At 72.8% G+C, this 115,343-nt stretch carries 78 protein-coding genes and 6 pseudogenes (1 of these 84 running past the window's edge); 43 read left to right on the forward strand and 41 right to left on the reverse strand.

What is annotated here, in order from left to right; all coding sequences use genetic code 11:
- Positions 1-286 precede the first annotated feature (286 nt).
- A pseudogene (locus ACFWW8_RS22750) lies at positions 287-552 on the forward strand (DUF5958 family protein).
- Between the two features lie 65 nt (positions 553-617).
- Here ACFWW8_RS22750 and ACFWW8_RS22755 read toward each other — a convergent pair.
- Positions 618-797 carry a hypothetical protein gene (locus ACFWW8_RS22755; protein WP_386530857.1) on the reverse strand — a complete coding sequence of 60 codons (180 nt, stop codon included), beginning with the start codon at positions 795-797 and terminating at the stop codon, positions 618-620.
- Positions 798-881: 84 nt separating this feature from the next.
- On the opposite strand from ACFWW8_RS22755, the gene ACFWW8_RS22760 reads away from it, so the two are divergent.
- Positions 882-2,216, forward strand: a complete 1,335-nt coding sequence (locus tag ACFWW8_RS22760) for a hypothetical protein (RefSeq protein ID WP_386530858.1) — start codon at positions 882-884, stop codon at positions 2,214-2,216.
- Positions 2,217-2,303: 87 nt separating this feature from the next.
- Here ACFWW8_RS22760 and ACFWW8_RS22765 read toward each other — a convergent pair.
- From ACFWW8_RS22765 to ACFWW8_RS22790, 6 genes and pseudogenes are all read right to left on the reverse strand, one after another.
- A pseudogene (locus ACFWW8_RS22765) lies at positions 2,304-2,545 on the reverse strand (IS5/IS1182 family transposase); the annotation flags it as partial.
- A 142-nt stretch (positions 2,546-2,687) separates the two neighbouring features.
- Positions 2,688-2,984, reverse strand: coding sequence for a MazG-like family protein (locus ACFWW8_RS22770; RefSeq protein ID WP_386530772.1), 297 nt, complete (start codon positions 2,982-2,984; stop codon positions 2,688-2,690).
- Entirely contained in the window at positions 2,939-3,790 is an 852-nt protein-coding gene (locus tag ACFWW8_RS22775) for a PIG-L deacetylase family protein (RefSeq protein WP_386530773.1), read from the reverse strand. Before ACFWW8_RS22775 ends, ACFWW8_RS22770 begins: the two co-directional genes overlap by 46 nt.
- 38 nt (positions 3,791-3,828) lie before the next feature.
- Entirely contained in the window at positions 3,829-4,422 is a 594-nt protein-coding gene (locus ACFWW8_RS22780) for an NUDIX domain-containing protein (protein ID WP_386530854.1), read from the reverse strand.
- Between the two features lie 498 nt (positions 4,423-4,920).
- Positions 4,921-5,181 (reverse strand): annotated as a pseudogene (locus tag ACFWW8_RS22785) (NUDIX domain-containing protein); the annotation flags it as partial.
- A gap of 133 nt (positions 5,182-5,314) precedes the next feature.
- Positions 5,315-6,148: a PIG-L family deacetylase gene (locus tag ACFWW8_RS22790; protein WP_386530774.1), complete on the reverse strand. Its 834-nt coding sequence runs from the start codon at positions 6,146-6,148 to the stop codon at positions 5,315-5,317.
- A gap of 352 nt (positions 6,149-6,500) precedes the next feature.
- Here ACFWW8_RS22790 and ACFWW8_RS22795 point away from each other — a divergent pair, with 352 nt between their 5' ends.
- Complete coding sequence (locus tag ACFWW8_RS22795; RefSeq protein WP_386530775.1) at positions 6,501-6,830, forward strand: STAS domain-containing protein; 330 nt, start codon at positions 6,501-6,503, stop codon at positions 6,828-6,830.
- A gap of 84 nt (positions 6,831-6,914) precedes the next feature.
- On the opposite strand, the gene ACFWW8_RS22800 is transcribed toward ACFWW8_RS22795, so the two are convergent.
- From ACFWW8_RS22800 to ACFWW8_RS22820, 5 genes are all read right to left on the reverse strand, one after another.
- Entirely contained in the window at positions 6,915-9,161 is a 2,247-nt protein-coding gene (locus tag ACFWW8_RS22800) for a SpoIIE family protein phosphatase (protein ID WP_386530776.1), read from the reverse strand.
- The gene (locus tag ACFWW8_RS22805) at positions 9,158-9,565 is read right to left on the reverse strand and encodes an STAS domain-containing protein (protein ID WP_386530777.1); all 408 of its coding nucleotides are present in this window, start codon (positions 9,563-9,565) and stop codon (positions 9,158-9,160) included. The genes ACFWW8_RS22800 and ACFWW8_RS22805 overlap by 4 nt, the downstream gene beginning before the upstream one ends.
- 120 nt (positions 9,566-9,685) lie before the next feature.
- Positions 9,686-9,967: an STAS domain-containing protein gene (locus tag ACFWW8_RS22810; protein ID WP_386530778.1), complete on the reverse strand. Its 282-nt coding sequence runs from the start codon at positions 9,965-9,967 to the stop codon at positions 9,686-9,688.
- Positions 9,967-14,115, reverse strand: a complete 4,149-nt coding sequence (locus ACFWW8_RS22815; RefSeq protein WP_386530855.1) for a SpoIIE family protein phosphatase — start codon at positions 14,113-14,115, stop codon at positions 9,967-9,969. The genes ACFWW8_RS22810 and ACFWW8_RS22815 overlap by 1 nt, the downstream gene beginning before the upstream one ends.
- A 362-nt stretch (positions 14,116-14,477) precedes the next feature.
- Positions 14,478-15,401 carry a DUF72 domain-containing protein gene (locus ACFWW8_RS22820; protein WP_386530779.1) on the reverse strand — a complete coding sequence of 308 codons (924 nt, stop codon included), beginning with the start codon at positions 15,399-15,401 and terminating at the stop codon, positions 14,478-14,480.
- 540 nt (positions 15,402-15,941) lie between these two features.
- Between ACFWW8_RS22820 and ACFWW8_RS22825 the strand changes: the two genes are divergently transcribed.
- The 9 genes from ACFWW8_RS22825 to ACFWW8_RS22865 all read left to right on the forward strand — a co-directional run bounded on the left by ACFWW8_RS22825 (position 15,942) and on the right by ACFWW8_RS22865 (position 25,012).
- Positions 15,942-16,682: a TauD/TfdA dioxygenase family protein gene (locus ACFWW8_RS22825; protein ID WP_386530780.1), complete on the forward strand. Its 741-nt coding sequence runs from the start codon at positions 15,942-15,944 to the stop codon at positions 16,680-16,682.
- Positions 16,683-16,704: 22 nt separating this feature from the next.
- The gene (gene panD, locus ACFWW8_RS22830; RefSeq protein ID WP_386530781.1) at positions 16,705-17,139 is read left to right on the forward strand and encodes an aspartate 1-decarboxylase; all 435 of its coding nucleotides are present in this window, start codon (positions 16,705-16,707) and stop codon (positions 17,137-17,139) included.
- On the forward strand, positions 17,136-18,524 hold the full coding sequence (locus ACFWW8_RS22835; RefSeq protein ID WP_386530782.1) for a DUF6002 family protein: 1,389 nt from the start codon (positions 17,136-17,138) through the stop codon (positions 18,522-18,524). The genes panD and ACFWW8_RS22835 overlap by 4 nt, the downstream gene beginning before the upstream one ends.
- Positions 18,525-18,572: 48 nt before the next feature.
- Positions 18,573-19,808, forward strand: a complete 1,236-nt coding sequence (locus ACFWW8_RS22840) for a hypothetical protein (protein WP_386530783.1) — start codon at positions 18,573-18,575, stop codon at positions 19,806-19,808.
- The gene (locus ACFWW8_RS22845) at positions 19,805-20,968 is read left to right on the forward strand and encodes a hypothetical protein (RefSeq protein ID WP_386530784.1); all 1,164 of its coding nucleotides are present in this window, start codon (positions 19,805-19,807) and stop codon (positions 20,966-20,968) included. The genes ACFWW8_RS22840 and ACFWW8_RS22845 overlap by 4 nt, the downstream gene beginning before the upstream one ends.
- Positions 20,904-22,277 (forward strand): aspartate aminotransferase family protein, encoded by a 1,374-nt coding sequence (locus ACFWW8_RS22850; RefSeq protein ID WP_386530785.1) that lies wholly within the window; start codon positions 20,904-20,906, stop codon positions 22,275-22,277. The genes ACFWW8_RS22845 and ACFWW8_RS22850 overlap by 65 nt, the downstream gene beginning before the upstream one ends.
- Before the next feature lie 77 nt (positions 22,278-22,354).
- Positions 22,355-23,200, forward strand: coding sequence for a class I SAM-dependent methyltransferase (locus ACFWW8_RS22855; RefSeq protein ID WP_386530786.1), 846 nt, complete (start codon positions 22,355-22,357; stop codon positions 23,198-23,200).
- A 100-nt stretch (positions 23,201-23,300) separates the two neighbouring features.
- A complete protein-coding gene (locus tag ACFWW8_RS22860; protein ID WP_386530787.1) occupies positions 23,301-24,533 on the forward strand; it encodes an MFS transporter in 1,233 nt (410 codons plus the stop codon).
- Between the two features lie 263 nt (positions 24,534-24,796).
- Positions 24,797-25,012, forward strand: coding sequence for a DUF6243 family protein (locus ACFWW8_RS22865; protein ID WP_386530788.1), 216 nt, complete (start codon positions 24,797-24,799; stop codon positions 25,010-25,012).
- Between the two features lie 107 nt (positions 25,013-25,119).
- Here the strand turns inward: ACFWW8_RS22865 and ACFWW8_RS22870 are convergent, their stop codons facing one another.
- The 4 genes from ACFWW8_RS22870 to ACFWW8_RS22885 form a co-directional block, all read right to left on the reverse strand.
- Positions 25,120-28,113 (reverse strand): AMP-binding protein, encoded by a 2,994-nt coding sequence (locus ACFWW8_RS22870; RefSeq protein ID WP_386530789.1) that lies wholly within the window; start codon positions 28,111-28,113, stop codon positions 25,120-25,122.
- A 294-nt stretch (positions 28,114-28,407) separates the two neighbouring features.
- Positions 28,408-31,668 (reverse strand): amino acid adenylation domain-containing protein, encoded by a 3,261-nt coding sequence (locus ACFWW8_RS22875; RefSeq protein WP_386530790.1) that lies wholly within the window; start codon positions 31,666-31,668, stop codon positions 28,408-28,410.
- A complete protein-coding gene (locus ACFWW8_RS22880; protein ID WP_386530791.1) occupies positions 31,665-37,325 on the reverse strand; it encodes an amino acid adenylation domain-containing protein in 5,661 nt (1,886 codons plus the stop codon). The genes ACFWW8_RS22875 and ACFWW8_RS22880 overlap by 4 nt, the downstream gene beginning before the upstream one ends.
- Positions 37,326-37,455: 130 nt before the next feature.
- A complete protein-coding gene (locus tag ACFWW8_RS22885) occupies positions 37,456-40,572 on the reverse strand; it encodes an amino acid adenylation domain-containing protein (protein WP_386530792.1) in 3,117 nt (1,038 codons plus the stop codon).
- Positions 40,573-41,672: 1,100 nt separating this feature from the next.
- On the opposite strand from ACFWW8_RS22885, the gene ACFWW8_RS22890 reads away from it, so the two are divergent.
- From ACFWW8_RS22890 to ACFWW8_RS22900, 3 genes are all read left to right on the forward strand, one after another.
- Complete coding sequence (locus tag ACFWW8_RS22890; protein WP_386530793.1) at positions 41,673-42,335, forward strand: deoxynucleoside kinase; 663 nt, start codon at positions 41,673-41,675, stop codon at positions 42,333-42,335.
- Between the two features lie 264 nt (positions 42,336-42,599).
- On the forward strand, positions 42,600-44,660 hold the full coding sequence (locus ACFWW8_RS22895; RefSeq protein WP_386530794.1) for a UvrD-helicase domain-containing protein: 2,061 nt from the start codon (positions 42,600-42,602) through the stop codon (positions 44,658-44,660).
- Positions 44,661-44,955: 295 nt separating this feature from the next.
- The gene (locus ACFWW8_RS22900; protein ID WP_386530795.1) at positions 44,956-45,222 is read left to right on the forward strand and encodes a hypothetical protein; all 267 of its coding nucleotides are present in this window, start codon (positions 44,956-44,958) and stop codon (positions 45,220-45,222) included.
- Between the two features lie 111 nt (positions 45,223-45,333).
- Here the strand turns inward: ACFWW8_RS22900 and ACFWW8_RS22905 are convergent, their stop codons facing one another.
- The 4 genes from ACFWW8_RS22905 to kdpF are packed head-to-tail and all read right to left on the reverse strand — an operon-like array spanning position 45,334 to position 49,921.
- Positions 45,334-46,050 (reverse strand): potassium-transporting ATPase subunit C, encoded by a 717-nt coding sequence (locus ACFWW8_RS22905; protein WP_386530796.1) that lies wholly within the window; start codon positions 46,048-46,050, stop codon positions 45,334-45,336.
- A gap of 6 nt (positions 46,051-46,056) precedes the next feature.
- Positions 46,057-48,162 carry a potassium-transporting ATPase subunit KdpB gene (gene kdpB / locus ACFWW8_RS22910; RefSeq protein WP_386530797.1) on the reverse strand — a complete coding sequence of 702 codons (2,106 nt, stop codon included), beginning with the start codon at positions 48,160-48,162 and terminating at the stop codon, positions 46,057-46,059.
- Positions 48,159-49,823, reverse strand: a complete 1,665-nt coding sequence (kdpA, locus tag ACFWW8_RS22915; RefSeq protein ID WP_386530798.1) for a potassium-transporting ATPase subunit KdpA — start codon at positions 49,821-49,823, stop codon at positions 48,159-48,161. The genes kdpB and kdpA overlap by 4 nt, the downstream gene beginning before the upstream one ends.
- Positions 49,824-49,831: 8 nt before the next feature.
- Positions 49,832-49,921: a K(+)-transporting ATPase subunit F gene (gene kdpF, locus ACFWW8_RS22920; RefSeq protein WP_386530799.1), complete on the reverse strand. Its 90-nt coding sequence runs from the start codon at positions 49,919-49,921 to the stop codon at positions 49,832-49,834.
- Positions 49,922-50,262: 341 nt separating this feature from the next.
- Between kdpF and ACFWW8_RS22925 the strand changes: the two genes are divergently transcribed.
- The 3 genes and pseudogenes from ACFWW8_RS22925 (at position 50,263) to ACFWW8_RS22935 (ending at position 53,413) form a co-directional block, all read left to right on the forward strand.
- Positions 50,263-51,525: a DUF6357 family protein gene (locus ACFWW8_RS22925; RefSeq protein WP_386530800.1), complete on the forward strand. Its 1,263-nt coding sequence runs from the start codon at positions 50,263-50,265 to the stop codon at positions 51,523-51,525.
- Between the two features lie 374 nt (positions 51,526-51,899).
- Positions 51,900-52,160 (forward strand): annotated as a pseudogene (locus ACFWW8_RS22930) (hypothetical protein); the annotation flags it as partial.
- 680 nt (positions 52,161-52,840) lie between these two features.
- The gene (locus ACFWW8_RS22935) at positions 52,841-53,413 is read left to right on the forward strand and encodes a dihydrofolate reductase family protein (protein ID WP_386530801.1); all 573 of its coding nucleotides are present in this window, start codon (positions 52,841-52,843) and stop codon (positions 53,411-53,413) included.
- 149 nt (positions 53,414-53,562) lie between these two features.
- Here ACFWW8_RS22935 and ACFWW8_RS22940 read toward each other — a convergent pair whose 3' ends face one another.
- Complete coding sequence (locus ACFWW8_RS22940) at positions 53,563-53,826, reverse strand: hypothetical protein (RefSeq protein WP_386530802.1); 264 nt, start codon at positions 53,824-53,826, stop codon at positions 53,563-53,565.
- A gap of 122 nt (positions 53,827-53,948) precedes the next feature.
- Positions 53,949-56,138, reverse strand: coding sequence for a catalase/peroxidase HPI (gene katG / locus ACFWW8_RS22945; protein ID WP_386530803.1), 2,190 nt, complete (start codon positions 56,136-56,138; stop codon positions 53,949-53,951).
- 427 nt (positions 56,139-56,565) lie between these two features.
- On the opposite strand from katG, the gene ACFWW8_RS22950 reads away from it, so the two are divergent.
- Positions 56,566-56,991 (forward strand): Fur family transcriptional regulator, encoded by a 426-nt coding sequence (locus ACFWW8_RS22950; RefSeq protein WP_386530804.1) that lies wholly within the window; start codon positions 56,566-56,568, stop codon positions 56,989-56,991.
- A gap of 154 nt (positions 56,992-57,145) precedes the next feature.
- Here the strand turns inward: ACFWW8_RS22950 and ACFWW8_RS22955 are convergent, their stop codons facing one another.
- Positions 57,146-58,093 carry a methionyl-tRNA formyltransferase gene (locus ACFWW8_RS22955; RefSeq protein ID WP_386530805.1) on the reverse strand — a complete coding sequence of 316 codons (948 nt, stop codon included), beginning with the start codon at positions 58,091-58,093 and terminating at the stop codon, positions 57,146-57,148.
- Positions 58,094-58,342: 249 nt separating this feature from the next.
- Between ACFWW8_RS22955 and ACFWW8_RS22960 the strand changes: the two genes are divergently transcribed.
- From ACFWW8_RS22960 to ACFWW8_RS22975, 4 genes are all read left to right on the forward strand, one after another.
- A complete protein-coding gene (locus ACFWW8_RS22960; RefSeq protein ID WP_386530806.1) occupies positions 58,343-59,695 on the forward strand; it encodes a lysine N(6)-hydroxylase/L-ornithine N(5)-oxygenase family protein in 1,353 nt (450 codons plus the stop codon).
- A gap of 145 nt (positions 59,696-59,840) precedes the next feature.
- Positions 59,841-60,830 (forward strand): iron-siderophore ABC transporter substrate-binding protein, encoded by a 990-nt coding sequence (locus ACFWW8_RS22965; RefSeq protein WP_386530807.1) that lies wholly within the window; start codon positions 59,841-59,843, stop codon positions 60,828-60,830.
- Positions 60,831-60,875: 45 nt separating this feature from the next.
- Positions 60,876-76,415, forward strand: a complete 15,540-nt coding sequence (locus ACFWW8_RS22970) for an amino acid adenylation domain-containing protein (protein ID WP_386530808.1) — start codon at positions 60,876-60,878, stop codon at positions 76,413-76,415.
- Positions 76,412-76,621 (forward strand): MbtH family protein, encoded by a 210-nt coding sequence (locus ACFWW8_RS22975; protein WP_386530809.1) that lies wholly within the window; start codon positions 76,412-76,414, stop codon positions 76,619-76,621. The genes ACFWW8_RS22970 and ACFWW8_RS22975 overlap by 4 nt, the downstream gene beginning before the upstream one ends.
- A 352-nt stretch (positions 76,622-76,973) precedes the next feature.
- Here the strand turns inward: ACFWW8_RS22975 and ACFWW8_RS22980 are convergent, their stop codons facing one another.
- Positions 76,974-78,884: an ABC transporter ATP-binding protein gene (locus ACFWW8_RS22980; protein ID WP_386530810.1), complete on the reverse strand. Its 1,911-nt coding sequence runs from the start codon at positions 78,882-78,884 to the stop codon at positions 76,974-76,976.
- Positions 78,881-80,578 (reverse strand): ABC transporter ATP-binding protein, encoded by a 1,698-nt coding sequence (locus ACFWW8_RS22985; protein WP_386530811.1) that lies wholly within the window; start codon positions 80,576-80,578, stop codon positions 78,881-78,883. Before ACFWW8_RS22985 ends, ACFWW8_RS22980 begins: the two co-directional genes overlap by 4 nt.
- 210 nt (positions 80,579-80,788) lie before the next feature.
- Between ACFWW8_RS22985 and ACFWW8_RS22990 the strand changes: the two genes are divergently transcribed.
- From ACFWW8_RS22990 to ACFWW8_RS23015, 6 genes are all read left to right on the forward strand, one after another.
- Complete coding sequence (locus ACFWW8_RS22990; RefSeq protein ID WP_386530812.1) at positions 80,789-81,856, forward strand: FecCD family ABC transporter permease; 1,068 nt, start codon at positions 80,789-80,791, stop codon at positions 81,854-81,856.
- Positions 81,853-82,968 (forward strand): FecCD family ABC transporter permease, encoded by a 1,116-nt coding sequence (locus ACFWW8_RS22995; protein ID WP_386530813.1) that lies wholly within the window; start codon positions 81,853-81,855, stop codon positions 82,966-82,968. The genes ACFWW8_RS22990 and ACFWW8_RS22995 overlap by 4 nt, the downstream gene beginning before the upstream one ends.
- Entirely contained in the window at positions 82,965-83,798 is an 834-nt protein-coding gene (locus ACFWW8_RS23000) for an ABC transporter ATP-binding protein (protein ID WP_386530814.1), read from the forward strand. The genes ACFWW8_RS22995 and ACFWW8_RS23000 overlap by 4 nt, the downstream gene beginning before the upstream one ends.
- A gap of 12 nt (positions 83,799-83,810) precedes the next feature.
- The gene (locus tag ACFWW8_RS23005) at positions 83,811-85,391 is read left to right on the forward strand and encodes an amidohydrolase (protein WP_386530815.1); all 1,581 of its coding nucleotides are present in this window, start codon (positions 83,811-83,813) and stop codon (positions 85,389-85,391) included.
- Positions 85,388-85,627 (forward strand): hypothetical protein, encoded by a 240-nt coding sequence (locus ACFWW8_RS23010; protein WP_386530816.1) that lies wholly within the window; start codon positions 85,388-85,390, stop codon positions 85,625-85,627. Before ACFWW8_RS23005 ends, ACFWW8_RS23010 begins: the two co-directional genes overlap by 4 nt.
- A gap of 192 nt (positions 85,628-85,819) precedes the next feature.
- Entirely contained in the window at positions 85,820-86,344 is a 525-nt protein-coding gene (locus ACFWW8_RS23015) for a GNAT family N-acetyltransferase (protein ID WP_386530817.1), read from the forward strand.
- 58 nt (positions 86,345-86,402) lie between these two features.
- On the opposite strand, the gene ACFWW8_RS23020 is transcribed toward ACFWW8_RS23015, so the two are convergent.
- The 4 genes from ACFWW8_RS23020 to argC are packed head-to-tail and all read right to left on the reverse strand — an operon-like array spanning position 86,403 to position 90,746.
- A complete protein-coding gene (locus tag ACFWW8_RS23020; RefSeq protein WP_386530818.1) occupies positions 86,403-87,632 on the reverse strand; it encodes an acetylornithine transaminase in 1,230 nt (409 codons plus the stop codon).
- Positions 87,629-88,567 (reverse strand): acetylglutamate kinase, encoded by a 939-nt coding sequence (gene argB / locus ACFWW8_RS23025; protein ID WP_386530819.1) that lies wholly within the window; start codon positions 88,565-88,567, stop codon positions 87,629-87,631. The genes ACFWW8_RS23020 and argB overlap by 4 nt, the downstream gene beginning before the upstream one ends.
- Complete coding sequence (gene argJ, locus ACFWW8_RS23030; protein ID WP_386530820.1) at positions 88,564-89,715, reverse strand: bifunctional glutamate N-acetyltransferase/amino-acid acetyltransferase ArgJ; 1,152 nt, start codon at positions 89,713-89,715, stop codon at positions 88,564-88,566. Before argJ ends, argB begins: the two co-directional genes overlap by 4 nt.
- Positions 89,712-90,746, reverse strand: coding sequence for an N-acetyl-gamma-glutamyl-phosphate reductase (argC, locus tag ACFWW8_RS23035; protein WP_386530821.1), 1,035 nt, complete (start codon positions 90,744-90,746; stop codon positions 89,712-89,714). Before argC ends, argJ begins: the two co-directional genes overlap by 4 nt.
- 375 nt (positions 90,747-91,121) lie before the next feature.
- Between argC and ACFWW8_RS23040 the strand changes: the two genes are divergently transcribed.
- Positions 91,122-91,733, forward strand: a complete 612-nt coding sequence (locus ACFWW8_RS23040) for a hypothetical protein (RefSeq protein WP_386530822.1) — start codon at positions 91,122-91,124, stop codon at positions 91,731-91,733.
- 42 nt (positions 91,734-91,775) lie between these two features.
- Here the strand turns inward: ACFWW8_RS23040 and ACFWW8_RS23045 are convergent, their stop codons facing one another.
- From ACFWW8_RS23045 to ACFWW8_RS23060, 4 genes are all read right to left on the reverse strand, one after another.
- Entirely contained in the window at positions 91,776-92,393 is a 618-nt protein-coding gene (locus ACFWW8_RS23045; protein WP_386530823.1) for a hypothetical protein, read from the reverse strand.
- Between the two features lie 163 nt (positions 92,394-92,556).
- Positions 92,557-93,198, reverse strand: coding sequence for a TetR family transcriptional regulator (locus ACFWW8_RS23050; RefSeq protein WP_386530824.1), 642 nt, complete (start codon positions 93,196-93,198; stop codon positions 92,557-92,559).
- Positions 93,195-93,875: a DUF4166 domain-containing protein gene (locus ACFWW8_RS23055; protein ID WP_386530825.1), complete on the reverse strand. Its 681-nt coding sequence runs from the start codon at positions 93,873-93,875 to the stop codon at positions 93,195-93,197. Before ACFWW8_RS23055 ends, ACFWW8_RS23050 begins: the two co-directional genes overlap by 4 nt.
- Positions 93,872-94,537, reverse strand: a complete 666-nt coding sequence (locus tag ACFWW8_RS23060; RefSeq protein ID WP_386530856.1) for a hypothetical protein — start codon at positions 94,535-94,537, stop codon at positions 93,872-93,874. Before ACFWW8_RS23060 ends, ACFWW8_RS23055 begins: the two co-directional genes overlap by 4 nt.
- 452 nt (positions 94,538-94,989) lie before the next feature.
- Between ACFWW8_RS23060 and cutA the strand changes: the two genes are divergently transcribed.
- Complete coding sequence (gene cutA / locus ACFWW8_RS23065) at positions 94,990-95,313, forward strand: divalent-cation tolerance protein CutA (RefSeq protein ID WP_386530826.1); 324 nt, start codon at positions 94,990-94,992, stop codon at positions 95,311-95,313.
- 41 nt (positions 95,314-95,354) lie between these two features.
- Here the strand turns inward: cutA and ACFWW8_RS23070 are convergent, their stop codons facing one another.
- A complete protein-coding gene (locus ACFWW8_RS23070) occupies positions 95,355-96,254 on the reverse strand; it encodes a YhjD/YihY/BrkB family envelope integrity protein (protein WP_386530827.1) in 900 nt (299 codons plus the stop codon).
- Positions 96,255-96,574: 320 nt separating this feature from the next.
- Between ACFWW8_RS23070 and ACFWW8_RS23075 the strand changes: the two genes are divergently transcribed.
- From ACFWW8_RS23075 to ACFWW8_RS23095, 5 genes are all read left to right on the forward strand, one after another.
- Positions 96,575-97,417: a class II glutamine amidotransferase gene (locus ACFWW8_RS23075; protein WP_386530828.1), complete on the forward strand. Its 843-nt coding sequence runs from the start codon at positions 96,575-96,577 to the stop codon at positions 97,415-97,417.
- A gap of 78 nt (positions 97,418-97,495) precedes the next feature.
- Positions 97,496-97,915, forward strand: a complete 420-nt coding sequence (locus tag ACFWW8_RS23080; protein WP_386530829.1) for an SHOCT domain-containing protein — start codon at positions 97,496-97,498, stop codon at positions 97,913-97,915.
- Between the two features lie 180 nt (positions 97,916-98,095).
- Positions 98,096-98,350, forward strand: a complete 255-nt coding sequence (locus ACFWW8_RS23085; RefSeq protein ID WP_386530830.1) for a hypothetical protein — start codon at positions 98,096-98,098, stop codon at positions 98,348-98,350.
- Positions 98,351-98,363: 13 nt separating this feature from the next.
- The gene (locus ACFWW8_RS23090) at positions 98,364-99,083 is read left to right on the forward strand and encodes a GAP family protein (protein ID WP_386530831.1); all 720 of its coding nucleotides are present in this window, start codon (positions 98,364-98,366) and stop codon (positions 99,081-99,083) included.
- A gap of 203 nt (positions 99,084-99,286) precedes the next feature.
- Entirely contained in the window at positions 99,287-99,751 is a 465-nt protein-coding gene (locus ACFWW8_RS23095) for a DUF6325 family protein (RefSeq protein ID WP_386530832.1), read from the forward strand.
- Positions 99,752-99,884: 133 nt separating this feature from the next.
- Here ACFWW8_RS23095 and ACFWW8_RS23100 read toward each other — a convergent pair whose 3' ends face one another.
- From ACFWW8_RS23100 to ACFWW8_RS23115, 4 genes are all read right to left on the reverse strand, one after another.
- A complete protein-coding gene (locus ACFWW8_RS23100; RefSeq protein ID WP_386530833.1) occupies positions 99,885-100,205 on the reverse strand; it encodes an SHOCT domain-containing protein in 321 nt (106 codons plus the stop codon).
- Positions 100,206-100,524: 319 nt separating this feature from the next.
- Positions 100,525-100,953 (reverse strand): hypothetical protein, encoded by a 429-nt coding sequence (locus ACFWW8_RS23105; RefSeq protein WP_386530834.1) that lies wholly within the window; start codon positions 100,951-100,953, stop codon positions 100,525-100,527.
- A 241-nt stretch (positions 100,954-101,194) separates the two neighbouring features.
- A complete protein-coding gene (locus ACFWW8_RS23110) occupies positions 101,195-102,292 on the reverse strand; it encodes a glutamate--cysteine ligase (RefSeq protein ID WP_386530835.1) in 1,098 nt (365 codons plus the stop codon).
- A gap of 89 nt (positions 102,293-102,381) precedes the next feature.
- Positions 102,382-103,344 carry a hypothetical protein gene (locus tag ACFWW8_RS23115; RefSeq protein WP_386530836.1) on the reverse strand — a complete coding sequence of 321 codons (963 nt, stop codon included), beginning with the start codon at positions 103,342-103,344 and terminating at the stop codon, positions 102,382-102,384.
- A 250-nt stretch (positions 103,345-103,594) separates the two neighbouring features.
- Between ACFWW8_RS23115 and ACFWW8_RS23120 the strand changes: the two genes are divergently transcribed.
- Both ACFWW8_RS23120 and ACFWW8_RS23125 read left to right on the forward strand, forming a co-directional pair.
- Positions 103,595-104,185, forward strand: coding sequence for a DUF2231 domain-containing protein (locus ACFWW8_RS23120; RefSeq protein WP_386530837.1), 591 nt, complete (start codon positions 103,595-103,597; stop codon positions 104,183-104,185).
- Between the two features lie 321 nt (positions 104,186-104,506).
- Entirely contained in the window at positions 104,507-105,502 is a 996-nt protein-coding gene (locus tag ACFWW8_RS23125) for an SMP-30/gluconolactonase/LRE family protein (RefSeq protein ID WP_386530838.1), read from the forward strand.
- Between the two features lie 154 nt (positions 105,503-105,656).
- Here the strand turns inward: ACFWW8_RS23125 and ACFWW8_RS23130 are convergent, their stop codons facing one another.
- Positions 105,657-105,929, reverse strand: a complete 273-nt coding sequence (locus ACFWW8_RS23130) for a GlsB/YeaQ/YmgE family stress response membrane protein (protein WP_386530839.1) — start codon at positions 105,927-105,929, stop codon at positions 105,657-105,659.
- 388 nt (positions 105,930-106,317) lie between these two features.
- Between ACFWW8_RS23130 and ACFWW8_RS23135 the strand changes: the two genes are divergently transcribed.
- The gene (locus ACFWW8_RS23135; protein WP_386530840.1) at positions 106,318-108,231 is read left to right on the forward strand and encodes a copper resistance CopC/CopD family protein; all 1,914 of its coding nucleotides are present in this window, start codon (positions 106,318-106,320) and stop codon (positions 108,229-108,231) included.
- A 165-nt stretch (positions 108,232-108,396) separates the two neighbouring features.
- Here ACFWW8_RS23135 and ACFWW8_RS23140 read toward each other — a convergent pair whose 3' ends face one another.
- Positions 108,397-109,164 (reverse strand): DUF1775 domain-containing protein, encoded by a 768-nt coding sequence (locus ACFWW8_RS23140; RefSeq protein WP_386530841.1) that lies wholly within the window; start codon positions 109,162-109,164, stop codon positions 108,397-108,399.
- Between the two features lie 848 nt (positions 109,165-110,012).
- Between ACFWW8_RS23140 and ACFWW8_RS23145 the strand changes: the two genes are divergently transcribed.
- Positions 110,013-110,639 (forward strand): GNAT family N-acetyltransferase, encoded by a 627-nt coding sequence (locus tag ACFWW8_RS23145; RefSeq protein WP_386530842.1) that lies wholly within the window; start codon positions 110,013-110,015, stop codon positions 110,637-110,639.
- Positions 110,640-111,250: 611 nt separating this feature from the next.
- On the opposite strand, the gene ACFWW8_RS23150 is transcribed toward ACFWW8_RS23145, so the two are convergent.
- Entirely contained in the window at positions 111,251-112,042 is a 792-nt protein-coding gene (locus tag ACFWW8_RS23150) for a hypothetical protein (RefSeq protein ID WP_386530843.1), read from the reverse strand.
- 1,129 nt (positions 112,043-113,171) lie between these two features.
- On the opposite strand from ACFWW8_RS23150, the gene ACFWW8_RS23155 reads away from it, so the two are divergent.
- From ACFWW8_RS23155 to ACFWW8_RS23165, 3 genes and pseudogenes are all read left to right on the forward strand, one after another.
- Positions 113,172-113,552, forward strand: a complete 381-nt coding sequence (locus ACFWW8_RS23155) for an NPCBM/NEW2 domain-containing protein (RefSeq protein WP_386530844.1) — start codon at positions 113,172-113,174, stop codon at positions 113,550-113,552.
- 1 nt (position 113,553) lies between these two features.
- Positions 113,554-114,260 (forward strand): annotated as a pseudogene (locus tag ACFWW8_RS23160) (4Fe-4S dicluster domain-containing protein); the annotation flags it as partial.
- A gap of 558 nt (positions 114,261-114,818) precedes the next feature.
- Positions 114,819-115,343: pseudogene (locus tag ACFWW8_RS23165) on the forward strand (relaxase domain-containing protein); its annotated part runs 546 nt beyond the window's last position; the annotation flags it as partial.

The following is a 115,343-nucleotide window of genomic DNA, read 5'->3' on the forward strand; positions in this document are numbered from 1 at the left end:
CTGGCGCCCCCGTGACATCGCTTCTCACTTCGGCGACATCACCATGGAAACCATGCATCGGCAGCTCGCCAGATGGGCCGAGACCGGCCTCATCCACAAACTCGGCCCCGGCCTCTACGCCGCCACGGCATGGACCCCAACACCCCTTGCGTGACCTGCGAAAACGTTAACTACCCGGCCTTGGGTCAAGGCCCGTCAGACATCTCGATCAACCGCCCTGGGCCCTCGCTCGTTTCGCTTCACGAACCGTCACTCGATCGGTGGCCACACCGAAGAAGCTCACTGCATGCAGGCGCGCGCCGTCACCGAAGACGGGCCTGAGAGCACCCGACGAGCCGGGCTGCGCCCAACGCACACCCCTGCGGTCCTGATCACCTGTGGCCCGATCAGCAGCTGGGGAAGATCGCCGGCCCCACCCCTGCCGACGAACGACGCGAGGCGTTTCGGCTACTGGTCGCGGTACTCGCGGTCGCGGACGAACGGCGCCGCGAACGCTTCTGCCTCGGCGGATGCGGTCACTGGTGGCACAACCTGCCCGTCACTGACGGGTGAGCACAAGCCCCGCCGCGTTCTCCGCTGCTGGAGTCCACCTTCGGCAAGACGGGCTGACGGCAGCCTCATGCGCCCGTGTCGTCGGCATCGAAGCCGATCACCGCGCTCAGGTGCCGCAAGGCATCATCGTATTGTTGGCGTTCAAACTGGAACGGACCGAATGCCACGTAGTCGCGGGTCTTGCGGTGGGGTTGCTCGAAGGTATCCCAGGTTACGAGATCCGCCGTCGCGGTGATGCGGGCCATGAACGGCCAGCACCCCCACTCGCCACATTCACAACCGAGGACGGGTACCTTCCGTCCCATCGCGCTAGTGGACAATCCGAGGAAGTGGTCCTGCATTGGGCCGAACCGGAAGAACGCCGGGATCAGACCGCCATAGACATCACCTGCAGGCTGCATCCCGGCTGCGATCTCGTACTCGTCGATCAGCTTTGTGAGTGGTATTCCGTCGATGTGAGGGACAACCACGGCGGACCGCCGTCGCCGCGGTGCTGGCAGTCGAACCGGATCTCATTGCTGATCATCCCGCGATTGTCTCAGCGATGCTGCATCCCAGGGGCTGTCCGACACAGCTGGGCCATCCGCCTGCGGACGGATTGCCTGGTGGTCGTAGACTCGCGCGCCATGGAAGAGATGTTCGAGCTGGGGACCGTCAGTTGCCCGTCCGGCACCCTGGTGCTCATTGACGGTGGCTACCTGGGGCTGTGGAGCGGGGACCAGTCGCCGGCGGACATCGATCCGGCTTCCTTGGGTATCGAAGACGCCGCAATGGCCGCCGACGTAACGGGCGCTGTCGACTTCGCCGTCAGCGGGCCGGACGCCTCCGAAGCCGTTCGGAGCTTTGACCGCCAGCCAGGCTCCAGGCTCCATGACATCCCGGCCTCGAAAGCCGCCGAATTCGAGGCGACTTTCGATGGACACTGCCGATCTGCCGGTCTTGATGCCCGGCTGGAGGCCCTGCCGGTCAGGGAGGCACACGCCAGCAGGGCCCGCAGGACCGGCGTAGAGGGCGGTGGCGGCTTTTTGATCTTCGGGGTGCCCGTCGTTGCAGTGGGTGGCGTACCCCGAAGTCGGCGCCTGCCCGTGCTGGCTACACGGGTCGACTACGGCGACGGTGTTGGGGAACGCTGGTCCGAGATCTCGATCCGGATGAATGAAGGCCAGGTGGCGTCATGGGTTTCCTTGGGTGACATCGGCGTGGACTGGGCACGTGTGCTTTTCGGCGATGTCGACGCCCTGGGCCTCTGGAAGCACGATGAGCCGGTGGACGGCTTGGCCGATGTGGCGTTCTGGGGCGCCGCGGCAGACGAAGCGGCCGCGACGTTTGCCGCACCCGAACTAGGCACGCTCGGCGAGGAAGGTGTTCGCGGGTGGACTGACCTGCCCGTCTCGGAGGCAAGGGACAGAGCACGTGCTCTTTTGAGATGGAAGGACGAGACCGGACGGCGCATGGCCGTGGACTTCCGGCCGCACTCCCATCACTGGCAGATCATGCGCGAGGTACGTGCTTCGCAGGTCGAGGCGGGATCCGTGGACCTCGGTGATGCCCGTGTGTTGTGCGCGATGACGAGCTGGGGAGATGGCTTCTTCCCAGTGATCGCCGATCTGGATTCGGCGGGTGACCTCCTCGCAGTGCGAGTGTGCTTCTCCGACGCGCCCTGAACAGCCGGCCCAGAGCGTGCGGAATGGGCACAACGACGGGGTAGACAAGCACGAGAAGCTCCTGGCAGACACGGGTGATCTTGGTTCGATGAGGTGGTGCTTGCTGCCCGGACGTGCGCGGTCGACCGGGCTGGGACCGCTTTTGGGCCCCGTCGAGCGGCCCGGACATGGGAGGAGTCGATCACCGCCCTCGACCAGTCCAGCTTCTTCGCGACCCGCAGCTTCTTCAGCAGCACCAGGTGCAGTCGGTCCCAGACACCGGCGTCGTTCCATGCGGCCAGGCGCCGCCAGCAGGTCGTGCCGGATCCGAAGCCCAGCTCCTGCGGCACTCACGGCCATGAATTGTGTCGGATGAACTGTGGCCGCTCATCGCGCCGTTGCTGCCCGATCCGGCGCCGAAGCAGGTGGAGGGCGCCCTCGGGTGCGACTGCGATCCACCCCGCAGCCGCTCTGGCCTCATGAATCTCCGCATCACAGCTCCTTGAACCTTGCCGACTTCTGGGCGAGCACCTCGGCGAGGAACCCGGGTGCCTGGGCGCCGAGCATCCGGTACAGCGTGACCATGCTGGTGATCGCGGTGTCCGCGACTTCCTCCTGGACATGCAGCCAGGAACCCTGCGCCTTTCGCGGGTTCGTCCCCCAGGCGCCGACCACGGCCTGCGCGGATTCGCCGACCTCTTCGGTGAGCTTGAGGACCTGTAGCGTCCACTGCTGCTCCGGGGTCATCCCGCGCTCGGTGTCCAGGCCGGTGAACAGTTCGCCGAGCATGCCGATGGTGTCCCACACGGCCGGTACGGCGGTTGCGGTGTGAGGGACCCCTGCACGGGGCCGGCCAGGGGACTGGTGTCCAGGCGGGTGTACCACTCGTTGGCCAGGATCCGGTGCCGGACGTCGTCCGGGACGCCAGAAAGAAGAGCGGGCAGGGCACGCTGGCCTTCGACCTGGCTCCGGTGCGCGAGGATGGCCCTCCACTTCGTCGCGGCAACGGGTCCCACATCGACGCTCACGGTGACCTGGTCGTCGGGGACGCTCCGGACCGTCTTGCCGACGCGCGCGAGAAGCGGGCCGAGGTCGCCGACGCCCGACTGCGGGTGCGTTGCCAGGTACAGGGCGCCTGGCGTCCAGGGTTCGCCTGCCTCCGGGTAGAGGTGGGGGAGACCGGCGGCGTGAACGGCGAGCTGGGTGACGCGGTGGGTGTGCAGGTGGTCGGGGTGGCCGGTCAGCTGGCCGTACTGGTCGTGGGTGATCACGATGTCCGGCCGCAGCTCACGGATGTGGCCGACGATCTGCCCGACCACATCATCGAGGGGTGCTTCACACAGGCGGGGCCGGCCGGGCGCGGACTCGGGAACGCGGGCGTCGGCGTAGCCGAGCATTCGGATTTTACCGGCCCCCAGGATCGCGAGGGCATCGGCGAGTTCGGCGGCTCGGTGCGTGTCGGCGGCCCAGGTGGCGGTGACCACGGCGGTCGCCGCGCCCGCGGCGGCGTGCTGTGCGAGGACGCCGCCGGCGAGGAGCGCTTCGTCGTCGGGGTGTGCGAAGACTGCGAGGAGGGAGGGCTTAGGTTGCGTCACGGGTGTCTCCAGACAGAGGAGTCGGTGTGTGTGGGCGGTTACGGGCTTGGTACCGAGCCCTTGCCGGTGGCTGCGGCGGGCGGGGCAGCGGACCCGGCGGTGGTGCGCTGCGCGGTCAGCAAGATCGCCGCGAGGGTGCCGGCCTCGGTGATCCGGCCGTCGCCGCACATCGCTACCGCTTCGTCCAATGTGACCCAGCGCAGCTCCATGTCGGCCTCGCTCGGATCCCGGTGGTGCTCGCCGATGCTGAGGCCCCGGGCGAGGTACAGGTGCTCGCGGGTACGCGCGCCGGCAGGCATCCGCCACATCATCGTCAGCAGCTCGACCTCGGAGGCGTGGATGCCGGCTTCCTCAGCGAGTTCTCGGCGTGCGGCCGACAGGGGATCTTCGCCGGGCTCGCATCCGCCGCCGGGGCACATCAGCAGCCGTTGTCCGCAGACGTAGACGTTCTCCTCCACCAGGGCGATCCGGCCGCGGTCGTCGAGGGCCACGACGCGAACGCCGTCGGCGGAGTCGGTGTACTCGAACGTCCCCATGCTCTGGTCGGTGCGCCGGACGGAGTCCCGGCGCACCACCACCCGGACTCCCGTGTATTGGACGGTCGACGAGACCGTGGTCCAGCCGTCGATCATGCCGACTCCTTCGTCTGGCACTGCTCTACTGGCTGGAGGCCCAAGGCTGCTTGGCGGGCGTGCCGCCTGGCTGGCGAAGCACGGTGGATGCGCGGCGAATGGGCGTGGAGCGTGTACGAGGGCATGGCACTCCCAAGGGGGTGAGGGTGGTCTTGCGGGTTGCGAAGGCCCCAGCTCACGCGGGCCTGTGTGGCGCGGTCGGGCTAGGGCTGGCCGGGCGGTGCGTAGGGCTGGAAGTGGGCGGGCGCGTGGTCGAGGGGGAGGGTGGGGTCCCAGGCCGTCAGGCACTGGGCGCTCGGCACGAAGAGCGGCTGGGGCAGTGCGTCGTTGGGCCAGAACCTCCAGGACCCCAGGGCTTCCTCGCACTGGTGGGGGGCCGGTCCAGCGGGTGACGAGGACGGGGACCGTGATCCGGACGACGTCGCCCACCCGGTCCAGGAGTGTGCCCAGCACGTGTACGGCATCGGGGTCGGCCACGATGCCGGCCTCCTCGTGGAGTTCACGGATAGCGGCCTTGGCAAGGCTTTCGCCTGGCTCCACGGTTCCGCCGGCGAGCTCCCAGGCTCCGCGGCGGTGCAGCCCGAGCAGGACGCCCTGCGGGCTGTGGACGATCACACCGACGCCCAGCGCTGCCGTCGGTGCCGGTGGCGCGCTGCTGTGTGGGCGGCTCGGTACCCGCTCGGGGCGACGGGCAGAGTACAGCCGGTAGGAGACCGTGCTGTCCGGCTGCGGGGAGTCGATCGCGGTGACCGACTCCATGTCCCGCCTGCACGCCGCCACGAACACCCGGCCGGCTCGGGAGTGGACCGGCCTGCCGCGGGGCGAGCCGCGCCGAGGCCCCGCTCGCCGCCGCGCCACGACGGGGGTGGATCCTGGCCGAACCGGGCCGGGGTCAGCGCAGTCCGGCGAAGAGGTCGTTCTCGGGTACGGCCGCGCCGGTCGCGTCCTTGACGCGCACGAAGGTCTCCATGCCCATGAATTCCCCGAACCTCTCCTTGCCCATTTTGAGGAAGAAGATGTTCTCGCCCTGACTGGCGTGTGCGGCCAGGGCGTCGAACTTCTGACCGCTGAACGCGGTGGTGTCCACCCACGTGGTGATCTCGTCGTCGGGGAGGCCGATCTCGGCGAGCGCCGCGGACTCGGCGGGATCCGGCTCCGGCATGTCCTCGTGGAACTCGCGCATGATCTCGCCGAACCGCCGCATCGCCGAGTGCGGCATCGTGGTCCAGTACACCTTCGGTGTCAGCCCGGTCATCTCCACCGCCGCCATGGTGATCCGGTGGGCCTGGATGTGGTCGGGGTGGCCGTAGAAGCCGTTCTCGTCGTACGTGACGACCACATCGGGCCGGTAGTGCCTCATGAGGTCCGCGAGCCGGCCGGCGCTCTCCTCCACGGGCGTCCGCCAGAAGGACCCGGGGGCGTCGTTGCTCGGCCAGCCCATCATCCCGGAGTCGGCATAGTCCAGCGTTTCCAGATCGCTGATCTTCAGGACGTCCCGGCTCGCCTCCAGTTCTCGACGGCGCATCAGGGCGACGGCCGCCGGATCGTGCCCGGGATCGCCCGGCTTGACGCCCCCCGGTCCGTCACCGCAGCCGCCGTCGGTACACGTGACGAGCACCGTGCGGACGCCTTCCGCCGCGTACCGGGCGAGGATCCCCCCCGTTCCAGTGGCCTCGTCGTCGGGGTGGGCGTGTACTGCCATGAGGGTCAAGGGCCGGTCAGACATGCGACATTCCTTCTGCAGAATTACATCTCGGTCAGGTGTGCGGGCGTCGTGCCGCGGGCACGGGACCCGGATCCGCGCGGGGGCGGAAGCCGTGTCGGCCTCCGTGTTCCCCCGCCCGTCACGCCGCCGGGCCCTCGGTGGATGCAACAGCGGTGGACGGACCCGGTGTTCCCGGTGCGGGGGCGCTCCTGTCGAGGAGGGGCACGTCACGCCCCCCGGCCCCTACCTGAACCTGCTTCGGGCCGCGGATCGGCCCGGCTTTCGAACCATGGACAACCCGCGTTGTCAACGGGGTATCTTGTCAGCGGGTGGCGGCCGCTACCGCGCGGCCGGCAGATGGTGGGGAGTGCAGGTGGAGCAGCAGGTCCGGGTCCTACCCGATGAGGGCGGTGTCCGCGTCATCGTGTGTGCGGGCGACTTCGACCAGGACACTCTGGAACCCCTCGACCAGGCCTGTGCGGACGCCGAGGACGATCCTGGCGTACGACGGATCGTCCTCGACGTCACCCGGGTCGACTTCGCCGACTCCTCCATGCTCAACCTGATGGTGCGCGTGCTGCGCACCGGCCGCCTGGTCGTGGCCGGCCCGGTGCCGCCGCGGCTGGGCCGGCTCCTGGACCTCACCCAGGTACGCGACCTGCTCCCCACGGCCGACGGCATCGACGCGGCGCGCTCCCTGTAAGGCGGCACCCGCCCCGGGGCGCGCTCCGGCCGTGGCTCAGCGGGCGGGGTACGGGGCGGCCGGGGGGCAGACGCGCGAACGGTGTTACCGGGGCGCGGCCGACCGGGGCTCTGTGGCGGTCAGGACGAGGACGGCCTGGTCGTCGTCGACATCGCTGCCGCGGGTGAAGTCGTGTACGGCCCGGGTGATGTTCTCGATGACGGAGCGCCGGCCGGGCCGGTGCACCGCGCTGGTGAGCGCGGCGACGAGGCGTTGCTCGCCGAACTCCTCGCCGTTGACGTCGCGGGCTTCGGTGATGCCGTCGGTGTAGAGCAGCAGGCTTTCGTTCGGACGCAGCCGGAGACGACGGGTGGTGAGAGGGGTGTCGGGGGAGATGCCCAGCAGCATGCCGGGCGTCTCGACGGCCCGGGCGGTTCCGTCGGTACCCAGGTGGAGGGGCAGGGTGTGCCCGGCGCGGACGAATTCGATGTCCAGGCCGTGGCCGGTGGGCGTGAGCTGGCCGTAGACGAGGGTGACGAAGCCGGTGCCGTGTCCGACGGGCCGGTTGAGCAGCGCCTTGTTGACCGCCTGCGTGACCGCCTGGGGGTCGGGGAGGAGGGGGGCGACGGCGCGGGCCGTGTGGCGGACCAGGGCGGTGGTGGTGGAGGCGGTGGCGCCCCGGCCGCAGACGTCGCCGAGCATGAACGCCCAGCGGCCGTCTTCGAGGGGGAAGACATCGTAGAAGTCGCCTCCGATGTCCAGTCCCTCGCCGGCGGGGTGGTAGTAGGTGGCGACCTCGGTGCCGGGGACGTCCGGCAGGTTGGCCAGGCGCAGGCCCGCTTGCAAGTCGCGGGCGAGGGCGGCTCGCTGGGTGTACTGACGAGCGTTGCGGGCGGCCAGAGCGGCCCGGCGGGCGAGTTCCTCGGCGAGGGCGACCGTGTGTCCGTCGAAGGCGCACTCGCCGGTGGACAGCAGGGTCACGGTGCCGAACGCCCTGCCGCGGTCCATCAGGGGGACGCACACGTAGCCGGTCACGCCCAGGTCGTGCCAGAGTCCGGGCCCGGTGGGGGCGCGGCGGGCGATCTCGCTGATGCCCGAGGCCAGCACCCGGCCGACGGGATCGTCGGCGGCGCCGTGGACGGGGTGGCGCGAGGACAGCAGATCCTCCTGCCCGCGGGTGGGAGCAGCTGCGGCGACGCGGCGCACCCGCCCGTCCGCGATGATGTCCACCGCGCACAGAGGTGCGAGCCGGGGAACGCAGCTGTCCGCGAGTCGCCTGAGGGTCTGCGCGGCGTCGAGGTCGGAACCCAGGGTGGCGCTGGCGTTCAGGAGGAAGGCGAGGTCGTCGCGCGCGGCCGCCTCCCGGGCCTCGGCCGCCGCGCGCGCCTGCTCGGCCTGGTGACGTTCGATGGCCAGCGCAGCGGTACCGGCGAAGACCCGGGCGAGCGCGAGGTCGGCGTCGTGCGGAGCCCGGGGGGTGCGGTGATACATCGCGAAGGTGCCGAGCAGCGAGCCGTTGCGGGCCAGGATCGGAGTGGACCAGCAGGCGGCCACACCGGCCTTCTCCGCCAGTCCGCGGAAGTCCTCCCAGAGCGGGTCGGTGGCGATGTCGGTGACGATCACCGGCCGGCGCCGGTGGGCGGCGGTACCGCAGGAGCCGACGCCTTCGCCGGTGGCGATGCCGTCGATGGCCTGGTTGTAGAAGTCGGGCAGGCTGGGGGCGGTGCCGTGGCGCAGGTGGCGGCCGTCCGCGTCGGCGAGCAGGACGGAGACCAGGACCTCGTCGGGGGCGAGGTGCTCGATCGCGCGGGCCATGCCGTCCAGGACCTCGGACAGAGGGGCTTGGCGGGCGATCTGCTCCAAGAGGACCCGGTGCTCGGCCGTCACCCTCTGTGCGAGCTTGGCCTGGGTGGTCTCCACCCCGATCATCCGCACGCCCATCACATTGCCGCCGGTGTCCAGCCGGGGCTCGTAGGTGAAGTCGAAGAACGCCTCACGTGCCCGTCCGCTCTCGCCCAGGACCACCCGGGCGTCCCGCCCGATGTGCGCCTTGCCCGTGCGGTAGACCCGGTCCAGGAAGCCGATGAAGCCCTGCTCGACGAGTTCTGGCATCAACTGCGCGAGCGGCACCCCGGTGCGGGTGCGCCCGGGCCCGCCGATCGCGGCGAAGAACGCCGGATTCGCCGCCTCCAGCATGTGCGCCGGCCCGGCCATGGAAGCGAACACGGCCGGCGACTGCCCGAACAGCGCGCGCAGATCATCCTCCACGCTGCCGCCGACGCCGGTTCGCACCATCGCCGCCCCCGGTTCGTGGACGGAGGGAGGGGCCTGCTGCTCCGGCGCGCCCGTCATCCGGTGAACTCCCGCTCCGGCTGCTCCGGCCGATGGGTGCCGACGGGAGCGGTGCCGCGATCACCGCTCCCCGCGGCCAGGGCTTCGTCCGTGTCGGCGTACAGGGAGATGATCTGGTCCAGCCCCGTCAGGGCGAACAGGCGGCCCAGGAAGTCCGGTACCGAGGCCAGGCGCAGGACGTGGCCCTGCGCGGTCTGCTGTTGGTGCAGCCTCACCAAGGCGCTGATGCCGGTGGAGTCGCAGTAGGTGAGCTGAGTGCAGTCGACCACGACCGGGCTCGGCCGATCCGTGGTCAGCTCCTTCTCGCCGGCCTCGTACAACTGCACCACGCTGTGGAAGTCGAGCTCCCCGCGCAACGCGAACACCAACCCTCGCGGGTCCCGCCTGACGTCTACCGCGAACACCTTTGGTTCCTCCCGAGCACGGCTCCCTGCGACAACTCATCGTAGTCATCGGTCCCGTTCTTGGGGAGTCCGGGTGGAGCGGGCGCCCTGCTGGTGATGAGGCTCGACCGGGCGTGCCTTCTAGTGGTGGGTGGTGAGGTCCGCCAGCCCGGAGATGGTCAGGACCGGAGTCAGGAGCGGGTTGGCGATGAGTTCCAGACGTCCCGCGTGGAGGAAGAGCACGCTGAGGCCCGCGCTGTCGAGGTACTCGACGGCGCTCAGGTCGAGGACGACGGGGCCGGGTGCGCCGTCGAGCGCGGCGGCCAGACGTTGGGTGTTGCTCATGTCGATCTCGCCGACCGCGGTCAGCACGGTCGTACCGTCCGGCCGCTGATCGGACGTGATCGTCAGAGGTGTGGTCATCAGGCAATCCTCGTGTGCATGTCGACGGTCGTTCCCGTCGGCCCTCGGGTGACGGAGACGTGCTGCATCAGGGCGCGCATCAGGCGGATCCCGCGGCCGCGATGGGTGTTGAGTTCGGGCTGGGGGGTCTTCCACCGTCCGGAGTCGGCGATGGTCAGGTGCAGGCTGTCCACGGACGCCTCGGCGCGGACGTGAACGATGTCGCCCGGGGTGTCCCGGTGCCCGTGCTCGATGGCGTTGGCACAGGCTTCACCCGCGGCGACCAGGATGTTGTGCACCGTGCCTGGTGGAAGTTCGCACCGGTCGAGCCAGCCGCGCAGGGCCGTGCGGACGGGGGCGAGCTGATCCGATTTCGCGGGGAAGGACATGTCCAGCGGAGCCGGGTGACGGTAGAGGAGCAGGGCGACGTCGTCGTCGTAGCCCTCGGCGGGGGCGAGACGCGACAGGACCTGGGTGGCCAGGTCGTCCACCGCGATGTCGCGACCGGCGTGGACGGCTTCGCCGGCCTGGTCGATGCCTTCCGTCAGGGGCCGGCGGCGGCGTTCCACCAGGCCGTCGGTGTACAGCAGCAGGGTGCCGCGCGCCGGCATGACGCACTCGGCTTCCGGGCGGGCTCGGCCGGGTTGTACCGCGAGGGGGACGGAGCGCCCCTCCTCCAGAAGCCGGGTCGTGCCGTCGGGACGGGCGAGGATACCCGGGGGGTGCCCCGCACTGGCGTACGTCAGCCGGCCGGTGTCCGGGTCCAGCATGCCGCAGAACACGGTCGTGCACAGGGCGCCGGGGACGGTCGCGGCGAAGTGGTCGAGGGCCATGAGCGTGTGGGCCGGGCTGGTGTCCTGCAACAGGAGCGCACGGCAGGCGCTGCGCAACTGGCCCATGACGGAGGCCGCTTCCAGGCCGCGGCCGACGCAGTCGCCGACGACGATGCCGATCCGGCCGTCGGGCAGCGCGATGGTGTCGTACCAGTCACCGCCGACCTCCAGGGGCTGGGTCGCGGGCTCGTAGCGGACGGCGAAGCCGGCCGGGAGACGGGAGGGGCCCAGGATGGCCCGTTGCAGGGCGATGGCCGTCTCGCGCTGCTGGTCGATCTGGTGCACACGGGCGAGGCCCTGGGCGAGGCGGCCCGCCAGGAGCGACAGCAGGAGCTGGTCTTCGCCGGTGAAGGGGCGCTGTTCGCCGAGGTCGATCCACAAGACGAGCGGACCTGTGGGGTGTTCCAGAAGGACCGCGGCTCCGCCGTGGCCGGCGACGGGGCTCAGCGCGGGCTGCCGGCACAGTTCGGACAGTGCGCGGCGGCGGTCGGCCGGCAGGTCCTGCCAGGTGAGGGAGGGGTCGGTGGCGGTGAGGGCGGGCTCGTCACCGTGGCCGAAGACCGCGGCTGCGACATGCCGGGCGCGCCACAGCTTCTTCAGCTCCTCAAGGGCGCCGGCCACGGCTTCGGACAGGCTGGGGGCCTGGGACAAGGACGTGCTCAAGACGGCCAGTGCGCTTTCGCGCTGGATGGCGTAGTGCTCTGCGGTCACGTCGCGGAAGGTCCCGACGATCACGCTGCGGCCGGTGTCCGGATCCGCGACCTGGCCGAACGAAGCGGTCACCCACAGGCGGTGACCGTCGCGGTGGGTGACGGGGATGGTGTGGCTGCCCCGATCCTGGCCGACCAGCGTCGTGAACGCGTCAGCGGCCTGGCGGTGGGCCTCCGGATCGGCGGCGGCGTCCGGCCACCAGGGGTGGACCGGCGGGTAGGGCAGGCCCTCGGGGCCGTAGCCGAGGATGGCGGTGAACGCGGTGTTGATCTCCACGACCGCGCCGTCCTCGTCGCATACGAAGAACGCCTCCTGGAGGGAGTCGACCAGCGCGGTGCGCCACCGGGCGTGGTGGGTGCGCAGGCGTGACAGCTCGACGTTCGCGCGGACACGGGCGAGGAGCTCGGCCGCCGCGAACGGCTTGACGAGGTAGTCGTCCGCGCCGGCCCGCAGCCCCTCGATGGACGCTTCCTGCCCGGCCCGGGCGGACAGCAGCAGGACCGGCACCGACGCGGTGCGCGGATCGGTGCGCAGGGCGCCGAGCAGGGCCAGCCCGTTCAGGCGGGGCATCATGACATCGCTGACCACCAGGTCGGGAGCGTCCGCCCGGATGGCGTCGAGGGCCTGCCGGCCGTCGTCGACCGCGTGGACCCGGTAGCCGGCGCCCCGCAGCAGCCGGGTGAGGTAGTCGCGCATGTCGGCGTTGTCGTCGGCGATCAGTACCCTCGCCGGGACGGCCAGGGGAGCCCCCTGGGCGTCGCTGCCCGTTCGGGGGGCGTCCGGAGCGTCCGGGAATTCCCCGGTCGCCGCGGTGGAACGTTCACCCGGAAGCCAGCGCAGAGCCTCCTGCACGAAGGGATCGGCAGTGCTGTGGGACGTGTCCTCGGCTCGGTCCGGCTGGACGGTACCGGCGGTCAGGTGGGCATAGCCGAAGGGGAGGCGGATGGTGAAACAGGTGCCCTCGCCCTCGCTGGAGACGGCGGTGATGGTGCCGCCGTGCAGGGCGACGAGTTCCTTCACCAGGGCCAGGCCGATGCCACTGCCCTCGTTCGAGCGGGAACGGGCGTTTTCGATGCGATGGAACCGCTCGAACAGCCGGGGCAGCTCCGCGGCCGCCACACCGATCCCGGTATCCGCGATCGTCAGCACGGCCTCGCCGTCCTGGGCGCGCATACCCACACGGATCGAACCGTCGAAGGTGAACTTCAGCGCGTTGCTGAGGAGGTTGAGGACCACCTTCTCCCACATGCCGCGGTCGATGTACACCGGCTCGGGCAGCGGCTCACACTCGACGTGGAAGTCCAGGCCGGCCCTGTCGACCGCGGAGCGGAAGACGCTGGCCAGTTCTCCGGTGATCCTCGCGAGGTCGACCGGTGCGTAGCTCGCCTGCATCCGGCCCGCCTCGATGCGGGAGAAGTCCAGCAGTGTGTTGACGAGCTTGCCCAGCCGCAGCCCGTTGCGGTGGATCGCCTCCAGTTCCTCGTGCACGCGGGGGTCCGCGTCCGCGAGCTGTTTCCGCAGTTCCTGGACCGGACCCATGATCAAGGTCAGCGGGGTGCGGAACTCGTGACTGATGTTGGAGAAGAAGGCCGTCTTGGCCCGGTCCAGCTCCGCGAGCTCCTCGGCCCGACGCTGCTGGGCCTGATAGCTGCGGGCACTGGCGACTCCGGTGGCGACGTGCCCGGCGACCAGTTCCACGAAGCCGCGGTACCCCTCGTCCAGGGCGCGGTAGCGGTTCAGGCCGGCCACCATGAACCCGTACGGGTCCGCGCCCTGCTGGAGCAACGGCACGACCAGCGCCTGAACGGGAGCTTCTTCCCAGGCCCCGGACGGCAGGCCGGAGAACGACTCGTCGTCCAGCCCCACCATGAGGGTGTCCCCGCCTGCCGCCGCGGCTGTCGGCCAGACGTGCGAGGACCCTGCGGGAAGGATCTCCGCTGCGGCCGGGTGGCCCGCCGGGATCCCGGTGGCCGAGGCGAGAAGGGCATCGCCGTCGTCCTGGAACAGGTAGGTCAGGGTGAACGGCAGGTCGTGCACGTTGCGGCCGAGTTGCTCACCGGCGAAGTCGAGCATCTCCTGTTCGGTGCGCACCACGCTCGGGTCGGAACCCAGATCCCGCAGGGTCGCCATCCGGCGCTCGCCGATGACCCGTTCGGTGTCCTCGCTGACCACACAGAGCATGCCGACCACGACGCCCCCGTCGTCACGCAACGGGCTGTACGAGAAGGTGTGGTAACTCTCCTCGGTGTAGCCGGAGCGCTCCAGGAACAACAACAGTCCTTCGTCCCAGGTCGCCTCGGCGCCGGTGAGGACGGTGTCGATGCGCGGTCCGATGTCGCCCCAGATCTCGGACCACACCTCACTGGACGGCCGGCCCAGGGCCCAGGGGTACTTCTGGCCGAGGGTGTCGCGCCGGTAGGCCTCGTTGCAGAAGAACGTCAGCTCCGGTCCCCACGCCATCCACATGGAGAACTTCGACGACAGCAGGATGCTCACGGCCGTCCGCAAGCTCTGCGGCCAGCTCTGCGGCGGTCCCAGCGGCGTCGCCGACCAGTCCACACGGGCAAGATCCTTGCCGACCTCCCTGTCGGCGGTGAACACCTCGTCCACAGCCGCCGACGACATGGAGAGCTCGCCGTCCTCCGAGCGCGTCACAGCGGAAACCCCTTCACTCGGCTCAGCTCTCGTGTGGAGCGTCGCCTCTCGTGTGGAGCGCCGTCCGCGGAGCGCTCCACGATGCCATCGAACGGCAGGCGCCGTAGGTGTGCCTGCCGTATCGCCGGGGCGCCGCCTTCACATCGCCCGGAGAGTTCGCCGGGACCTTCCGTAGGATAGGACAACGCCATCCGAGCCGGCAGTCGTGCGGGTCGGCAGCAGAAGCAGTACCGCGCTGCCCCTCCACACCGGGGTCCGCGGCGGCGCGGCCCGGGCGCTGACGACTGCGGCGGTCGGGGCCGGGGGCGCGTTCCTGTCGACCGCACGGGGCGCTATCGCAGCCCCTCCGAGCTGCCCGCGGTCCGCACCAGGGAGGCCGCGCCCTCGTCGAGCAGCCGCTCCATCGCCTCCGCCGCGCGCACGGAGGCGTCGGCGCAGCAGTTGTTGAACAGAACGTGCACGCCGTCAGCCTGGTCCGCCAGCCGCCGTACCCGCGGTACCCAGGGGGCCAGCTCTGCTTCGGTGTACGTATGGCGGTACTTCTCCTCCTTGCTTCCGGGGCCGGTGGCCCCCCACTGCGGGCTGCGCCCGTGAAAGCGCACGACGGCCGGACCGGGAGCGGTGACGACCGCGGCCGGAGGGATGGATGCGGGCCGGCCCTGGACCGTGTCGACGGCCACGGCCGCCATCCCGCACCGGGACAGCAGTTCTGCCGTGGTGGCGAGCTCCGCACCCCGCCACCATGCGGGGTGACGGAACTCCACGGCCACCGGCCAGCCGTCCGTCCGTGCGGCGCACGCCTCGATCAGCTTCTCCGCCCTCGCACCGGGAGCGAGCGACGGCGGGTACTGGAACAGCAGGGTCCCCAGCCGCCCGCTCTCCCGCAGAGGTGTGAGCGCATCGCGGAAGCGTTGCCACACGTCATCGAGGAGCCCGTCGTCCGCCCGTACCCAGACGGGCGTGCCCGCCGACGGCCGCAAGTCGGCGGGGAGGGCCGCCGACCGGGTCGGATGCCCGGTGAGCAGCGAGAACGCCTTGACGTCGAACAGGAAGCCGGGCGGGGTCCTTTCCGCCCACAGCCGGCTGTTGCGGGCGCTCGGCAGTCCGTAGTAGGTGGAGTCGACCTCCACGACCGGGAAGCGGTCCGCGTAGTGCCTCAGCCGTCCTTCCGCGTCACGCCGGCCGGTGGGATACCACCCGCTGGAAACCAGCGCCGGATCAGTCCACGAGCACGCTCCCACCAAGATTTCGCCCATGGCGCCCGTGTACCCCGCGCGGCGGTGGATACCGGTGGTCCTTCGACGCATGTCATCCGTCCTCCGGGCCGTGGCGCGCACGGGCCCCGTCGGGAGATGAGCGCGCCGCCCCGCTCGCGGCCCGGTCCGGCCGCAGGCCGAGGCGGTCCCACCCGATCCCGCGCACGGGCACGAATGGGCACGGGCACATATCTTCATCGATTTCTTCGAGAATGCGCGCGGTAAATCCACCTGTCCCGAGTGCCCCCGGAATATGAGCGGCAAACAGAAGGTCACGTCGCGTCATGCCGCTACGGGTACGTTGGCTCGATACGTGCGCCGGATGGCCGACCGATCGCTGTTTTCGGCACCTCATTCAAGATTCCGACACATAGAGTAGTCGACCGGTGCGGCTTGACAGGGGATATGCCGGACTCCATAGAGTGGGGGTCGCCGACCACCGGTCCGGCTTTCACTCCGAGGAACAGTGCGGCTGAATTTCCACGAATCCCTTTGAGATGACGCATTCTCTCAGGGGGCCCGCATGTGTGTGGAGGAAGGGTGGCTCATTCACCGATCAGCATTCTGTCCCAGGTCGATTTCAACGGTAACGCGTTGACCGGCGAGCTCTTATCGAGGACTTTCCATCAGTTGATGGACGAGCACGGGTACGTGCTCATGTGCAACGTTCCCGACGAGTTCGACTACGTCCGTTTCTGCCGAGATCTCGGGGATTTCGTACCGAACTACACGGGGGCCGTCGTCGGGGACGTCCGACCCGAGCCCGGCATGGACGACGTCTATCACGCCGGCAACACCCGCCCCCTCACCCCGCACTCCGAGGGCTATGACTTCGCCGTCACTCCGCCGCGTTACATCGCTCTGTGGTGCATCACCCCCGCATCGGGGCCCGGCGGAGAAACCACCCTGATGGACACCCGTCCGCTGGTGGCCTCCCTGACCGACGTCGAGCGCAAGCAGCTGCTCGAAACGGATTACGCGTGGAAGACCACGGAGGGCGTTCAGCGTCTGGGGCTGGACCTGAAGACGCGCCACCCGATACTCGAAGAGCGGGCCGGACGCGACATCGTCCGGTTCAGCTGCAACAACCTGATCCGTGACGACGACGATTTCGCGGCCGGACTGCAGAGCCGCTGGCATGCCGCTTTCGACCGCCACCACGTCGCCGTGGAATACCACGAGCGGGACATGCTCGTCTGGGACAACTGGCGCCTGCTGCACGCCCGCAACGCATTCAGCGACCGCAGCCGTCATCTGCGCCGCATACAGATCGCCGGCTGACCGGCCTCACGAGGAGTTGCTCATGCACCGCACGATGCTGCACAGCAAGATTCACCGAGCCACGGTCACCCAGGCGGAATTGCACTACGTCGGTTCGGTCACCATCGACCGGACCCTGATGGACGCCGCCGATCTCCTGCCCGGTGAGCAGGTCGACATCGTCGACATCGACAACGGAAACCGCCTCACCACCTACGTGATCGAGGGCGAACGCGACAGCGGCGTGATCGGCATCAACGGAGCGGCGGCCCGGCTGATCTCCCCGGGAGACCTGGTCATCATCATCGGATACCAGGTGGTGGCCGACGAGGAGGCCCGAACGGCGAGCCGGCACGTGGTCTTCGTCGACGAGCGCAACCGCCCGCTCTCCATCGGCTCCGACCCGGCCGAGGTGCCCGACTTCGCGGAAGCCGCACGGCTGGTGCGCGGCGACGTGGTGGAAGGGGCACGCCGATGACCACGACCCTCCCCTCATCGCCGGACCTCGCGGCCACCGACGGCCACGCCGACATCCGCCGGCCCTCGGCGCTCGCCCACTACGACGCGGAGTTACGGGCCGTCCTCGCGGCAGCGGGCGAGGCGCCCGCACCGGCGGGCGCGCACGGCGGCGGGTTCGCCCCCGGCTGGGAACTTCCGGCCCCCGGAGCCGACCTCGAGCGCTTCTTCGCGCCCTCCGGCATCAGCGCCCACACGCTTGACGAGGCGGGGGGCCGGCGCATCGGCCTCCTCAACCTGATGCACAACCCCCGCACCCGGACGACCAAGACGTTCGCGTCCCTGGTCATCGTCGCCCGGGCGGTGGCGCACATCCGCCGCACCGGCGAGCCCATCATGATCGTCACGCCGTCCAGCGCGAACAAGGCCACGGCGCTGCGCGACGCGGTACTGCGCGCCCACGAGTCCGCTCTGGTCACCCCCGAACAGTTGCGCATCGTGTGCGTGGTGCCCTCGACCTCCACCGCCAAGCTCTGGCACTCCGGCCTCGCCGACGACGAAGCCTCCCGGACGGCCCATCCGGTGACGGTCCTCGCCACCGACGAGCCGGGCGACGTGAAACAGCTCGCCCGCGCGGTGGTCGACCAGGAAGCCGAGGCCCTGTTCGCCGACACCGGCATCCGCCTCTGGCACTCGCTCGATCTGCGCAACTACATGGTGGCCGACGCCGTACGCGCGTTGTTCGAGCGGGACTTCCTGCCCCCGGGTGAACGCACCCACGCGCACTCGGTCTCCAGTGCCTTCGGCCTCCTGGGCCACTTCCACGGTCAGCAGTGGCACACCGGGAAGGAATGGCCCGGCGTCGGCGGCCAGTACTTCCTGGTGCAACACCTCGGCACCCCGGACATGGTGGCCAGCCTCCACCACGGCCGATTCGACCACCGGCCCACGTGGGTGTCCCGCGACGGCCTCTACCACCAGGACCAGGACCCGCACTTCCCGCAGATCGCCCACGACCCCGGGGAGCAGCTCGACGCCACCTTCTACACGCACAAGCCGGCCACCTCCCCGCGGATGAACGAGATCATCCGCCGCCAGGGGGGAGGCGGAGTCGTCGTCTCCCTCATGGAGTGCCTGCAGCGCTATCCGCGCATCCGCCACATGCTGGCCCCGCACGGCGTCCACCTGCCCGCCGACCCCCGCGACCTGCGTGAATGGTCCCTGGTCATGGCCCTCACCGGTGTACTCAACGGCGTCGACCGCGGCCTGATCGGCACGCGGGAGATCCTCGTCCACGGATCGGGCTCCTACGGCACCGGGGACTTCCGGACCGCGGACCCGCGGCACCTGCGACACATCGACTCCCTGGACGGCCTGCGCCAGGTGGTCCGCACCGCCGCGGCCTGACGCCGCGCCCGGCGCCGGCATCCCTCACCACACGCCCGGGAGTCTCCTGTGTCCGTTTCCCCCGCTCCGACCGAGTCCCCCCGCGCCGCCGCCCTGCCGATCCCGCCCCGCGCGGGCGGCAGGGCGGCGGCCCGGTCCGCCGCTCGCGCCCGCCTGACGTACGCGTGGAACAACAGCCCCGCCCCGGGCTGGCGCACGCTGCGGCGGCTGCACGACAGCGCGCCCCGCCCCGTGCCCGTGACCGTGTCCCGGGCGGAACAGGGCCAGCCCAGCATCGCCTACCTGGGACTGCCCCAAGGCGAGGCGAACATCCTGCAGCTCCTCGAACACCAGCGCTCCCGAACCGGTGGGGGCCCCGTCCACCGCGAGAGCGGTCGCCTGCGCCTGCGGGACCTCGCCGCAGGCAGCTGGCCGGACGCGGACATCGTGGTCGTGGGCGCTCACGCCCGCCAGCTGGAACACCTGCCCACCGCCGGGTCCCTGACCGCCCCCTTCCGCGTCCACCTCGTCGTGGACGTACCGTCCTGCGCCGAAGAACTGGACCGGCAGACATCGCGCCGTGAGCGGTGGGAGTTCCGGCGCAACCAACGCGAGCACCACTGGGCCCTCGAAGAGGACGCCTCCGAGGAGGCACTCGACTTCTTCTACCGGACCATGCACCTCCCGACCATGCGCCGCCGCCACGGCGAGCGCAGCCGCACCGAGAGCCCCGAGGTGGCCCGGCACGCCATCCTCCGCGAGGGGACGCTGATGTTCGTCACCTCCGCCGGAGTACGCGTCGCGGGAGTCCTGTGCCACTGGTCGAAGGACCGGCGCACCCTGACCACCCGGCTGCTCGGAGTCCGCGACGGGGCTCAGCGGCACTACGACGAGGGCGCCTTCAAGGCCGTCTACCACCTGCTCCTGAGGTGGGCCCTGGAGAACGGGGTCGCTCACGTGGACTTCTTCGGCACCGAAGCCTTCCTCAGCAAGGGCATCTTCCAGTGGAAGCGCAAGTTCGGCCCCCGCGTGACCCTGCCCCCCAACCACTTCTCCGACAAGCGCATCCGGCTCTACGTCCGCCGGGACACCCCGCGGACCCGCGACTTCCTGGTCGCCAACCCCCTGCTGGGCATCGAACCCGGCCCCGGCGGCCCCGTACTGACCCCCACCTACTTCACCGACTCCACGCGGCCGCCCCGCACCGACATCAGCGCACGCTGCCCCGGGCTGCCCGAGCCCCGCTTCATCGACCTCGACGCCCTTCTCGCCCGCCCCACCGCGACGGCCGGGACCGGGACATGAACGCGCCGCTCGTCGCCGTCGCCGGCACAGGGGCGTTCGCCGGGGCCCTGGTCCGCGCGCTCGCCCGCCACCCCCACCCGCTGCGCCTGCACGTGCTGAGCCGGGACCCGAACCGGGCCCGGCAGCTGGCGGACATCGCACGGGACCACTCCCACCTGGCCGGCACCCACACCGTGTGCGGATCCGACCCGCTGGACCCCCACGAACCGGACCAACCGCGCCGCCTGCTGGCCACCCTGCGCCCCGACGTCCTGGTGGCAGCCGGCTCCGAACAGTCCCCTGCCGAGGGCCGGAGCACGCCCTCCGCGTGGACCGACCTGCTGAACCGGTCCGGTTTCGGACTCACCCTGGCCCTGCAGAGCACCGTGGCCGGGAACCTCGCCGCCGCCTGCGCGGAGGCGAGCCCCGGCACCACCCTCGTCAACGCGTGCTTCCCCGATGCCGTCAACCCCCTGCTCCACGCCGGAGGTCTGCCCGTCGTCTGCGGCCTGGGCAACGTAGCCACCCTGGCATCCGCCCTGTCCGCCCGGCTGGGCCTGCCCGACCAGCAGCGCCTGCGTCTGCTCGCCCACCACGCCCACCTGCACGCCCCGGCCGACCCGGACGACGACGTCCGCGGATGGCTCGACGGAGCCCCGCTGCCCGAGCTCCGGTCCCTCCTCACCCCGGTACGTTCCCGGCCGCGCCACCACCTCAACGAAGTGGGCGCGGCCGCCGGCGCGGCCGCCGTCGCGGCGCTCGCCGGCAGCGGCCCCGTCCACACCGGCCACCTTCCGGGCCCGCACGGGCTCCCCGGCGGCTACCCGGTCGTCGTCGGCCACCGGCAGGTGCGGCTGCGCCTGCCCGACGGCGTCTCGCGCGAGCAAGCCGTGGCGTGGAACCTGCGTCACGCCGCACTCGACGGCGTGGCGGTGGACCTCGACGGCACCGTGCGCACGACACCGTCCGCACTGGCCGCACTGCGGCTCCACTGGCCCGACGCCCCCCGTACCTACGGCCCGGCCGACCTGGCCGACGTCCGCGACCGGCTGCTGCGCCTGCGTGCCCGCCTGCGGACCCTGCCCGCCCTCCCCACCCCGGAAAGCGCCCATCACCATGATCACGAGCAGGTCGACCACCGACACCCCCGCCCCGCGACCCTCCGCACGGCAGGCACCTGACAGTGCCGTCGGCCACCACGCCGAAGCCGGACCCGACCCGCTGCTCGCGCGGCACCGCCGCGTCCTGCCGAGCTGGGTCACCCCCTACTACGATCAGCCGCTGGCCCTCAGCCACGGCAGCGGACGCCACGTCACCGACACGCGGGGCCACACCTACCTCGACTTCTTCGCCGGCATCCTCACCAACTCACTCGGCTACGACCTGCCCGAATTCCGTGAAGCCCTCCACCGGCAACTGGCCACCGGTCTCACCCACACCTCCACCCTGTACCTCATCGAGGCCCAGGTCCGGCTCGCGGAACGGCTGGCGGAGCTGTCCGGACTGTCCGACCCCGCCGTCTTCCTCGTCAGCTCCGGCACCGAGGCCAACGACGCCGCACTGCTGGCGGCGCTCTGCCGGGCCGGCAACAACCACGTGATCGCACTGCGCGACGGCTACCACGGCCGTTCGCTGAGCACCACCGCCGTCACCGGCCTGCCCGGATGGCGCCCCAGTCCCTACTCGCCCCTGCGCGTCACCCTGGCGGACAACGGCGCCACCCGGCCCGGGGAAACCCGTACCGAAGCCGACGACGACATCGCCGTCCGGGCGGTGCGCGAGGCCCTGGAGAACGAGGGCGACGCCGCCGCCCTCATCGTCGAACCCGTACAGGGGCTCGGCGGATTCCACACGCCGCCCTCGGCCCTGCTGCGCCGCTACGAGGAACTGGTGCGCGACAGCGGCGGCGTCCTGATCAGCGACGAGGTCCAGACCGCCTGGGGCCGCACCGGGCAGGGCTGGTGGGGCTACCAGCTGCACGGGCTGCGTCCCGACGCCCTCACCTTCGCCAAGGGCATCGCCGGCGGCCTCCCCATGGGCGGCCTCGTCGCCGAACGCGCGCTCCTGGACAGCCTCCCCGGCAAGTCCATCTCCACCTTCGGAGGCAATCCGCTCTCCTGCACCGCCGCCCTCGTCACGCTCGACGTCATCCGCGACCGCGACCTCCTGCGCAACGCCGACGAGATCGGATCCCTCCTGCTGGCGCGGATGCGCACCCTCGAAGAAGGCGAACCCCACCTGACGGCGCCCCGCGGCCACGGCCTGATGCTGGCCGTCGACCTGATCGAGCCCGGCAGCGGCAACCCCGCACCCGCGACGGCGCGCGCATTCGTGTCGGCATGCCGCGACCTCGGCCTGCTGATCGGACTGGGGGGACCGCACGGCAACTCCCTGCGCATCGCCCCGCCGCTGACCGTGAACGCCGAGGAGGCACGCGCCGCGGCCACCGTCCTGGAGCAGTCCGCCGCCGCGACCCGCCCCACCGGATGACCCCCAACCCCGTGCCCGCCCGTCTGAACGAACCGACGCGACCGCTTCGCGGTACGCGGACAACCGAGGAGCACCGCATGACCATGGCGGAGAAGTACCTGATGGGAGCCGCGACCAGCGAGCTGGACCGCATGCTCTTCCAAGGCGAGATGTTCCGACCGGAGGCCGAGCGCCTTCTGGACCGGTGCGGACCCGGACCGGGCGCCCGCGCGGCCGACGTCGGCTGCGGACCGCTGGGCATCCTCGACCTGCTCTCCGACCGTGTCGGGCCCGACGGCGAGGTGGTCGGGCTCGACGTCCAGCGGGAGATGCTCGACCTCGCCCGCCGGCTCCTCGCCGCTCGGGAGCCGGCGAACGTCCGACTGGTCGAGGAGGACGCCGCGGACACCACCGAGGTGAGGGGCAGTTTCGACTTCGTCCACACCCGGCTGGTCCTGATGAACGTGCCGCACTCCGCCGACGTACTCTCCTCCATGATCGCCCTGGCCCGCCCCGGCGGCACCGTCGCCGTCCAGGACGTCGACTGGCTTTCCCGCGTGTGCGACCCGCCCCATCCGGCATGGGCCGAACTCGTCGACATGATCGCCGAGTTGTGGCGACTCAACGGTATGGACGTCCATCTCGGCCGGCGTCTGCCGCGCCTCCTGCGCGAGGCCGGACTGACCGACGTCGGCGTCGACGCGGGAATCCGCGTCTTCCAGAACGACCATCCCTACCAGACGCTCGTCGTGGACCGGGCCGAACTGTGCCGGGAGGCCCTGGTGGAACGCCAACTGATCGGACACGCCGAGCTCGACCGCCTCATCGGCGCATTGCGCGACCACCTCGCGCAGCCGGGGACCATCGTCGTGCACCCCATCCTCTTCCAGGCCTGGGGACGGACCCCGGACGAGCCGGTCGCGGGCACGCCGCCCGAAAGGTGATTCCGCCGGCGGGAAGCGGGATACGCATGACAGACGACCGCGGCCCCACCCCATCGGTGGCCGCGGCCGCATAGCGCAGTCATCAGACAGAGGAACACGCATGGACAAGCGACGCATCGTGCGACGACTCCTGACCGCACAGGGGGTGAACGGCTTCGGGGACGGTCTGTGGTTCAGCATCTGGGCGATCTACCTCACCCAGATCAGGCACATCCCGGCCGGGAGCATGGGGCTCGCCATGGGCATCGGCGGTCTCGTGGGGCTCCTGGCCGCCGTCCCCATCGGCGTGGCCGCCGAGCGCCGCGGCCCCCGAGAGGTCCTGTGCACGGTGATCGTGCTGCGCGGGCTGGCGATGATCGCGTACGTGTTCGTCGGCGGGTTCTGGTCCCTGCTGTTGGTCACCACGCTCTTCTCCGCCGTGCAGAGTTCCGGTGTCGGAGTCCGCGTGACCCTCGTCTACGGACTGATGCCGGCCGAAGACCGGGTCAAGGTGCTCGCGCAGGGCCGGGTGGTCCAGCACATCGCCTACGCGGCAGGGGCGGGCGGCGCCATGCTCGTCCTGGCCAGCGGGCAGCCGTCGGTCTTCGTCGTCGCCGTCCTGGTCGACGCGCTCGCCCTGCTCGCGACAGCCGCACTGACGATGATCGTCCCCTCCGTCCCGCCGGTGCCGCGGGAACGCCGGCGCTCCGGCACGCAGGCACTGCGCGACGTCCCCTACGTATCGATCATGAGCACCACGGCACTGCTGTCGCTGTGCTGGGCCCTGCTGGCGACCGGGCTTCCCCTGTGGATCGCGCAGGGCACCCGTGCTCCGCTGTGGACGGCGGGTCTGGCGGTGGTGGTGAGCTCCGTGGCCATCGCACTCTTCCAGGTACGAGTCAGCCAGCGCTCGGTGGAAATCCCCGCAGCCGTCCGGGCGACCCGGATCTCGGCCCTGGCCCTGGCCGCTTGCTGCCTCATCTTCGCCGCCGTCTCCTGGGCCCGGTCACCGCTCCTGGCCACCTGCGTGATCATCGGGGGAATGGCGGCCCACGTGGTGGGCGAGCTCTACTACGTCTCCTCACGCTGGGGGCTCTCCCTGGGGCTCATGGCCAAGAACGCCGAAGGGCAGTACCAGGGCGTCACGGCCAGCACCGAGGCGGCTGTCGTCGCCATGGGCCCCGCACTGGTCACTTCCCTGGTCACCGGCCTGAGCGAGATCGGCTGGGTCATCCTCGCGGGCCTGTTCGTCCTGTCCGCCGCGCCCGTAAAGGCCCTGACCCGCCGGGCCACGCGCGACACCTTTCGAGCCGCAGCCGGAGACCAGCCGTCCACCCACAGCGTCAAGGCGTGAAGCGCTGGGGCGTCCGTGTGACGCGCCGGGCCGCCGAGGAGGTGGCGCTGCCCCCGGATGACCATCGGGTACACGGCCGTCGCCGGGGCGGGGAAAGGGTTGGTGTGCGGGATCGCCGGGACCGGGTAACGTCTTTGTCATGTTCTGCCGGGCGCCGATTCACGAGTGAGAGCGTGATGGGCCCCGCTGGCGTCCTTCGACGCCGCCGCCCGTCCCTCACCGATGAATCCGCAGATCACCTCACACCACGACCGGGAGAACCCGTGACCGTCAGCAAGAACATCAACAACCCCGTGGGCCAGGGCGGCGGCCAGCGCAAGAGGCTGTCCCGCGCCGAACGGCAGAACAACGGTCCCCACCGCAACTTCGACCGGCAGGGTGCCGCCGACCAGAAGGCGGAGCTGGTGCGCAAGATGCGCGAGAAGGCGGTCGCGCCCGAGGGCGCCGGCCAGGCGGGCGACGACACCGCACAGGGCTGACGCACGCGCTGCCGCGGAGCGGCGCCGCACGGGGCAGGGCCCGGACCGCGACGCGCGGTCCGGGCCCTGCCGACGTACCGGGCGCTGCCGGTCCCCCCCCGCGGGGGTCACCCGCAGGCGGCGGTCAGCGCGGCGGTGAACTCCCCGGCCAACTCGGCGATGACGGGGAGGTCGAAGGCCAGCGCGTTGTACTGCAGCCAGCACCGCAGGCCGCCGTCCGGCTGCTCGACCACCGTCAGCTCGGGCACGCCCCGGTCGCCGCCCGGCAGCGGCCACGGCACGGTGCTGCCGCGCGGCAGCTCCCAGGGCGCGCAGGCCAGGCCGGGGAGCTGCGCGGGCGCGGCCCACGCCTCGTAGCGGATCCAGGCCGCGAACGGCACGGACGGACTGAACTCCGCGAAGGGGTACAGCTGGTGGTCCAGCGCCTCGCTGTAGACCGCTCGCAGCCGGTCCACCAGTTCGGCGAAACCGGGCCCCCCGCTGGCGTCCACCCGCAGCAGCAACGACTGGACGAAGCAGCCGACCGTGCGCTCGGCGTCCGCGCGCGGGCGGCCGGGCACCGGGGTCATCACCACCAGGTCGGGACGGCCGCTGCGGCTCGCCAGCAGTCCGGTCCAGGCCGCCGTCACGGCCAGGAAGGGTGTGGCGCCCAGCTCGGCGGCCCGGGCCCGCAGCGCCGCGGCCAGCGGAGCCGGCACCTCGAACTCGTGCGCCGTGGTCAGCACCTCGTCCACCGCCCGGCGGCCGGCGAACTGCTCGACGGCCTCGGGCGCCCCGGCGAGCGCGGTCCCGAAGTGGGCCCGGGACGCCGGCCAGTGCGCGTTCGCCCAGTCGACCAGCTCCGGGTACTCCGGCCCCGAGCGGGCCGGCGGGGCGGGCCGGCCCCGCCGCAGCGCGGAGTAGAACACCCCGAGGTCGGCCAGCAGCACACCGACCGACCAGCCGTCGGAGACCATGTGGTGCATCGCGACCATCACCACGTGGTCGGTCTCCGACCGGCTGACCACCAGGAGGCGTGCCATCGGGTCGCGGGCCAGGTCGGTGAGGCGGTCGCGTTCGGTCAGCAGCAGGGCGTCGACCTCCGCGTCCGTGGCGCCCGGGGCCCGGGTCAGCGTGATCCGTACCCGGGGATCCTCGTCCAGCACCGCCCGTACGAGCCCCTCGCCCACCGCCTCGAACCGGGTCCGCAGCGCGGGATGGCGCCGGACCGCCTCGGTGAGCGCCAGGCCCAGGGTTTCCGGTTCCAGCCGGTCGGCCACCTTGAACAGTGCCGTCACCGCGCCGGCGTCCCGCCCGGGGGCCTCGGCCATCCAGCGGAAGAAGTTCTCCTGCTGCGAGGTGAGTGCGACGGCGTGCGGCTGCGCACGGAGCGCGGCCAGGTAGGGCGTCACCGTCTCCGTCCCGGCAGCCGCCGCGTCGGCCGTGGTCCGCCGCCGGTCGGGGTGGTCCACCCAGGCCGCCTGGGAGCGCAGCGAGGGCCGCTCGAAGATCATGGCGGTCCGGGCCCGGACCCCGAACTCGTCGCTGATGCCGGTGGCGAGCCGGACCGCCCGGAACGAGTCGCCGCCGAGCGCGAAGAACTCGGCGGCCACATCGGTGACCGGTCGGCCGAGCAGGCGCCTCCACAGCCCGGCCAGCCGCAGTTCCGTCGGGGTGGCCGGGGCGGCCACAGGGCCGGCGGGCTCCGCAGGCACGTCGAACAGCGGGCGGAGCCGGTCCTTGACGACCTTGCCGCTCGGGTTCCTGGGCAGGTCGCCGGCGAACAGGATCCGGACCGGCAGTTCGGGCCGGCTCAGCCGGGCGCTCAGGAACAGCCGGAGCTCGTCCGGATCCAGACCGCCGGGAGCGGCCACCACGACGGCCACGGGGACGGCGCCCATCACCGGATGCGGCAGGCCGAGCGCGGCGGCGTCGGCGACAGCCGGGTGCTCGTGCAACACCTCCTCGATCCGCAGGGTGGAGACCTTCAGCGCACCGCTCTTGATGACGTCGCTCTCCCGGTCGACCAGGTACAGGTAGCCGTCCGGGTCGAGGCGCCCGACATCACCCATCCGCACCCAGCCGTCCCGGAACACCCGGTCGCCCGGCCCGGCGGCACCCAGGTAGCCGCGGGGCGGTCCGGGCTGGCGCAGCCAGACCTCGCCGACCTGCCCGGCGGGCAGCGGCAGCCCGTCCGCGTCGAGGATACGGAGGTCACCGGGGTCGGCCGGGCGGCCCAGCGAGCCGGGGCGGCGGGTGTCGACCACGGTGGAGATCTGCGCGGGCGAGGCCTCGGCGGAGGTGTACGTGTTGACCAGCGTCGCGCCCGGCAACGCCGCGGCCAGCGCGGCGGCCACCGGTACGGGCAGGGCGGCGGCGGAGGAGTTGACCAGGCGCAGACTGCTCAGGTCGTACCGCCCGGCGGTGCCCGCGTTGACCAGCTCGATGGCCATCGAGGGCACCAGGAAGGCGGTGCCGATCCCGAACTCCTCGACCGCGCTGCCGAACGCGTCCGCGTCGAAGCGCGGCAGGCTGAGCGTGGTGGGCGCGGCGGTCAGTGCTCCCAGCAGCATCACCTGGCCCGCGTTGGTCCCGATCGGGAAGGCGTGCAGGGCGTGCCGCGAGTGCGCGTAGGCGCGGCGGCGGGGGCGGGCGGTCAGGCCGGCGGTCAAGTTTCCGTGTGCGGCGAGCACGCCCTTGGGCGCGCCGGTGGTGCCGGAGGTGCCGATCACCTGGGCCGGGTCGGCCGGGGTGACCCGGTGGGGCGGGCCGGCCGGCGGTTCGGGGTGCGCCGCCAGCAGGGCGTCCAGGCGCAGGTCCCTCAGTCCCGGGACACTGGGCACCTCACCCTCCCGAAGGACCGTGCCCGCTTCGGCCAGCACGGCCAGGGCGGTGGCGTCGGCTTCGGACAGATCCTCGCGCACCGGGACGGGCACCCCGCCCGCGTACTGGACGGCGAGGAAGCCGACGGCGTACCGATCCCAGCGCGCGTTGGAGAACCGCAGCGCCACCCGGTCGCGCGGTCCGACCCCGGCGGCGGCCAGCCCGACGGCAGCGCGCAGGGCCTCCTCGCGCCATCGGCGGTAGGTGAGTTCCCCGCCGCCGACGACCCGCAGCGCCACCTGGTCCGGGTGTTCGGTGGCCCGCGCGTCGAGGAGCTCCGGGACGGTCGTCGCGGCGGGCGGCAGGGTGGTGGCGATGGCGTTCTCCGGTGAGGTGAGGTGACACGAGGTGAGACGAGGTGAGGTGAGACGAGGTGGGCGGTCGGCGTACGGCGTCAGGCGTCAACCCGTCCGCGTCGCCGGTCTTCTGAGGGATCGTCGGATCGGGGGAGTCCGCCGCGCCGGCGGAGCCGAGCGCGGCTGCCCGGACTCCGCCGGCGGTGACGAGGCCCGTCCCGGGATCCGTACGCGGAGTCAGTCCAGCCGGTCGGCGGTCTGCTCCTCGCTGAGGGCGTCGATCTCCGCGATCAGCAGTGCCTCGATCCGGGCCGCCAGGGCCGCCGGGGTGGGGCTCTCGAAGACGTCGCGGATCGACACGTCGAGGCCGACGCCGGCCCGGATGCGGGCGGCGACCCTGGTGACCAGGAGCGAGTCCCCGCCGAGGGCGAGGAAGTCGTCCAGTACACCGACCCTCGGTACGCCGAGCACCTCCTGCCAGAGGCCGACCACCAGCGCCTCGGCATCGGTACGGGGCGCCAGGTACCCGGCGGCGGCGCCCGCCGGGTCCGGGTCGGGCAGGGCCCCGGTGTCGAGCTTGCCGTTCGCGGTGAGCGGGAGGGTGTCGAGCAGCACGACGGCGTCCGGCACCATGAAGGCCGGCAGGTGCAGCGCCAGGTGCTCGCGCAGTTCGCCCGCCTGCGGCGCGGCGGCGGACCGCTGTCCGTCGGCCGGTCGCAGGACGGCGTAGGCGATCAGCCGGCGGCCGTCGCGGACCTGCACGGCCGCCCGGCCGACAGCGGGGTGGGCGGTGAGGGCGGCCTCGACCTCGGCGGGATCGATCCGGTATCCGCGGATCTTCACCTGGTCGTCGGCGCGGCCGCGGAACTCCAGCTGTCCGTCCGGGCGCCACCGGGCGCGGTCCCCGGTGCGGTACATCCGGCCGTCCGGGGCGTCGGCGAACGGATCCGGGAGGAAGGCCTCCGCCGTCAGCCCGGGCCGGACCAGGTAACCGCGTGCGAGGCCGCTGCCGCCGATGTACAGCTCGCCCTCGGAACCGGCGGGCAACAGGCTGCCGCGCTCGTCCAGGACGTAGAGCCGCACCCCCGGCAGCGGACGGCCGAGCGGCGGGCGCCGCTCGGTGGCGGGCCCCCTGCGGGCGGGTCCGCCGGGGCCGCCGGCGAGATCGCCCGCGGTGACGATGACGGTGGCCTCGGTCGGGCCGTAGGTGTTGACCAGCCGGACGGTGTCGCCGTGCCGCTCCCGCCACTGGGCCAGGGTGGCGGCGCGCGCTTCGGAACCGCCGAGGACCACCAGGCGCAGCGCCGGCGGCCACGGCGTCCGGTCTCCGAGCGACACCAGTTCCTGCCAGTACGCGGTCGGCAGGTCGAGTACGGTGACGGACCGGCCGGCCTCGGAGTGCAGCAGGTCCGGCAGCATCCGGCCGCCGCCGGGCAGCAGGACGACGCAGGCGCCGGCGGTGAGGGCGGGCCAGATCTCCTCGGCGTGGGTGTCGAAGCCGATGGAGGCGAACTGGACGATCCGGTCGCCCGGCCGGAGCGCGTAGCCCTCCGGTCCGGCCATCCACCGGACGCGCTCGGCCAGCGCGGCGTGCTCGACGGCGACGCCCTTGGGGACGCCGGTGGAGCCCGAGGTGTAGAGGACGTACGCGAGTCCGTGCGGGTCGGTCCCGGGCAGCGCGGCCCCCGCGGGCGACGGGCTCCCGGCGCCGATGGCCCCGGCCCGCCCGGTCCCGGTGTCCGCATCGCCGACGGACAGCGCCGGGACCCCCAGGTCCGGATGCTCGCCGCCGGTGAGCAGCAGGACGGCGTCCGCCTCGCGGAGCATCAGCCGCTGGCGCTCGGCCGGGTGCGCGGGGTCGAGCGGCAGGTAGCCGGCGCCCGCCTTCCAGATCGCCAGCAGGGCGGTGACGAGTCCGAAGGACGGCTCGATCCGGACACCCACCGCACGGCCGGCCACCGGGCCCAGCCGGCGGGCCAGCTCGTCCGACGCGCGGTCGAGTTCGGCGTAGGTGCGGATGCTGCCCCCGCACTCGACAGCGGGCGCGTCGGGACGGGCGGCGACCTGCTCGACGAAGCCGCGCAGGATCGGCCCGGCGTCCTCGGGGACGGAGGGGCCGGCGCCCAGCGCGAGCAGCGCGGCGCGCTCCTCGCCCGCCGGCAGCCAGTCACCGTGCAGCGGGACCTCCACGTCCACGACGGCCCGGGCGAGCAGGTCGCGGACCCGGCGCGCCAGGGCCTCGACCGTGGCGCGCTCGAAGAGCTCCCGGTCGAAGCAGAACGAGAGCGTCATCCCGCCGTCCGGGGTACGCCAGCTGTCCAGCAGCAGATCGGTCTTGGCCCGGTCGAAACCGGAGTCCATGCTCGCGGTCCGGACACCGGCGGGCAGCGTGGTCCGCTCGTCCGAGCCGGCCAGATCGTACTGGCTCTGGTGGACGAACACCGCCTGGTAGAGCGGGCCGACGCCGGGCAGTACCGGAAGCTCCAGCGCGGCGGCCACCCGCTCGACCGGCACGTCCTGATGGCTCAGCGCGGCCATCGTGGCGGAGCGCACCCGGCGCAGCACGGTGCGGAAGTCGGGCTCGCCGGTGAGGTCCGCACGGATCACCCCGGTACGGGAGAAGTAGCCGAGCAGCGCCTCGTGGGCGGTCTCGTTGCGGCCGGCCAGCGGGGTGCCGACGGCGAAGTCGTAGCTGCCGCTCCAGCGGGCCAGCACGCTCTGGTAGGCGGCGAGCAGCACCATGAACGGGGTGCAGCGCTGCTCGCGGGCCAAGGCGTCGAGTCCGGCGACGAGCTCGGGGCCGAGGGCGAGGTCGGCGAAGCCGGCCGGGTGGGCGGGCTCGGCGGGCCTGGGGTGGTCCAGCGGCATCCGCAGGGCGGTGACGCCGGCCAGCCGCCCGGTCCAGTACCGGACCGCCTCCTCGGCCGCGCCGCCGTCCAGCCTGGCCCGCTCGGCCAGCGCGTACTCACCGAACTGAAGCTTGAGATCCGGCAGTTCGGCCGTACCCTCGCCGATTTCCTCGCGGTACAGCGCGAGCAGTTCGCGCCAGAGCACGGTGAACGACCAGCCGTCGGAGACGATGTGGTGGACCACGACGCTCAGGGCGTGCTCGTCCTCGCCGGCGCTGACCAGGACGGCCCGCAGCGGCGGGCGCTCGCCCAGGTCGAAGGGGGCGTTGACGAAGGGGGCGCAGGCCGCGGTGAAGGACTCCTCCGCGGCGTCCGGTACCGGGATCAGGACGAGCTCGACGTCCCGTACGGGCTCCACGAGTTGGACGGGCTGTTCGCCCTCCAGGGCGAACCGCGTACGCAGCACCCGGTGGCGTGCGGTGAGCCGGGTGAGCGCCGCGCCCAGTGCCCGCGGGTCGATCGGGCCGCTCCAGCGACGGTTCAGGTACATGTTGAACCCGGTGTCCTGGGGCCTCAGTTGCTGGAGGAACCAGAGGCGGCGCTGCTCGTCGGTCAGCGGATGGCGGGCGATCGAGGCAGGGGAGGTCATGTGCTCATCTCGCTTTTCGCGCGGGCCTGCAGGGTCTCCAGGCCGATCAGGTCGTCGGACTCGGCGTCCGGGACGTCCCGGTCGAAGCGGGCCAGGACGGGAATGCAGAGGCTGATCAGGACCAGTGCGGCCATGGCGAGGCCGAACACCAGGTAGAGCAGGCCGATCCCGCGCCCGTCGCCGGTGCCGATCAGTGCGCCGACGCTGGAGGCCAGCGCGCCGCCCTCGTCCATCAGGGGCTGGAGCAGCTCGGGGCCGGCCGGGGCGACCAGGGCGAAGCCGATCGGCAGGGTGGACCAGGCGACCATGGTGTTCACCGCGATCACCCGGCCGTGGAAGCGCATCGGCACCTTGGTCTGGACGACCGTCGCGTAGATGCCGTTGAGCAGCGCCAGCCCGTACGTCATGCCGAACGCGCCCACGGCGACCACGGTCACCGAGGGCCGCAGGCCGGTGACGATGCAGGCGGCGGCGAGGCCGAGGGTGGCGAGCAGGACGCCGCGCAGCCGCATCCGGCGCGGGCCTCCCCAGACCAGCAGCGTGAGGCCGCCGAGTACGGCGCCCAGACCGGCCGCGGTGGAGACCCAGCCGGCCGCCGCGGTAGAGGAGAAGGAGAGCACCAGCGGGGTGACGAGCAGGAACAGCGGGGAGAGGAAGATGTTCAGCACCGCGAACCAGAACAGCATGGCCCGGAAGTGGCGGCTGCCCAGCGCCCGCTGGAAGCCGGCCCGGATCTCGGCGGCGACGCTCTCGCGGCGCGTGGCGGCCATCGCGTCGGGGAAGCGCACCGCCAGGGTGACGCCGGTGGCGATCAGGTAGCTGACGACGTCGAAGACCAGGATGCCGCCGAGGCCGATCACGTGCAGGATGCCGACCGCGATCAGCGGAACGAGGAACTGGGCGAGCCCGAACGCCATCTGGACCACACCGTTGGCGCGGCCGAGGAAGCGCTTGGGCACCAGCTGCGGCACCGCAGAGCCCCAGGCGACGCGCTGGAAGGCGAGCGCGGCCGAGAGCACGGAGATCATCACGTAGCAGTGCCAGGTTTCCAGCGAGCCGCTGAGGTAGAGCGCCAGCAGTGCCGCCTGGGTCAGCCCTGCGGCGACGTCCCCCCACAGCATCACCCGGCGGCGGTCGCCGCGGTCGACGATGGCGCCGGCCAGCGGGGCGACCACGATGCCGGGGACCAGGCCGAAGGCGGCGAGCAGGCCGAGCTGGAACAGCGAGCCGGTCTGCAGGTAGACCCAGATCGGCAGGGCGAACTCGGTGAGGGCCGAGCCGATCATCGAGAGCTGCTGCCCGGTGGCGATGGCCAGGAAGCGGCCCATCGTCGGGCGGACGGGTCCGCGCCGGCGGCCCTTCCGGGGCTTCCCCGGCGTCCCGGCCCGCTCCGACTCCTCCGGCTTGCCGGGGTCCGGACCGGGGTCCGGACCGGGGTCCTGACCGGGGTCCGGCGCGGAGTCCTGGTCCGACCCGGCGGCGTCGCGGGAAAGGCCGGCCAGCCACCAGGTGGCATCGGCGGTGCGTTCGTGGCGGGCCTCCTCGCCCGCGGCGATCGAGCGGTGCACCCCGGTCAGGATGTCCGCCAACTCCGCGGCGCGGTACTTGAGGTAGAAGTGCCCGGCCTCGTCCAGGACCACCACGGCGGCGGTCCCGGTGATCCGGTGCCACTCGCGGAACCGCTCCTCGTAGAACTCGGTCGCCGGATCGCGGTCGCCGCAGACGGCGATCACCGGCGCCCTGATGGCGCCGCCCTCGCTCTCGTACAGCTCGCCGAAGTAGCGCTCGGCGCCCTTCGTCCCGACCCGGCGGTTGTGCACGATCAGCCGCAGCTGGTCCTCGTCGACCTCGTCCACGTCCAGGCCCGCCGCGGCCAGGGCGTTGATCATGCCCTGGTCGCTGCGCAGGCGGGCGGACAGCTCGGCGAAGCGCTCCGCCAGCGCGGCGCCGCGGCCCTTCGGACGGGCGAACGGGAAGATGCCCCCGAGGTGCACGGCGTCGATCTCCCGGCCGGCCGCCTCCACCCGGCGGGCGATCTCCACGGTCAGCCGTACACCGACCCCGCAGTGCCCGTAGAGCACCAGCGGTCCCGCGACGTGCGCGACGATCTCCTCGGCGCACAGCCAGGCGACCTCGTCGATGTCCATCGCCTCCTCGCCCAGCTCGTGGCCGGGGACGGCGATGGAGTGCAGGGCCCAGTCCGCCGGCAGGGCGTCGGCGAGCGGCTTGTAGATCAGTGCGCTGCCGCCGCCGTAGGGGGCGCAGACCACGCTGGCGGCCACCGCGCGGCGCTCGGGCGTGAGCAGGTGCAACAGCCGGCGCGGGCCGCGGTCGGCCTCGGGAGTGGCCACCAGTGCGGCGAGCCGACGGACCGTCGGATGCCTGAAGAGGTCCATCACGGCGACCGGGGTGGCCAGGTCGGGGAAGGCCCGGCGCATCCGGGCGACCACCTGGGTGGCGAGCAGGGAGTGGCCGCCGAGCTCGAAGAAGTCGTCCAGCGCGCCGACCCGGGGGAGGTCCAGCAGGTCCGCCCACATGGCGGCGATCACCTGCTCGGTCCCGTCCTCCGGATCGACGTGGGCGCCGGCGGGCGGGCCGTCCGCCGGCGCGGGCAGCGCCTTGCGGTCGACCTTGCCGTGGGCGAGCAGCGGCATCCGCTCCAGTACCACGTAGCGGGCCGGGACCATGTAGTCCGGCAGGACCTCGCCCAGGGCGGCGCGCAGTTCGGCGGCCGCCGGCGGTTCGCCGCCGGCGGGGCGTTCCAGGTAGGCGACGAGGTTCTGCCTGACGCCCTCGCCGCGGGCCAGGACCACCGCCTGGGTGATGCCGGGCAGGGCGGTCAGGGCGGCCTCGATCTCGCCGGGCTCGACCCGGTAGCCGCGGACCTTGATCTGGTCGTCGCCGCGGCCGAGGTACTCCAGGGCTCCGTCGGCGCGCCAGCGCGCCAGGTCGCCGGTGCGGTACATCCGCGGACCGCCGGGCGAGTGGGCGTACGGGTCGCGGGGCGGGTCCGCGCCGGCCGGTGCGGCGTACGGGTCGGGCAGGAACCGCTCGGCGGTCAGGTCCGGCCGCCCGAGGTAACCGCGGGCCAGCCGGTCCCCGCCCACGTACAGTTCGCCGGTGACGCCGGGGGGAACGGGGTTGCGGGCCTCGTCCAGCACGTAGCAGCGTCCGCCGGCCAGCGGACTGCCGATCGGGGTGCTGCCCGGCGCGTCCACGCCGTCGGCGGTGACCTCGTGGACGGTGATCCCCACCGTCGCCTCGGTCGGCCCGTAGTGGTTGAACACCGCGCACCGGCCCAGCGCGGCGATGCCCGCCGCCCAGGACCAGCTGCTGGCCTCGCCGCCGAGGACGAGCGCGCGGCGCGGCAGCAGCTGCTCGACCGGCGCGTCGGCGGTCAGCGCGGCCAGGTGGGAGGGCGTCATCTTCAGGTAGTCGATGCCGGCCCGCTCGATCTCCGCGGCCAGTTCCACGCCCGCGATGCGGCGCGGCAGCAGGTGCACCCGGCCGCCGGTCGTGAGCGCCAGGTAGAGCATGGTGATGCTGAAGTCGAAGGAGAGCGACTGCAGCAGCCCGAAGGAGGCCCCGGGTTCGATCCGCAACCGCTCGCGAGCGCCCGCGAGGTAGTTGAGGACCTGCCGGTGCTGCACCGCGACGCCCTTGGGCGTGCCGGTGGAACCCGAGGTGTAGATCACGTACGCCAGGTCGTCCGGGCCGGAGACCTCCTCCAGCGGCGCCCCGTCCCGCTCCGTCGCGTCACCGTCGTCCTCGTCTGCTTCGTCGCCGGTCAGCAGGTCGGCCGCCGGGTGGTCGCCGAAGCGGGCCCGCAGCACGGTGTCGGTGATCAGGACCTTGGCTCCGGCATCCGCGACCAGGTGGGCGAGCCGGGCGGGGGGCTGCTCGGGGTCGAGCGGCAGGTAGCCGCCGCCGGCCTTGAGGACGGCGACCAGGGCGACCGCCAGCTCGGCGGACTGTTCCAGGCAGACGGCCACCCGGTCGTCCGCGCCCACGCCGAGCGACCGCAGGCGCCGGGCCATCGCGTCGGCGCGCCGGTCGAGGTCGCCGTACGTCAGCGTGCGGTCCCGGAGGACCAGGGCCGGCGCCCCGGGCGTCCGGGCCGCCGTCAGGGCCAGTGCCCGGGTGAGCGTGGCGGGACCCCCGTCCGGCAGCGCGGGACCGGCGGCCCAGGTGCCCAGTACGGCCGTCCGTTCGGCCGCGCTGAGCAGCGGGAGCCGGTCGACCGCCAGTGCGGGGTCGGCGACGCCGGCCTCGGTCAGCAGCCGGAACCGCTCGGCGAGGCGCTCGACGGTGTCGGCGTCGAAGAGGTCGGTGCGGTAGGTGAGCAGACCGTAGAGGCCGCCGTCCGGCTCCTCGCGCATGTAGAGGGCGAGGTCGGCGTGGGTGGTGGTGGCTTCGTAGCCGAACCCCTCGGCGTCCAGGCCCGCGGCGGCGGGGGCGGAGGAGGCAGGGTCGCCGTAGTTCTGGAAGGCGAAGGTGGCCTGGAACACGGCGGCGCGGCTGACGTCGCGCTCCACCGCGAGATCGCTGACCATCTGCTCGAACGGCACCTCCTGGTGCGCGTACGCGTCGAGCGTGGTCTCGCGGACCCGGCTGATCAGCTGGCCGAAGCCGAGGTCGGCGGAGAGCCGGGCGCGGATCGGCAGCATGTTGACGAACGCGCCGACCACGCCTTCGAGTTCGTGGTGGAGACGCCCCGCGACGGCGGAGCCCACGGCGAAGTCGCGCTGGCCGGTGTGCCGGCTCAGCAGGGCCTGGAACGCGGCCATCAGCACCATGTACGTGGAGGCGCCGTAGGCCCGCGCCGCCTCGCCGACCTGACGGGAGAGCTCGGCGCTCCAGTGGAACTCGGTCGCGGCCCCGTCGAAGGTGAACAGCGGTGGGCGGGGGCGGTCGGAGGGCAGTTCCAGGGCTGGTACGCCGTCGAGTTCGATGCGCCAGTGCTCTCGCGAGGCGGCGAGCCGACCGTTCTCCAGACGGTCTCGCTGCCAGGCCGCGTAGTCTCCGAACTGCACGGCCAGAGGCGGGAGTTCCCCCGGGGCACCGTGAGCGTGATGGGCGTAGCGGAGGTCGAGCTCGCGGTTGAGGAGATCGATCGACCAGCCGTCGCAGACGATGTGGTGCATCACCAGGGCGAGGACGTGATCGTCCTCGGCGATCCGGACCACCAGGGCGCGAAGGAGCGGGCCCGCCTCCAGGTCGAAGGGCACGGCGATGAGCGCGCCGAGTTCGGCGGCGGCGCGCGCCCGCGGATCCGGGTCCGCACCGGCGTCCAGGTGCTGGGCGGCGAACGGCGCGGGCTCGGCGACCCGGACCTCGGCGGTGCCGGTCTCGGTGGTACGGAAGGTCATCCGCAGGCTCTCGTGGCGGGTCACCAGGTCGGTCAGCGCGGCATCCAGCGCGGCGCGGTCGAGGGGGCCGCGGAGCCGGCGGGCCGGCGCCAGCGTGTAGGCCGTGGAGCCGGGAGCGAGCTGGTCCATGAACCAGAGCCGTTCCTGGCCGCTGGAGAGGGGCGGTGCGGTGTCCGCCGGGCGGGGGTCCACCACCCGCGCGGGGGCCGCGGCGCCGCGCAACCGCTGGCTGAGCAGGGCGCGCTTGGCTGCGGACCAGCCGGTGGGCAGGTCCTGGGTATCCGTCATCGGGTTCCTGTTCGGGCGTTCGGCGGGAGAGGTCGGAGATGCGGACGCGTCGGGGCCGGGCGCGGACCGGGCGCGGACCGGGCGGCCTGCGCCGGGCGGCGTGCCGGGGGTGCCGTACCGGGCGCAGGGGCTACTGGCGCTCGCGGACGGCGGCGCCGATGCCGGCCGGGGTCGGTACGTCGAAGAAGATGTCGAAGTCCAGTTCCACGCCGAGCGCGTCGCGGATCCGGGCAGCGATCTGAATGACCGTGAGTGAATGCCCGCCGAGGTCGAACAGGTCGTCGTCGGGGCCGACGTCGGGCAGGTGCAGCACCTCGGCCCAGATCCGGCGGATCGTCCTGGTCGTCTCGTCCCCGTCGTCGGCGACCTGAGGGGCCGGAGCATCGGGGGGCGGGACCGGCAGGGCCCGCCGGTCCAACTTGCCGTTGGGGGTGAGGGGCAGGCGCTCCACGGTCTGCCAGCGCTGCGGCACCATCGCGGCCGGCAGCGTGCGCATCAGGTGCTCGCGCAGGTCGGCGGGGCCGGGCGGGCGGGCGCCGGCGGCCGGGACCAGGTAGCCGGCCAGGAACGGCTCACCGTCCTCCCCGGTACGGACGGCAACGGCGGCCTGGGCGACGACCGGATGCTCCAGCAGGGCGGACTCGATCTCACCGAGTTCGATCCGATGCCCGCGGATCTTGACCTGGTCGTCGATCCGGCCGAGGAATTCGAGTTCGCCGTCGGCCGTCCGGACAGCGCGGTCCCCGGTGCGGTAGAGCCGGGAGCCGGGCGGGCCGAACGGGTCCGGTACGAAGCGTTCGGCGGTGAGTTCGGGCCGGCCCAGGTAGCCGTGGGCGACGCCGTCCCCGCCGATCAGCAGCTCTCCGGGGATGCCGAGCGGGGTGGGGCTCAGCTGTTCGTCGACGACGTAGGCCCGGGTGTTGGCTATCGGGCGGCCGATGGTGACCTGCGCGGGCTCGGCGGGGAGTTCGGCGCAGGTGGACCAGATGGTGGTCTCGGTGGGCCCGTACACATTGAACAGCCGGGCGGTGCGCGCGCGCAGTTCGCGGGCGAGCGGCAGCGGCAGTGCCTCGCCGCCGGCCAGGCCGGTCACGCCGACGAGCGCGGCGGTGCCGGTCCCCGCCGTGAGCATCACCCGCCATCCGGACGGCGTCGCCTGGACGTGGGTGACGCTCTCGGCGCTGATCAGTGCGAGCAGCCCGGGGCCGTCGACGGCGAGGCCGTCCGGGGCCAGGACCAGGCGGCCGCCGGTGATCAGCGGCAGGTAGAGCTCCAGTGCCGAGATGTCGAACGAGAGCGAGGTCAGGCCGAGCCAGGCGTGCCGGGGACCGGAGTCGAGCCGGTCGGCGAAGGAGGTGAGCAGATTGACCAGCGCCCGGTGGCCGACCGTGACGCCCTTGGGGCGGCCCGTGGAGCCGGAGGTGTAGAGGACGTACGCCGCGTCGTCCGGACCGGGGGCGGCGCCGGGCGCGGCCTCGGCCGGGGCCTGCGACGACGGCGTCGGCAGCCGCAGGACCGCGGGTGCGGCGGCGGCGACCGCCGGCGAGGGCTCGCGGTCGGCGAGGACCAGTACGGCTCCGGAGTCGCGCAGGACTAGGGCGAGGCGGTCGGCCGGATAGCCGGGGTCCAGCGGCAGGTACGCCGCGCCGGTGGCGAGGACGGCGAGCAGCGCGGCGGGCAGGTCGGCGGTGCGGTCCAGGTGGAGGGCGACCAGGTCGCCGGGCCGGACACCGCCGGCGCGCAGTGCCTCGGCCAACTCGTCGACGCGGGCCAGCAGTTCGCGGTACCGCAGGTGGCGGCCGGCCGCGCTGACCGCGACGGCCTCGGGGGTGGCGGCGGCCTGGGCTCGGAACAGGTCGAGCACGGTCCGGTCGGCCGGGTAGGGCCTGGCTGTGGCGTTCGGCGCGGTGGTGACGGCCCGGAGTTCGGCGGCGTCCAGCAGGGGCAGGTCCACCAGCCGGGTGCCGGGCGCGGCCGTCGCGCCGGCGAGGAGGGTGCGGTAGTGGCCGGCGATCCGGCGCGCGGTGTCCGGGGCGAGGACGGCCGGGTCGTACTGGAGGCTGAAGTCGATGCCGCCTCCCGGGGTGCCGGGGGCGTCGGGGGCTTCGACGACCTGGAGGTGGAGGGTGTTGCGGGCCGTACGGTTGTGCACGGCCCAGGCGATCCGGGCGCCGGTGTCGGCGAAGTCCGGGGCCGGGCCGCGCCGGCGGTAGCCGAGCGAGACCGCGGTCAGGCCGACGCGGGGGCCCAGTCCGGCGACGACGGTGCCGAAGGGCACGCTGCGGTACGGGTAACCGGCCCGCAGCTCGGCCCGGACGGCGGCGGCGAAGGCGGCGAAGGTCCGCGACGCGTCGGCCGCGGGGGCGTGGACGGGCAGCTCGTTGACGAACAGTCCTATTTCCCGGCGGAGTTCGGGCGTCCGGGTGGAGAACGGGACGGACACCGGTACCGCTTCGCCGCCGTAGCGGCGCAGCAACCCGTGCAGGGCCGTGAGCAGGAACTCGAACACGGTGGTGCCGGTGAGCACGGCTGCCGCGGCCAGCCCGGCCGCCCCGGAGCCGTCGAGGCGCCACTCGACCGCCTCACCGGCCCCGGCGACGATCGGGGTGCGGGGCGCGCCCGGCAGTACCGGCTCGGTCGCGGCGGCCCACCGCGGCCCGTACCACTCGGCGGCCCTCCGTACGGTGGCCGGATCCGCGGCCGGTGCGAGCGGTGTGGTCGGTGCGAGCGGTGTGGCCGGTGCTGACCGTGCCGTGGTCGCGGCCAGGGGCGCCGAGCGGTACGCGGCCGCGAGGTCCCGGGTCAGGACGTCCTTGGAGTTGCCGTCGAAGACCGCGTGGTGGGCGGTGACCAGCAGCTCGGCGCTGCCGTCGGCCCGCCGGAGCAGGGTGAAGCGGCTGAGCGGGCCGGTCTCCAGGGCGAACGGACGGGCGGCCTCTTCCTCCAGCCGCTTCTCCACGTCGGCCTCGTCCAGGGGTGCTTCGAGCCGGACCAGTTCGGGCCGCAGTGCCGCAGGTTCCTGCCAGACCTGGCCTTCACGCTCCACCAACCGGGCGGCCAGGGCCGGATGACGCCTGGTCACGGCGACCACCGCGCGGGCCAGTGCCGCCGTGTCGACCCGGTCGAAGGAGATCCGCACCGGCATGTGGAACGCCTCGCGGGCCAGTCCCAGCCGCTCGGTCAGCCAGACGCCCTGCTGGGCCGGCGAGGCCGGGGTGCGGTCGGGTAGGGGGAGGACTTCGGACATCTGCGGCTCACTTAGGACGTCGGAGCGGAGGGAGGAGCGGCACGGTGGACGTGCGGACGCGGCAGGGGGCGCGGGCTGCCGCGCGTCGGGCTTCGGGCGCCGACCGCGGTCTGCGGCACGTGGATGCGGAGACGGTTTCGGCCACCGTGGAGTCCGGCCCACCCCCGGGGGCCGGCCGACGGCCGCGAGCGGTCAGGACTGCCGGACACCCCGGGGTCGCCGAGGCGTCCGGAAGCTCCGACCTCCGCCCGATGTGAAGACAATTGGTCCAGACCTGTCGAGAGATTCGCACAACACCCACACACCGTCAAGGCCCGTCCGCGGCCCGGAATCAACCGTCATGTACACGTCCAGCCGAACGGACGCTCTGCCGGCCATTCCCAGGCATGATCATTTCTGATGGGGCATCAATGTCCGGGCCTGTGGCGGCAGATGCCCGGACCCGGGCCGTCCGCGCACGGCCGTCCGGGTCGTGGGGACGCGCCCGGGCTGTGTCTCGAAATCGGCGCTGCCGAGGTCGCGGGCGGTCGATCCGCCGCCCCGCCGCGTGCCCCGGTCGCGTACCCGTACCCGTAGCGGGCCCGCGGTGCCCTGTGGCGCCCGCCCGCGGTCGGCCGAGTACGTCCAGTGCTCGGCCGACTCCGCCCTGCGACACGCGGCGCCGGACCGTACGGACTCGGCCGACAAGATCCCGAAGAGACGGCTCGCGGTGGTCCCGACGGCCGGACGTACGCCCCCTGCCCGGTGTCCCGGCGCACCTGATCCCCCGCTGCCCGCCGGGGCACGTGCTCCTCCGCTGCCCGCCGAGGTCGTCGCCGGCCGCTCGCGGCCGACGCCCGGGCCTGCGGGGGGCGCGCGTGATTTATGCTTCAACCCGGCCGCGGAGCGATGGCTCGCCGCGGTACACGGCACCTGCGGCACGGTTCGTCCGGCCGGTCGCCGAGGAGCGCGGCGTGCGTCAGGATCTCGGTCCGGACGGGACCGGAGGACGCTGATCTGGATGATCTTGGGGAATCGGGTGGCTGTCGGGCGCGTCTCCATGGTGTGGGGTGTGCAGCCCACCCACCCGTAGTCAGAAGACCCCCAGGGAGAAGCGAGGTATGCCGGTGATCTGCGTCGGAGGCATGATCGGGATCGGCAAGACGAGCGTGGCCGAGCTGCTCGCCAAGGAGCTCGGCAGCGAAGTCTTCTACGAAAGTGTGGAAGACAACCCGATCCTCCCGCTCTTCTACACGGCGAGCCCCGAGGAGATCCAGGCCAAGCGCTACCCCTTCCTCCTCCAGCTCTACTTCCTGCAGACCCGGTTCGCCTCGATCAAGGAGGCGTACAAGCAGGGCGACAACGTCCTGGACCGTTCCATCTACGAGGACTGGTACTTCGCCAAGGTCAACCACGACCTGGGACGGATCAGCTCACTCGAGATGCGGGTGTACGAGGGGCTGCTGAGCGAGATGATGCGCGAGATCGACGGCCTGCCGTACCGCAAGGCCCCCGATCTCATGGTCTACCTCAAGGCGGACTTCGAGACGGTGCTGCACCGCATCGGACTGCGGGGCCGCGATTTCGAGCAGGACGAGAGCCTCGTCGCGTACTACCGGACGCTGTGGTCCGGCTACGACGACTGGGTCCACGGGCACTACTCGGCCAGCGAGGTCCTCGTGATCGACATGAACCACACCGACGTGGTGAACAGCGCCGAGGACGCGGCCCGGGTGGTGCGGGAGGTCAAGGACGCGCTGACGGCAGCCCGGCGCCGCGGCTGAGACCGGCCCGAGGGATCCGCCCGGGGAGGACCCGGGCGGAGACGGCGAGCCGTGTCAACTCGACACGTTCACCACCGCGAACATGCCGTACGTCGAAACCTTCGCGCTGTTCGAACGCTTCCCCACGCTGCCGGTCGCCCGGGACGTGTGACCACGTCCGTGACGGGGAGGAGGGAGCCGCCGTGTCGCAGGGCCGGTACGCACCCTGCCGTTCCGGTGGCGTTGCGTTCTATGATCGCTACTCCGCGTACGAGGGGGCTGGCTATGGGGGCAGGCGGGGCGGCACCGCAGCGGGCGCACGACGGTCGGCGGCAGGAGCGGTTACTCCGGGAGCACTGGCAGGCCGCCCGCCGGCAGGCCCGGCGGTGGGAAGCGGCGGACGAGGGTGAACAACGGGTCCTCGCCCAGCTGTTGGTGCTGACCGCGCGGGGCTGGCGCTTGCTGGTCGACCGGCCGTGGCCCGGGCAGCGGACCGCTCGCGCGGACATGCTGCTGGTGGGGCCCGGCGGCGTCTTCGTCCTCGCCGTCACGGCCGCCGGCGGCGAGCCCGGGGGCGGCGGACGCGCGGCCGAGCTGCTCGCCGCCACGAAGGCCACCGAGAGGGCGGTGGCGTCCCTCGGAATGTCCCCGGTCGCGGTCCAGCCGCTCTTGGTGTGCGCCGGGCAGCGCGCAGACACGGACCTCGGACGGATCCGGCTGATGCGCGAACACGAGCTCGGCACGCAGCTGTCGGCGCAGCGCCACCGGTTGCGGGTGGAGTCGGTCCGGGCGATCGCCGACCATCTGGAGCGGGTGTTCCCGGACCACGCCGCGGTGGCCCTCGATCAGCAGCAGCAGCCGCCGCCGGCGTCCGAACACGACGGGCCGGACGCCCCGGACGGCCTGTTCGACCTCGAAGGGCTGCGCGACGCGGCCTTGAAGGGCGCGAGGGAGGCGCCGATCGAGCAGTGGATGACCTTCCTCCACCCCGACCAGGTGGCCCTGGTACGCCGCAACTGGTCGGGCCCGGCGCGCATCAGCGGCCCGGCGGGCACCGGCAAGACGGTCGTCGCCCTGCACCGTGCGGCCCACCTGGCCAGACGGACCACCGGCCGCATCCTGTACGTCACCTTCGCCAACAATCTGCCCCGGGTGCAGAGCACCTTCCTCAGGACCATGGCCCCGGCCGTCGCCGACCGAGTGGACTTCCGCAGCCTCCACTCCTGGGCGCAGGAGTTCCTGCAGGAGCGCGGCATACCGGTGCGGCTGCACCGGGACAAGGCCGAGACCGCCTTCAGCCTGGCCTGGACCCACGTCGGCCGCGCGGGCCGGCTCGCCGAGCTCGACCCGGTCCCCACCTACTGGCGCGAGGAGATCGACTACGTCATCAAGGGGCGGGGGCTCACCCGCTTCGAGGACTACGCGACCGTCTCCAGGCGGCGCCGGAGGGCGAGGCTCCACCGGACGCACCGGCAGTCGGTGTGGGAGCTGTACGAGGCGTACGAGTCGCTGCGCGGCGAGCGCGGCGTCCACGACTTCAACGACGTCCTGTCCCTCGCCCTGGCCGAGGCGTCGCGCCGGCCCGGGCGGCCCCCGTTCGCGGCCGTCATCGTCGACGAGGTCCAGGACCTCACGCTCGTCGGCGTGCGCCTCCTGCACGCGCTCGTCGGCGACGTGCCCAACGGCCTGCTGCTCGTCGGAGACGGCCAGCAGACCGTGTATCCCGGTGGCTTCCGTCTCACCGACGCGGACATCGACATCCGAGGCGACCGCGGGCAGGTGCTGCGGACCAACTACCGCAACAGCAAGCAGATCCTGGACGCGGCCCTGACCGTCGTGGCCGACGACGCCTTCGAGGACCTCGACGGCGTGCGCACCCCCGGCCGCCGCGACGTCGACCTCACCTTCCACGACGGCGACGTCGTCCGTGTCACCAGGCCCACGGTGGACGCCCACGACCGGGACCTCCTGGACGCCCTGCGCACCCTGCCCGACGGCGCGCTCGCCGACACCGCCCTGCTGTGCCCGTCCCTGCGCGCCATCGGCCACTACCAGCGGCTGCTCGCCCAAGCAGGCATCCCGGTCTGCCAGTTGGAGCATTACGACGGTCGTGCCGTCGACGCGGTGAAGCTCGGCACCTATCGCAGGGCCAAGGGCCTGGAGTTCAAGAACGTCTTCCTGCCCCAGCACGACGCGGCGCTCCCGCACGCGACGCAGGCCGGCGCGGCGTCCGGTACGGAGACGGCGGAGACGACCCGGGAGCGTGAGGAACTGCGGCGCAGCCGGCTCTTCGTGGCGATGACCCGGGCCCGTGACCTGCTCTGGCTCGGCAGCGTCACCGGGTAGCACTCACGGTCGAGGCGCTCCACGGCACCCCCGGCCGGCCGGGGGCGGGGCATGCCGCACCCCCTCACATCCGGCGAGGCGGAGCCGTGCGGCTGACGCGGCCGGGGCCGCGTTCGAAACCGCCGGTTGCCGCGACCGTGCCGGGGTGCGCGCAGCGCCCGTACAGCCGCAGGTCAAGGGCCTTCGACCTGACGTAGGCCATACGGGTGCGTCGTGGGCGTCGCGCCGGATGTTCGATACGGCGGCGTGCTAGACACCTCATGGGATAAGCAGCACAAACAGGAGGTATGTAGTGATGCGTGCACAACTTCTCCGCATGGCGGCCGTCGCCGGTACCGTTGCGATCGTGGCTCTGGGCGGGGCGTCGGCGGCGAGCGCCGACGGCGTCGGCAACCACGGCATCGGGAACTCGGGCGTGGGCAACGCGGGCATCGCCAACTGGGGCATCGGCAACGCCGGTGTGTTCAACGGAGGCGTGGGCAACGCGGGCATCGCCAACACGGGCCTGGGCAGCGCCGGCATCGGGAACTCCGGCATCGGCAGCGCCGGGATCGGCAACTGATCCCATCCCGACGACCGTCCGACCGTCGGTCGGCGTGGGTGGTGGTCCTGCGGCGCGCGGCCGGAGGACCACCACGTTCACGTACGGCTCCAAAAACCTGCCCGGACGGCGTCAGCTCGTGGTCAGCGCCGCGAGCGCGGTGTTGAGTTCGAGGACGTTCACCCGGGGTTCGCCCATGAACCCGAGGGTACGGCCCGCGGTGTGCTCGGCGACGACCTTCTCGACCTGCCGGACGTCGAGCCTGTTCCGTTCGGCGACCCGGTGTACCTGGAGCTCGGCGTACGCGGGGGAGATGTGCGGGTCGAGGCCGGAGCCGGATGAGGTGACCGCGTCGGCCGGTACGTCCTCGGGCGCGACCTGGTAGGAGGACGTGGAGTTGTCGGCGACCACCGCCTCCTTGGCTCCGGTCACCTGGGCGCACAGCGTGCCCCGCTCCGCGCGTGCCGTGCAGCGGCCGTCGACGGCGCCGTTGTCGGCGGAGCGGTTGGTGGCGCCCGAGAGGATCAGCGAGTACCGGGTGTTCACGCTGTTGGCGCCCAGGCCGTCGGACGGGCGGGGCTGGAACCACCGGAGGTCCGGTCGCGCGGCCTCATCGGCGTCGGCGGGGTCCTTCTTCGGCAGGTTGTAGCTCTGCCCGATGAGGGAGGAGCCGACCACCCGGCCGTCCTCGCCGTGGAGTTCGGAGCCGTTGGCCTGGTCGGGGAACAGGGCCTGGGCGACGCCGGTGACGGCGAGCGGGTAGAGGACGCCGCAGAGGACCGTCAGGACCAGCAGGGCCCGCAGGCCCGCGCCGATCAGGCGCGCGGTGTTGCCCACAGAGGTGTTCATCGCAGATCAGCCGATTCCGGGGATGAGGGACAGGAGGAGGTCGATGACTTTGATGCCGATGAACGGGGCGATCAGACCGCCCACCCCGTACAGCGCGAGGTTGCGCCGCAGCATCTTGTCCGCACTGGTGGGCCGGTACCGCACGCCCTTGAGGGCGAGCGGGACGAGGGCGATGATGATCAGCGCGTTGAAGACGACGGCGGACAGGATCGCGGACTCGGGGGAGTGCAGGCCCATGATGTTGAGCTTGTCCAGCCCCGGGTAGACCACGGCGAACATGGCCGGGATGATCGCGAAGTACTTGGCGACGTCATTGGCGATGGAGAACGTGGTCAGGGCGCCGCGCGTGATCAGCAGCTGCTTGCCGATCTCGACGATCTCGATGAGCTTGGTGGGGTCGGAGTCCAGGTCCACCATGTTCCCGGCCTCCTTGGCGGCCGAGGTGCCCGTGTTCATCGCCACGCCCACGTCGGCCTGGGCGAGCGCCGGCGCGTCGTTCGTGCCGTCACCGGTCATCGCCACGAGCTTGCCGCCCGCCTGCTCCCGCTTGATGAGGGCCATCTTGTCCTCGGGGGTGGCCTCGGCGAGGAAGTCGTCGACACCGGCCTCCTCGGCGATGGCCTTCGCGGTGAGCGGGTTGTCACCGGTGATCATGACCGTCTTGATGCCCATGCGGCGCAGTTCCTCGAACCGCTCGCGCATGCCCTCCTTGACGACGTCCTTCAGATGGATGACCCCGAGGACACGGGCCCCGCGCTCGTCCTTGACGGCGACGAGGAGCGGGGTGCCCCCTGCTGCGGAGATCCGGTTGGCGAGGGTGCCGGCGTCGGCGGAGACCCGGCCGCCCTGCCCCTTCACCCAGACGATGACCGAGCCGGAGGCGCCCTTGCGGGTCTGCCTGCCGTCCACGTCGACGCCCGACATGCGGGTCTGGGCGGTGAAGGCGATCCACTCGGCGCCGGCGAGCTCGCCCTGGTGGCGTTCGCGCAGTCCGTACTTCTCCCTCGCCAGGACCACGATCGACCGACCCTCGGGGGTCTCGTCCGCGAGGGACGACAGCTGGGCGGCGTCCGCCAGCTCCTCCTCCGTCGTGCCCGTGACCGGCACGAACTCGGCCGCCTGCCGGTTGCCGAGGGTGATGGTGCCCGTCTTGTCGAGCAGCAGCGTGGACACGTCGCCGGCGGCCTCGACCGCGCGGCCCGACATGGCCAGGACGTTGCGCTGGACCAGCCGGTCCATGCCCGCGATGCCGATGGCCGAGAGGAGCGCGCCGATGGTGGTGGGGATCAGACAGACCAGCAGGGCGGTGAGTACGATCATCGACTGCTCGGCGCCCGCGTAGATCGCGAAGGGCTGGAGGGTGACCACGGCCAGCAGGAAGACGATCGTGAGGGACGCGAGGAGGATGTTCAGCGCGATCTCGTTGGGCGTCTTCTGCCGGGAGGCGCCCTCGACCAGGGCGATCATCCGGTCGATGAACGTCTCACCGGGCTTCGTCGTGATCTTCACGACGATCCGGTCGGAGAGGACCTTCGTGCCACCGGTGACCGCGCTGCGGTCCCCACCCGATTCCCGGATGACGGGAGCGGACTCGCCGGTGATGGCCGACTCGTCCACGGAGGCCACGCCCTCGACGACGTCCCCGTCACCGGGGATGACGTCGCCGGCCTCGCAGACCACCAGGTCGCCGATGCGCAGTTCCGTGCCGGGGACCCGTTCCTCGCTCCGGCCGTCCTTGCCCAGGCGGCGCGCGACGGTGTCGGTCTTGGCCTTGCGCAGGGTGTCGGCCTGGGCCTTGCCGCGGCCCTCGGCGACGGCCTCGGCGAGGTTGGCGAAGACCGTGGTGAGCCACAGCCAACCGGTGATCGCCCAGCCGAACCCGTCGGTGGGGTCCTTGACCGCCAGGACGGTCGTGACGACGGAGCCGATCAGCACGACGAACATGACCGGGGACTTGATCATGATCCGGGGGTCGAGCTTGCGCACCGCGTCCGGGAAGGACCGCACCAGCGCCTTGGGGTCGAACAGGCCCCCGCCGACGCGGCCGGCCGCGGGCTTGTGCCCGGTGGGAACATCCTCGTGCGGAGCACGGGTCGGTGTGGCGGTGCTCATGAGGCGAGCCCTTCAGCGAGCGGACCCAGCGCGAGGGCGGGGAAGTAGGTCAGGCCGGTGATGACGATGATCGTGCCGACGAGCAGTCCGGCGTAGAGCGGCTTGTCGGTGCGCAGGGTGCCCGCCGTCTCGGGGACGGGCTTCTGCTCGGCGAGCGAACCGGCGAGCGCCAGGACGAACACCACGGGAAGGAAGCGGCCCAGCAGCATGGCGATGCCGATGGTGCTGTTGAACCACTGGGTGTCGGCGTTCAGGCCGGCGAAGGCGGAGCCGTTGTTGTTCGCGCCCGAGGTGTAGGCGTAGAGGATCTCGGAGAAACCGTGCGCGCCGCTGTTGGTCATCGAGTGGCCCGGGGTGGGCAGGGCCATCGCGGCGGCGGTGAAGCACAGCACCAGGGCCGGGGTGACGAGGAGGGAGCAGGCGGCGCACTTGATCTCGCGGGTGCCGATCTTCTTGCCGAGGTACTCGGGGGTGCGGCCGACCATCAGGCCGGCGATGAAGACGGCGATGACCGCCATGACGAGCATGCCGTAGAGACCGGAGCCGACGCCGCCGGGGGCGATCTCGCCGAGTTGCATGCCCAGCAGGGTGATCCCGCCGCCGAAGCCCGTGTAAGAGGAGTGGAAGGAGTTGACCGCTCCCGTGGAGGTGAGCGTGGTGGCGACGGCGAAGATCGACGAGCCGCCGATGCCGAAGCGGGTCTCCTTGCCCTCCATCGCACCGCCTGCGAGGTCCAGCGCCGGGCCGTGGTGGGCGAACTCGGTCCACATCATCAGGCCGGTGAACGTGATCCAGATGATGCCCATCGTGGCGAGGATCGCGTAGCCCTGGCGCAGGTTGCCGACCATCCGGCCGAAGGTGCGGGTGAGGGCGAACGGGATGACGAGGATCAGGAAGATCTCGAAGAGGTTGGAGAAGGGGGTCGGGTTCTCGAAGGGGTGGGCGGAGTTGGCGTTGAAGTAGCCGCCGCCGTTGGTGCCGAGTTCCTTGATGACCTCCTGCGAGGCGACCGCCCCGCCGTTCCACTGCTGCGATCCGCCCGTGAACTGGCCGACCTCGTGGATGCCGGAGAAGTTCTGGAGGACGCCGCAGGCGACCAGGATGATCGCGCCGATCACGGAGATCGGGAGCAGGATGCGGACGGTGCCGCGGACCAGGTCGGCCCAGAAGTTGCCGAGTTCGCCGGTGCGGGAGCGGCAGAATCCCCGTACGAGGGCCACCGCCACGGCCATGCCGACGGCGGCGGAGACGAAGTTCTGCACCGCGAGGCCGCCGGTCTGCACGACGTGCCCCATGGCCTGTTCGCCGTAGTAGGACTGCCAGTTGGTGTTCGCCACGAACGAGGCGGCGGTGTTGAAGGCCTGGTCCGGGTCGATCGACACGAAGCCGAGCGAGCCCGGCAGGCCGCCTTGCAGACGCTGGAGTCCGTAGAGGAAGAGGACGCTCACCGCGGAGAAGGCGAGGATGCCGCGCAGGTAGGCGGGCCAGCGCATCTCCGCGTTCGGGTCGGCGCCGATGGCCTTGTAGATCCACTTCTCCGGCTTGTAGTGCCTTTCGGAGGAGTAGACGCGGGCCATGTGGTCGCCCAGCGGGCGGTAGGCCAGCGCGAGCGCGGCGATCAGCGCGAGCAGCTGGAGCACACCAGCGGTTACGGGGCTCATATCAGTGCTCAGAACCTCTCCGGATACACGAGGGCGAGGACGAGGTAACCGAGCAGGGAGACGGCCACGACGAGGCCGACGACGTTCTCGACGCTCACAGCTTGGTCACCCCCCGGGCGATGAGAGCCACCAGCGCGAACACCGCGACCGTGGTGACGACGAAGGCCAGATCGGCCATCGCGAGCTCCTGAGTGAAGTGGGGAAAAACGAATCAGCCAGTTGGCTGATGACGACATAACCGCGTCTTCACCTGGGTGTTGAGCCACATTGACGGGCTCCATACGTGCGCCCTGGAACCCTTAACGCCGCCCTGACGGCCGCACCGGCGCCCGGAGCCGGCGCCGCCCCGTACGGGGCCCGTGCACCGTTCCCACCCGCGCGTGCGCGCACGGAACGCGTGGTGGTGCCGGCCGGCGCCGCTCCGGGGAAGACTGAGTCCATGAGAGACGTCGTTTTCACGCGCGCAAGCGGCTGGATCCCGAACGTGATCCGCGAGGACGGCGAGCTGAAGCTGATGCTCGGTGCCGGGGCCGACGCCAACCACGAGCCTCGCACCTTCACGTTCTCCATCGGCGAAGCCCATCTCGCGGTGATCCGGGAGGACCTGGCCAGACACCTGCTGCTGTGGAGTGCGGTCCTTCCGCTGTGCGACGCCGCGGGAACCCGGGGCCGGCTCGACGAGGACGCTGCCGTCGCGCTCCTGGACCCGATCCTCCTCGGCGCGCCGACGGGCGTCGACGCGCTCTTCCGGCGCATCCGGTGGGACAGGAGCCGGCTCATCGCCCACGGGGCCGACATCGGTCTGCTCGAGCGCGGTCAGGTATGCGCCGCGATGCGCGCGGCGACGGAGACGTCAAACGGGAAACGGGCTCAGGAGTACCACGCGGACCGCCGTCGCGCCGAGCGCGGAGCAGTGCTCGGTCCGCTCGACGCCGCGATTCTCAGGTACACGGGCCAGTACCTGCACGGCTCGACGGTTCCGAGGCGGGTGCCCGGTGCCGTCGACCCCGCGCTGCTGCCCGGGGTCATGCGGGTGATCTCCACTGCGGAGCAGGCGTGCGCCGGGATGCGGATCGGCCGCGATCCGCGACGGGGAGAACGCGCCACGGACAAGCGCGACTGGGACCGGATGAAGGCGAGGGCCGAAGCGGCCGTGCGCCGTGCACACCCCGAGCTCGTCGATGACGCGGTGCGCACCGTGAGCTTCCTGATGTGCTCGGAGGCCGCGGACCGCTCCAGGAACAGACCCGTGGAGGATGACGGGGAGGCGGCCGACCACCGTGCCGACGCCGGCGGGAGTGCGAGGAAGACGGCCCTGTCGTTCACCGACGACAAGGGCGTCGAGAAGAAGTGGCGACGGGACGGTCCCCGCACCGCCACCGCGGAGTTCTGGGAGTTCGTCGGCGATCGCTCCGCCGGGGACAACGAGGTGTTCACCATCGAGGACGAGGAGAGGGGCGAAGGCATCCAGCTCCACTTCTACGCGGACTCCGTCGCCCGGGTCACGACGCTGCGCGAGGGCCGAGGCGGGTCGGATCCGGAGTACCGGGTCGAGTACGGCCTGGTCGACGGGATCGCCGGGTACCGGACCCTGGTGAGCGCCTTCGTCCGCGGCGGCTGCGCCGCACTCGAACAGCACGGTCCCTGGATGCCGGATGTCGCCGAGTTCGAGCGTGCGCGTCGGCGGCGCGACGCCCGGTAGTCCCAGCGGGAGCCCGCGCACGCGCCGTCGCAAGAACCTGCGAAGAGCGGGTACGGGAGCCCGCGCGCCGAGACAGTTGCGGGGACCCGGCAGGGTCAGGGGTACGTCATGAACGGGTTCGGCCGCGTCAGGAGGCCGGTGCCGACCGTCCCGTGAGGGGCGGCCGGGCCCGGCGCCGGCCGCTGAATTTGTCCCTCCGTGACAAGAGTGAACTCGGGTGCGATGGCGGGCGTATGCAGAGCGGGGGAACAGCGTCCATCGATCGAGGAGTTGCCATGTCCCGGAAACGGACCATGAGTCGTACGAAGAAGCTCGTTCTCTCCGTCGTGGCGGGAACCCTGGTGGCAGGAGGGGCCGTCGCCACGATGGCGACCGGCAACGCCGCCGCGCCCGAGGTGGTGTGTCAGGGGTCGACGGTGACCCTGTCGGGTGAGGGGGGTGCGCCGGCGGCGAGCAGTGGGACGTTCCCGGTGGGTACGAAGCTGAAGGTGACGAATCTGGACAACGGTCAGGCGACGACGGTGACGGTGAACGGGCCGTCGGGGAGCTGTGTGCTGTTGAACAACGCGGCCTTCGACACGGTCCGGGAGCCGGGCAAGAACCTGATCCGCCGGGCCCGCGTCGAGCGCGTGGGTGGTGGCGGCGCCGCGCCGTCCGGTGCGTCAGGTGCGTCCGGTACGGGGGGTGCGCCGTCCGCTACGGCGGGTGTGCGGGTGCCCCCGGCCACCGGTGAGGTGGTGTGTCAGGGGTCGACGGTGACCCTGTCGGGTGAGGGGGGTGCGCCGGCGGCGAGCAGTGGGACGTTCCCGGTGGGTACGAAGCTGAAGGTGACGAATCTGGACAACGGTCAGGCGACGACGGTGACGGTGAACGGGCCGTCGGGGAGCTGTGTGCTGTTGAACAACGCGGCCTTCGACACGGTCCGGGAGCCGGGCAAGAACCTGATCCGCCGGGCCCGCGTCGAGCGCGTGGGCTGAATCTGCGGAAGCGCCCCGAGTCGCCGCCGCCCTGCCGGCGCGCGGCGCGCGTTCTCGCCCTCGGCGGGCCGGCCGTGAGGCGGGTCCGCCGGGGGTGCCCCGTTCGCGGCCGCCCGAGGCCCGTGGGGCTCGGCTCCGGCGGGGGTGCTGGGGGGTCGGGCGGCGGTACCAGATCCTCCGTTTCTCCGCTTCCCGGTCGCTCTCCGTCCGCCCGCCGATGAGTTCCTTCGTCATTCGCAGTCGATAGAGCATGGTGGGTGTGTGGCGGCCGCGCGTGCGGTTCGATCACGCACCCGCCGAAGCTGCCGAGCACCGGACCGAGACACCGAGGAACCCAGATGCGTACCCTGATCAGCACCGCCTTCATCTCCCTCGACGGCGTCGTGGAGGCCCCGGGCGGGGAGCCCGGATACCGGAACTCCGGGTGGACCTTCAAGGACGTGGAGTTCCTGCCCGAGGCGTTCGAGATCAAGGGCCGCGAGCAGGGGGAAGCCGCGGCCATGCTGCTGGGCCGGACCAGCTACGAGGCGTTCAGCCCGGTGTGGCCCGACATGGCGGACTTCGCCGACTACAAGGAGATGCCCAAGTACGTCGTCTCCACCACCCTCACCGAGGGCGACCTGGTGGCCAACTGGGGCGAGACCACGATCCTGCGCTCGCTCGACGACGTCGCCGCACTGAAGGAGACCGAGGGCGGCCCGATCATCGTCCACGGAAGCGCGTCCCTGAACCAGGGGCTCTCCGACGCCGGCCTGATCGACCGCTACCACCTGCTCGTCTTCCCGCTCCTGCTCGGCGCGGGCAAGCGGCTGTTCAGCGCCACGGACAAGGACACCCAGAAGCTGAAGCTCGTCGAGCACGAGGCGTACGCCAACGGTCTGCAGAAGAACGTGTTCGACGTCGTCCGCTGAGGCACGGTACGGGCGGCCGGGGGCGGCTCGGGCGCAGTCCTGATCCGCCCCGTGCCGCGGGCGGCCGGTCAGTCCCGGTGCTGCACGATGTGGAGGACATTGCCGTCCGGAGCGCGTACGAAGAACCGGCGCCGTACGGGGGAGGGGCCTCAGTCCTTGCCCTCGCCCGTACCGACGACGTACGCGACGAGCGCTCCGGCGAACACGGCCCAGGCGGCCGCCGGGGGGCCGGCGGTGATCCAGGCGAGGAGCCCGAGCAGCAGGGCGGCGAGGGCTCCGGTCGCCAGGGCCCGGGGGCTGGTGAGGAACGCCCACTGCCCGCGCCCGCTGCCCGGCCGGCGGATCTCGGCGACGGCCGTCCTGATGACGAGGGCGGCCACCACGAGGGCGATGCTGAGCAGGGTGATTCCCATGGCGCGCGCCTCCGGTCCGGTCCGACGTACTGCACCGCAGTCTGCTCTGCTTCGTCGCGCCGGTCGATGCCGGGGGTCCGGTGTGCCGGCCGGTCCGGGGACGGCCGGCCGGCACACCGGGCTCAGGCGAGGTCGAAGCGGTCGAGCCGCATCACCTTGTCCCAGGCGGCCACGAAGTCGCGCACGAACTTCTCCCCCGCGTCCCTGGAGGCGTAGACCTCGGAGAGCGCCCGCAGCTGGGCGTGCGAGCCGAAGACGAGATCGACGGCGGTCGCGGTCCACCTGCTCTCGCCCGTGACGGCGTCCCGGCCCTCGAAGACGTTCTCGTCGGCGTCCGAGGCCTTCCACTGCGTGCCCATGTCGAGCAGGTTGACGAAGAAGTCGTTCGTCAACACCCCCGGCCGGTCGGTGAAGACGCCGTGGGAAGAGCGCCGGAAGCCGCTGTCCAGGACCCGCATGCCGCCGATCAGGACCGTCATCTCGGGCGCCGTCAGGGTCAGCATGGAGGCGCGGTCCAGGAGCAGGGTCTCCGGCGACAGCTTCACACCGGCCCGGAGGTAGTTGCGGAACCCGTCCGCCTCCGGTTCGAGGACGGCGAAGGTCTCCACGTCGGTCTGCTCCTGCGAGGCGTCCGTACGCCCCGGTGCGAACGGCACCGTGACGTCGTACCCGGCGTCCTTCGCGGCCTGCTCCACGGCCGCGCATCCGCCCAGGACGATCAGGTCCGCGAGCGAGATCTTCGTCCCGCCGGTCTGCGCGCCGTTGAAGTCCTGCCGCATCTGCTCCAGGGTCCGCACCACCTCGGTCACCTCGGGCAGGTCGTTGACCTCCCAGTCCTTCTGCGGCGCCAGCCGGATGCGGGCCCCGTTGGCCCCACCGCGCTTGTCGGTGCCGCGGAAGCTCGCCGCCGAGGCCCAGGCGGTGGTCACCAGTTGCGGGACGGACAGTCCCGACGAGAGGATCCGGCCCTTGAGCGCGGTGACGTCCGCGGCCGCGACCAGCTCGTGGTCGACGGCGGGCACCGGGTCCTGCCACAGCTGGGCCTCCGGTACCCACGGGCCGAGGTACCGGGAGAGGGGGCCCATGTCGCGGTGCAGCAGTTTGTACCACGCCTTGCCGAACGCCTCCGCGAGCTCCTCCGGGTGCTCGTGGAAGCGCTTGGCGATCGGTCCGTAGACCGGGTCCACCCGCAGCGCGAGGTCCGTCGTCAGCATCATGGGGGCGTGCCGCTTCGACGGGTCGTGGGCATCGGGCACCGTGTCGCGGGCCGAGTCGTCCGTGGGGGTCCACTGCTTCGCGCCGGCCGGGCTCGTCGTCAGCTCCCACTCGTACCGGAACAGGTTGTCCAGGTACCCGTTGTCCCAGGTCGTCGGCGCGGAGGTCCACGCGCCTTCGAGCCCGCTGGTGAGCGCGTCGGCGCCCTTGCCGCTGCCGTACGTGTTCCGCCAGCCGAGGCCCTGCTGCTCGATGGGGCACGCCTCGGGCTCGGGGCCGATGTACTCGGCGCCGACCGCACCGTGGCACTTGCCGAAGGTGTGGCCGCCGATGATGAGCGCGGCCGTCTCCTCGTCGTTCATCGCCATGCGCCCGAACGTCTCCCGGATGTCCCGGGCGGCGGCGAGCGGATCGGGGTTCCCGTTGGGCCCTTCCGGGTTGACGTAGATCAATCCCATCTGCACGGCTCCGAAAGGACCGGTGAGTTCCCTGTCACCGCTGTAGCGCGCGTCGCCGAGCCACGTGTCCTCGGGCCCCCAGAAGATCTCCTCGGGCTCCCAGATGTCCTGCCGCCCGAAAGCGAAACCGAAGGTCTTGAACCCCATCGATTCCATGGCGCAATTGCCGGCGAAAACCAGCAGATCGGCCCAGGAGATCTTCCGTCCGTACTTCTGCTTGACCGGCCACAGCAGACGGCGCGCCTTGTCGAGGCTCGCATTGTCCGGCCAGCTGTTGAGGGGGGCGAAACGCTGTGCGCCGGCTCCGCCGCCGCCCCGGCCGTCGGCGATGCGGTACGTTCCGGCGGAATGCCAGCTCATCCGGATGAAGAGCGGCCCGTAGTGGCCGTAATCGGCGGGCCACCATTCCTGTGACGCCGTCATCACCTCGAAGACGTCCTGCTTCAGGGCGTCGACGTCCAGCGTCGCGAACTCCTGCGCGTAGTCGAAGCCCTCACCCATCGGATCGGCCAGAGGCGAGTGCTGGTGGAGAACTTGAAGATCCAGCTGATCCGGCCACCAGTCCCGGTTCGAGCGGGGGCGGGTCGGCTCGGGGGTGGGGGCAGGGATTACCGGGTTCTCGCTGTCGCTTCCGGACACGTCCGTCCTTCTTTCCTGTATCGGTGGTCCCGCTGCCGACCGCCCGCCCCCGGCGCCGCCTGAACGGCGCCGACGACCGGGAGCGTGTGGGTGCGTCCGTATGGTCGCGCACCGGAGAGCCCACGGCCGCGAGAACACGCGGGGCGCCGCCCCATCACCGGTAGTCGAAATCCAGATCGGGCCCCGGATCCGTCCGTCCGCCATTCCCGCCGCTTCACGGACCTGCCGCAATGGACGACTGGTCCGATCATCATCATCTTTCCCGGTCGGGGTGCGCGTTCGGACCGCCACGGATTCGATGCCGGACACAGCCGTGCGATCCGGGTAACCTGTGCCTCCCTTTCGGGGAAAGGCCGGCTCGGCGCCGTGCCGGTCAGAGCCCGGATCCCTCTCCGTCGTCCCGTCGAGCCTGGAGGAGTGAGCCGCCGTGAGCGACCTGTTGGAGCGCCTGCGACGGCGGGGCTGGCGGATGACGTCCCAACGGCGCGTCGTCGTCGAGGCCCTCGACGGCGACCACGTCCACCTCACGGCCGACGAGGTGCACGCCCGAGCGGCCCGGCGGCTGCCCGAGATCGCGCGCGCGACCGTCTACAACACCCTGGGCGAACTTGTCCTGCTCGGGGAGGTCGTGGAGGTCTCCGTCCACGGGCGCGCGAAGCGCTTCGACCCCAACGCGCACCACCCGCACCAGCACCTGGTCTGCACCGGATGCGGCACCATCCGCGACGTCCGCCCCACCGCCACCCCGGCCGGCCTGCCCGAGCGGGAGCGGTACGGCTTCACGGTGTCCGACGTCGAGGTCACCTACCGCGGGTTGTGCCCGTCCTGCTCTCGCGATCTGCCGCCGGGATGAGCGCGGCCGCCCGGGGCGCACGGCGGGGGCGGACGCGGCCCGTCGGACATCGGCGCCCTGCCGTGCGGCAGGACCCGAAGGCCCGCCGGCCGACACCGGACCGACGGGCGTGCGGAGGAGCGCGGCGCGGCTACGGGTCCGGTCGCGCCGTGGGTCAGGGGCGGGCCGTGAGGTAGCCGCCCATGGAGGTGAAGTACTCGAGGGCGGGCATCTCCCGCCCGTCCTCGGTGCGTACGCGCGTGATGGCCAGCCCGTGGTTGCGGCCGGTGCGGGCGTCGGCTCCGGCGACGATCGCCACGCCCTCGCCCTCGCGGTAGAAGATGCGGCCGGGCGTGCCGCCGTAGCGGCCCTCGGACACCACGGCGGTCACGATCTCCAGCCGCTTGCCCTTGTGGAAGGTGAACGCGCTGGGGTACGGGGCGGACTGGGCGCGCACGAGGCGTTCCAGGACCTCCGCCGGCCAGTTCCAGTCGATGCGGATGTCGTACTCGGCGCGCTTGTGGAAGAAGCTGGCCTGCGAGCGGTCCTGCGGGGTGAACTCGGTCTCGCCGGCGGCGATGCGGGCCAGCGCGCCGACGGTGACCGGGGCGATCAGGTCGACCGTCTTGTGGAAGAGGTCGGTGGCGGTGTCGGTGGGGCCGACGGGGACCGCCTGCTGGAGGACGATGTCTCCCGCGTCGAGCTCGTCGTCCATCATGTGCGCGGTCACGCCGACTTCCGACTCGCCGTTGATGAGGGCCCAGATCAGCGGGGAGAAGCCGGCGTACTTGGGGAGCAGCGAGTCGTGGACGTTGAGGGTGCCGTGGCGCGGGAGGTCGAAGATGCGCGACGGTATGTACGTGCGCCAGTTGTTCGCCACGATGATGTCCGGGTCCGCCTCCTTGAGGAGCGTGAACAGCTCCTCGTCGTCGGGGCGGTTGCGGATGACCACGGGCACGCCGTGCGCTTCGGCCAGGTCCGCGACCGAGTCGCTCCAGATCTTCTCGTAGGCGTGCTCGCTCTTGGGGTGGGTGACGACCATGACGACGTCGTGCTCGGAGTCCAGGAGCGCTTGCAGGGTGCGGTGGCCCCAGGTCTGATAACCGAACATGACGACCCGCATGGGGTTCCTCCTCTGGAGAGCAATAGATCACCGGAAAGTAAAGCAAGCCTTACCTAAGGATGCAACGTGCCCGATTCTAGGCTCTGTTTGCAGTCATAGTGGCCTATTTGTCTGGTTTGCCTGGTCGACAGGGTGGCGTGATCAGGTTAGCTTTACCTAAGTTCGCTCGGCCTGCTGCTCAACGGCATTGCCCTGCCCCAGATTCTCCTCGGCGCCTCACAGGCGGCTGTCTCGCATGATCGGAGTGACATGTCACAGGCTCTTCCTGGTGACGCACCGGTGATCCACGACCTCATAGGCATCGGCTTCGGGCCGTCCAATGTGGCCATGGCGATAGCGCTCACCGAGCACAACGCACGCGTCCACAGGGAGGAGGCGGTCACTGCCCACTTCTTCGAGCAGCAGCCGCGTTTCGGCTGGCACCGCGGCATGCTGTTCGAGGACGCGACCATGCAGGTGTCGTTCCTCAAGGACCTGGTGACGCTGCGGAACCCGTCGAGCGAGTACAGCTTCCTCTGCTACCTGCAGAGCAAGGGGCGGTTGATCGACTTCGTCAACCACAAGAACCTGTTCCCGCTGCGCGTGGAGTTCCACGACTACTTCGAGTGGGCCGCGGCCAAGGTCGACGACATGGTGTCCTACGGGCACGAAGTCGTCGCCGTGCGGCCCGTCGTGCGCGACGGCGTGATCGAGTACGTGGACGTCACCGCCCGCTCCGGCGCGGAACTGGTCACCCACCGGGCCCGCAACCTCGTCATCGGCACCGGCCTGCGGCCCTACATGCCCGAGGGCGTGGACCGCACCGAGCGCGTATGGCACAACTCCGACCTGCTCCGGCGGGTGGACGGCCTGGACGGCACCGACCCGTCCCGGTTCGTCGTCGTCGGCGCGGGCCAGAGCGCCGCGGAGAACGTGGCCTTCCTGCACCGCCGCTTCCCCGAGGCCGAGGTCTGCGCGGTGTTCGCCCGCTACGGCTACAGCCCGGCGGACGACAGCAAGTTCGCCAACCGGATCTTCGACCCCGCGGCCGTGGACGAGTACTACACGGCTCCCGGCGAGGTCAAGACCAGGCTGATGGACTACCACGGCAACACCAACTACTCCGTGGTGGACATCGACCTGATCGACGACCTGTACCGCCAGGCGTACCAGGAGAAGGTCCTGGGCGAGGAGCGGCTGCGCTTCCTCAACGTCTCCCGCCTCTCGGACGTCGTCGAGACGCCCGACGGCGTGAAGGTGACCGTCCAGTCCCTGGTCTCCGGCGAGGAGACCCCCCTCGACGCCGACATCGTGGTCTACGCCACGGGGTACCGGCCCGCCGACTCCCTCGGCCTCCTCGGCGAGGTCGAAGGCTTCTGCCACCGCGACGACGAGGGCCGCGTCCGCGTGGAGCGCGACTACCGCATCACGACGGACCCCGCGCTGCGCTGCGGCATCTACCTCCAGGGCGGTACCGAGCACACGCACGGCATCACCTCCTCCCTGCTGTCCAACACCGCGATCCGGGTCGGCGAGATCCTGGAGTCGGTCATCGGCCGGACCCCGAAGCCGGCCGTCGGCGAAGCCCAGCTGGTCGCCGACGGGATCGGCTCCTCCAGCTAGGCCGTCTCGCCCCACCCTCTCCTCCTGCCTGGCAGCGCCGTCCTGCCGGGCGTGAGGCATGCACTGTGCAACTCCCGTGAAAGGAACACCCGTGTCCGTTGGTTCCCGCCCCCCGTTGACGAGGATCGTCAGAAACCTTCCCCGTGTGGCCGTCGCGGCCGCCGCCGCCCTCGTATTGAGCGCGTGCGGTGGCGGCGGGGAGAAGACCGAGTCCAAGCCGTCCGCCGACGCGGGCAACAGCAAGTCCTCGGCGGCCTTCCCGGTCACCGTGGAGCACAAGTACGGGTCGACGACGATCGACGCGGAGCCGAAGAAGGTCGTGACGCTCGGTCTGTCCGACCAGGACGCGGTGCTGGCCCTGGGGGTGAAGCCGGTCGGTGCGGTGGACTGGTTCAAGGAGACCCCCTACGGCAAGTGGCAGTGGTCGAAGGACCTGTGGGGCTCCACGCCGCCGCAGGTCGTCGGCGAGCGCGACGAGTACAACATGGAGAAGATCGCGGCGCTGAAGCCGGACCTGATCATCGCCCAGTACTCGGGGATGAAGAAGGAGCAGTACGACACGCTCTCCAAGATCGCCAAGGTCGTCGCGCAGCCGAAGGGCGCGGAGGACTACCAGGCGACGTGGCAGGTGATGACGCAGCAGATCGGCAAGTCGCTGGGCAAGGAAGCCGAGACGCAGAAGCTGATCGCGGGGATCGACGAGAAGTTCAAGGCGGTCCGGGACAAGCACCCGGAGTGGAAGGACAAGACGGTCGCGGTGGGCGAGCCCGTCGAGCCCGGCAAGTTCTCCGCGTTCTCGCCGAAGGACCCGAAGGTCATCTTCCTCAGCGAGATGGGCTTCACGACGTCCGAGACGTACCGCACGGCGCTGGGCAAGGACAACATCGCCGACCTGAGCTCCGAGCGGTTCGACGTGATGGAGGCCGACCGCACGGTGTGGCTGGGTACCCCGGACACCGAGGCGGCGATGAAGGCCGACCCGCTGTACGCGAAGACCAAGGTCAACCAGGAGAAGCGCGACCTGTTCCTGCCGTACGAGACCCCGGACATCGGCGCCGCGCTCTCCTTCAACACCGTGCTGAGCATCCCGTACGCCATCGACCAGGTCGTCCCGAAGCTCGAAGCCATCAAGTAACGACCAGCCACTGACGCGCAGGACCAGGGAAAGGCCTACTGAACGATGATGGACACCGACTCGGACCGGACCGCTGCGGCCGGGACACCCGTCACCGGTGGACAGTCCGGAATCTGGCTCGCCCAGCAGATCGAGCCGGACAGTTCGGCCTTCAACGTCTCGTTCACCCTGGAACTGCGCGGCGACGTCGACCTCGACCGCCTGACCGCCGCCGTGCGGCAGGTGGTCGAGGAGGCGGACTGCCTCCACGTCGTCTTCGCGACCACCGGGGACGGCAGCCCCCGTCAGTTTCCCCGCCGCATGCCCGTCGACGTCCCCGTCGTCGACGTGCGCGCCGAGCCCCACCCCGAGGACGCCGCCTGGGAATGGATGGGCGCCCGCCGGGCCCGCCCCCTGGCCCTCGCGGACGGCCCCCTGTTCTCCCACACCCTGATCCGGGTCGCCGACGACCGGGTGCTCTGGTACCAGTGCTACCACCACCTCGTCATCGACGGCGTGAGCATCGGCCTGCTCTCCCAGCGCGTCGGCGAGCTCTACACCGGTACCCGGGAACCCGCCCCCGTCGCCTGGGACGTGACCCGGCTCGCCGCCTCCGAGGAGGCCTACCGGGCCTCCGAGACGTACGCCGAGGACCGCGCGTACTGGCTGGAACGCTTCGCCGACCGGCCGCGGCCGGTCCGCCTGGTCGAGCCCGGCCAGAAGATCATCACGCGCCGCTACCGGCGCACCACCGAACTCACCGTGGCCGACACCGACCGGCTCAAGGCCGCCGCCCAGGCGTCCGGGGTCCGGCTGTCCGCCCTGCTGGTCGCCGCCGTGGCCGCGTACACGCACCGCACCACCGGCGAACAGGACTTGGTCCTGGGCCTGCCCGTCACCACCCGCCGGGACCGCGCCATCCTCGGCATCCCCGGCATGGTCTCCAACATCGTGCCGCTGCGGCTGACCGTACGCCCCGGCACGACCGTCGCCGAGCTGCTCGCCCAGACCCACGCGCGGATCGCCGAGGCCGTCACCCACGGCCGGTACCGGGCCGAAGACCTGGCCAAGGAACTCGGCCTGGTCGAGGGCGTGTCCGAGCTCGTCGGCCCCACCGTCAACATCCTCCCCGGCACCGACTGGCTGCGCTTCCGCGACCACCGGTGCGACCTGCGCCCCCAGTGGATGGGCGCGGTCAGCGACCTGGCCGTCAGCGTCGGCGAGTCCGTGCGCGGCGCCGTCCGCGTCCTCTTCGACGCCGACGCCGACCAGTGCACCGAGGACGGCCTCGTCGCCCACCAGGAGCGCTTCGGCATCCTCCTCGACGCCTTCGCCGAGGACCCCGACCGGCGCGTGGGCCGGCTCGAACTGACCACCGCCGAGGAACGAGCCCGGCTGCTGGTGGACTTCGGCACCTCCCCGAGCGATTCCCCCGACCTGTCCTGGCCGGCCGCCTTCGAGGCGCAGGTGAGCCGCGACCCCGGGGCCGTCGCCCTGGTCTGCGAGGACACCGAGCTGACCTACGGGGAGCTCGACGCCGCCGCCAACCGGCTCGCCCGCCTCCTCGCCGCCCGCGGCGTGGGCGCCGAGGACGTCGTCGGCGTGGCCCTGCCCCGTTCGCCCGAGCTCGTCACCGCCCTGCTCGCCGTGATGAAGGCCGGCGCCGCCTACCTGCCGCTGGACTCCGACCACCCGCAGGACCGCCTCGCGTACATGCTCCGGGACGCCGGCGCCCGTACCGTCGTCACCGCCCGGGAGCAGGCCGGGGGCCTGCCCGCGCTCCCCGGCCTGGAACTGCTCCGGCTCGACGACCCGCGGACCGCCGCCGCCCTCGCCGCGCAGGACCCGGCCGCCCTCGGCCTGGACATCCCGCTCGACCGGGCCGCGTACGTCATCTACACCTCCGGCTCCACCGGCCGCCCCAAGGGCGTCGTCGTCCCCCACGACGGCATCGGCAGCCTGATCGCCACCGCCACCGAGCGCATAGGCATCGGCCCGGACAGCCGGGTCGTCCAGTTCGCCTCCGTCGGCTTCGACGTGACGGTCTGGGACCTGGTCATGTCGCTGTGCGTCGGCGGCCGGATCATCGTCGTCCCCACCGAGCGCCGCGTCGCGGGCCCCGCCCTCACCGACTACATCGCGGCCCACCGCGCCACCCACATGATCCTGCCGCCGTCGCTGGTGTCGGCGCTGCCGCAGGACTGCGAACTGCCCGAGGGCTGCGTGCTCGTCGTCGGCACCGAAGCCGTCCCGAGCGAGCTGATCGCCCGCTGGTCGCACCGCCTGCAGATCGTCGTCGCCTACGGCCTCACCGAGGCGAGCGTCAACTCCACCCTCTGGCTCGCCCGCCCCGACTGGCAGGGACCCGTCCCGATCGGCGAGCCCGACCCCAACACCCGGGCCTATGTGCTGGACTCCGCCCTGCGGCCCGTACCCGTCGGCGTCGAGGGCGAGCTGTACGTCGCCGGCCGCGGCCTGGCCCGCGGCTACCTCGGCCGCTTCGGCCTGACCTCCGAGCGCTTCGTCGCCGACCCGTTCGGCGAGCCCGGCACCCGCATGTACCGCACCGGCGACCGGGTCCGCTGGACCGCCGAGGGCAACCTCGACTTCCTCGGCCGCGCCGACGGCCAGATCAAGATCCGCGGCCATCGCATCGAACCGGGCGAGATCGAGAGCGCGTTCATGGCCTGCCCGGGCATCGCGCAGGCCGCCGTCCTCGTCCGCGAGGACCAGCGAGCCGCCAAGCGCCTCGTCGCCTACCTCGTCGCCGACGCCTCCCTGGACACCGCCGGAGCCGAGGCCGCCGTCACCGCCGCCCGCGCCGGGGCCGCCCAGAACCTGCCCGACCACATGGTCCCCTCGGCCGTCGTCCGCATGGACGGCCCGCTGCCGCTCACCCCCAACGGCAAGCTCGACGCCCGCGCCCTGCCCGACCCGCAGTGGACCGCCATGACCGGCGACGCGGCCCCCACCACCGCCGCCGAGACCACGCTCGCCGCGCTCTTCGCCGAGGTCCTCGGCCTGCCGGCGGTCGGCGTCCACGACAGCTTCTTCGAGCTCGGCGGCGACAGCATCGTCGCCATCCAGCTCGTCACCCGCGCCCGGGCCGCCGGTCTCGCGATCAGCCCCCGCGAGGTGTTCCGGCTCCGTACCGTCGCCGCCCTGGCCCTCGCGGCCGGTGACGCGGCGGACGCGCCGCGGACCGCCGCCCCGCTGCCCGAGCCGTTCACTCTGGTCCCGCTCACCGCCGCGGACCGGGCCGAGTTCGCCGAGGGCATCGGCGACCTGCTGGACGTGGTCCCGGCCACCCCGCTCCAGGAGGGGTTCTACTTCCACGCCGCCACGGACCGGGACGGCGCCGACGGCTACGCCGTCCAGGACGCCGTCGAACTCGGCGGAGACGTCGACCCCGAGGCCCTCCGGGCCTCCGTCCAGCAACTCCTCGACCGGCACCCGCTGCTGCGCGCCGCCTTCCGCCAGCACCCCGACGGCCCCGTCGTCCAGGTCATCGGCGCCGACGTCGCCCTGCCCTGGCGGTTCACCGACCTGACCGGCCAGGACCACGCCCGGCAGACGGCCGCGGTCGAGGAGGTCGCCGCAGCCGAACGCGGCCGCGGTTTCGACCTCGGCGCCCCGCCGCTGATGCGCGCGGCCCTGGTCCGGCTCGGCGCGCAGCGCTCCGTACTGCTCCTGACCATGCACCACATCATCGTCGACGGCTGGTCCGTCTCCCTGGTCATGCGGGAACTGCTCGACGGCTACCGCCCCGGCGCCCCCGCCGCGGCGACCGCGGCGGACCCCGCCTACCGGGCGTACACCGGCTGGCTGGCCGGCCTCGACCGGGACCGGGCCCGCGCGGCCTGGCGCGACGCCCTGACCGGCCTCGACGCGACCGACGGCCTCCCCTTCCGCGCCGGCGAGACGCCGGGCGCGGCCTCCGGCCGGGTCACCGTGGAGCTGTCCGCCGACCGGACGGCCGCCCTCACCGCCGGGACCCGCCGCCTCGGACTGACCCTCGCCGCCGTCGTACAGGGCGCGTTCGGCCTCGTCCTCGGCGACGTCGTCGGCGCCCAGGACCTCGTCCTCGGCACCACGGTCTCCGGCCGCCAGGCCCCCGTACAGGACATCGAGACGCTCGTCGGCCTGCTCATCAACACCGTGCCCGCCCGGCTCGCCTGGCGCCCCGAGCAGACCCTCGCCGAGGTCCTCACCGCCTTCCAGGACGGCCAGGCCGACCTGCTGGACCACCAGCACCTCGGGCTCGCCGAGATCCAGCGGGCCGTCGGCCGGGGCGACCTCTTCGACGCCCTCGTCGTCGTCGAGAACCTGCCCGAGGCCGGCGACGCCGCCGACCCGCGCGGCCTCATCCGGATCCTCGGATCCGAGATCCGCGACGCGGTGCACTACCCGCTCGCCCTCACCGTGCTGCCCGGCACGACGCTGCGGCTCCAGCTCGACCACGACCCGGCCCGCCTGGACGCCCGCGCCGCCGCCCGTTTCACCGACCGGCTGCTCGCCGTGCTGGAACAGGTCACGGCCGACCCGCACCTGCCGGTCGGCCGGCTCGCCGTACAGTCCGCGGACGAGCAGCGGACCGTCCTCGCCGCCCTCGCCGGCGCCGAGCGGCACCTGCCCGCGGACACCGTGCACGAAGCCTTCGCCGCGCAGGCGCGCCGTACCCCCGACGCCGTCGCGCTGGTCCACGAGGGCGGCCACACCTCGTACGCCGAACTCGACGCCCGCGCCGAGGCCCTGGCGCACCGGCTGGCCGCCCGCGGCGTCGCCGCCGAGGCCGTGGTGGCCGTCGCCGTGCCCCGGTCCGCCGAGACCCTCGTCGCCCTGCTGGGCGTCATGAAGGCCGGCGCCGCCTACCTGCCCGTCGACGTCGACTACCCGGCCGACCGGGTCCGGCACATGCTGTCCGACTCCGGTGCCCGCACCGTCGTCGCCACCGCGCGGTCCCTGGCGAAGCTCCCCGCCCTCGACGGGGTCACCCCCGTCCTCCTCGACGGCCCCGAGGCGGCCGCGGCGGCCCCCGCGACGGGTGCGCTCGCTCCCGTCGACCCCGACGCCGCCGCGTACGTGATGTACACCTCCGGCTCCACCGGCCTGCCCAAGGGCGTGGTCGTCCCGCACCGGGCCGTCGTCGGCCAGCTGGCCTGGACCGCCGAGGAGTTCGGATTCGGCCCCGGCGAGCGGGTGCTGCACCAGTACTCGACCAGCTTCGACCCCTCCGTCCAGGAGATCTTCGTCCCCCTGCTCACCGGCGGCACCGTGGTCGTCGCCCGGCCCGACGGGCACCGCGACCCCGCCTACCTCGCCGAGCTGATCCGCACCGAGCGGGTCACCAACGTCGACCTCGTGCCGTCCCTGTACACCGCGCTGCTCGCCGAGGACGCGGACGGCGCCCCCTGGTGGGCGAGCCTGCGCCGCGCCTTCAGCGGCGGCGAGGCCCTGCCCGTCCCGCTCGCCCGGCGCTGGCAGGACCGCACCGGCGTCCCCCTGTACAACGTGTACGGGCCCACCGAGGCGGTCATCCAGGTCACCAGCTGGCGGGCGGGCGGCGAGAGCGCCACGGCGGCCACCGTGCCCATCGGCCGGCCCGTCTGGAACACCCGGCTGCACGTCCTCGACCGGTACCTGCGCCCGGTGGCCCCGGGCGAACCGGGCGAGCTCTACCTCGCGGGCGACCAGCTCGCCCGCGGCTACCACGGACGCACCGCGCTCACCGCGGAACGCTTCGTCGCCGATCCGTTCGGCACTCCGGGCGCGCGGATGTACCGCACCGGAGACATGGTCCAGTTCAGCGAGGACGGAGCGCTCACCTACCTCGGGCGCACCGACCACCAGGTCAAGATCAGGGGAAACCGAGTGGAACTCGGGGAAATCGAAGCCCGCCTGCGGGACGATCGACACGTCGCCGACGCGGTGGTCGTCGCCCGCGACGACGAGCGCGGCGTCAAGCAGCTGGTCGCCTACCTGGTCCCGGCCCAGGGCGGCCCGGCCGACGCGTTCGACACCGAGGCCGTACGGACCGCTCTGACGGGCGCGCTGCCGGCCCCCATGGTGCCCAGCCACTTCGTCGCCCTCGACGCGCTGCCGCTCACCCCCGGCGGGAAGACCGACCTCAAGGCGCTGCCCGCCCCGGCGGTCCGCCGCAAGGCCGGCCGCGGCTCCTCGCGGGAGGGGCGCGAGCAGGAGCTCTGCACGATCTTCGCCGAGGTGCTCGGCCTCGACGCGGTCGACGCCGACGAGGACTTCTTCATGCTCGGCGGCGACAGCATCCTCTCCATGTCCGTCTCCAGCCGCGCCCGCAAGGCAGGCCTGTCGGTCAGCCCCCGCGAGGTCTTCGAGCACCGCACCCCGGCCGCCCTCGCCACCGCCACCGGCGGAGCCGACACCGCGGCCGCTCCCGCCGCCGACACCGACGGCGTCGGCGACATCACCCTGCTGCCGATCGTCCACCAGCTCCGCGAGGACGGCGGCCCCATCGGCCGGTTCAACCTGTCGATGCTGCTGCAGGCGCCCGCGGACGCCGGCACCGACCGGCTGACCCGCGTCCTGCAGGCCGTACTGGACCACCACGATGGCCTGCGGACGTCCCTGACCCGCATGGACCTCGGCCCCGCCATCCCGGCCCTGTGGTCCGCCGCCACCACCCCGGCCGGCAGCGTCGACGCCGCCGCCGTACTGCGCCGCGCCGACGCGGCCGGACTCGACGACACCGCCCTGCGCGCCCTGATCACCCGCGAGTCGGACGCGGCCGCCGGCCGCCTCGACCCCGACGCCGGCGTGATGCTCCAGGCCGTGTGGTTCGACGCCGGCGCCGGCGTGCCCGGCCGGCTGCTGCTCGTCGTCCACCACCTGGTCGTCGACGGCGTGTCCTGGCGCGTCCTGCTCGGCGACCTCGCCGCGGCCTGGGACGCCGCGCTCCAGGGGCAGCGCCCCGAGCTGGAGCCCGTACCGACCTCGCTGCGCCGCTTCGCCCGGGAGATCGCCGAACAGGCCACCTCCCCGCAGCGGCAGGCGGAACTCCCGTACTGGGCCGCGACCCTGGCCCCCGGCGCCGAGCTGGTCCCGGGCGCCGACCGCAGCGGCACCGCCGGCTCCGCCCGGAACCACACCGTCACCCTCACCACCGGGGAGACCCGCACCCTGCTGACGGCCGTGCCCGCCAGCGCCGGCGCCGACGTCACCGAGGTGCTGCTCGCCGCCCTGCGCCTGGCGGTGTCCCGCTGGCAGTCCGGCCGCGGCGGTGACGCGGCGGGCGACCTGCTCGTCGACCTCGAACGCCACGGCCGCGACGGCACCGCCCTGGACCTGTCCCGCACCGTGGGCTGGTTCACCGGCCTGCACCCGGTCCGGCTGCCCGCCGCCGACGGCGCCCTCGACACCCTGAAGGCGGTCAAGGAGGCCGTCCGCTCGGCCCCCGACTCCGGCGCCGGATACGGCATGCTGCGCTACCTCAACCCGCAGCTCGCCCCCGTCTTCGCCCGGCTGTCCACCGCCCAGGTGCTGTTCAACTACTTCGGCCGGCTGCCCGCCGACCAGGCCGTCGACTGGGCGCCCGCCGCCGAGTCCGACGCCCTGTCCGTGGACGCGGACGCGGACCTCGCCATGCCGTACCCGCTCCAGGTCAACGCCGTCTGCGCGGACACCCCGCACGGCCCCGAGCTGCGGGCCACCTGGACCTGGCCGGCGGACCGGACCCTCGGCGAGGAGGACGTCCGCTCCCTCGGCCTGGCCTGGGCCGAGGCCCTGCGCGAGCTCATCGCCCAGGCCGCCGGCTCCGGCTCCGCCACCGGCGCGCTGACCCCCTCCGACCTGCCCCTGGTCCAGCTCACCCAGGGCGAGATCGACCGCGTCCAGCAGACCAGCCCGGTCCCCGTCGCCGACATCTGGCCGCTGTCCCCGCTGCAGGAGGGCATCCACTTCCACGCCAGCTACGACACCGACGGCCTGGACGTCTACACCGCCCAGGACTGCTTCGACTTCGGCCACCGCCTGGACCTGGACCGGCTGCGCACCGCCTGCGCCGCCCTGCTCGCCCGGCACTCCGGCCTGCGCGCCGGCATCACCTCCGAGGGACTGCCGGCGCCCGTGCAGTTCGTCGGCCCGGCCGGCGAGGTCCCCGTCCCTCTCACCGAGACCGACCTGACCGGCCTCACCGAGGAGCAGCGGCAGACCCGCCTCACCGAGATCGCCGACGCCGACCGGCTGCGCCGCTTCGACCTGTCCGCGCCCCCGCTGTTCCGCCTCCAGCTCATCCGGCTCACCGAGAACGCCGACCGCCTGATGCTCAGCCACCACCTGGTGGCCTGGGACGGCTGGTCCCAGTCCCTGTTCCTCGACGAGCTGCTGGCCCTCTACGCGGCGGCCGGCGACGACACCGGCCTCGCCGCCCCGGGCAGTTACCGCGACTACCTGAGCTGGCTCGCCGACCAGGACTTCGACGCGGCCCGCGCCACGTGGAGCACCGCACTCGCCGGCCTCGACGAGCCCACCCTCGTCGCCAGGGGCCGCGGCGGCGAGCCCACCATCCCGCGCCGTCACTCCCTCGACCTCGGCGCCGACCTCAGCGACCGGCTGCGGGGCTCCGCCCGCGCCCACGGCCTCACCATCAACGCGGTGCTGTCGACGGCCTGGGCCCTCGTGCTGTCCGCCGCCGTAGGCCGCAGCGACGTGGTGTTCGGCGCGACCGTCGCCGGCCGCCCCGCCGAGGTGCGCGGCGCCGAGTCGACGATCGGCATGTTCCTCAACACCGTCCCGCTGCGCATCGCCCTGCGCCCCGAGGAGACGGTCGCGGACCTGCTGCGGCGCGTCCAGTCCGAGCGCACGGCGCTGATGGACCACGAGTACCTGGGCCTCGCCGAGCTCCAGCGGGCCGGCGGCCACCCCGTCCTCTTCGACACCCTGTACGTGCTCCAGAACTTCGCCGACGAGGGCGCCTTCCGCGAGCTCACCGACCGCCACGGCATCACCGGAGTCGGCAGCGTCGACTCCACGCACTACCCGATGACCCTGATCGTCAACCCGGCCGAGCGCGTCCAGGTCAAACTGGAGTACCGGCCCGACCTCGTCGACGACGACCAGGCCGCCGCCACCCTGAACCGCTACCGGACCCTGGTGGAGCGCCTCCTCGGCGACCTCACCGCCCCGGTCGGCACCCTCGACCTGCTGCTCCCCGACGAGCACGCCGAGCTGACCGCCGCCTGGGCCGCCGGCAACCAGCCGGTCCCCGACGAGACCGTCGCCGACATGCTCGCCACACAGGTCGCCCGCACCCCGGACGCCGTCGCCCTCGTCTTCGGCGACACCTCCCTCACGTACGCCGCACTCGACGCCCGCATCAACCGGATGGCCCGGCTGCTGCTGGCCCGCGGCGCCGGCCCCGAGCGGACCGTGGCCCTGGCCCTGCCCCGCTCCATCGAGATGGTCGTCGCCCTGTTCGCGGTCCTGCGCACCGGGGCCGCCTACCTGCCGCTCGACCTGGACCACCCCGCCGACCGGCTGCGCCTGATGGTCGAGGACACCGGGCCGCTGTGCCTGCTCACCACCCTCGCCGTCGCCCCGACCCTGCGCGCCGCGTCCGGCCCGCTCGCCCCCGAGGTCGCCCTCGACGACCCCGCCGTGGCCGCCGAGCTGGCCGGGCATCCCGGCGGCGAGGTCACCGACGCCGAGCGCCCCGCGTTCGCGCACTCGGTCGCGGGCCGCCTGGAGCACCCCGCCTACGTCATCTACACCTCGGGCTCGACCGGCAAGCCCAAGGGCGTCGTCACCCCGTACCGCGGTCTGACGAACATGCAGCTCAACCACCAGGTGGAGGTGTTCGACCCGGCGATCGCCGCGGCCGGCGGCCGCCGCCTGCGCATCGCGCACACCGTCTCCTTCGCCTTCGACATGTCGTGGGAGGAGCTGCTCTGGCTCGTCGAGGGCCACGAGGTCCACGTCTGCGACGAGGAACTGCGCCGCGACGCCGAGGCCCTGGTCGCCTACTGCGACGACCACCGCATCGACGTCGTCAACGTCACCCCCACCTACGCCCAGCTGCTCATCGAGGAAGGGCTCCTCGACCGGGACGAGAGCGCCGGCAAGCACCGCCCCGCGCTGGTCCTGCTCGGCGGCGAGGCGGTCTCCGACACCGTCTGGACCCGCCTCGCCGACACCGAGGACACCTACGGCTACAACCTGTACGGCCCGACCGAGTACACGATCAACACCCTCGGCGGCTCCACCGCCGACAGCCCGACCCCCACGGTGGGCCGCCCCATCCGCAACACCCGCGGCTACGTCCTCGACGCCATGCTGCGCCCGGTCCCGCCCGGTTGCCCCGGCGAGCTGTACATCGCCGGCACCGGCCTGGCCCGCGGCTACCACGACCGTCCCGGGCTCACCTCCGAGCGGTTCGTCGCCGACCCGTTCGGCGCCCCCGGCGAGCGCATGTACCGTACGGGCGACCTCGTCCGCCAGCGCCCCGACGGACTGATCGACTTCCTCGGCCGCACCGACGACCAGGTCAAGATCCGCGGCTACCGCATCGAGCTCGGCGAGATCTCCACCGCCCTGTCCGCCCACCCCGACGTGGCCCACGCCGCCGTCGTCGTGAACGAGCAGGCCGCCGGCAAGCGCCTCGTCGGCTACGTGGTTCCCGAGGAGTCCGCCGAACGCGGCGAGGCCCTCGTCCAGACCCTGCGGGAGCACCTGAAGGCGACCCTGCCCGACTACATGGTCCCGGCCGCCCTGATGGCCGTGGACACGCTGCCGCTGACCGTCAACGGCAAGCTCGACACCCGGGCCCTGCCCGTCCCCGAGTTCGCCGGCGCCGGCGCCGGCCGGTCCGCCCGGAACCCGCAGGAGGAGACCCTCTGCGAACTGTTCGCCGAGGTCCTCGGCCTCGCCGGGGGAAGCGTCGGCATCGACGCCAACTTCTTCGAGCTCGGCGGGCACTCGCTGCTCGCCACCCGGCTCATCGCCCGGGCCCGTACCGCGCTCGCCGCGGAGCTGGCGATCCGCGACCTCTTCGAGGCCCCGACCGTCGCCGAACTCGCCCTGCGCGCCGCCGGATCGCGGGGCGACGCCCGCCCCGCCCTGGTCGCCGGCGAGCGCCCCGACGAACTGCCGCTCTCCCACGCCCAGCAGCGGCTGTGGGTCATCCAGCAGATCGAGGACACCTCCGCCGCCTACAACTTCCCGCTGGTCATGCGGCTGCGCGGGAACCTCGACGTGAACGCCTGGCGGGACGCCCTCGCCGACGTCACGGACCGCCACGAGGCCCTGCGCACCCTCTTCGCCGAGCGCGACGGCCGGGCGTACCAGCGGGTCCTGCCCGCCGGGCAGGCCCGTCCGCCGGTCGAGCACCTGCGTGCCACCGAGGAGGAGGCCCGCGCCCTGGTCGACGCGGCCGTGGGCCGCCCCTTCGACCTCGCCGCCGAGCTGCCGCTGCGCGCCACCGTCGTCGAGGTGGCGCCCGAGGAGCACGTCGTCGTGATCCTCCTGCACCACATCACCACCGACGAGTGGTCCGACCGCCCCTTCCTCGGCGACCTGGCCGCCGCGTACGCCGCCCGCCGCTCCGGCGGCGCCCCCGCCTGGGAGCCGCTCCCGGTCCAGTACGCCGACTACGCGCTCTGGCAGCAGAAGCTGCTCGGCGACCCGGCCGACGCCCGGAGCCTGGCCGCCCGCCAGCTCGACCACTGGCACCGCACCCTGGACGGCGCCCCCGAGGAACTGGAACTGCCGACCGACCGGCCGCGTCCGGCCCGCCCCGCCTTCACCGGCGCGGAGCTCGACGTCGCGTTCGACGGCCGGGCCTACCAGGGCCTGAAGCGGCTCGCCAAGGACAACGGCGTCAGCATGTTCATGGTGGTCCACGCGGCCGTCGCGACCCTGCTGCACCGCCTCGGAGCCGGCACCGACATCCCGCTCGGCTCGCCCATCGCCGGCCGCGGCGACGAGGCCCTCGACGACCTCGTCGGCTTCTTCGTCAACACCCTGGTGCTGCGCACCGACCTCAGCGGCGACCCGTCGTTCACCGAGCTGCTCGGCCGGGTCCGCGACACCGACCTGGCCGCGTTCTCGCACGCCGACGTGCCCTTCGAGTCGGTCGTGGAGAAGCTCAACCCCACCCGCTCGCTGGCCCGCAACCCGCTGTTCCAGGTGATGGTCGGCTACCACGCCCGCACCGAGGGCGAACTGGACCTGGCCGGCCTGGGCGTGGAGTACGTACCGTTCCGCATCCGCTCCGCCAAGTTCGACCTGGTGTTCAGCTTCACCGAGGAGACCGCGGCCGACGGCGACGGCGGCTCCCTGGTCTGCCGCCTGGAGTTCGCCACCGAACTCTTCGACCAGGAAACCGCAGAGCTGATCGGCGCGCGCCTCGCGGCCCTCACCGGAGCCCTCGCCGCCGCCCCCGACCAGCCCGTGTCCGCCGCCCCGCTCCTGGTGGGCGACGAGCGGACGCTGGTCCTGGAGGGCTTCAACGGCGCCCCGCGCGAGGTCGAGGAGCTGCCCCTGCCCGCCCTCTTCGCCCGGCAGGTCGCCGAGCGCCCCGGCGCGGTCGCCCTCGTCGACCGCGACACCCGCCTCGACTACGCCGCGCTGGACGCCCGGTCCAACCGGATCGCCCACCTGCTGGCCGCCCGGGGCGTCGGCACGGAGAGCGTGGTCGGCGTGGCCGTGCCCCGCTCCGCGGACATGATCGCCACCGTGCTCGCCGTGCTGAAGCTCGGAGCCGCCTTCCTGCCGCTCGACCTGGTCCACCCCGCGGACCGGCTCGGCTACATGATCGAGGACTCCCGGGCGACCCTGGTCGTCGGCACCGAGCCCGTGGCCGGCAAGATCCCCGCCACCGGCGTCCCGGTCCTGCTCCTCGACGAGCACGCCACCGCCGCCGCCCTGGCACGGCAGCCCGAGACCGCCGTGCCCGCCCCGCGGGTGGCCCTGGACCAGGCCGCGTACGTCATCTACACCTCGGGCTCCACCGGCCGCCCCAAGGGCGTCGTCGTCCCCCACGAGGGCATAGCCAGCCTGGTCGCCACCGCGGTCGACCGGATGGGCCTGGAAACCGACAGCAGCGTCCTGCAGTTCGCCTCCATCGGATTCGACGTGTTCGTCTTCGAGATCGCGATGGCGCTCTGTCACGGCGGCCGCCTCGTCCTCATCACCGACGAGGCCCGGGTCGCCGGACCGGCGCTCACGGACTTCCTCGCCGAGCACCGGATCAGCCACATGATCCTCCCGCCGTCCCTGGTGTCCGCGCTGCCCGCCGGCTGCACGCTGCCCGAGGGCTCGACCGTCCTCGTCGGCACCGAGACCGTGCCGCCGGACCTCTTCGAGCGGTTCGGCGCCCACGCGAACCTCATCTGCGCGTACGGCCTGACCGAGGCCACCGTCAACTCCACCCTGTGGGAGTCCCGGGACGCTCGGCTGCGCCCCGGAGCACGCGTGCCGATCGGCGTCCCGGACCCCAACACCACCGCCTACGTCCTGGACGACCGGCTCCAGCCCGTCCCGCCCGGCGTCGTCGGCGAGCTGTACGTGTCCGGACGGGGCCTGGCCCGCGGCTACCTCGGCCGGTTCGGGCTGACCGCCGAGCGGTTCGTCGCCGACCCGTTCGGCGCGCCCGGCAGCCGCATGTACCGCACCGGCGACCGGGCCCGCTGGCGCCGCGACGGCAACCTCGACTTCCTGGGCCGGGTCGACACCCAGGTGAAGATCCGCGGCTTCCGCATCGAGCTCGGCGAGATCGAGGCGGCGCTCGCCGGACACCCCGGCGTCGGCCAGGCCACCGTCGTCCCGGACCGCGCGGGGGACATCGTCCGCCTGGTCGGGTACGTCGTCCCGGAGCACGGCGCGCTCGACCCGCAGGACGTGCGGGCGCACGTCGCCGGCCGGCTGCCCGAGTACATGGTCCCCGCGCTCGTCGTCGTCCTCGACGGCCCGCTGCCGCTGACCCCGAACGGCAAGCTCGACCACAAGGCGCTGCCCGCGCCCGACTGGTCGGGCATGTCCGGCGGGGCCCGCCCGGTCGGCGCCACCCAGGCGAAGCTGGCCGGCCTCTTCGGCGAGATCCTCCAGCTCGAAGAAGTCGGCGCCCACGACAACTTCTTCGCCCTCGGCGGCCACTCCATGGCCTCCATGCGCCTCCTGGGCCGCATCCGCTCCGAGTTCGGCGTCGAGCTGAGCATCCGCGACGTCTTCGACGCCCTGACCGTCGCCGGCCTCGCCGCCAAGCTCGACGGCGCGGCCGCCGCCCGCCCGGCGCTGCGCCCGGCCGGCGGCCGGGCCCCCGCCGACGAGGACGCCGCTGCGGCTCCCGTACAGCGCTGGCAGTGGTCGGCGCACCGGCGCTGGGACGGCTTCGACCACGGCCTGGTGCTCCGTTCGCCCGGCGCCCTGGACGCGGCCGCCCTGGCCGCCGCCCTCGACGACGTGGTGACCCGCCACGAGCCGCTGCGCACCCGCTTCACCGAGCGGGACGGCGCCGTGCACGGGCAGCCCGCCGGGCACCCGGTGCTGGCGACGGAGAGCTGCGCCGACCTCGACGCCCGGCTCGCCGAACTCGCCGCGCTCCACCCCGACCTGACCCGCGAGGCGCCCCTGCGCGCCACGCTGCTCACCGGGGCCTCGGGTGACCAGGCGCTGCTGCTCACCGCGCACTACCTCGCGGTGGACGAATGGTCCGTCGTTCCCCTGTTCCGCGACCTGACCGAAGCCTACGAGGCCCGGGAGCGGGGCCTGGCCCCCGCATGGGAGCCGCTGCCCGTCAGCTATTCCGACTACGCGGCCTGGGCGCGGGAGGTCCTCGGCGACCTCGCCGAGCCCACCAGCACCGGCGGCCGCCAGCTCGCCTGGTGGCGGCGGAACCTGGAGGGCGTCCCGCAGGAGCTGGCGCTCCCCGCGGACCGGCCGCGCCCGCAGGCCCCGGCCGTCCGCGGCCCGGGCGGCGACTACGTCTCCTTCGTCCTGGACGAGCAGCTCCACGCCGACGTGGACGCCCTGGCCCAGGCCACCGGCACCAGCATGTTCATGGTGCTGCACTCGGCGCTGTCGGCCCTGCTCACCGCCCACGGCGCGGGCACCGACCTGCCGATCGGTACGATGGTCGCCGGCCGCGGTGAGGAACGGCTCGCCGATCTGGTCGGCTGCTTCTTCAACACCGTGGTGCTGCGCACCGACACGGCGGGGGACCCCACCTTCGCCGAACTGCTGCGCCGGGTGCGGGAGACCACCCTCAGCGCCCTGGACCGGCAGGACGTCCCGTTCGACGAGGTCGTCCGCGCCACCGCGCTGCCCGCCGGGGGGCCGCAGGTGATGGTGATCCACCACGAGCAGGCGGACCTCGGACAGTTGGAGGGCGGCGTGGGATCCTTCCACGCGGTGCCCACCGGTTCGGCGAAGGCGGAGCTGACGCTCAGCTTCTACGAGCCGCGCGGCGACGGTCCGGTGCACTGCGAACTGATCCACGCCACCGACCTGCTCGGCGGGGCCAAGGCCCGCCGGCTGGCCGAAGAACTTCACCGGCTGCTGCGCCATGTGGTGGCCGAGCCCGGACAGCCGCTCTCGGAGCTGTTCACCGTTATGTCCACGAGGAGTGAGAACGCATGACCACCAACCCGTTCGAGGACCCGCAGGGCCGCTTCCTGGTCCTGGCCAACGACGAGAACCAGCACTCCCTGTGGCCGTCCTTCGTCGACGTGCCGGCGGGCTGGCGGACCGTGTTCGGCGAGGACACCCGTGAGGCCTGCCTGACGTACATCGAGACGAACTGGACCGACCTGCGCCCCGCGAGCCTGGTCGCCCTGCAGGCCTGACCCGCCCGGGCCCGGCACCACGGCGCCGCCCCCGGCGAGGAGAACCCTCCTCGCCGGGGGCGGCGTCCGTGCGTCCCCGTCCGGCCGGGAGCGGGGGGCCAGTACGCCGGTACGGGCGTGCCTGGTACGGGCGTACGGGGGTACGGGCGTACGGGGGTACGCCGGTCCCGGGCTCGGTGTGCCCGTGCTCCCGGCGTTCCGGGTACGCGCGTTCGGGCGTCCTCCGGTACGCGAAAGCGCCGTGTGCCGCCTCCGGCTCCGGCGGGCGCCGGGCACGGGGACGGCACACGGCGCGGGCCGGGTGCGGTCGTACGGGCGGCGGTTCAGCCGGGCCGTACGGTCGGGCGTCGGCTCAGTGGACCGACGGGGCCGGGGGCGAGGCCTTGCGGGGCCCGGGCAGCGTCGAGTCACCCGGCTCCCGGCGGCTGGCGGACCAGGCCGCCCAGAGGTCGGCGTACCGCCCGCCCGCCGCGACGAGTTCGTCGTGCGTGCCGGTCTCCACGACCTGCCCCCCGTCGAGGACCACGATGCGGTCGGCGGTCGCGGCCTGCGGGAGCCGGTGGGCGACCATCAGACCGGTACGTCCCTCCAGGGCCCGCAGAGCGGCCGTTTCCAGCACGCGGGCGCCCGCACTGCCGGCGTCGGCGGTGGCCTCGTCGAGGATCGCGATCGGCGGATCGGCGAGGACGAGGCGGGCCAGGGCCAGGTGCTGGGCCTGGGTCACCGTGAGCCGGTGCCCGCCCTCGCCGACGACCGTGTCCAGCCCCTCCGGCAGGGCCAGAGCCCAGTCCAGCGCGCCCACCCGGTCGAGCGCCGCGCGCAGTTCCTCCTCGGTGGCCTCGGGCCGCGCGAGCCGCATGTCCTCGCAGAGCGGTCCGGCGAACACGTGGACCTCCTGGGAGATCAGGGTCACCGCCCGCCGGATTCCGCCGGGACCCAGCTCGCGGGTGTCCACGCCGCCGAGGACGATCGAGCCGTCCGACGGGTCGTGGACTCCGGCGATCAGCTTCGCCAGGGTGGTCTTCCCGGCGCCGCTCGCCCCGACCAGCGCCACCCGCTCGCCGTCGCCGACCTCCAGATCGACGTCGCGCAGGACCTGGTGCCCGGAGACGTACGCGTGGTTCAGGCCGCGGACCTCCACCGATCCGGCCATCCGGCCGGGCCGTTCGCCGGCCTCCCGCTCGGCCGGCAGGCTCGACACGCCCACCAGGCGGGCGAGGCTCGCGCCGGCCGACTGGGCCTCGTCGATGAGGAAGAGCGCGGCGTTGACGGGGTTGAAGAGGCTGTGGAAGTAGAGCGCGGCCGCGGTGGCCGTGCCGATGCTCACCGATCCGTTGTCGACCAGGAAGAACCCCGTCACCAGCACCGCCGCCAGGCCGATGAACTCCGCCAGGTTGAGCCGGGAGAAGAACCCGGACACGAGCCGGATGCCGCGCAGCGCGAGGTCGACGGATTCCCGGGACCGCTGTTCGAGGAGCCGGGAGTGCCGGTCGCCCAGCCGGAACGCGCGTACCGTGCGCACGCCGCCGATGCTGTCGAGGAGCTGGTGCTGCAGGGCTCCCGTCGCCACGCGGTGCTCGGCGTACACCTTCGAGGCGCGCGGGACGTACCAGCGCACGGACAGGACGTGGACCGGTACGGCGAGCAGCACCGCCGCGAGGAACCGCCAGTCCAGTACGGCCAGGCCGACCAGGGTCAGCGCGATGGTGAGCAGGGCGCCGGCGAACTCGGGCAGGGCCTGGCGCACCGCCCTCGCGATGACGGTCACGTCCTGGGTCACCCGCGAGGTGAGGTCACCGGACCCCGCCTTCTCGACGCGTTCGAGGGGCAGCCGCAGCGCCCGCGCGATGAACCGCTCGCGCAGACCGGCCAGGATCGTCTCGCCGAGCCGTGCGACCAGGGAGCTGCCGATCGCGGTGGCGACACCGCGGGCCACCGCCACCACGAGCAGCAGGACCATCGGCACGGTCAGCGAGGCGGAGCCGCGCCGTTCGACGACCAGGTCGACGATGCGCCCGAGCAGGGGAGCGGTCAGCAGCCCGACGCCCGTGCCCAGCACCAGTACGGTCAGCGCGGTGACGGCCAGCAGCCGGTGGCCGCGGAGTAGGGCGCCGAGCACGCCGGCGGTCTGCGCCCCGGTGGCCGTGGGCAGCAGCTCGCGCTCCGGGGTGCTCGGTCCGCTCATCGTCCGTCCTTCGTTGTCCGCGTCTTCGGTGCCCGCGCCCGTAGCGGCCGCGGTGTCGGTCCCGTGGGGATCGGTCATGCCAGCACCGCCGCGCGGTAGGCCGTGTCGTCGGCGACCAGGTCCTGGTGGCGGCCCTGCGCGGCGACGGCGCCGCCGTCGAGGACGACGACCCGGTCCGTCCCGGCGAGCAGGGCGGGGCTCGTGGTGACCAGGAAGGTGGTGCGGTCGGGCCGCAGCCGCCGCAGCCGCGCGGCGATGTGCGACTCCGTGACGGTGTCGACGGCGGTGGTCGGATCGTGCACGACCAGCACCGGGGGGTCCGCGGCGAGGGCCCGGGCCAGGGCCACGCGCTGGCGCTGACCTCCGGACAGGGAGCGGCCGCGCTCGGTGAGGACCGTGTCGACTCCCAGCGGGAGGGCCCGTGCCACGTCGTCGGCCGCCGCGGCGGCCAGCGCCGGACCGGCGTCCCGCGCGTCGGTGTCCATGGCGGCCCGTACGTTGTCCAGCAGGGTGCCTTCGAAGAGGTCGGCGTCGTGATGGGCGACCAGGACGGCCCGGCGCGCGGTCTCGGGGTCGAGCTCGGTCAGCGGTACGCCGTCGAGCTCGATCACGCCCTCGTCGGGGTCCGCCTCGCGGCCCAGGCACAGCAGCAGGTCGTTGGCGGCGGCCGGATCACCGGCGACGACGCCGATCAGACTTCCGGGCTCCACGTCGAGGTCCAGCCCGCGCAGCGACCCGTACGTGACGCCGCGGAGCCGGATCCGGCCGGTGACCGGGTCCGGCAGTGCGGCCGTCCCGGCCGCGACGGCGGGCGGCGAGGCGAGCACCTCGGCGATCCGCTGCGCGGAGGCGCGGCCCTGGGCGAACTCGCCGTTGACGTAGGTGAGGAGCTGGAACGGTCCCAGCAGGTACTGGGCGAGGCCGACGGCCGCGACGAGTTCGCCCACGCTGATCGAGCCGCTCATCGCCAGGTGCGCGCCGACCAGTCCGATGACGGCGATGAACGTCCCGGTCAGCGCGAGGATCGCGCCGTCGTGCCAGGCCCGGCTGCGGGCGGCCCGCAGCGCCGCCGCCAGCGAGTCCTGGCTCGTACGCCGGTACCGGGACACGGCGGCCGCCTCGGCGCCCATGCCCTTGAGCACCCGCAGCCCCGCGACGAGGTCGGCGGCGACGCCCGAGGCGTGCGCCGCGCGCTCCTGTTCGACCTCGCTGCGCTCCTCCAGCGGCCGGCTGATGAGGTGGCCGAGCCACAGCAGTGGCGGTACGCCCAGCAGGATCAGCAGGCCGAGCGGCACCGAGATGCGCAGCAGCGCCACCGCGCTGATGACGAGTCCGGCGGCGCCCGACAGCGCGTACGTCACCGCGGCGGCGGTGGCGCCGACCCGGGTCGCGTCGCCGGTGGCGATGGCGGTGAGCGCTCCGGGCAGCCGGCCCCGGTCGGCGCCGCCGCGCGGGTCGAGCACCTTGGCGCCCAGGGTCAGGCGCAGTCCGTGGGAGGCGTGTTCCGCCGATCCGTCGGTGATCCGGGCGGCGATCCGGTAGCACGTGGACAGTGCGAAGAAGAGCGCGGCGAGGACGAGCAGCCAGCGCAGCAGGGACCCGGTGGAACCGGTCGCGACCGCCTGGTCGATGATGACACCGATGACGACGGGCACCAGGGCCTCGCAGCCCTGGTGCGCCATGCCGAGGAGCGAGGCCGTCGCGACCCGGCGGCGCTGGCCCCCGACCGCCTTCCGGAGGACTTGGCTCCCCGTCGGTCCTCCGTCGAGCATGTGGGCCTCCGTGAGATGGTCGAACAGTTAGGTAAGGCTACTCTAAGCAAGCCTCGGGGCAGACCTTCGCCCGCGGGCCCGGACGCCCTACTTGGGGCACGGTTCAGCGCGTTGACCGTGTAGGGCCAGTGCGGTTAGGGTCACCTAAGTAGCCTTTGATCCGTACGTCATGTCCTTACACCGGCGAGATGCCGCCAGGGAGAGTCGCTGTTGTTGATCGAAACCCAGGCGGCGTCCAGGAGCGTGGCCGGCGGACCGGTCGCGCCCCCGGCGTCCCGGTCCGTGGCGGCCGTACGCGCGGTGGGTCTGCTGGTCGCACTCGCCGCGCTGGTCCTGACCGGCCTGCTCAGCGTGTGGGTCGGCACCAAGGGGATCCCGTTCGCCTCGACGTGGAGCGTGCTGTGGCACCCTGACGGATCGCAGGCCTCGGTCATCATCCACGAGTACCGCATCCCCCGCACCCTCCTCGGCCTCACCGTGGGCGTCGCCCTGGGGCTGTCCGGCGCGCTGATGCAGGCGCTGACCCGCAACCCGCTCGCCGACCCCGGCCTGCTCGGCGTGAGCCTCGGCGCCTCCACCGGCGTCGTCGTCGCCATCGCATTCCTCGGCATCGGTGCGGCCCTGGGCTACGTCTGGTTCGCGTTCGCCGGCGCCGCGATCGCCTCGGTCGTGGTCTACCTGCTGGGCTCGTCCGGCCGGTCGCTGGCCACACCGGACCGGATGGTCGTCGCGGGCGCCGCGGCGACGGCGGTGCTGACCGCCTTCAACACGGCGGTCCTCATGCTCGATCCGCGGGCCTTCAACCAGTTCAGGTTCTGGACCGTGGGTTCCCTCTCCGGCCGCGACCTCGACTTCCTGTACGTGATCCTGCCGTTCGTCGCCGCGGGCCTGCTCATCGCGCTCCTGCTCGCCCCCTCGCTCAACGCCCTGGGCATGGGCGACGACGTCGGCCGCGCCCTCGGGGTCAACGTCAACCGCACCCGGGTGCTGGGCGCCCTCGCGGTGATGCTGCTGTGCGGTGCGGCGACCGCCGCCGCCGGGCCGATCGGCTTCGTGGGCCTGGCCGTTCCGCACGTGGCCCGCTTCGTGGTGGGACCCGATCAGCGCTGGGTGCTCGCGTACTCGATGCTCATCGCGCCCGTCCTGCTGATCGGTTCGGACGTACTGGGCCGGGTGCTCGGAGCGCCCGGCGAGGTCCAGGTCGGCATCGTCACCGCGTTCCTCGGCGCACCCCTGTTCATCGCGCTGTGCCGGCGCCGAAAGTTGGTCATGCTGTGAGTGCCGCACCCGACGCCGACACCGCCGTCCCCCCGTCCCGGACCGCCGGCGACGCGGACCCCGCGCCCCGCGTCCTGAGCGGTTCGGTCCTGCGCACCCGGGGCGGCCGGTACTCCCTGCGGGTGCAGGGCCGCACGGTGGCCGTGACCGCGATCCTGCTGGTTCTCCTCGTCGCCGTCATGGGGGTCAGCCTCACGACGGGGGACTTCGACCTGTCCGTCGGCGAGGTGCTCCAGGCGCTCTTCGGGCACGGCGGCGGCGCCGCCGACTTCGTCGTCAACACGCTGCGCATGCCCCGGCTCGTGACGGCCCTGTGCGTCGGCGCGGCCCTGGCCGTCAGCGGCGCCATCCTGCAGAGCCTGACCGCCAACCCGCTGGGCAGCCCCGACATCATCGGCTTCACCAACGGATCGGCGACCGGAGCCCTCGTCGTCATCGTCGTGCTGCACGGCAGCATGACCCAGATCGCGATCGGAGCGCTCATCGGCGGACTCCTCACCGCCGGGGCGATCTACCTGCTCGTCGCCGGCGGGGGAGTCCAGGGCTTCCGGCTCGTCGTCGTCGGCATCGGGGTGAGCGCCCTGCTGCTCGCCGCCAACTCCTACCTGATCACCCGGGCGAGCTGGCAGGAGGCCCTGGAGGCCCAGGCCTGGCTCATCGGCAGCCTCGGCAACCGGGGCTGGGACCACGCGACCGCGATCGGCATCGCCGTCGCCGTACTGCTGCCGCTCGCCCTGCTCTTCGCCCGCCGGCTCTCCATGGTGGAGATGGGCGACGACACGGCCCGGGCCCTGGGCGTCAGTGTGGGGGCGAGTCGTACGGCCCTGCTCGTCATCAGCGTCGCGCTGGCGGCGTTCGCCACCGCCGTGACCGGTCCGATCTGGTTCGTCGCGCTGGCGGCCCCCCAGATCGCCCGGAAGCTCACCCGGGCGTCCGGCCCGGCCCTGGTGCCGGCCGCGGCCATGGGCGCCGTCCTGCTGGCCGGCAGCGACCTCGCCGTCCAGCGCATGTTCTCTCCCGCCCTCCTGCCGGTGGGCACGGCGACCGGCACCATCGGCGGCCTGTACCTCATCTGGCTGCTGGTCACGGAGTCACGAAAGAGCCGCGCATGACTGAGACCCTTCCTCCCACGGCCCGACTGAGGGCCGAGGACCTGACCCTCCGCTACGACCAGCGGACCGTGGCCACTTCCCTGGGCGTGGTCATCCCCGACCACTCCTTCACGGTGATCATCGGGCCGAACGCCTGCGGGAAGTCCACCCTGCTCAAGGCGCTGGCCAGAATGATCAAGCCGCAGGCCGGTGAGGTCTACCTCGACGGGGCCGCCATCGCGTCCTACCGGTCCCGCGAGGTCGCCCGCCGGCTCGGCCTGCTCCCGCAGTCCTCGACCGCGCCGGGCGGCATCACCGTGGGCGACCTCGTGGCCCGCGGCCGCTACCCGCACCAGAAGCTGCTCAAGCAGTGGTCCGCCGAGGACGAGGCCGCGGTCGCCGAGGCGATGCGCCAGACGGGGGTGCTGTCCCTCGCCGACCGCCCCGTCGACGACCTCTCGGGCGGCCAGCGGCAACGCGTGTGGCTGTCCATGGTGCTGGCCCAGCAGACGTCCATCCTCCTGCTGGACGAACCGACCACCTACCTCGACATCGCCCACCAGGTCGAGGTGCTCGACCTGTGCGCCGACCTGCACGAGCGCAAGGGCCACACGATCGTCGCGGTCCTGCACGACCTCAACCAGGCCTGCCGCTACGCCACCCACCTCGTGGTGATGAAGCCGGGCGGGATCGTCGCCGCGGAGGGGGACCCCTCGACGATCATGACCGAGGAGCTCATCGAAGACGTGTTCGGCCTGTCCTGCCGGATCATCGACGACCCGGAGACCGGCACGCCCCTGATGGTGCCCACCGCCCGCAAGCGAACCGCCGCACCCGCCGCCACCTCCTAGGGACGGACCTCCTTGCTCACCACCCGGCTGACCAACGCCAACATCGTCACGATGGACCCGGACCACCCGGTCGCCCACGACCTGGGCATCTGGCACGGCCGGATCGTGGGCCTGGACAACGCGGTGACCTCCCTCCCCGCACGCGAGGTGATCGACCTCCAAGGAGCCACCGTGCTGCCGGGGTTCATCGACAGCCACGTCCACCTCGCCTGGACGGGCCTGAAGGCGGGCACCCCGAGCGTCGCGCCGTGCACACGGGTCGACGACGTGCTCGCGGTCGTTGCGGAGGCCGTCTCCCGGCAGAGCGTGCCCGGAGCCTGGGTGGACGTGGCCGGGTACGACCAGCGGGGGCTGGGGCGCCACCTGACCGCCGCCGAACTGGACCGCGTCAGCGCCGGGCACCCGGTGTTCCTGATGCACGACTCCGGACACGCCTGCGTGGTCAACAGCGCCGTACTGGACCGGCTCCCCGCCCACGTCCCGCACGAGAACGGCTTCCTCGCGGAGGGCGCCATGAGCGCCGCCCGCGCCCTACGGCCGCCGTACGCCCAGGCGGAACTCGCGGACGCCGTCGAGCGCGCCGCGCGGACCTGTCTGTCCGAAGGGGTCACCGCCTGTGCCGAGGCCGGCATCGGCGGCGGCCTGCTGGGCCACAGCACGGTCGAGCTCGGCGCGTACCAACTCCTGCGCGACCAGGGTCGGCTGCCGCTGCGCGTGCAGCTCATGGCGGCCGCCGACATCCTGCGGCCCGTCACGCCGCAGACCTCCGACGGCATCCCCCGCGCCCTCGACCTCGGCATGCGCACCGGCTTCGGCGACGACTGGCTCTCCCTCGGCGCGCTCAAGATCTACACCGACGGCGGGATGATGGCCCGTACGGCCGCCCTCACGAGCCCCTACCAGGGCTCCGAGCACGCCGGTCAGCTCCAGGACGACGCGGAGCGCCTCGCGGACACCATCGTCGACGGCCACCTCGCCGGATGGCAGCTCGCCGTCCACGCCATCGGGGACCGGGCCGCCGACCTCGCCCTGGACGCCATCGAACGCGCGCAGCGCCTGCGGCCGCGCCCGGACGCCCGGCACCGCGTCGAACACGCGGGCCTGATCCGGCCCGACCAGTTGCCGCGCTTCGCGCGCCTCGGGGTGAGCGCGGTGGTCCAGCCGAACTTCCTGTGGTCCTTCGGCGACGACTACGCCGCCATCATGGGGGAGGAGCGGGCTCCCTGGCTGTACCGGGGCCGCGGCTTCCTCGACCACGGCATCACCCTGGTCGGCAGCTCGGACCGACCCGTCACCGACGGATCGCCGCTGCGGGCCGTCCAGTTCATGGTCGAGCGCGCCTCGCCGTCGGGCCGGACCATCGGCCCGGACGAGGGCATCACGGTGGACCAGGCCCTGTACGCGTACACGGTCGCCGGGGCGTACGCCTGCCACTGGGACGGCAGCGCCGGCAGCCTCGCCCCGGGCAAGCGCGCCGACCTGGTGGTGCTGGGGGACGATCCGCGGCGCGTCGACACCTCGCGCATCGGTGAGATCGAGGTGGTCGCCACGTACGTGGACGGCGTGGAGTCGGAAGGGGCGAAGGCGCTGTGAGCACGCGCACGGAGAGCGCCGCGGAGGCCGAGGCGTTCGCGTACCTGTGGCAGGAGCCCGAGGACGAACTCCGCTGGGTCATCTGGGACCTGGACGAGGAGACCATGGTCTTCGACCGGGAGATCAACTGTCCCGTCCACATCGACGACGACGCGACCCGCTCCGAGGTGCTGCGCCGGATGCGCGCGGCCGGTGTGCCCGAGGGCCCCGACTACCCGGGCCGCCCCTGCGCGTAGGAGCGGCGGGCGAGGGCCGGACCCGGGCGGGTGCGGCCGGGCGCGGGTCCTGGCGGGTGCCGCCGGGCGACCGGAGGACGTCGCGGAATTTGGTCCGTCAGCTTAAGTAAGGCTAACCTTAGTTGATGGCTCCGGCAGTGCGGCGATCCTGCCGCCTTCCGCGCGTGCTGGGGCCGTAAGGAAAGGGAACCCTTGATCACGGCTACTCCGCGGACCGCCTCCCGGTCCGCCTGCGCGCCCCTGCCCGCCGTCCTTCCCGTGCGCTCCGCGAAACCCCGCGACGCCGCCGCCCTCGCGGCCCTGTCACGGCCGTTCGTGCAGTCCGGAGCGCTCCGTGCGCGCCCCTTCTCCGTCTACCGGTCGGACGCGACCGACTTCCTCCTCGTGGAGGCCTCCGACGGGACGCTCGAAGGCTGCCTCGGCCTCGGTGTCCACCCGGCCGACCCGGTGCGCGGCAGCGGGCCCGCCGGGGTCCTGTACAACTTCTGCGTCGCACCCCGCAGTCAGGGCCGCGGCATCGGGGCGATGCTCCTGCGCGGCGCACTGCTCCGCGCAAACTCCCTGGGGCTGGGCGCCCTGTTCACCGCGACGACCGGAAGCGGCGCCCTGTTCCTCCGGCACGGCTTCGGTCCCGCGGACGCGCGCCTGGCGCCGACCGCCTGGGCCGGATCGCTCTCGCCCCGGCGCAACTCGCGGATCCTCGCCCGCGTCCTCTGACCGGCGTGCGGGTACGCGTACGGGCCGGCTCCCCGCGGGGGAGCCGGCCCGCGGCGCCTCAGGCGCCGAGGACCTCCGGCAGGACCGAGAGGAGCGCGTCGACCTGCGCCCCCGGGACGGTCAGGGCCGGGGCGAGCCGTACGGTCGCGGGGCCGGCCGCGTTGACGAGGAAACCGGCTTCCTGGGCGGCCCGCTGGACGCGCGCCGCGACCGGTTCGGTGAGGCCGATGCCCACCAGCAGCCCCGCACCCCGCACCTCGGCCACCCGGGGATGGCCGAGCGCCCGGATGCCGCGTACGAGCCGACCGCCCTGCCGGGTGACGTGCGCGAGCAGGTTCTCGGCCCCGATGGTCTCCAGGACCGCCAGTCCGGCCGCGCAGGCCACCGGATTGCCGCCGAAGGTCGAGCCGTGCTGACCCGGCGTCAACAGGTCGGCGGCCGCGCCGAACGCGATCGTCGCACCGATCGGCATGCCGCCGCCCAGCCCCTTGGCCAGGACCATCACGTCGGGGTCGACACCGTCGGCCGCCTGGTGGGCGAACCAGTGCCCGGTGCGGCCGATCCCGGTCTGCACCTCGTCCAGCACCAGCAGCGTCCCGGTGGCCCGGGTGATCTCACGTGCCGCCCGCAGGTACCCCTCGGGCGGCACGATCACCCCGGCTTCGCCCTGGACCGGCTCGAGGAAGACGGCCGCCGTGTCCTCCGTGACCGCCGCCCGCAGGGCGTCCGCGTCGCCGTACGGCACGTGGCGCACCCCGCCCGGCAGCGGCAGGAAGGGTTCGCGCTTCGCGGGCTGGCCGGTGAGGGCGAGCGCGCCCATGGTGCGCCCGTGGAAACCGCCCTCGGCGGCGACCACCCCGGTCCGTCCGGTCCGCCGGGCGATCTTGAAGGCGGCCTCGACCGCCTCCGCCCCGGAGTTGGAGAAGAACACCCGTCCGGGCCTCCCCGACAGCCCCAGCAGCCGCTCCGCGAGCGCCACCGCGGGCTCGGAGACGTAGAGGTTGGAGACGTGGCCCAGCGTGGCCACCTGTCCGCCGACCGCCGCCACCACGGCGGGGTGGGCGTGCCCGAGGGTGTTCACCGCGATCCCGGCGGTGAAGTCGGCGTACGACCGGCCCGCCTCGTCCCACACGGTGCTCCCCTCGCCGCGGACCAGGGCCAGCGGCGGGGTGCCGTAGTTGTCCATCATCACCGCGCGCCAGCGGTCCGCCAGCACCGCGCGCTCCGCCGGCACCGCGCGGTCCGCGTCCGCGGCGGGCTGCCGGATCACGTCGTGTGCGAGGGTCATACCGTTCTCTCCTCCAGGTCGGGCACCACCGTGGTTCCGGCGGCGTCGCCGGAGACGACCCCGCGCAGCACCGAGTGCGGCACCCGGCCGTCCAGGACGTGCGCCTTGCGCACGCCCGCGCGGACGGCCCGCAGGCAGCCCTCCATCTTGGGGAGCATGCCGCTCGCCAGTTCCGGCAGCAGCTTCTCGACCTCTTCGGCCGTCATCCGCGCGATCACCTCGGTGCTGTGCGGCCAGTTCGCGTACAGCCCCTCGACGTCGGTGAGCATCACCAGCTTCTCCGCGTCGAGGGCGACCGCCAGGGCCGCCGCCGCGAGGTCGGCGTTGATGTTGTAGACCTGCCCGTCGGCGCCGCGGGCCACGGGGGAGACCACCGGGATGCGCCCCTGCGCCAGGAGGGCGCGGAGGGTGTCCGCGTTCACGTCGACGATGTCGCCGACCAGTCCGAGGTCCACCGGTTCGCCGTCCACCCACGCCGTTCGCCGGACCGCGGTCATGGTGTGCGCGTCCTCGCCCGACATCCCCACGGCGAACGGTCCGTGCGCGTTGATCAGGCCCACCAGCTCCCGCTGTACCCGGCCCGTCAGCACCATCCGGACGACGTCCATCACCTCCGGCGTCGTCACCCGCAGGCCCGCCTCGAAGCGGACCTCCAGGTCGAGCCGTCCGAGCATGGCGCTGATCTGCGGGCCGCCGCCGTGCACCACGACCGGGAGCAGGCCGGCCAGCCGCAGGTCCACGACGTCCCGGGCGAAGGTGCGCTTCAGGTCCTCGTCCACCATGGCGTTGCCGCCGAACTTGATCACGACGATCCGGCCCCGGAGGTGCTCCAGGCGGACCCGTTCGCTCAGGGGCGTTCCCGGGACGGCCGTGGTCGCGGACGTGTGCGCGTGCGGCGCGGCGAGCGGTTCCTCCCGCGTGTCCGTTGCGCTCATGAGCTGTACGCGCTGTTCTCGTGGACGTACTCGGCGGTGAGGTCGTTGGTCCAGACCGTGGCGGACGCGTCACCGGCGCGCAGGTCGACCGTGATCACGATCTCGCGCGCCGTCATGTCCACCGCGTCGCGGGACGCGCCGGCCGCGCCGTCCCGGCACACCCAGACGCCGTTGATCGCCACGTCCAGGAGGTCCGGATCGAAGGCGGCGGCCGTCGTGCCGATCGCCGACAGCACCCTGCCCCAGTTGGGGTCCTCGCCGTGCAGCGCGCACTTGAGCAGGTTGTTGCGCGCCACGGACCGCGCGACCTCCACGGCGTCCGCTTCCGAGGCCGCGCCGACGACCGCCACCTCGATCTCCTTCGACGCGCCCTCCGCGTCCGCGACCAACTGCCCTGCCAGGTCCCGGCACACGGCGCGGACCGCTTCGGCGAAGCCGTCGTCCTCGGGCGTCACACCGGAGGCGCCCGAGGCGAGCAGCAGCACGGTGTCGTTGGTGGACATGCAGCCGTCCGAGTCCACCCGGTCGAAGGTCGTGCGGACCGCGTCCCGCAGCACGGAGTCGAGGACCTTCGCGGGGACGTCGGCGTCCGTGGTGAGGACCACGAGCATCGTCGCCAGCCCGGGCGCCAGCATGCCGGCGCCCTTCGCCATGCCGCCCACGGTCCAGCCGGGCCCGTGGACCGCGGCGGTCTTGTGAACGGAGTCCGTCGTCTTGATCGCGACGGCGGCGTCCTCGCCCCCCTCGGGCGTCAGCCGGGCGGCGGCGGTGGCGATGCCCGCCGTGATCCGGTCCATCGGCAGCGAGGTGCCGATGAGCCCGGTGGAGCACACCGCGACCGCGTCGGCGTCCGCGCCCACGGCGCGGGCCGTGTGCTCGGCCATCACCCGGGTGTCCTCGGCGCCCGAGGGTCCGGTGCACGCGTTGGCCCCGCCGGAGTTGAGGACGACGGCGACTGTCCGGCCGTCCGCGAGCACCCGCCGGGACCAGCGGACGGGCGCGGCCTGGACCCGGTTGGAGGTGAACACGCCGGCGGCGGCGTACGACGGGCCGCGGTTCACCACCAGCGCGAGGTCGGGGTCACCGGACGGTTTGATCCCGGCGGCCACACCGCTCGCGAGGAATCCCTGTGCGGCGGTCACGGTCACGGAGCCACTCCATTCGTGGGCAGGCCCAGCCCTTCCGGCAGGCCCAGGGCGACGTTCATGCTCTGCACCGCGCCACCGGCGGTGCCCTTCGTGAGGTTGTCCACGGCGCTGACCGCGATCACGCGGCCCGCGTACTCGTCCACCGCCACCTGTACCTGCGCGCTGTTGGACCCCAGCACGGCGGAGGTCTGCGGCCACTGGCCGTCAGGGAGCAGCCGGACGAAGGGTTCGCCGGCGTACGCGTCCCGGTAGGCGGCCCGCACCTCCTCGGGCCCGGCGGCGCCGCCCTTGCGCAGGGGCGCCGAGCAGGTGGCGAGGATGCCGCGGGGCATCGGCGCGAGGGTCGGGGTGAACGACACGGTCACGTGCTCGCCCGCAACCCGGGACAGGTTCTGGGTCAGCTCGGGCGTGTGCCGGTGGCCGCCTCCGACTCCGTACGGGGTCATCGAGCCCATCACCTCGGAGCCGAGCAGTCGCGCCGTGGCCGCGCGGCCCGCGCCGGAGGTGCCGCTCGCGGCGACGACGACCGCCTCCGGTTCCACCAGGCCCGCGGCGAAGGCGGGGTACAGCGCCAGGGTCACGGCCGTCGGGTAGCAGCCGGGTACGGCGATCCGGGTCGCGCCCTTCAGCTCTTCGCGGACGCCGGGGAGTTCGGGCAGTCCGTACGGCCAGGTGCCGGCGTGGTCCGACCCGTAGAACCGCCGCCACTGCGCGGGGTCGTGCAGCCGGAAGTCCGCGCCGCAGTCCACGATCAGCGTGCCCGGCTGCACCTGCGCGGCCAGCGCGGCCGACTGGCCGTGCGGCAGGGCCAGGAACACCACGTCGTGCCCCCGGAGCGACTCGGCCGAGGTCTCCACCAGGACCCGGTCGGCGAGCGCGGCCAGGTGCGGTTGCACCTCCCCGAGCCGGCGCCCCGCACTGCTGTGTGCGGCCAGCGCGCCGATCTCCACACCGGGGTGCGCGGAGAGGAGACGCAGGATCTCCCCTCCGGCGTACCCGCTGGCGCCGGCCACCGCGACCCGTACCGTCATGTCCCTGGTCCCTCTTCGCGCTCGCTCGATGCCGGACCTTCGCCCGGGCGGTATCCTGATGGGGCGTCATGCGTGTGGTCCCGGACCGGAAGGGCGGGTGCCCGGCCGGTCAGGGGTGGATCAACGGCGGTCGGGCATGACGACGCCCCCTCGGCCACGTTGTGCTTAGGTCAGGCTAACCTAATCTGGCCGGTGTGGTGCAGGGGGCGTTCGCATCACGGGACGATTCGGACGCTTCCCGCCGGGGCTTCCGCACCCGTCCGCCTCCGCCCGCTCCAAGCGCGCGACCGGTGCGGACATCCGCCTGCCGGGTGGCCGGATCCGCCCCCACCATGGCTGGGAGGCCAGATGTACGCAGGCGGGAGGCGCCCACCGGTGAAGGGCGAGCAGCCTGGTGAGTCGAACCCTGCGCAGCAGTGGGTGGACGGTGTCCTCGCCCACCTCCACGCCTGCGATGACGTGGACCTCACCGTCACCTCCGTTGCCCACGGGAGCGAGGGCCTGACCGCCGAAACCGACCTCCGCCGGGGCCGGGCGGTCTATGCCGCCGCCATGGGCCTCGGGCCCGCCGGCTGCGCGGTCGAGGCGGGAATCACGGAGGTCATGCTCGCCCGTTGGCGGCAGCGCGACGCGGAGTTCGACAGGGCGATGGAGGCGGCGGCCTCGATGGCCCGTGCCGGAGGCGTGGCTCCCACGGGCCGGCTCAACGGCGTGGGCCTGCGCATCCTCCTGCGGTCCCTCACCCGGGGGGTCCCCCTGGGTGCCGCCGCGGAGGTGGCCGGGCTCAGGCGGGACCAGTTGAACCGGCTCCGCCGGCGGAACCCTTCGATCCACCTCCTGGTCGAGGCGGCCGTGGCCCACTCGCGCGAACGCCCCAAGCCGCCCCGCGGCAAGCGCGCCTTCGTCTACCGGCTGGTCACCACGCAGCCCCCCGCCCCGGGCGGCGCGAAGCCCCGGGGCCCCGGAGCGGACGCGTCCGGTCCATGAGCCCGGCCCGGCGGGGACGGCCGGCTTACGGGCGCCGGGTCCTCACGGGCGGGTGGGCTGGGCGTGCGTCAGGAGGAACTCGGTCGCCCGCGCGATGGCCTCGGCGGAGGTCGCGTAGAGGGCCTCGGACTCCTCGTCCCGCCGGTCCGCGGCGGTCGCGGCGTACCACCAGGCGCCGGCGTCCGGGTCGTGGTGGATGACGGCGGAGCCGCCCGCGTAGCTCAGCGGGATGGACTCGTCGGCGGCCCTCTTGGGGACGGCGTACGGCCACTTGAGGCGCGCGGACTGGCGCTTGATGCCGCCCCACGCCGCGCCCAGCTGGGTGTAGCTCGCCCCGCCGCGGCCGGCGACGGCGGCGGCGCTCTCCGCCAGCCGGTCGACGGACCGCTTGGCCTCGTACAGGGCCCGGAGCAGCGCCAGTTGCACGTCGGGCGAGGCCATGAGCGCGGTGTCGAATGCCTTGCCGGCGTTCCGGTACGCGAGCGCGCGTGTCGAGAGCCGTACGGCGAGGGCGCGGACGGCGTCGAGGACCTGGTCGTCCATCGTGAACGCGTCGTCCTCGGCCGGCTCGCTGTACGCCGGTTCCACCTGGGTCATGACGCTGGCCCAGAAGTTGTCGTCGCCCTTGTCGGGGGTGGGGATGGCCGCTGCTTCGTCCATGTGACAAATCTAGCTGTCGAATCAATTGCTGACAAGAAAAACTGTCATGGCTTCCCGTGACAGGTGTGCGTGTCGCTCATGGCGGCGGCCGCCCGGGGAGATCGCTCCCTCACGCTCGACCCGCTGCCGGAGGGTGTGGTCCGGCGTCGGACGGGGCGCCGGGTCAGTCTCGGGTGCGGCGGCGGAGCCGGTGGGAGACGGCTCGTTGGGACAGGGGGCCGAGTCCTTCCAGGGCCCGGGCCAGTACGGCGAGTTGCTCGAGCGAGTCCAGGGCGCGGGCGCCGCCCTCCGGGTCGACGCCCTCGTACAGTTCGATGCCGACGAACGAGGCGGCCGCGGCGCGGGCCAGCCCGGCCGGGTCGGCGAAGGCCGCCAGGGGGGTCGAGGCGAGCAGGCGGCTCAGGACGGCCTCCAGCTCCTCGATCCACAGCGCGAGCCCGGCGGAGGTCGCGGCGGCGAGGGCGGGCGCGGTCTGGCCGGCGGCCAGCAGCTGCCCGAGGACGGCGACGTGGCCTGCGGCCCGTTCCTCGGCGTGGATCGCGCGGGCGAGGGTCAGGAGGTCCGTGAGGGAGTCCAGGGCGGCGAGCCTCTCCCGGTAGCGGGAGACGCGCTGCTCCGCGCCGTGCACGCAGGCGGCGGCGAGCAGCTCGTCGACGGAACCGAAGTGGTAGAAGACCAGCGCCTGGTTGACCCCCGCGGTGGCCGCGATCGAACGGGCCGAGGTCTTGGCGATGCCCTGCTCGACCACGGTGCGCAGGGCTCCTTCGAGGAGCTTGAGGCGAGTGGCCCCGCCGGACGCGCTCACGCGCGGGCCTCCTCGCGGACGGGCCGCAGGTCCGCGCGCGGGCCGTGCCCGACCGCATCGACGTACTCGGCGGTGAAGGAGCCCTCGTAGCCGAAGAGGAAGCCGAAGTGCCGGTTGGTCACCCGCACCCGGATCCGGAAGCGGCCGGTGCTCTCGTCGAACGATTCGCGGACCTCGGCATCGCCGCCGATCAGTGACGGGACGCGGACGTCGACCGGGCCCTCGCGGAAGCGGTGCTCGCCGGAGCGGACGAGGAGCGAGCCGTCGGGTTCGGCACTCATGTGCAGGTCGCTGGCGAGGTGCTGGTGGGTGCCGAGGTAGTCGAGGACGCAGTCGCGCTCGGGGCTGAAGACCATCGTGGCGTCGAAGCGGTGCGGGCCGCCGGGCAGTTGGAAGGTCCGTACGAAGGTGACGGTCTCGCGGCCGAAGGAGTCCGCGTACGGGAAGTTCTCGATGACGAAGGGTACGTCCCGCCCCTCGCGCGGGACGAGGATGTTGCGCGTCCCGCCGAGCCGGAGGAACGGCTTGACGAACGGCGCCCCGTGGCGGATCCGGTCCATCGTCCCGCGTCCCACGCAGGCTTCGCCGCTGTCGAGGCCGACGGAGAAGCGCCGCCGGATCTCGGGGTGCAGGCGGCCGAAGGCGGCGCCCATGTGGGTCTGGAAGATCGAGGTCACGAGGGCTCCAGGGTGGCGAGCAGGCGGGGGGCCCGGGCGGGCCCGGGCGGGGTACGGCGACAGCGGCGCGCGGCGGGGGTGCCGGGCAGCGGGGGCAGCAGGGCGGCGAGGACGGCGGTACCCGCGGCGAGGGCGAGCGGGGCGACGGGGGAGGCGAGCAGGGCCGTGAGGACCAGGGCCAGGCGCAGGGCGCACTCCCCGAGGGCGCGGGCGAGCGCGGCGCGCGGGTGGGTTCCGCGTTCGCACCACAGCCGCAGCCGGTCGAAGGACCAGGCGGTGGCCCAGCCCATGAGCGGCCGGAAGACCAGCCGGTCGGCGAGGACCCCGCAGCGGCCCCAGCGCGGGCGGTAGTCGTAGCCCGTCAGGAAGCGGACGCCGGTGGGGTCCGGAACGTAGCGCCAGTAGCCGCTGCCCTCGGCAAGCAGGGAGAGCGGGTGGCCCGAGGCGAAGCGCAGCGCGGACACGCGCGTGCCGTCGGACCGCCGCCGTTCGCCCGCGCTGACGCCGGTGCCGGCGATCCACAGGAACGGCAGCAGCCGGGTCGCGTACCGGAAGCGCTGCGGCTCCCCCTCGACTCGGGGGAGGTAGGAGATCGAGGTGAACCGCAGGTCCCAGGACTGGTGTCGCGCCGGGTCCTGGGTCCGGTCCCAGAGGACGTCCATGTCGGCGTCGATCACGGTCTCCACGTACAACCCTTTGGCCGGCACCTTGCCCCTCTCCCAATTTGAGCGTTCGCTCAAACGGCAAGGTAGTGCAAGGTGAGCGAGTGCTCAAGTGGGTTGCCGGGACGGATGGGGCGCGCCCGGACCGCCCACCGGGCATGACCGCCCCGCGCCGCGTCGAAACCGACCGGGACGGGTCGTTCAGGCCGTTCCCGCAGCTTTGTCCCGCCTCGCACCGCCCCGCCCCGCACCGCCCCGCCCCGCACCGCCGGACCCCGCGGCCTCCGGGCCCGTCCTGAAACCGGCTCCGCCGGTGACGCGTACGCGCATGCCCGGGACGGTACGCAGCGTGCACCGCCCGGGGGTCTCCCACGCGCGCACGCCAGGCTTCCGTCATGTCGGCCGCCGCGCCCGGCGGGTAGGGTCGGGCCAACCGATCGAGGAGAGCCGGCGTGGTGGGCATCGTGAGCGCGCAGACGACCGTGGACGACGAGACGAGGGCGCACGAGATCGCCCGCGGCGCGGTGGAGGCCCGGCTCGCGGCGGGCGTGCACGTCGACGCGCGGATGACCTCCTTCTACTGGTGGAAGGACGCGGTGCAGCACGAGAGGGAGTACCGGATCTCCTTCACGACGACCGCGGACAGAGCCGCCGCGCTGCGGGAGTGGGTCCACGCGCGGCACCCGTACGAGGTGCCGCAGTGGATGGTGCTGCCGGTCGCCGACGCCTCGCAGGAGTACCTCGCATGGGTGGTGAAGGAGACCACCGCGCGGTAGCCCCCGACCGCGGCTCTCCCGCACGGTCGCGGCCCCCGCGGTCACGGCGGCGCGGCCGGTGCGGGCGCGGTCGGCGGGGCCGTCGGCGGCGGTGCGGCCGGCGGGGCGGGCGGCGTCCCCAACCGGCGTGCCGCCCACGGTTCGTGGGCCACCACGTACCCGACGGCGACGGCGACCGTGATGACGACGAAGAACATGATCAACCAGGACAGCAGGACGAAGATCGAGCCGAGGCTGCCGAACTCGCGCATGCTGCGCTCCACGGCACGGGGCACGTAGAGCTTCGACCCGACAGACAGGACCTGCCCCCCCACCCCCGCCAGGACCGCCCCCGGCAGCAGCGGCCACCACGGGATCCGGCCACCGAGCAGCAGGTGCTGGGTCCACCACCAGAGCAGGGTGCCGCTGACCGCCGCGACGAAGAAGCCGATCGCCCGGCCGGCGCCGAACGCGCTCTGCACCGGCCCCTGGAACAGCAGCGCGACCAGCCAGACGGCGAGCCAGGCGAGCCACCGCCAGGCGGCCAGCCGCGCCTTCGCCCTGGGCAGGTGCCAGGCGCGTTCGCACGTCGTCTGGAGGGCGCGGCTGCACGCGGTCGCCGACAGCACGGTCACCACGACCCCCACCCCTCCGGTGCTCGCCACGGCCGTGGCGTCGGTGGAGGAGTACACCGCCCGTACCTGGTCCAGCGCGGCGTCCTGAAGGCCCAGCGTCGCGCGGAGGGAGGAGACGAGCTCCTCCTGGAGCCAGTCGGGGCCGACGGCGGCGATGACGAAGACGGCCGGCAACGCACCGAGGAACGCCTGCGCGGCCAGCCGGGTCGCGCAGTCCAGGACCCGCACGGCGGCGAGCTGCCGCAGCAGCCGGCCCAGCAGCGGGGTGTGCCTGCGCATCCAGCCGGGTACGGCGGGCCGGCGCGGACCGGCATCCGGTTCGGGCACGGCGGGACTCCTCCGGGACGGACTGCGACGGCGGCGACCGCCTCCCCAGAACCATGGCGGAACACCGCGCGTCCGGCACGTCGGCCACGCGGCACTCCGGCGACGCGGCACCTCGGCCACGCGGTGCGCCGCTCCCCACGTGGCGCGCCCCGGGGAGGGCACCGAGAATGGGAGGGCCGGACAGGGTCCGCCGCGGTACCGCGCGCGGCGCGCCCGGCGACGAGACGGCGGGTGCGCCCGACGCGGCCGTGCCGTCCCGTTCCGGGGGCGGTGAGAAGGCCGTTCGGTCCCGCCACGCAAGAGGACGCAGGTGATGACCCATGTGCCGATGGCTCGCGTACTCGGGAACGCCCATGCTGCTCGACACCATCCTGTACAAACCGGCCCATTCGCTGATCGACCAGAGCCTGCACTCCAAACTCGGCGTGGAGACCACGAACGGCGACGGTTTCGGCGTCGGCTGGTACTCGGAGTACGCGGAGGACAGCACCACCCCGGCGCTCCTGCGGGACATCGGTCCCGCCTGGAACAACCGCAACCTCAGGGAGCTGGCGGACCACGTCCGCTCTCCGCTGTTCTTCGCCCACATCCGGGCGTCGACGGGCACGGCGGTGCAGCAGTCGAACTGCCACCCGTTCCGTCACGGCCGCTGGATGTTCATGCACAACGGCGCCATCACGGGCTTCCACCTGATGCGACGGGACCTCACCCTGCTCGTCGACCCCGCGCTGTACGCGGACATCGGGGGGACCACGGACTCCGAGGTGATGTTCTACCTCGCCCTCACCTTCGGCCTCGACCAGGACCCGCCCGCCGCCGTGGCCCGGATGGCGGGAGTCGTGGAGCGCGCGGGCCGGGACCACGGGGTGGAGTTCCCGCTCCAGATGACGCTCGCCATCACCGACGGCGAACGCGTCTGGGCCTTCCGCTACTCGACCGGGCACACCTCCCGCTCCCTGTTCTACAGCAGCCGGGTGGACGCGCTGCGCCGGCTGCACCCCGACGTCGCGTTCCTGCGGGACGTCTCAGACGAGACCCGCCTCATCGTGTCCGAGCCCCTCGGTGACCTGCCCGGCGCCTGGAACGAGGTACCGGAGAGCACCTACGGCGTCGTACAGCCCGGGGGGGACGAGCTGCACGACTTCGCGCCGACGCCCGCCTGACGCGACCGCCCCCGAGGCCGCGCGCCGTTCTGTGGGCCCGTCAGGGCCCGCCCCACCCCACCTTGAGGAGACCGTTCCATGCAGCACTCGCTGATCCACCTGGCAGAGGACTTCGACTACCCCCTGCTGAACGCGTTCTGGACCATGATGCTGTGCTTCCTCTGGGTGCTGTGGTTCATGCTGCTCTTCCGCGTCATCGGCGACATCTTCCGCGACGACGGGCTGAGCGGACTGGCGAAGGCCGGATGGACCATCTTCGTCATCCTGGTGCCCTACCTGGGCGTCTTCGTCTACTTGATCGCCCGGGGCCGCGGAATGGGCGAACGCGAGATCAAGCGGGTCCAGCAGCAGGAGCAGGCCTTCCGCTCCTACGTGCGCGAGAACGCCGGGACCACCAGCCACGCCGAGGACCTGTCGCGGCTCGCCGAGCTCAAGAACCGCGGCGACCTCACGGCGACCGAGTACGAGCAGGCGAAGGCCAAAATCCTCGGTTCCTGAGCGCTGACCGGTGCCGTCTCCGGCCCGAGGCCTCCGGCCGACGGCCCACCTGCCGACCGTGGGGGGAAGGGGAGTTCACCCCCATCCCGGCCGTGGCCGGCACGGGAGAGGGGCGCCGCGCACCGCACCCGTGCCGAAACCCGAACTGCCCCCGGCAGCCTCACTCCTCGTGGAGGGCCGATGCGTCCCTACCCGCCGATCGCCGAGCACGGTCCGGTCGGGGGCCTGCGGACCCGCGCCCGCGTCTCGTCCGGGGGCGTGCCCACCTGGTACGGCGCCCCCCGCTCCGACGCGCCCGGCATCTTCGCCGCCCTGCTCGGCGACACGCGCGGCGGCTACGGCGCCGCCACCACCGAGGAGCCCCCCGGCCCCTACGGCGAACCGGCGGCCGCCCCCGGCGTCGTCACACTCGACCGGGCCGCGGCCGCCGCCTAGTGGTGCCCCGGCCATGGCGCTCGACCTGATCCTCATCGGCCTGGCGGTGACCCTGTTCCCGCTGCCCGTCATGGCCTTCGTCCTGGTCGTGTCCGGATCCCGCGGGGTACGCAACGGCCTGGCCTTCATCCTGGCCTGGCTGGCCTGCCTGATCGCCGTGATGGCGGTCGTCCTGCTGCTCACCGACGGTCAGCCGCCCCCGCCCCGCTCGCCCCCGTCGATCGCGGCGCTCGTGGCCACGCTCGTCATCGGGATCGGCCTCGTCGCGTACAGCGAGCGGCGCCGCCGCCGCGCCGGACGTAGGAAGGCGGCCCCGGAGCCCCCCGGCCCCGACCCGGCCCACCCGTCCGACCCGTCCGACCCGTCCGACGCATCCAGTACGTCCGGTACGTCCGTGACCTCGCGGATGGACGACGCCACGGGGTGGTCCGCGGCGGCCCTCGCCGTGCTCCTCCAGCCCTGGGGGATGGTGGGCGCCGCCGCTGCCACCGTCGTGCAGGCCGACCTCTCCCACGCCGAGTCCTTCCTGGCCCTCACCGGCTTCTGCGTCCTGGCCACCTCCACCCTGCTGGCCATGGAGCTGTACGTGGTGTTCTCGCCCGAGAGGGCCCAACGCGTCCTGCTGGGCCTGCGCGGGTGGCTGGAAGGCCACAAGGACCCGGCGATCGTCGCGATCTGTCTCCTGCTGGGACTGTGGCTTGTCGGCAGGAGCCTCTACCAGCTCTCCGGCTGACCTCGGCACCCGTCTCGGAGCCCGGTGGGACGGCGGGAGCGGGCCGCCGGGCGGGGGCGCCGTGCGAAGGTGCGGTGCCCCACGGCGGGTGCTGCAATGAGATCAGAACCGCGTCCGGCTGCCATCGAAGCGTCCCCCCGGCCACCGGCCCGCAGAGGCCGGGCGCCGCGGAACGACCGCCGGGCCACGCGCAAGGAGTGCTCATGAGCGACGACATCGAGGACATGGGCCCCGTCGACTACCTGGTCGTCGAGTTCCCCGGAAACCGCATGACGGGCGAGGCGTTCCCCCTGCTCATCGACCTGGTGGAGAAGGGCATCATCCACATCCTCGACCTCCGTTTCGTGCGGAAGGACGCGGACGGAACCGTCACCGCCCTGGAACTCACGGGCCTCGACGACGAGACGAACTCCTTCGCCCTGTCCGTCTTCGAAGGCGCGTCCTCCGCACTGCTCGGACAGGACGACCTCGACGAAGCGGGCAACGCCCTCCAGCCGGGCAACGCGGCCGCGATCCTCGTGTACGAGAACCGGTGGGCCGCCCCCTTCGCCCGGGCCCTGCGCCGCAGCGGCGCCCAGATGGTGGCGGGCGGCCGCATCCCCGTACAGGCCATCCTCGCCTCCCTCGACGCCGAGGAAGTCGCCGAAGGCGGCCGCCCGCAGCAGTGAGCCGGCCGCCGGACGACGGGCCCGACTGGCCCGTCGGGCCCGCGCACGACGGACCCGCGGCCGGGGACGGTGTCTCCAGCCGCGGGTCTCCTGCCGTGGCCGGCCGGCGGTGAACGCGGCCGGTGCGGTGCGGTCAGGTGGTGCCGAGGATCACGCTCTTCTGCTGCGCGAACTCCGCCTCGGTCAGGATGCCCTGCTCCTTCAACGCCCCGAGTTCCTTGAGCTGATCGATCCTGCTGCCCATGTCGTCCGCCATGGACGGCGCGGCAGCGGGTGCGGGCGCAGGCGCGACGTACTGCTGCTGCTGCGGCTGCTGGGCGTACTGCTGTTCCTGAGCTTGGCCCTCCTGATCGGCCCACCGGCCCGCCTGGCGCCGCGAAACGCGGTTGGACACCGCCGTCGCCGTACCGGCGACCGCCGCGGTGCGTGCTATTCCCCGAAGAAGACCAGCCATGTCGTTCTCCCTTGCTGAGGGGGCCGGTCCGACGGACCGGCCGTCGGCCCTCCACCGCTTTCCAGCATCGCACCTGCGTCCGGGGCCCGCCCCGCCACGGACCCGTCCCGCCGACGGGGGGACGGGTCCACCGTACGGATGACCGCGGAGGTGGTCATGGACGTAGGCGTCGCGGCTCTCCGGGGAGCGGCGGGCGCCGTCTCCCCGGTCATCCGTGCCCGGGCGGCGGTCCACCGCAAGCGGATAGCGGCCTCCGGCCTCCCGGTCGATCGGCCGCCCGGCAGCCGCCGCGGCGCCGGGCGCCACGCGGCAGCCGCCGTCAGCACTTGAGCCCGCTGGACGCGGCGTTCGTGGCCTGCTCCAGCTGCTGGATCTGCGGCTGGAGCTGGGTCAGCGCCTGCTGGCCCGTCGTGTCGCCCGGCAGGTCCTCGTACGCCTTCCTCAGGCCCTCGGCCGCGCTCTGGACGGCCGACCGCTCGGCCTCCTTGAGCTGGCCGGCGTTCTCCTTGACGCTGTTCCAGTCGTCCTGCACGGCCTGCTGGGCTTCCTTGACCTGGTCCTTGGTCGCGTTCGCCGGGTCGAGCGCCTTGAGCTTGGCGTTGTCCGCCCTGAGCTCGTTCAGGTCGGTGCACAGCTCGGTCGCGGCCTTGGTGGCCTCCTCCGCGGGCGAGCTGCTGTCGTCGGAGCAGGCGGTCAGACCGAAGAGCGCGGTGGCGCAGAGCAGACCGATCACGGGAAGACGCTTCATCAGAACTCCTCGAAGGGGATGGGGCCGGTCGGATCCACACGGAACCCATCCCCACCTACACACGAGCGCGCACAGTCCGCACCCGCACGCCCGCCGTCCGGCCCCCGCGACGATCCGCCGTGCCCCCGCCGTCCGGCCCGGCACCGGGCGGGTCGCGGCCCGGCGGAACGGCACGCGGATCCCTCCCCGGCAGAGCGCCGCCCGGGTGAACGGGTCCCTGTCCGCGCCCTGTCCGCGCGGCTCAGCCGGTGGTGGCGCCCGCGGTGATCAGGGACGCGACCGCCGGAAGACCGGTCTCCGTCAGGGCCCGCCGCTGCCGGTCGGCCGCCGTGCCCTGCCGGAGGAGCCGGTGGACGAGCGAGCGCACCTCGCGGTAGTCACCGTTCTCCTCCAGCGCGGGCCGGACGTGACTCAGGAGAGCGCCCAGCACGTCCGCGCCGCGCCGCAGCCGGCCGCCCGCCGGATCCAGCAGGGTGCCGGTCAGCCCGTGCCGGGCCGCGTGCCACGTCGCCGCCTGCATGACCTCCGGCCGGCACAGCGCGGGGGCGGCCCCCGCCTTCTCCTCGGCGATGGCGGTGGCGACGAGGCCGCGGATGATTCCGGCGAGCATCACCGCGTCGTCCGCCTCCAGCTGTACGTCACAGCAGCGCACCTCGACGGTCGGGTAGCGCTCGGAGAGCCTCGCCTGCCAGTACAGCTGGCCCCGGTCGGGGATCAGCCCCGACTCCACCAGCCCGTCGACCCGCGCCTCGTAGTCGGCGAGCCCCGCGAAGTACGGTGCGGGGCCGCTCACCGGCCAGCGGCCGAAGACGATCGTGCGCCAGCTGGCGAACCCGGTGTCCCGGCCGTCCCACAGCGGCCCGTTCGCGGACATCGCCAGCAGCGTCGGGAGCCAGACGCGCAACCGGTTCAGGACGGCCACCCCGGTCTCCCGGTCGGGGACCCCCACGTGCACGTGCATGCCGCAGATCAGCTGCTCGTCGACCAGCAACCGGGCCTCCGAGCGCATCTCCAGGTACCTCGCCGTATCGGTGACGGGTACGGGCAGCACGTCCCTCACCGGCGCCGTCGCGGAGATCGCGATGCGGCAGCCGTTCGCCTGGGCGGAGGTGGCGACCGCGTGGCGCAGCCGCAGGAGGTGACCGCCCACCTCCTCCAGGGCCGTGCACACGGGGGTGGCGACTTCGATCTGTGCCTGGAGCAGTTCGTCCTGGATCTCCAGCGCGTCCGCGATCGGCGCCAGACTGGCCGTGGCCCGTACCTGCTGCACGAGGGGAACCGGCAGCAGTGTCTGCGGATCGACCAGCAGGTATTCCTCTTCGACGCCCACAGTGATCATGCTGGGTGATTACCCCGGACCGGACCTGATCACCCCGACGGGACGCTGTTTGGCGCCATGGGGTACGCAGGGGGTGCGCATTCGCCCCGTCAGGGGCAGCTCGCGGCGGGGTCGTCGTGCGTGAGGATGCAGATCATCCGTTCGCCGCGCCGGTGGTCGGGATAGGCGGCCCGGAGCTCGGCCCGGAAGTCGTTCCACTGGCGGATCGTCTCGGCGGTGGCCCCGGCGACGGCACGGTCGAAGTTGTCCCCGGTCCTCGAGCGGCGGGCCGCGGCGGTGTCCTTGTTCAGGTCGCGGTTGTGGGTGACGCGGCCCGTGCAGTCGCCGTCCTTGACGCCGGCGGAATCGAAGTCGGGGTAGCAGCCGGTCGCCAGGTCCTCCGGCACGAGCGCGCGGGCCTCCCGGGTCCAGGCGGCGTCGTCCATGCCGCTGTAGCGGCGTACGTCGAAGAAGGGGGCGACACCGGTACGGGCCAGTCCGGGAGGATTCTGGATGCCGGCCGCACCCGGTGCCGCGCGGTCGGACCAGTTCGAGTGGGCGTAGAAGTCCTGGACCGGATGCCAGCTGCGGCCGAGCTCCTCCAGTACGTCGCACTTGGCGGGACCGGGCGTCTCCTGCCACGTACAGGAGGTCGACAGGTCGCTCTGGTCGGCCCGGACGGCGCCGCGGGCGTCGACGAGGCCGTCCGCTGCCCGGACCGCGTTGCGGAAGTGGGCGACGGAGGTCCGGACGCAGGCGAGGAGCTCGGTGGTGGCCTCGTCCCGGCTGCGGGGATAGTCCTCGACGTGGCGCGGGGCGAGGTAGTCGGCGTTGTCGCAGTGCAGGGGGCCGATGAGGAAGTACCCGCCGTGGTCGTCGGCGTTGACGGCCCCCTTGCGGGCATCGGCCATCGCGGACAGCGTCGCGGGCTCCCAGGACAGGGCCGCACGGGTGACGTTCTCGTGGTTGCCGCCGGTGAACGCGAGCGCGGGACCGGCCGGCACGGCGGCCAAGGCGAGTACGAAGGCGGCAGCGGCGGCCGTTCGCACCAGGTGCGGCATGCGGTTCGACACGGGACGCTCCAGTCGTCGCGACGGAGACGGATGTCCGGCATCCAGCCTAACCAACGAACGGCGCGGACGCCGGGGCTGCCCGGGACACCGGAACCGCGGGCCTGGACGGCGCCGCGAACGGCGCCGCGGGGCGTGGGACCGGGTCCGGCGGTGAGCGGGGCGTCCGGCGGTGGGCCGGGTGCCCGACCCGTTCGGAGGCAGTCGGCCCCGCGTGCGCGACCGGCGCCGCGGTGGCGGGTAGGCGTCCGGCATGAACAGCACACATTCCGCCCGCACCCCCCGGACGGGCCGGACGGGCGCGGTGCTCCGCACGGGATCCGTCCGGTGGCTCACGGCACTGGGCCGCATCGAGCGGACGACCGCGGCGGACCCGGCCGTCCGCGCCCTCCAGCGGGGGATCCGCGCGCTGCCCCTCGGCGCGGCGCGGGACCTGCTGCGCGGACGGCCCGTGGGACACCCCCTCCACCCGGTACTGGTGCAGGTGCCGATCGGCTGCTGGCTCTCGGCCGCCGTCCTCGACGCGGCCGTACCGGGGTCCCGGAACGCGGCCACGACCCTGACGGCGGTCGGGCTCGCGGGGGTGGGCCCGGCCGCGGTCGCGGGCTGGGTCGACTGGGCGGACCTGCCGCCCGAGCAGGCCCGGGTCGGCCTGGCCCACGCGCTCGCGAACGCGGCCGCCGTCACGTGCTACGCGGTGTCCCTGGCGGCCCGGCTGGGCGGCCGCCAGGCGAAGGGCCGGCTGTGGTCGACGGGAGGCCTGGCCGCGGTGGCCCTGACCGGCGCGCTCGGCGGGCACGTGGCGTACTACCGGCAGGCCGTCGGTACCGACCCGGCGGGCTGACGGGGGCCCACCCCACGGTCCGAGGAGCCGGCGGCCACGGCTCCGCCGGGCCGCCGGAGGGCCACCGCTCGGATCCCCGCCCGCCTGCCCGGCCGGGCCCGTCTCCTCCCCGCACGGCGGGGCTCGGGGACACGGACCCGGGCGCCGCCGCCGCCGGGTGACGGACCCCGCGCACGGTGCCGAGCCGCCCGCGGGCATTGGAGTGGCCGTGGCGGGGCGGGAGGGCGTGGCTCCCACCCGGCCCCCGGGCGCTGCCTAGGGTCGGCTGGACCAGGCCGGCACGGCACACGGCCGACCGCTCCGGAACAGGTGGGTGGAATCGTGGAACGCACCACGGCCGAGTCGCACGCACACGAACCCCGGACGCCCGGGCCCCGGCCGCACACGGCCCCGGCCCGGGTCGGCCGGACACCCGCGGGCCGGACCCGGCGGCGGACGGCCCGCCGCCTCGCCGCCCTCGCGGGACTGCTGCTCCTGTGCGCGCTGCCCGCGGGGCCGGTGGGAGCCGCCCAGCCGGACGACGCACGGTCGCCCCTCAACCCGCCGCTGTACGTCTCCGACTACGGCAACGACCGCGTCGTCACCCTCCCCGCCGACGGGGGCAGTCAGGCCACGCTCCCGCTGGACGGGCTGGTACGGCCGACGGGCCTGGCCTGGGACCGTACGGGCGGCCTCTACGTGGCCGACACCGGCAACAACCGCGTGGTGCGGGCGTCCCCGGACGGGAGCGCGCAGGTCACCGTCCCCACCGAGGGCCTCTCACGCCCCCTGGGCCTCACCGTCGACACCGCCGGCGCGCTCTACATCGCCGACAGCTTCAACGATCGCGTGGTGAAGGTGCCGGCCGACGGCAGCGGCCAGACCACCGTTCCCACCACGGGGCTTCTGCACCCCTGGGGCCTGGCCGTGGAGCCCGACGGCGACCTGTACGTCTCCGACTTCGTCAACGACCGCGTCGTGAAGGTCTCCGCGGCCGGCGGCGGGCAGTCCACCGTCCCCACCACCGGTCTCTCCCAGCCCACCGGCCTCGCGCTGAGTCCGACCGGGGACCTTTACGTCTCGGACAGCGGCAACAACCGCGTGGTGCGGATCGCCGGTGGCACCGGCGTCCAGACCACCGTCCCCACCAGCGGGCTGAACAGCCCGCTCGGCCTCGCGCTCGACGCCCAGGGGATGCTCTTCGTGGCCGACGCCTTCAACAACCGCGTCGTCCGCGTGCACCCCTCCGACGGCGCCCAGACCACCGTGACCTCCTCCGGCCTCAACACCCCCACGGGCCTCGCCTTCCCGCCGCGCCGCGCCCGCCCGATGCTCTAGCTGTACGGCCCTGTGAGGTCGGTGTCGCGTACGGGGGTGGCCGTCGAAGAGCGGTACGGGGGGCGGCTGATGCGACGCGGCGGCGGAAACGCGTCAGGGGTTCGCCCGGGAACGGGCGAACCCCTGTACGTGTGACGCCGCGCAGGGCGCGGTGTCAGGCGTGGCTGCGACGGTTGCCGGTGACGACGCGGTAGATGACCAGGAGGATCACCGAGCCGATGATGGCGGCGATCCAGGTGGAGAGGTCGAAGAAGCCGTCGATGGAGTCGACGCCGAAGATGACCTTGCCGAGCCAGCCGCCGAGCAGGCCGCCGGCGACGCCGATGAGCATGGTGATGATGATGCCGCCCGGGTCCTTGCCCGGCATCAGCGCCTTCGCGATGAAGCCGGCAAGCAGACCGATGAGGATCCAAGCGATGATGCCCACGATGTGTCTCCTACCTCGTCGTATAAAGCCTGTGTCAGAACACCGTCTGTTCTCTGCGGGAGCTTTCAAACCTGCGGAGTCCAGCGGAGTTGAAGGGCCGTGACGACCGGTGGCGGAATCCGGGGCGGGGGAGCCGCCGCGCGGCGGGCGCACCGTACAGGGAGAGCGGCCCCGGCCGGGCCCGGCGGGCGGGCTTTAGCCGAAGATGCGCAACCCCCACCGTCCCCGGCCCGGCAGAACTAGGGTCCACATCTCGCCATGAGTTCCCCGCCCTGCCCGCGTCCGTCCCGTCGCTCCGGGGGAGCCGCACCGTCCGACTGCAGCCGCGCACGACCGGTCCCGGGCGGCGGTGCCACCTGCGGCGACCGCCCCCGGAGACTGCCTCGCCATGCACCCTGGATCGCCGACCTCCACGACGTCGCGGACCGTCCTGGCCCTGTTCGCCGCCCTGTTCACCCTGATCGCCCTGCTCCTGGGCGCGGCGGGCCCGGCCTCCGCGCACACCGCCCTCAGCGGCTCGGATCCCGCGGACGGATCCGTCCTCAAGACGGCTCCGCGCCAGGTCACGCTCACCTTCACGGAGTCGGTCAGCTTCTCGGACGACTCCCTGCGCGTGTTGTCGCCGGACAACGATCGCGTGAACCCGCGCCCGGCGCACCACGCGGACGGCCGGGAGAACACCGCCCGGGTGGAGCTGTCCGACGGGATTCCCCAAGGCACGTACACCGTGGCCTGGCGGGTCGTCTCCGCCGACGGACACCCGATCTCCGGCGCGTTCGTCTTCTCCGTCGGGCGGCTCTCGCAGACCGCCGCCGTGGTGGCCACCGGATCCCCGGACGACACCGCGGCCAGCCGCCTGTACGGCTTCTTCCGGTACGTCGCGTACGGCGGCCTCGCCCTCCTCGTCGGAGCCGCAGCGTTCGTGCTGTTCTGCTGGACCGGCGCGGGGGCGGCCCGCCCGGTGCGCCGGCTGTGCGTCGCGGGCTGGGCGGCGCTGGCGGCGTCCACCGTCGCCCTGTTGCTGCTGCGCGGCCCCTACGAGACGGGCGACCCGCTCCCGTCGGTGCTCGACCCGTCCGGCCTGGGCCGGACCCTCACCGGGAGGTCCGGGATCGCGCTGCTCGTACGCCTCGTGCTGCTCGCGGCCGTCGCGGCCGCGCTGCGGCGGCCTGCCGTACGGCTCGACCGGCCGGGCGGCGGAGCGCCGTCGACGCTCCCCGGCGCCCGGGCCCGGGTGGCCGGAGCGGTGCTCGCCCTGGCACTGGCGCTCACCTGGGCCGCCGCCGAACACGCCTCCGCCGGCATTCAGGTGCCGCTGGCCGTCCCCGTCGCCGTCCTGCACCTGCTGGCCATGGGGGTCTGGCTGGGCGGTCTGATCACGCTCGTGGCCCTCCTCCGCCACCGGGGGCCCGGCAGCAGCGAGGTCCCGGCGCCCGCGATCGGCCGCTTCTCGACCCTGGCCTTCACCGCCGTCGCCGTCCTGGTCGCCACCGGCGCCTACCAGTCCTGGCGGCAGGTCGGCTCCTGGGAGGCGCTGACCACCACGTCGTACGGCAGGCTCCTCCTCGTCAAGATCGCCGCCGTGCTCCTCGTCCTGTGCGCGGCGTCCTTCGCCCGCCGGTGGACCGCCCGTCTCCTCCCCGGGGCGCTGCCGGTCACGGGGACCCGGGAGGTGCCCGAGCGCGAGCGGGTGAGGGTGGCGCAGACGGTCGGGGCGCCGCCCGCCGCCGAGCAGCCGCCCGCCGCCGTCCCCGACCCTCCGGGTGACGGTGCCGGGCCGCCGCTGGGGGACGCCACGGCGGACGACCGGTACCGGCGCGGTCTGCGCCGTACCGTGACGGCCGAAGCCGTACTCGGGGTGGTGGTGCTCGCGATCACCACGCTGCTCACCGGCACCCAGCCCAGCCGCGCCGCCGGCGAGACGGCCCAGGCCGCGATGGCGCAGGAGCCCCAGGCGAAGGTGATCACGCTTCCGTTCGACATGGGGACGGCCGGCCGCAGCGGTACGGCGCAGGTCACGCTCGCGCCCGGACGCGTCGGCGAGAACACGGTGGAGGTCGTGGTGCTCACCGCGGACGGGGGCCTGGCCACCGTCCCCGAACTCCGGCTCACGCTCACCCAGGAGGACCTGGAGATCGGCCCGCTCGACGCCGGACTGAAGAACCAGAAGGGGTTCTGGGCCGCCTACGACCTGCGCCTGCCCATGCCGGGCGAGTGGACGTTGAACCTGACGGTGCGCACCACCGACATCGACCAGGTCACCGTGCGCGAGAGCGTACGCATCACCTCCCCGCAGCGGTGACGGCGTCCGGTTGGGGGTCCGGGTAGGGGACTCATTGCTGTGGCTGTGGCTGTGGCTGTGGCTGTGGCTGTGGCTGCGGCTGCGGCTGTGGGCGTGGGCATGGGCGTGGCCGGCCCCCGGCGCCCGATCGGCGCCGGTGCCGGCCACGGCCGCACCGGTCAGCTGTCAGGTCCTGCCACGGCTGCGGCGCAGCCACCAGAACGTACCGGCGGCGGCGAGCAGCACGACGGCCGCGACGATGCCGACGACGGTTCCGGTACCGCTGCCCGCCTCCTCACCCGCCGCCGACGGGCTCGCGGCGGCGACGGGAGCGGAGGAGGCCGCCGCGGACGGCTGGACGGGCGGCTCGGCGCTCGGGGTCGGGGACGGCGCTGGGCCAGGGGCGATCGCCTTGGCCCCGGGGGCCGCCGCCTTCAGTTGCAGGAGCGGGGCCGGATTGTCGACCTTCTCGCCGTCGGTGGGCACTTCGATCCAGCGGGAGACCTTTCCGTCGCCGTAGGTCTCCAGCGTCTTGAACGCCAGGGACTTCTCGTCGGGCAGTTGCCGGACCGTGATGCTGTACTCGGCGTCGGTGCCGGTGGCGAGCGCGGCGCCGCCGATCGCGTACCCGTCGGGCGTGGTGGCCAGCTTCCACCCCTCGGGAGCGTGCTTCAGCGTCACGGCGTCCGGGGCGATGCCCTTCGGCAGGACGACCCGGAGCTCCGCGATGCCGGCGGTGTCCGACTCCGCCTCGGAGGTGAAGGACAGCGTGACGTTCTCGGCGAGCGCGCGCGGGTCGGAGGCGCTCACCCCGGCGTGCGCGGCAGCCGGCCCGGCGGCCAGGCCCAGAACCACCACGGCGCAGAGTCCGGCGAGGCCGAGCCCGCGGAGGTGCGTACGGGCGCCTGAGCCGGTGTCCGAGGCGACGTCTGAGCTGGTGTCTGATCTGGTCACGATGGCGGAACCCTCTCGGTGCGCGGGGCGGGCCTCGCCGTGTCGGCACGCGGCCCGCCGGGATCAGGGAAACGTCTCCCGCACACCGGGCGGGAGGCCCCCGACGCACCGCCGCGTACCAGAGCATCGTCGTCGCCGACGGCCGAGCAGCCGGGCCGTCGAGCAGTACGCACCCCGTCCGCGGGCGCGGCCGGACACGGGACCGGCAGCGGATCCCGAAGGCCGCGCGGGCCGTCGCGGATGCCGTCCGGGCCCAGCGGTCGACCGTCTCCGGCAGCCGGCTGAGCGCCCGGTCCGCGCGGTACATGAGGAGGGCCATGGCGCACGCGGCCGCACAGTGGGCCGCCGTCATGGCCCACGGTCCGTGGTGCGCCGCGTGCGCGGCCTCCGGCGCCCCGTCGTACCCCGCGGGCAGCCCGTGCCGTACGGGATGACGGACGGACACGGCCCGGTGCAGGAGCAGTTGGGCGGCCCCGGTGGCCGCGAGCACCTGCCACCGGGAACGGGAGGTCCGGGCCGCGGGCCACGAGCAGGCGAGGACGCCCCCCACCCCGAGCGCCGACCCGGGCCAGGACACCGCGTCCCCCGAGGCCAGCCGGTGGGCCGCGACGGCCAACACCGTGCTGAGCAGGGTGAAGACGTCAGCCCGCAGCCACGGTCCGCTCCGCCGCGAGGGCTGCGGACACGTGAGCGTCCCTGCACGGGCTCCGGCCATGTCGGGGCCATCATTCACCGCGCCCCGGCACCGGCAGGCCCCAACTGTCAATTGCGGAGCACTTTTCCGCTCCCCTCGGGCCGTGGCGGAAAGCGGTGGCGACCCCGGCGGCGAGAGCCGTAGCATCCCGCCCGTGATCGATGACGAGGCCAACGACGATGACGCGTCCGACGACGATGTCGAGCCCGACGATGCTGCGGAGACCGGCCGCGTGCCGTGCTGGCGGGGGAGGACGGTGCGCCTCGCACCGCTCGACGCCGACGACGCCGAGCGGATGCACGCCTGGCGGTCCGATCCGGTGGCCGCGTACGAGATCGGCTTCTGGCCGCGCTCCCTCTCCTCCCTCCGCGAACGCATGGAGCGGGACAGGGACGATCACGAGCGGGACGACTTCACCGTGCTGCTGCCCGACGGCACGCCGATCGGCCACATCGCCCTGGTCGAGCAGGACATGATCGACGGCACGGCGTCGGTCCACCTGATGATGGATCCGCTGCACCGGGGACGGGACCACGGCACCGACGCCCTTGAGGCGCTGACCGACCTCGCTTTCGGCGAGCTGCCCATGCAGCGCGTCGAGGCGATCACCCACACCGGCAACACGGCGGCGCTGGCCGTCCTGGCCAAGGCGGGATTCGTGCACGAGGGCGTCCGGCGCTCGGCCTGCCTGCACCGCGGACGCCGCCTCGACGTCGCCGTCCTGTCCCTGCTCCGCGCGGAGTGGGAGGCGCTGGGCCGCCCGCGGTCGTGGGACCACTGACGCAGACGCCGGGGTACTGCCGTCGGCCGCCGCGGGTTGTTTGACCGTCCGCCGGACAATCTGGTCATCCACGGGTGCGATGACTGCACGCAGTTCGCGTCGTGCCTTCGTGCGGAGGAGCCGGAGCGTGAGCTCCAGCAGGGTGCGGACGTGGTAGTAGCCGCTCCGCAGGTCGGTGTTGTCGTATCCGTAGAGGGGAGTGACGTTCCTTCGTGGCCTCCGCGCAATGGAACTCCATCGCCGAAACGCGTGTGCGACCTCGCCGGCCGGGAGCCCATGGATGCGCTCGAAGTGTGTGATCTTCCTGTTCGCCGATGGGGACAGCCCTCGGATTACGGGGGCCTGGCGATGCTTGACTCGATTGGCCCGGCGTGGGAGCTGAGCCCTGATCTCGCCCGGTGACCGGCGAGGCATGAACACTTCCAGATAGGAAGACGGTAGGTCCGCCGACGGTCGCCCGCTTGCCGTCCTCGCTGCATCAGGCGTGGACGTTGGGCTGTCAGTCGTTGGCGCGAGGCGAGGGCGCCAGGTCTCACCCTGGGCGTGGGGGGTGAGGACGGCGTCGTCCGCAGCTTCACGGCTGCGGACGACAGCGCCCTGCCGGTCAGGGCTCAGGTGGCGCGACGCGTCTTGACTCCGGAAGCCTCGAAGTCGTAGATGGTCCTGTTGATCCGCAGGCCGTCGACAGCGCCGATCCACATGTTGTCGCGGCCCTTGCCCACCGCGGCGGTGTAAATGGTCGGTTGTGCGCCGCCGTCGTTGAGCGCGTTCTTCAGCAGAGGGAAGGTGCACGGGGTCGCCAGGCTGCAGCCGGTCGCGGTGCCCGCGTTGCCCGTGAGGAACCATGTACCGGTCGTGGTGGCGTCCAGGTAGCCACTCCAGGCGTTCGTCACTGGGGAGGCCGGCGGCAGCCACACCAGCGACGAGTAGGTGGTGGCCGGCGCCGCGGCGAGGTTCGGATTGATCTCGAACGTAATGTTCGGCATGTTCGTCGGGCCGCCGTAGGAGATGTTCTCGCCGGTCTGGAAGACGTGGAAACCGACCTGATTCAGACCCTGGGCGCCAAGGACCGGCTTGCCGTAGAAGTCGACCTCGTTGCCGAAGCTGACCTTCTCACTGGGCGGGGTGAGGGAAGTGGAGCGGTCCGCAACCTCGATTCCGAGGCTGCCTCGGCCGTAGGGCGGCCTCGCGGCGGTCCCCGTGACACCGAACGAACCGTACGGGCCGTCCCGCAGCGCAGCGACGGGAGAGCCGATGGTGTTACGGGTGATGACACCCCAGTGGGGCGAGCTTCCCTGATCTCCGCCGGTCAGGGCGGAGGCCGGGACGGCCCCGGCGGCGATCGCGATCAGCGCCGTCACCCCAAGCGCGACTTTCCGCTTCATGCCGAAGCGAGCATTCATGCTCACTCCTTTCGTGGTCGGTACATGGAGAGCAGGACGGGCGCCTGAGCCATGCCTGCGTTGCGCACGCCACGGTAGGGACCCGCAGCGGCGGAACCGGCCACAACGCGCATATGCTTTCGGCAATTAACCCCCATGGTGGAGGGGATCATCGGCCGGACCTGATTCGGCCCAACGCGGGAGTTGGAGAAGAGCACTCCTTGAATCCGGCCGTCCCACGTGGCGCCTGGGCGGCGGGGGACTTCGCGGTCCTGGGCGAGCCACTGCCGTTCGGGGTCGTCGTAAGTCGGCGTATCGGATGCCTTGGCCAGCCAGATGAATCCAGCCCGGTCCAGTGGTGAAACGAGTTCTCTGCTCCACACCCAGACCAACGAGGCACCTTGCCCGATCTGGCGGTGCGCGACCGTTCCGTCATGCGGCAGATCGGTCCGGGAGGCGACGACGGCCCTGCCTCCGGTCGACCGTCACGATGCTCGGCCTGCCGAAGGTCCGCCAGCCCCTGCCCGACGTCCGGCCCTGGAGGAGCGGATGATTCCCGCGATGCGCGCCGGCTGCCAGGCCGGAACCGACCGCAGGCGCCAGCGCGTCGCTACCGCGATCAAGGACACGGTGAAGAACGGCACCGTGGTCAGCGTCTCCGGCATCGCCCGGCAAGCGGGGGTGGACCGCGGCTTCCTCTTACCGGCACCGCGACCTGCTCGCGCTCGTTCACGCCGCCGAGCACACCCCGGCCGACCACGATCCCGCCGCGGCACCCGGCGTGCGCGGGCCGCGATCAGCAGCTGGCACGGAGGACGCCCTGGGTGGTGCCGAGCATCTCGGCGGCCCGGCCCATCATGTAGGCGGGAAAGCCATCGTCGTAGATGCGGCCGAATGAGTCGTCGACGTTGTTCATGACGAGGGTGGAAGTCAGGCGCTGGATTCAGGGCGTTCACGCGAGCTGCTGGTCGTGGGGCTGCTGGAACGCCGCCAGATCCGCGGCGGCGCAGCTCGCCATCCCATGCCTGTCACCGGCGAGCGCTGGCGTCCCGGACGTACAGCGCGTTCCGGCACAAATGATAGGGCTGGAGGGTGCGTTGAAGTTTCCCGCGGCGCACCCTGGAGGCATGCGGAAGGTGACGGCCGCACGATGACCATCGGCGGCACGACCTTCACCAAGGGCCTGGGTGTCCACGCCGTTTCGGAGCTCACCTACTTCCTGGCCGGCCGGTGCACCACCCTGACCGCCCGCGTCGGTGTCGACGACGAGGCCTCCAACGCGGCGGCCTCCGTCGTCTTCCAGGTGCTGCGCGACGGGACCAAGGTCACCGACAGCGGAACCCTCACCGCGGCCGACGCGGCGAGAACCCTGACCACCGACCTCACCGGCGCCCGGGAAATCACCCTGGCGGTCACCGACGCCGGCAACGGCAACGCCTACAACCACGCCGATTGGGCGGAGCCCGTCATCACCTGCAGCTGCGCAACTCGGCGCGGAGGTTGTCCGGTGCGAAGACGATCAGGGCCTTGAGCTGGTTGATCGCCGCGGTCGAAGGAAGGTCGTGCCCACCTGGTCCGACCTGGAGGTGTTCCTCCAACTGCTGCCGCGTTCCTCCACGGGCGAGCGGATGAACCCGTACACCTCGGCCTGGACCGGTGTGACGCCAGGAGACGGACCGCGGGAGTTCCATCTCGTCCTGCTGGACAACGGTCGCACCGACACCCTTGCCGACACGGTCGGCCGTCAGGTGCTCCCGTGCATCCGCTGCTCCGCCTGCCTGAACGTTTGCCCGGTCTTCGAGCGCACCGGCGGCCACGCCTACGGCTCGGTCTACCCCCGGACCGATCGGCGCCGTCCTGACACCGCAACTCGTCGGTGTCGAGCAGGCATCGTCCCTGCCGTTCGCCTCCACGCTCTGCGGGGCCTGCTACGACGCCTGCCCCGTGAAGATCAGCATTCCAGAGGTGCTGGCCCACCTGCGCGCCGAGGTGGTGGAGTCCAAGCGCCACCCACTCCAGCCCGAGGCGCTCGCGATGAGGGCCGCCGCCACAGTTCTCGACTCTCCGCGGCTGCTCTCCCTCGCACAGCGGGCCGCCTCCCTGGGCGGGCGGGCGGGCGCTCGCCCGGAACGGCCGGAGCGGCCGGATGCCCGGCCCGTTGCGCGGCTGGTCCGACTCCCGCGACACCCCTGTCCCGCCGCCCGAGTCCTTCCGTAGCTGGCGGCGCGAGAACCGCGGAGGTACCCGATGACCGGCCGCGAGCAGGTACTCGCCAGCATCCGAATCGCGCTCGGCGACGTCCCGGTGGACGAGAGTCCGGAGGACGTAGCTGTGCCACGAACCTACCGCCGCAGCCACATTCTGCCCGGCGAGAACGTCGTCGCCCTCTTCGCCGAACGGGTCGCCGACTACCGCGCCACCGTGACCAGCGTCACCGAGGTCAATCTGCCGGATGCCATCGCCGCGACCCTCATCGCCTCCGTCGGGATGGTGGTCGTCCAGACCGTGTGCGTCCCTGAGGAGACACCCGAGCTGCTCGCGGTGGCGGATTCCGGCGACCTGGTTGTCGGGGGTGGTCGGCTGGACCGATCTCACCGCCCCCGACATCACAGACCGGCCGGCCGCGCTGCTCGAAGGACCGGGGGGAGGAAAACTGGTGGGAATCCGCCATCAGGTTCAGGACGAGGCGGATCCCGGATGGCTGCTACGCCCGGACGTCCGGCGCGGTCTCCTTGCCGTCCGAGCTGCCGGTCTCGCCCATGACCTGGTCCTCAGGCCGCACCAGCTGGCAACCACTGAGGAGGTGACCGCCCGGCTCGGGTGGACGTGGGAGCCGCGCGAGGTGACGCCCGGCCGCCGGCCCGTCATGGAGATCGCGGGCATCGACCAGCGGCTCATCGGCTGGCAGTCGACCCGACGCCAGCAGATCGAGGACGCGCTGCCCGTCCTCACGGCGGAGTACGAAGCCGAGCACGGGCATGCGCCGGGGGAGCGGGCCGGCTATGCGCTGTCCTGCCGGGCCGCCGACCGGACGCGCCCGGCCAAGCGCAAGGAGCTGCGGTTGCTGTCCGAGCTGCGCGCGGTCTGGGCGGAGTCGGCGATCCGCAGGTTCGGCGCCGACACCATCGACCGACTTGCGGAGCGGGCGCGGGCGGCCGCCGCGGCGGTGTGGGCGCGAGTGCGGCCGGTGGTCGACGTCGTCCTGGCCGCCGTCGACGTCGTAGCCGTGGTGTACGTGATGCGCGGCGCGTTCAAGCGACACCATCTGCTCGCCGAAGCCCGCCGCTACCTCTCCTACGTCCTCCGCGGCCGACCCCACCAC

It is taken from the genome of Streptomyces sp. NPDC058701 (assembly GCF_042715295.1).
In the GTDB taxonomy this organism is placed as follows: Bacteria; Actinomycetota; Actinomycetes; order Streptomycetales; family Streptomycetaceae; genus Streptomyces.

Bases quoted from the DNA above. Each gene is read 5' to 3' on its own strand.
- ACFWW8_RS22755 (WP_386530857.1), bottom strand. From the start codon at position 797: ATGGCCCGCATCACCGCGACGGCGGATCTCGTAACCTGGGATACCTTC.
- ACFWW8_RS22770 (WP_386530772.1), bottom strand. From the start codon at position 2,984: ATGCTCGGCGAACTGTTCACCGGCCTGGACACCGAGCGCGGGATGACC.
- ACFWW8_RS22780 (WP_386530854.1), bottom strand. From the start codon at position 4,422: ATGATCGACGGCTGGACCACGGTCTCGTCGACCGTCCAATACACGGGA.
- ACFWW8_RS22790 (WP_386530774.1), bottom strand. From the start codon at position 6,148: ATGTCTGACCGGCCCTTGACCCTCATGGCAGTACACGCCCACCCCGAC.
- ACFWW8_RS22800 (WP_386530776.1), bottom strand. From the start codon at position 9,161: ATGACGGGCGCGCCGGAGCAGCAGGCCCCTCCCTCCGTCCACGAACCG.
- ACFWW8_RS22810 (WP_386530778.1), bottom strand. From the start codon at position 9,967: ATGACCACACCTCTGACGATCACGTCCGATCAGCGGCCGGACGGTACG.
- ACFWW8_RS22815 (WP_386530855.1), bottom strand. From the start codon at position 14,115: ATGTCGTCGGCGGCTGTGGACGAGGTGTTCACCGCCGACAGGGAGGTC.
- ACFWW8_RS22820 (WP_386530779.1), bottom strand. From the start codon at position 15,401: ATGGGCGAAATCTTGGTGGGAGCGTGCTCGTGGACTGATCCGGCGCTG.
- panD (WP_386530781.1), top strand. From the start codon at position 16,705: ATGCACCGCACGATGCTGCACAGCAAGATTCACCGAGCCACGGTCACC.
- ACFWW8_RS22835 (WP_386530782.1), top strand. From the start codon at position 17,136: ATGACCACGACCCTCCCCTCATCGCCGGACCTCGCGGCCACCGACGGC.
- ACFWW8_RS22845 (WP_386530784.1), top strand. From the start codon at position 19,805: ATGAACGCGCCGCTCGTCGCCGTCGCCGGCACAGGGGCGTTCGCCGGG.
- ACFWW8_RS22850 (WP_386530785.1), top strand. From the start codon at position 20,904: ATGATCACGAGCAGGTCGACCACCGACACCCCCGCCCCGCGACCCTCC.
- ACFWW8_RS22855 (WP_386530786.1), top strand. From the start codon at position 22,355: ATGACCATGGCGGAGAAGTACCTGATGGGAGCCGCGACCAGCGAGCTG.
- ACFWW8_RS22860 (WP_386530787.1), top strand. From the start codon at position 23,301: ATGGACAAGCGACGCATCGTGCGACGACTCCTGACCGCACAGGGGGTG.
- ACFWW8_RS22875 (WP_386530790.1), bottom strand. From the start codon at position 31,668: ATGACCTCCCCTGCCTCGATCGCCCGCCATCCGCTGACCGACGAGCAG.
- ACFWW8_RS22880 (WP_386530791.1), bottom strand. From the start codon at position 37,325: ATGACGGATACCCAGGACCTGCCCACCGGCTGGTCCGCAGCCAAGCGC.
- ACFWW8_RS22885 (WP_386530792.1), bottom strand. From the start codon at position 40,572: ATGTCCGAAGTCCTCCCCCTACCCGACCGCACCCCGGCCTCGCCGGCC.
- ACFWW8_RS22890 (WP_386530793.1), top strand. From the start codon at position 41,673: ATGCCGGTGATCTGCGTCGGAGGCATGATCGGGATCGGCAAGACGAGC.
- ACFWW8_RS22895 (WP_386530794.1), top strand. From the start codon at position 42,600: ATGGGGGCAGGCGGGGCGGCACCGCAGCGGGCGCACGACGGTCGGCGG.
- ACFWW8_RS22900 (WP_386530795.1), top strand. From the start codon at position 44,956: ATGCGTGCACAACTTCTCCGCATGGCGGCCGTCGCCGGTACCGTTGCG.
- ACFWW8_RS22905 (WP_386530796.1), bottom strand. From the start codon at position 46,050: ATGAACACCTCTGTGGGCAACACCGCGCGCCTGATCGGCGCGGGCCTG.
- kdpB (WP_386530797.1), bottom strand. From the start codon at position 48,162: ATGAGCACCGCCACACCGACCCGTGCTCCGCACGAGGATGTTCCCACC.
- kdpA (WP_386530798.1), bottom strand. From the start codon at position 49,823: ATGAGCCCCGTAACCGCTGGTGTGCTCCAGCTGCTCGCGCTGATCGCC.
- ACFWW8_RS22925 (WP_386530800.1), top strand. From the start codon at position 50,263: ATGAGAGACGTCGTTTTCACGCGCGCAAGCGGCTGGATCCCGAACGTG.
- ACFWW8_RS22935 (WP_386530801.1), top strand. From the start codon at position 52,841: ATGCGTACCCTGATCAGCACCGCCTTCATCTCCCTCGACGGCGTCGTG.
- ACFWW8_RS22940 (WP_386530802.1), bottom strand. From the start codon at position 53,826: ATGGGAATCACCCTGCTCAGCATCGCCCTCGTGGTGGCCGCCCTCGTC.
- ACFWW8_RS22955 (WP_386530805.1), bottom strand. From the start codon at position 58,093: ATGCGGGTCGTCATGTTCGGTTATCAGACCTGGGGCCACCGCACCCTG.
- ACFWW8_RS22960 (WP_386530806.1), top strand. From the start codon at position 58,343: ATGTCACAGGCTCTTCCTGGTGACGCACCGGTGATCCACGACCTCATA.
- ACFWW8_RS22970 (WP_386530808.1), top strand. From the start codon at position 60,876: ATGATGGACACCGACTCGGACCGGACCGCTGCGGCCGGGACACCCGTC.
- ACFWW8_RS22975 (WP_386530809.1), top strand. From the start codon at position 76,412: ATGACCACCAACCCGTTCGAGGACCCGCAGGGCCGCTTCCTGGTCCTG.
- ACFWW8_RS22980 (WP_386530810.1), bottom strand. From the start codon at position 78,884: ATGACCGATCCCCACGGGACCGACACCGCGGCCGCTACGGGCGCGGGC.
- ACFWW8_RS22985 (WP_386530811.1), bottom strand. From the start codon at position 80,578: ATGCTCGACGGAGGACCGACGGGGAGCCAAGTCCTCCGGAAGGCGGTC.
- ACFWW8_RS23000 (WP_386530814.1), top strand. From the start codon at position 82,965: ATGACTGAGACCCTTCCTCCCACGGCCCGACTGAGGGCCGAGGACCTG.
- ACFWW8_RS23020 (WP_386530818.1), bottom strand. From the start codon at position 87,632: ATGACCCTCGCACACGACGTGATCCGGCAGCCCGCCGCGGACGCGGAC.
- argB (WP_386530819.1), bottom strand. From the start codon at position 88,567: ATGAGCGCAACGGACACGCGGGAGGAACCGCTCGCCGCGCCGCACGCG.
- argC (WP_386530821.1), bottom strand. From the start codon at position 90,746: ATGACGGTACGGGTCGCGGTGGCCGGCGCCAGCGGGTACGCCGGAGGG.
- ACFWW8_RS23045 (WP_386530823.1), bottom strand. From the start codon at position 92,393: ATGGACGAAGCAGCGGCCATCCCCACCCCCGACAAGGGCGACGACAAC.
- ACFWW8_RS23060 (WP_386530856.1), bottom strand. From the start codon at position 94,537: ATGGACGTCCTCTGGGACCGGACCCAGGACCCGGCGCGACACCAGTCC.
- ACFWW8_RS23075 (WP_386530828.1), top strand. From the start codon at position 96,575: ATGTGCCGATGGCTCGCGTACTCGGGAACGCCCATGCTGCTCGACACC.
- ACFWW8_RS23080 (WP_386530829.1), top strand. From the start codon at position 97,496: ATGCAGCACTCGCTGATCCACCTGGCAGAGGACTTCGACTACCCCCTG.
- ACFWW8_RS23085 (WP_386530830.1), top strand. From the start codon at position 98,096: ATGCGTCCCTACCCGCCGATCGCCGAGCACGGTCCGGTCGGGGGCCTG.
- ACFWW8_RS23090 (WP_386530831.1), top strand. From the start codon at position 98,364: ATGGCGCTCGACCTGATCCTCATCGGCCTGGCGGTGACCCTGTTCCCG.
- ACFWW8_RS23095 (WP_386530832.1), top strand. From the start codon at position 99,287: ATGAGCGACGACATCGAGGACATGGGCCCCGTCGACTACCTGGTCGTC.
- ACFWW8_RS23100 (WP_386530833.1), bottom strand. From the start codon at position 100,205: ATGGCTGGTCTTCTTCGGGGAATAGCACGCACCGCGGCGGTCGCCGGT.
- ACFWW8_RS23105 (WP_386530834.1), bottom strand. From the start codon at position 100,953: ATGAAGCGTCTTCCCGTGATCGGTCTGCTCTGCGCCACCGCGCTCTTC.
- ACFWW8_RS23110 (WP_386530835.1), bottom strand. From the start codon at position 102,292: ATGATCACTGTGGGCGTCGAAGAGGAATACCTGCTGGTCGATCCGCAG.
- ACFWW8_RS23120 (WP_386530837.1), top strand. From the start codon at position 103,595: ATGAACAGCACACATTCCGCCCGCACCCCCCGGACGGGCCGGACGGGC.
- ACFWW8_RS23135 (WP_386530840.1), top strand. From the start codon at position 106,318: ATGCACCCTGGATCGCCGACCTCCACGACGTCGCGGACCGTCCTGGCC.
- ACFWW8_RS23150 (WP_386530843.1), bottom strand. From the start codon at position 112,042: ATGAATGCTCGCTTCGGCATGAAGCGGAAAGTCGCGCTTGGGGTGACG.
- ACFWW8_RS23155 (WP_386530844.1), top strand. From the start codon at position 113,172: ATGACCATCGGCGGCACGACCTTCACCAAGGGCCTGGGTGTCCACGCC.